Below are 94297 nucleotides of genomic sequence, written 5' to 3' on the forward strand. Positions count from 1 at the left end.
CCGCATCGTCGATGCGTGCCTTGAGTTCGCCGCCGCCCTGGTTCGGCGCGATGCGTCCCTGCAGCTCCGCGCTGGCGCCTGGCAAGACGACGTTCAGATTGCCGCTGCCCGCCTGCTCGGCCACACGCAATTGCAGCTTGCCGTCGACGCTCGCGCGCTCGGCATTGATGCGCAGCATGCGCAAGTCGAGTGTCTGGTTTTGAAAGAGCCACTGACCTCGGGCCACGGCGCGATCGAGCTTCAAGCCCTTGAGCGAGTTGGTACCGGCGCCGCCTTCGGCTTGCAGCGCCACGTCGAAGGTCAGCGCATCGCCATTTTGCTCGGCAGTAACGCGGCCATTGATGGGCGCGCCAGCCAGCTCGGTATGCAGCTCGCCGGGCTTTACGCCGCTCACTCTGGCAGTGGCTCGCCATGGCGCCGGGGCAGGAGCCCAGGCGCCTTCGGCATCGATGCGACCGCCGCCAGCGTGCACCGTGGCGTCGGCGATCTTCCAGGCGGTGCCGTCGAAACCGACGTCGGCCTCCACCTGTTCGAGCGGCAATTTGCCGAGGTCCCAGGCGCCGGGCAGCGCGTTGCGGATGTTGCCCCGGGCCTGCCATGCGGCTGGGCCTACGGCGGCGTCGGGTTGCAGCGCGATGGTGCCGGTCAGCTGTGTTCGAGGTGCGCCGGGCCAAAGGCTCGCGGCGTCGATGTTTCGCAGATCGACATGCGCATCTATCACCGGCTGCGTTTGCCATGGCGCGATCTGGGCTTGCAGCGCGGCTTGCATGAGCTCACCCGCGACCGGCGTCGTGGCATCGGCCGGCTTCAATTGCGCGCTCACCCGCAAGCGTGCGGCTGCGCCGCTCAGCGTGCCCTTGATCGTGGCATCGGCCGCGACGTCGATGCTGCGGCCTTCGGCCAGCGGCGCCTTCACGCGACCATCGAGTGCCGCATCGATCGCCATCGGCGCCGGGCCTTGCAGTGCAACGCGGGCGCTGTAATGCCCGTCGGCGATGTCGACACCGGTGACGTCCAGCGCATGCTGCGCGTTGGCGTATTTGTAGAGGCCCGACAGGTTCGTGGCCTGCAGCGCAGGTGGCCCGGTCCAGCGCAAATCGTCGATGCGAAATGGAAACTCGACATCGATCGGCAGTGCCAGTTGCTCCAATGGTTCGGTCGGCGTTTTGCTCGGTGGACCACGACGCTCGATCAGCAATTGCGCCGCATGAACTTCACCCAGTTGTACCTTGCGTTTCAAGAGTGGCGCGAGTGCCCAACCGATCTGGGCCCCGTGCACCTCGACTGCCAACGTCGGGCCTTGCCAGCGCAGCCAGCCGATACGCCCACCGGTGCGCAGCGAGCCGCTGACGTCACGGCTTTCAAGTGATTGGCCAGCCGGCAGATGATTCGCCGCTTGCGTGAGTGCGAAGGCCAGCGACTGGTTCGACCCGAGCCACCACCAGGCGCCTGCGGTCAGCACGAGCACCAGCGCGATCAGCCCGGCGAAGCTCCACGCCAGCGCGCGCAGCGCACGACGGGTGCGCGAGCGGCGCACCACCTGCGCTTCGGGCGGCAAGGCGGTCGTCGTTGCGTTCGAGGAAGGGGATTCGGCTTCGCTGCTCATCGTGCTTGTCAGCTGGCGCGATCTCAAAAGGTAAAGCCGAGCCGCAGATGCAGCCTGAACTTCCTGGTGTCGACGCCGTACGCGATGTCGGCCTGCACCGGACCGACCGGGCTGCGCCAGCGCACGCCGGCACCCACACCGACCTTGGCTTTCAACAGCCCGGGCTTGTCGGCCACGGCGCCGGCGTCGACGAAGGTCACGCTCTCGAAATCGGTGAGCTTGCCGCCATAGACGACCGGGCGTTGCCATTCGACGCTGGCCACCGCGAGATAGCGACCGGCGACGATGGTGCCGTCGCTGCGCACGCTGCCGATCTGGCGGTAGCTGTAGCCACGCACCGTGGTGTCGCCACCGGTCAGAAACATCAGCGTCGAAGGGATCTGCGCGCTGTCTTTGGCCGCGACCACGCCGCCTTCGAGCCGCAACTGCAGTCGGCTGCGACGTGCCTGCGTGCCGTCCTCAGGCACCGTGCCGATCGGCACGATGCCAAGCCAGCGCGCATACGTGCGCACGAAGGGCGTTTGTTCGCCCGTCAGCGTGTAGCCGGCGCCGACTTCGAGCGCCAGCGCCTGGCCGCGCGTAGGTGCGGTGTTGTTGTCGAAGTAGCGGCCGGTCCATCCCCAGTTGGCACTGATCGCCGAAGCTGACGGCGGTGCGTCGTAACCGCGGTTTTGCGCGTAGTCGTATTGCAGGAAATAGCTGCGGTCGATGTGGTCGCCTGCTTTGCTGCGGCCACTGCGCAATCGGCCGCTGTCCACGTCGTAGGTGCCGGCGGTTTCACGCTTGAGCTCACCGCTCGCGAACCAGCGCCACCCGTTGTCGCCGGGGATGCTGTTCCATTCCGAGCCCAGCGAGCGGGTCTCGCGGTCGACCGAAAGCCGCGACACGGCACGCCAGCCGAGCACCGGCATCTTGTTGTCGATGTGGTCAACGGAAAGGCGCGGTCCACTGTCGGTGGTGAAGCCCGCGCCGAGCACGATCTTTTGCAGGGGCGCTTCGCGCAGCTGCGCGACCACCGGCGCTGCCTGCGGGTTCAATGACTCGGTGTCGAGCGTCAGGAACACCGAGTCGTAGTAGCCGCTGCTGGCGAGACGTTGCTGCGCATCGAGCAGTTTTTGCTGGTCGTAATCGGCGCCGGTCGGCACGCGGGCAATGCGGCGGGCGCCGTTGGCGTCGTAGCGTTCGCTTCCGCGCACCTGCAGCGGGCCGAAGCGATAGGCCGGGCCGGACTGGTAATCGACGGACAACTTCGCCTCCTGCCGGTCGGCGTCGACATCGGCCACGCTCTTCAGAATGCTGCCGGTCGGGTAGCGCTTGGCCGTCAGGTTGCGCAATGCCACGGCCTTGGCGTTGTCCCAGGCCAGTTGGTTGAACGGCTGCCCGGCACGCAACGACCAACCGACCCGTACCGCGTCGCGCTGCGCTTGCGACGTCGGGTCGTTTTCGATCGGGCCGGCAAAGCCGATCTGCACCGAGCTGACATGCGTCACTTCGCCGGGGTCGACCGTGATGACCACTTCGCGAGGAGCCTTGGCGCCAGCAATTGGTGTTTCCTTGAGTTCGAGCGTAAGCGTAGGCGTGAAGTAACCCAGCGTGCCGAGCAGCTCGCGCGCGTTGGCCTCGGCGGCCACCATAAGGCGCGAGAGTTCGGAGGCGCCAAGGTCGTCGACTTGGCGATAGCGCTGGATTTCAAGGTGCCGGTTGAGGTAGTCACGGACCGTTTCAGGGCCGTGCACTTCGAGGGCGAAGGCGTCGCGCTTGTCGCGTTGCGCAGTGCTGCTGGCGACCGGTGCGCCTTCAGGTGCATCCGCGGGCGGTGTGTGGCCGGTGAGGCCCGACAGCACGCTGCATCCCTGCAGAAGAAGGACACTCGCAAAAAACAAAGCCGGCATCCATGCCGGCGTAAAAAAAAGCACCCTCCTGACCATCGGGTCGATTCTGACAGCAAGGTCAGCCAGCCCGATATGCCCCACAGCACCGCAGGGTCACATGCGCAACGGCGGGGTCAGCGGCCGGTGACCTTCTTGATGGTCGACCAGACGATCGGCGGCGTCAGCACACGTGCCACCGCGAGGGCCTTGTCGATGGGACGACGGTCCATGAAGATCGTGTTGAGCATGTCGCGACTCGGTTTGCCGGCCTCGGGACTGCTGTAGTAGTAGGCAGCGATCGAACGCCGCGGCCGGCCGTCGGGCGCGTTGAGTGGATCGGTATGACCGTGGTAGCTGGCCTTGCCGTGCAGCATGAATATGCTGCGTCCAAATTCCGGCTGCACCTTGGTGATGCAGGCATTTTTCTTCTTGTCCCATAGCTCGAGTGCCGAGCCCCAGGTCGGGTCCCAACCCTTGTTGAGATAGGTGATGAACACCATCTCGTTGATCAGTCCGGACTCGGTGTGGCGGCCGAAGTCGCGATGGATCGCGAACGAGGCGCCGGTGCGGCTTTCATGCAGACCGCCGCCATGCAATTGCGGGTCGGGCAGCAGGTACGGTCGGCCCGTGATGCTCGACACCCATTCGGTGAACCAGCCCGAGTTGACGATGTCGAAATAAATTTGCGAAGCCGGCCCGAGGCGGGCCCCGATCACCGATCGGCGAAACGATTCATAGCGGCTTTTGACGTCGAGCCAACCGCCCGTCGTGAGCGTTTCGAACTCTTCGAGCACCAGCTCCAGCAGGCGCGGATTGAAGATGCCTTCGATCACCAGATGCGGAAAAGGCTTTGCGACCAGCAGCTCATCGCGAAAGCGCTGGCGCTGCTCCGGCTCGAAGAGCTTGTAGTTGACCAGTTCATCCAATGGCAGCCGGACGCCGCGGATGGTTACCGTATTGGCAACGGGAGCGCGCTCCAACTGTCCCACGGACGCAGCCTCCGTGGCCGATGTAAAGATTTCGGGCGGGACGCTGATCGACATGATGTGTTGGGCTTAAGGGTCGAATGTGTGTACGTTTGTATTAATGTATCTGAAAGTAGCGAAATGCTCAAATTTTCAGTTTGATCCGGATCAATGTTCCGGTCGACGCTATTTGGAAAGCAGGCGCATCGCCTCTTCCAGCCCCTTGAGCGTGAGCGGATACATGCGGTTGGACACCAACTGCTGCATCACGGCGATGCTCTGGCGGTACTGCCAGACCCCCTGGGGTTCCGGGTTGATCCAGGCAAATTTAGGGAAGGCATGCGTCAGGCGCGCCATCCATTCGGCACCGGCCTCTTCGTTGTTGTATTCGACGCTGCCGCCCGGCTGCAGGATTTCGTAGGGGCTCATCGTGGCGTCGCCGACGAAGATGAGCTTGTAGTCCTTGTTGTACTTGCGCAGGATGTCGACCGTGGCGAACTTTTCCGAGAAGCGCCGCTTGTTGTTCTTCCACATGAAGTCGTAGACGCAGTTGTGGAAGTAATAGAACTCGAGGTGCTTGAACTCCGTCTTGACAGCTGAAAACAGCTCTTCGACGCGCTGGATGTGTTCGTCCATGGTGCCGCCCACGTCCATCAGCAACAGCACCTTGACGTTGTTGTGACGCTCGGGCCGCATCTTGATGTCGAGATAGCCGGCGTTGGCTGCGGTCGATTGGATGGTGTGGTCGAGGTCGAGTTCCTCTTCATGACCTTCGCGCGCAAACTTGCGCAAGCGTCGCAGCGCGATCTTGATGTTGCGCGTGCCCAGTTCCTGGCTGTCGTCGTAGTCCTTGTAGGCGCGCTGATCCCACACCTTGACCGCGCTTTTGTTCTTGCCGGCACCGCCGATGCGCACGCCTTGCGGGTTGTAGCCGCCGTTGCCGAAAGGCGATGTGCCGCCAGTGCCGATCCACTTGTTGCCGCCTTCGTGCCGCTCCTTTTGCTCCTCGAAACGCTTCTTCAATGTTTCCATGAGCTCGTCCCAGCCCATCTTTTCTATCTTGGCTTTTTCTTCGGCGGTGAACTCGCGCTCCAGCGTTTTGCGAAGCCAGTCGAGTGGCACTTCCTTGGTGAAGTCGGTCAGCGTGTCGACGCCCTTGAAGTAGCTGGCAAAGGCACGATCGAACTTGTCGTAGTGCTTCTCGTCCTTGACCAGCGAAGTGCGGCTCAGATAGTAGAAGTCATCGAGGCCGAAAGCATCGTCGGAGTTGGGTCCGACCACGTCGGCCTTCAGTGCTTCGAGCAGGACCAGGTATTCCTTGACCGACACCGGCAACTTGGCCGAGCGCAGGGTGTAGAAAAAGTCGATCAGCATGGCGGATCACTCCTTGTGGTTTGCTTGCGAACGTGGCTTGTCGAGCAGATAGAGCAGTTGCGCCCTGACCTCCGGCCATTCGCCCGAGCGCAGGCTGTACATCACCGTGTCGCGGATGGTGCCGTCGCGGCGCATTGCATGGCCGCGGATCACGCCGTCTTTACGGGCGCCGAGCCGCTCGATGGCGCGCTGCGACGCGTGGTTGAAGTTGTCGGTGCGCCAGCCGACCACATTGCAGCCGAGCACGTCGAACGCGTGGCTCAGCATCAGCAGCTTGCAGGTCGTGTTGACGTGCGTGCGCTGGCAGCGCTTCGCATACCAGGTGTAGCCGATCTCGACGCGTTTCACTGCGGGCAGGATGTCGTGATAGCTGGTACTGCCAAGCACGGTGCCGGTGGCCTCCTCGGTCACCGCAAATGCGAAACGATTGCCGGCCTCGCGCATCTGCAATGCGGTCTCGATGTAGCTGCCGGTGTCTTCAGGCTCGGGCACCGAGGTAATACGCAATTTCCATAACTCGCCATCGGCCGCTGCGGCGCGCAAACCCAATTCGTGCGAAAGCGCCAGCGGCACCAACGCCATGCCGCGCGACGAGAGAGTGATCGGTTCGACGAAAGCCATCTGTTCAGCCTCTGGGGTTTCCATACCGGCGCGCGTACCAGACACGCGCCAACTGCAGCCCGCCACCGGCACCGAGGCCGACGAGCAGGATGCCGATCATTTCGCGGGCGCTGTAGCCGGCGCTGGCAAAGGCATCGATGCCGAACGCCATGCCGATCCAGCGACCCAACAAGCCGCCCACGACGAACAGCACCGCCTGCGCGACGCCGAGAATGAGCAACTGGCTCGTCGGGTGCGGTGTTTGAGCCATGCGCCTCAGCGGTTGTTGCGCTGCATGAAGACGAGCTTCTCGAACAGCGTCACGTCCTGTTCGTTCTTGAGCAGCGCGCCGACCAGCGGCGGCACTGCCACCTTGTCTTCCTTGCTCTGCAACGCTTCGAGCGGAATGTCTTCTGCCACCAGCAGCTTGAGCCAGTCGAGCAGCTCGGAGGTCGAAGGCTTCTTCTTCAGGCCCGGCAAGTTGCGCACGTCGTAGAACGTCTTCATCGCGGCGGTGAGCAACTCCTGCTTCAGGCCGGGGAAGTGCACGTCGACGATCTGCTTCATCGTCGATGCGTCGGGGAACTTGATGTAGTGGAAGAAGCAGCGGCGCAGAAAAGCGTCGGGCAGCTCTTTCTCGTTGTTCGAGGTGATGAACACCAGAGGCCGGTGCTTGGCGCGAATGAGCTCGCGCGTCTCGTAGCAATAGAACTCCATGCGGTCGATTTCGCGCAGCAGGTCGTTCGGAAATTCGATGTCGGCCTTGTCGATTTCGTCGATCAGCAGTGCCACCGGTTCTTCTGCCGTGAAGGCTTGCCACAACACGCCCTTCACGATGTAGTTGTGTATGTTCTTGACGCGCTCGCCACCGTCGACGTCGGCCAGTTGCGAATCGCGGAGGCGGCTCACGGCGTCGTATTCATACAGACCCTGTTGCGCCTTGGTGGTCGACTTGATGTGCCATTGGAGCAGCGGCAATTCGAGTGCCTGTGCCACTTCTTCGGCCAGCATCGTCTTGCCGGTGCCGGGTTCGCCCTTGACGAGCAGGGGCCGTTTGAGCGTGATGGCGGCGTTGACTGCCAGCATCAGGTCTTGCGTGGCAACGTAGTTGTCTGAACCCTTGAATTTCATGGATGTAGCTGCAACAGGAGGGTGGATAAAAGAAGACAGTCGAGTCGCTATGCGGCCTGTGAGGCACATTCCGCACGGGGCTGCTGAGAGCCGCCCCATGAGCCGCCGCATATAATCGAAAGTTGATAGAGAAACCGAGATTTCCAAGAGATTGTGCGCGCAAAATGAACAAGTTGTTGACCACGATGTTTGCCTTCGCTGTCGCTTGCGTGACGCTTTCGGCCCAGTCCCAAACGCTCACCGGCAACGCGAAAGACGGCTCCAAAAAGATCGCCATGTGCGTGGGTTGCCACGGCATCGTCGGGTACCAGGCGAGCTTTCCCGAGATCCACAAGGTGCCGATGATTGCGGGCCAAAGCGCCACCTACATCGTGTCGGCACTCACTGCTTACAAGGGCGGCGATCGCAAGCACCCGACGATGCGTGCCATCGCCGACACCCTCGCGCCGCAAGACATCGTCGACCTCGCTGCGTACTACAGCCAGCTCGGCCTGAAAGAAGGCGACGCGCCGCCGGCTGCGTTGGCCAAGGCGCCCAGCAAGGAAGTCGAAGCACTTATCGCGCGGGATGCGGCCAACGCCTGCACCAAGTGCCACGGCGCCAATTTCAATACGCCGAACGACGGCACCGTGCCCAAGCTGGCCGGCCAGTATCCGGACTATCTCTTCGTCGCACTCAAGGCGTACAAGGCCGACAACCATCCAATGGTCGGCCGTGCCAATGCCATCATGGGCGGGCAGGCCAAGAGGTATAGCGTGGCTGAACTGAAGGTACTGGCCAGCTACATCAGCACGTTGCCGGGCGATGTGAAAACGGTCCCCGAGTCGCTCCTTCACCGGTCTGATTGAAGATGCCGGTGAAGACGCCAGGTCAGGCGTCCCGGCACCATTGAAAAAGCCCGCTCGCAGCGGGCTTTTTTACGGTCGAGCTCACAACGCGATCTCTCGGCGCGCCATTGCACGGCAAGCCGGGTTCAGACGTCGAAAAACACCGTTTCGCCATCGCCCTGCATACGGATATCGAAGCGATATCGCACTGCGCCGTCTTGCGCCACGCGTTCCGCGATCAACGTGCCGCGGCGATCGGCGGGTACGCTTTGCAGCACGGCGTCATTCGCGTTGGCACCCGCTTCGTCGCTGAAATAGATTCGCGTGAAGGTGTGCAGCAACAGCCCTCGCATCGTCACGATGACGTTGATGTGCGGTGCCTCGCCCGATGTTTCGGCGCCGGGCTTCACCGTATGGAATACGAAGCGATTGCCGCTTTCGGTTCCCGTGCCGCAGCGGCCGAATCCCCGAAAGCCCGAGCTTCGCGCCTCGTCGACCGTTTGCGGATAGCGGCCTTCGCCATCGGGCTGGCTGATCTCGACCAGCGCATCGCCGATTACATTGCCGTCGCCGTCGATCACGCGGCCTTCGACCCGAATGCGCTCGCCTCTGGCGTTTTCGAGCGCCAGCACGGCGTCGAAAGGCTGGTCGAAGTCGTAGCCGTATTGCGAGGCGGTGAGGCCGTAGGCAAAGTAGGGGCCTACGGTTTGGGAAGGGGTCTGGCCGAAGTCGGCTTCCAGTGCGCTCATCATGGTGCGAGTCTCCTTGTCGGTGTCTTTGTCTGTTGGGCCATCAACGGTTTTCGAACGGCGTTTCGTCGGCGCCGCGCAGCACGATGTCGAACTGGTAGCCCAGTGCGTAGCCTTCTTGGGTGGCGTCGAGGCTGAAGTCGGCGATCAAGCGGTTGCGATAGCGCTCCGGCGTGCCGGTGATCATCGGGTCGTGCTGCATCAGCGGGTCACCGGGAAAGTACATCTGCGTCACCAGCCGACTCGCGAAATGCTGGCCGAACAGCGACAAGTGAATATGCTGCGGGCGCCATGCGTTGGGATGATTGCCCCAGGGATAGGCGCCCGGCTTGATGGTCAGAAACCGATAACGGCCTTCGCTGTCGGTCAGGCAGCGCCCGGCACCGAGAAAGTTGGGATCGAGCGGCGCATCGTGCTGGTCGACCTTGTGCACATAGCGGCCCGACGCGTTGGCCTGCCACAGCTCGACCAGCGTGTTGGCGACCGGGCGTCGACGCTCGTCGAGCACCTGGCCGGTCAGGATCATGCGTTCGCCCAACGGCTCGCCGTTCTTGCGCGCGTTGCGCGTCAGGTCGTGGTCGAACTCGCCGATGGCGTTGTGACCGTAGACCGGTTGCTGCAGTTCGCCGAGCGATGCCTTGAGTGGAATCAGCGGCTGTTGCGGGCCGCGCTTCAAGGTCGACTTGTAGCCCGGGTAAATGTACGAGGGGTGGCTCGCCCAGTCGCGCGGTGAGAGCGTCGCCAGGGGCTTTGAGGTTCGGTCCAGCATGTCTTGTGTCCAGTCTGAATTTCTTGAGGATGTCTTGTCGGTATTTCAACGGCGGGTCTTACTTTAGAAGTCGCCTTCGATCATGTAAATTGAAGATTCCGTCTTTTTCAATAATCAACGGTAATTGAAATCCGCTCCCGCTGTTCCTTCGCTGGCCTTCGCCCGCAACGTGCAGTTGCGTCATTTGCGGTGCTTCGTCGCAATCGCGCAGGAGCGCCATTTGGCACGCGCAGCGGAGCGACTGGCGCTGAGCCAGCCGGCCGTTTCCAAGACATTGGCAGAGCTCGAGACGCTCGCTGGCACGCGTCTGGTCGAGCGCAGCAGTGCCGGCCGACGCGGCGTTCAGGGCCTGACGCCAACGGGCGAACAGTTGCTGGGCCACGCGCTGCGCGTGCTGGAGGCGGTGGACGCCAGCGCGCAGGCGATCGCGCCCGCCGCGGGTGACCGACTCGAGCGCTTGCGCATCGGCGCGCTGCCGAGCGTGGCACCGGCGCTGCTGCCGCTGGCGCTGGCCCGCCTGCGCAGCCATTGGCCGGCATTGCAGGTGACCGTGAAGAGCGCTGCCAACGCGGTGCTGCTAGACGCGTTGCGCGCAGGAGAACTCGACCTCGTCGCCGGCCGCATGAGCGATCCGCAGCTGATGAAGGGCCTGAGCTTCGAGTTGCTCTACGCCGAGCCGCTGGTGTTCGTGGCGCGCAATGGGCACCCGCTGGCCCGGCGTGCTGCGTCGGTACAGGCGGTGCTCGCCTATCCGCTCGTGTTGTTTGCCGAGGGCACGATCCCTCGCCACAGCACTGAGAGTTTCTTTTCCGCGCGCGGCCTCGCAGTGCCGCCGAACGCATTGGAGACGCTGGACCTGATGGTGGCGCGCGCGCTGGTGGCGCAGTCCGATGCGGTCTGGATCACGCCGCTCGGCGCTGTCCACGACGACCTGCAGGCCGGCACGCTGGCACGGCTGCGCATCCAGACATCCGGCACCGAAGAACCGGTCGGGCTGCTGCTGCGCAGCGAAGCCGAGCCGTCGGCCGCCTGCAATGCGATGGTGGGACTGTTGCGCGAGTCGGCCCGGCAAGGCCAGAAGCCCAAGCGCACCGGCCGGCTCAGTGCGTCTCGCACTCCTCTATGAAGCTTTCGAGCAGCTTCTTGAGCTGACTGGTCTTGCGCGGCCCCAGCGCCTCTTCCAGCTGACCGTGGTGCGCATCGACACTTTTCTTCAGGCGTGCCACCGTTTCGAGCCCGAGGTCGCTGATGTACACGAGCACCCGGCGACTGTCCGACGCATCCGCGGCCCGCTGCACGAGGCCACGGCCCACCAGCTTGTCGATGTTCTTGGTCAGCGCCGGATGGTTGAGCAACACCGTCTCCGCCAGATCCCCCATCGACCGCCCCTGTTCGTCTGCCAACACCTGAAGAATGCGCCAATGCTCCTCGGTCACTTCTTCTGCGGCGATCGACTGGGCCAGCCCGATGCGCATGCGCCGGTTGGCGGCGGCCAGCAGATAGGCAAGGTACTGCGAGATGTCTTGCTCAGGGATGGGTGTGGCGGTAGGCTTGGTCATAGAGGCGGAGGAGTAGAACAAGTCTAGCGGCGATCCTTTTCCTTGGAAAGCATTGGCGCGATTTTTGCGACACCCGAACCCCTGTTGCCATATTGGTGCAATGCCCGGGAGCTTCCGATGTTTTTACCCCCTGGATCGGTCACACGTCGCTCGCCCGCACCCACGCCTCTTGGTGGCGCGTGGCGCTTGCCGTGTCCTCCGAGCCCGCCGCTCGCGCGAGCAGAACTCAATATCGCGCTCTGCGTGCCGCTCGGTGGCTCGGCCGGCATATGGGGGCCGTCGGCGCTCGCGTCCGCGAAGCTGGCGGTGGCCGAACTCAACCGCGAGGCGGGCATCGGCGGCCGCTCCTGCCGCTTGCTCACCGTCAATGCGGCGGACGACTCGGCCGACATCGAGGCCACCCTGACCGAACTGGTCCAGGCCGGCGACATCGACGCCATCATCGGCATGCATACCAGCGGGGTGCGGCAACGCATCCTGCGCGCGGTCGGTGGCCAGATTCCGATCATCTACACCCCGCTCTATGAGGGGGGCGAGTCCACTGCCGGAGTGTTCGCGATCGGCGAGACCACCGCCCGCCAGCTTCAGCCGTCCATTGCATGGCTCGGCCAGCGCAAGCGCCCGCGGCGCTGGTTCGCGATCGGCAACGACTACATCTGGCCGCACATGTCGCATCGCATGGCGCGCGGCTACATCTCCGAGGCGGGCGCCGCCATGGTCGGCGAGAGCTATGTCCCGTTCGGCACCACCGATTTTTCGGCGGCGTTCGACGCGCTGCGCCAGTGCCGGGCCGACGCCGTGCTGGTGTCGCTCATAGGCCAGGATGCGATCGAATTCAATCGCGCTTTCGGCCGCGCCGGTCTGCACCGCGACATGCTGCGCTTCTCGTGTGCCATGGGGGAAAACGAGCTGCTCGGCATCGGCGCCGATAACGCAGACGAGCTGTATGTCGCGTGCGGCTATTTCGCCACGCTCGACACCGAGTCCAACCTGGCGTTCAAGGAGCGCTATCACGCGCACTTCGGCGAACGCGCACCCACGCTCAACACCTTCGGCCAGTCGACCTACGAAGGCATGCATTTCCTCGCGGCGCTGCTTGACGGCCATCTGCAGACGGGCATCGACCGCGAGCACCTGGGCCACGCGCCGCTGGTCTACCGCAGTGCGCGCGACGCCGCTTACGAAGGCAGCGGCATCAACCGCGTGCCGATCTATCTCGCCCGCGCCGAGGGCAATGCTTTTCGTGTTCTGACGCGGTTTTGACAAAGGTGGACCGGCGCATTTTGTTTTCCAAGGAAAATAAAATACTTGACGTGAAAACTATCAACTTACAGAATTCGAGCCACATTCAACGCAAAAGACGGAGTCAGCCATGGCCATCAAACGCCCCACCATCGACCAGCTGCAAGACGTTGCGTTGAGTCTCGGCATCCACCTGTCCGAATCGCAGGCGTCCAGCTACAACGCGCTGCTCCAGGGCAACTTCGATGCCTACGATGTGATCGATGCGATGCCCGACTACCAGCCCGTCGTCAGCTACGCGCGCACGCCCGGCTACCGCCCCTCCGGCGAAGAAAACAAGTACGGCGCCTGGTACATCAAGACCACGATCAAAGGCAAGCCGGGCGGCAAGCTCGACGGCAAGACGGTCGTGCTCAAAGACAACGTGTGCCTGGCCGGCGTGCCCATGATGAATGGCGCCTCCACGCTCGAGGGCTACATGCCGAACGTCGACGCGACGGTCGTCACACGGCTGCTCGACGCCGGCGCCACGGTGGTGGGCAAGTCGGTCTGCGAGTACTTCTGCTTTTCCGGCGGCTCGCACACCAGTTCTTCGGGGCCGGTGCACAACCCGCACCGCATGGGGTATTCGGCGGGCGGCTCCTCGTCCGGCAGCGCAGCGCTGGTCGCCGCTGGAGAAGTCGACCTCGCCATCGGTGGCGACCAGGGCGGCTCGATCCGCATGCCCGCTTCCTACTGCGGTATCTATGGCATGAAGGCCACGCACGGGCTCGTGCCCTACACCGGCGTGATGCCGATCGAGCTGACCATCGACCACACCGGGCCGATGACCAACAACGTCACCGACAACGCATTGATGCTCGAAGTGCTGGCGGGGCCCGATGGGCTCGACCCGCGTCAGCATGCGGGCCAGGAATCCAAGCCCTACGCCGAACTCATGAAAGGCGGCGTCAAGGGCATGCGCATCGGCATCGTCACTGAGGGCTTCGGCTGGCCGCAGTCCGACGCCTTGGTGAACGAAAAGGTGCGCAAGGCGGCCGAGGTGTTCGCCGGGCTCGGCGCCATCGTGAGCGAAGTGTCGGTGCCCATGCATGCGGTCGGTCCGGCGATCTGGTTGCCGATCGCGGCCGAGGGCGCGACCCAGCAAATGATGAAGGACAACGGACACGGCTTCAACTGGAAGGGCCTGTACGTCACCAGCATGGTCGACTTCCACGCGGGCTGGAAACAGCGGGCCGACGAGCTGTCGGAAACGCTCAAGCTCACCATGGTGCTGGGCGAGTATTTCATCCAGCACTACCGCGGCCACTTCTACGCCAAGTCGCAGAACCTGTCGCGCCAGTTGACGGCCGCCTACGACAGCTCGCTGGCAGAGTTCGACCTGCTGCTGATGCCCACCCTGCCCATGACCGCCACGCCGTTGCCCGCCGCTGGTGCGCCGGTCGAGGAAGTGATCGGCCGTGCCTTCGAGATGCTGCCCAACTGCTGCCCGTTCGATGTGACCGGCCATCCGGCCATGAGCGTGCCGTGCGGGCTGGTCGATGGCATGCCGGTCGGGATGATGCTGGTCGGCAAGTTCTACGACGAAGCCACGATCTACCGCGCCGCCTTTGCATTCGAGCAGGCCGGCGACTGGAAGGCGATCTGACCGCGACCCTCGCCTTTCCAGTTTTCTTTCCGCAGTCCTTCTTTCAATAAAACCACGACGGCACCCGCCGTCAATCTTCGAGGAGTTTGTTCATGGATCGTCGTTCCTTCATCCACGGTTCCGCCGCCGCACTCGCCGGTTCCGCCTTGCCGCTGTTCCCGATGGCCGCCATGGCCGCCGACGAAATCGTCGTCGGCAGCATCATCGACATGTCGGGCGGGCTCGACATCTACGGCAAGCCGATGGCCGACTGCATGACGCTCGCGGTCGAGGAGCAAAACGCTGCCGGCGGCTTGCTGGGCAAGAAGATCAAGCTCGCGACATACGACCCGCAATCGAACATGCAGCTCTATGCGCAGTTCGCGCAACAGTCGGCGTTGAAGGACAAGTCGACGGTCGTGATGGGTGGCATTACGTCCGCCTCGCGCGAAGTGATTCGCCCGGTGCTCACGCGCAACAAGACGCTCTATTTCTACAACACGCAGTACGAAGGTGGCGTGTGCGACCGCAACACCTTCTGCACCGGCGTCACGCCCGGCCAGACCGTCGCCAAGCTCGTTCCGTATGCCATGAAGAAGTGGGGCAAGAAGGTCTACGTGGTGGCGGCCGACTACAACTACGGCCAGATCACCTCGCAGTGGGTCAAGAAATTCGTACAGGAGAACGGCGGCTCGATTGCTTCCATCGACTTCTTTCCGCTCGACGTCACGAACTTCGGCCCGACCATCTCGAAGATCGAGCAGGCCAAGCCCGACATGATCGTCTCGGCGCTGGTCGGCGGCGCACACATTGCTTTCTACCGCCAATGGGCAGCAGCAGGCCTGACCAAGAAGATCCCGCTCGCATCGACCACCTTTGCCGGCGGCAACGAGCATATCGTTCTGTCGCCCGCCGAGGCGGATGGCTTCCTGGTGTCGTACAACTACTTCCAGAACGTCGACACGCCGGAGAACAAGGCTTTCAAGGAGCGCTTCTACAAACGCTTCGGCGCCGACTATCCGAATATCACCGAACTCGCGATGGGCACCTACCAGGGCTTCAAGCTGTGGGCCGAGGCTGTGAAGAAGGCCGGTTCCATCGACCGCGAGAAGATGATCACGGCGCTGGAAAGCGGCATCAGCATCGACGGCCCGAGCGGCAAGGTGTCGATCGACCCCGAGACGCACCACTGCGTGCTCAATGTGCGCATCGCCGAGGTCCGCAACAAGCAACTCAACATCGTCGAGACGTTTCAGCAGCAGCCACCGGTCGACACCAGCGCGGTCTGTAATCTCATCAAGAACCCGAAGGACAACCAGCAGTACGTGATCAAGGCCTAGATCAAGAGATAAGGGACGCGCGCCGACATGGATCTCGCACTCATCGTTTTCATCCAGGTGCTCTACGCGGTGGCGAGCCTGGTCATCATCTCGGCCGGTCTGGCTGTCATCTTTGGAATGATGAAGGTCATCAATCTCGCACATGGCGAGTTCATGATGCTCGGTGCGTATGCCGTGATCGCCGCGCTCAAGGTGGGCATCAACCTCTGGGTCGCGATATTCATCGTCGCGCCGATCGCGGTCGGCATCGTCGGTGTGGTGTTGGAGCGGCTGGTCATTCGCCGTCTCTACGGCCGCATGGTCGACACCATGCTGGCGACCTGGGGGCTGTCGCTGCTGCTGGTGGGCATCGTCACATCGGTGGCGGGCAACACCACGGCCGGCGTCTCGGCGCCGCTCGGCAGCTTTTCGATCGGTGCGTATTCGGTCAGTGGCTACACGCTGGTGATCATCGCGGTCGCCGTCGTGCTGTCGCTCGCCATCCGGTTCGTGCTGACGCGCACGCAGTTCGGCCTGATCGCACGCGGCACCATGCAAAAGCCCGACATGGCCAACGCACTCGGCATCAGTCCGAGCCGTGTCTACTCCGTCACTTTCGCGGTCGGCGCGGCGTTGTCAGGGCTGGCCGGCGGACTGCTCGCGCCATTGACCGGTGTGGTGCCGACGATGGGCGCCGCCTTCGTGGCCAAGGCCTTCATCACCGTGATCGGCGGCGGACCGGCGATCCTCGCCGGCCTGCTCGGCGCGTCGACGCTGTTCGGCGCCATCAACCAGCTCGCCACCTTCGTCACCACGCCGGTGCTGGGCGAGGTGGCGCTGCTGCTGGCCGCCATCATCATGCTGCGGCTGCTGCCGCAAGGCATCACCGGCCGCTTCTTCAAGGGCTCTCTGTGAACCGTTTCGCCAACTCCTGGGGGAGTGCCGCGTTGTGCCTCGCGATCGGTATCGCGCTGATGTTCGGGTTGCCCGGCGTCATGGACGACTACACGCTCATTGAAGTCACGATCTACGCAGTGATGGCCATCTTGTCGGTGAGCCTGGCCTTCATCTGGGGCTTCGGCGGCATCCTGTGCTTCGGGCAGGCGGCGTTCTTCGGGCTCGGCTCCTACACCTATGCCATCGCGGTGGTGAACATGGGCGACAGCACCGTGCCCTTCTTGCTCGCCATCGTGGTGCCGGCGCTTTTCGCTGCGCTGCTCGGCTACGTGATCTTCTACGGCCGGCTGTCGGACGTGTACATGGGCGTGATCACGCTCACCGTCACGCTGATCCTGTTCAACCTGATCAACTCGACGGCCGGTCCGGAGTGGCGAATCGGCAGCGCCCCGCTCGGCGGCTTCAACGGCATTCCTGCGATTCCAACGCTCAATTGGCCCGGACAGCAAGACAACGTGTTGACGCCCAAAGACCTCTTCTACGTCACCTTCACCTGCCTGCTGATGGTTTATCTCTTGTTGCGTGTGCTGATCGCTTCCAAGATTGGGCGCGTCATCGTCGCGGCCAAGGAGAACGAACAACGCGTGCTGCTGCTGGGCTACGACGCACGGGCCTACAAGCTCTTCAGCTTCACACTCGGCGGCGCCATCGCGGGCCTGGCCGGCTGCCTGTTCGCCAACTGGGGAGCCTTCACCAGCCCCACGATTTTCGGGCTCGCGCAATCGGCGCAGATCATCATTTGGGTCATCGTCGGTGGGCTGGGAACATTGGTGGGCCCGGTGGTCGGCGCGGTCGCGATCCAGTGGCTCACCTCGCAGATCGGCACGCAGCAGGTCTTCAACGCGAACCTGGTGCTGGGCGGGATCCTGGTGGTGTTCGTGCTGCTGGTGCCCAAGGGAATCGTGCCGAGCATCGGCCAGTTGCTCGAGTCCGCGTGGCGCCGCACGCGGCGGCCTGCAGTCACCGCTGCACAGAAGCCCGCTTCATCGGCTGCGGTCGCAGTCATGACGACCGAGCCGACCCTCACGCTGACGCCTTCGGAGCAGACGCCATGACGCCGCTGATCGAAACCCGCGGTCTCAACGTGCGCTTCGGCGGCGTGCATGCCACGCGCGACGTCAACTTTTCGTTGGCCGAGAACGAGCTGCGCTGCGTGATCGGTCCCAACGGCGCCGGCAAGAGCACCTTCTTCAAGCTGCTGACCGGCCAGGTCAAGCCGACCTCCGGGCAGATCCTTTTCCGCGGCAAGGACATCTCCAACATGCAGCCGCACGAGCCGGGGCGGCTCGGCATCGGCATCAAGACGCAGGTGCCGAGCCTCTTCAACGGACTCAGCGTGTGGGAGAACGTGTGGCTGTCGGCGCGCCGGCTCAACAGCACCGCGCAGGCCAATCGCATCACCGGCGAAACGTTGGAGCGCGTCGGCATGGCCGCGTACCGCAACGTGCAGGCCGGGTTGCTGGCGCACGGCATGCGACAGTGGGTCGAGATCGGCGTGGTGATCGCGGCCGATCCGCCGCTGATCCTGCTCGACGAGCCCGCCGCCGGCATGAGCGACGCCGAGGTGGCGCGCACGGCCGAACTCATCCTCGAGATCAACCGCCAGCACGCGCTGGTGGTGGTGGAACACGACATGAATTTCATCCGCATGATCGCGCGCAAGGTGACGGTGCTGCACCAGGGCGCAGTGATCATGGAAGACACGCCGGACCGCATCATGAGCGACCCGTTGATCCAGCAGATCTATCTCGGCAAGAAGCCGCACTGAACCGGAGCGACGCAATGCTGGAAGTCTCTGGTCTGCACGCCGGCTACGGCGCTATTCCCGTGCTGCACGACATCTCGCTGCGCATCGCAGCGGGTGAATCGGTCGGCATCCTCGGTCACAACGGCATGGGCAAGACGACCATGCTGCGCACGCTGATCGGCGCACTGCGCGCCACGGCCGGCACGGTCCGCTTCAACGACACCGACGTCACGCGCTACGCACCGCACGCGCGGGCCAAGCTCGGCATGGCCTACGTGCCGCAGGGGCGGGAGATATTTCCGACGCTGAGCGCAATGGACAACCTGCGCATGGGCCTGGTCAAGACCGGCGAGCGCTCGCTCGACACGATCGAGGCATTGCTGCAGGACTTTCCAAGGCTTAAACCGCTGCTCGATCGGCCCGGCGGCTCGCTTTCCGGTGGCGAGCAGCAGTTGCTCGCGTTGGCGCGCGCGCTGGCTGGCAAGCCCACGCTGCTGCTGCTCGATGAGCCGACCGAAGGCATCCAGCCTTCGATCATCGAAGAGATCGCCGAGACATTGGCGTCGCTGCGCGACCGCATGAAACTGACGATCGTGCTGGTCGAGCAGAACCTCGAATTCATCGCCGCAGTGTCGCAACGCGTGCTCGTTATCAAGCGCGGCCAGATCGGCGAGGAGATCCCGCGCGAGCACTTGGGCGATTTCGAAATCATGAGTCAATACACAGGAGTCCACGGATGACCAACGATTTGCATTACCTGGAGCTGGTCGACATCGGCCAGCGCATTCAAAAGAAGGAACTCTCGCCAGTCGAGGTGACGCAGGCGCAACTCGACCGCATCGGCAAAGTCGACGGCGCGCTCAAGAGCTACGTGACCGTGATGGCCGAGCAGGCGATGGCCGACGCGCGCAAGGCCGAGGCCGAGATTGCCAAGGGCGAGATTCGCGGGCCGCTGCACGGCGTGCCGGTGGCGGTCAAGGACTTGTGCTGGACCGAAGGCGTGGCCACGGCCGCCGGCATGACGCTCTACAAGGACTTCGTGCCGACCGAAGACGGCACGGCGGTACGCAAGCTTCGCGAAGCGGGCGCCGTCATTCTCGGCAAGCTGCAGCTCACGGAGAGCGCTTACGCCGACCATCATCCGACCGTCACGCCACCGGTCAATCCATGGAACGCAGCGCACTGGTCGGGCGCCTCGTCGAGTGGCTCGGGCGTGGCCACCGCCGCCGGGCTTTGCTACGGATCGCTCGGCACCGACACGGGTGGATCGATCCGCTTCCCCTCGTCCGCCAACGGGCTCACCGGCCTCAAGCCGACCTGGGGCCGTGTCAGCCGCTACGGCGCGTTCGAGCTCGCCGCCACGCTTGACCACATCGGTCCGATGACTCGCAGCGCAGCCGATGCGGGCGCGATGCTCGGGGCCATCGCCGGGGCCGATCCGAAAGACCCGACCGCCAGCCTGGCGGCCGTGCCCAACTACCTCGCCGGCATGAAGCGCGGCCTGCGTGGCTTGCGCGTGGGCATCGATTCGCGCTGGAACGAGGAGGGCGTCGATGCCGCCACCGCCAAGGTGATGGCCGGCGCGCTGGCTGCCGTGCGCGAGCTCGGCGCCGAGGTGCGCGAGGTCACGTTTCCCGATCCGGCTCAGGTCATCGTCGACTGGTTCCCGCTCTGCGGCATCGAAGCCGCGGTGGTGCACGAGTCGACCTATCCGGCGCGCAAGGAGATGTACGGCCCGGCACTCGCCGGCCTGCTCGACCTGGGCCACGCGCAGACCGGCATGGACTACCAGAAGATCGTGCTCAACCGCCTGGCATTCACCGGCAAGGTGCGCGCGATGTTCGATGGCATCGACCTGCTACTGATGCCCTCGCAAGGCGTGGCATCGCCCACGCTCGAACGCATGCTGACCTTCGGCACCGACGCCGAGATGATGTCGGCGATGCTGCGCTACACCTGCCCGCTCGACACCAGCGGCAGCCCGACCATCACGCTGCCCGGTGGCTTCACCGATGCCGGCACGCCGGTCGCTTTCCAGTTCGTTTCGCGTCATTTCGAGGAAGAGTTGCTGGTGCGTGCCGGCTGGGCTTTCCAGCAGGCGACCGACTGGCACCAGCGACACCCGGCACTCTAAGCGTCCGTGCTGGCGAGCCGACCGTCGGCCGACCCGACGCACAAGGTGCGGCTGCTCGAGGCCGGGCGCGGTGCACTTCGCAACACGGGAGTCGACTGGGCTTTTCGCACCATGCCGAAAGCCGGTGCCGCGGCCGCCGCATAAAGTGGCAGCGCGACCGAATTCATCCTGAAAGAAGCACACCGATGACCTGGCTCGACACCTCCATCATGCGAACGCGCGGCGTGGCGCAGGGCCGCGCGCCCGACCTTCACCAGCTGACCGAAGCGAAGCAGGGCAAGTACCACTACACCATCGGTCCGTACTCCGACCCGGTGCTGCACGTTCGGCCCGGAGACCGTGTCGTGGTCGAGACGCGCGATGCCTTCGAGGGTGCGATCAAGACCGAGCAGGACCTGCCTTCGCGCGTGCTCACCATGCCCTTCGTGAACCCGCAGAACGGCCCGATCATGGTCGAGGGCGCAGAGAAGGGCGACGTGGTCGCGGTGTACATCGAGTCGATGGCACCGCGTGGTCCCAATCCACGTGGCACCTGCGCAATGATCCCGCACTTCGGTGCGCTCAGCGGCACGGCGTTCACCGCGCTGCTGGCCGATCCGCTGCCCGAGATCGTCCGCAAGATCGACCTCGACGAGCAGGGCGTCTACTGGAGCAAGCGCGTCACGCTGCCATACCGGCCGCACATCGGCACGCTGAGTTGCTCGCCCGAAATCGATTCCATCAATACGCTCACGCCCGACCAGCACGGCGGCAACATGGACCTGCCCGACATGGGGCCGGGCAGCATCACTTACCTGCCGGTACAGAGCCCGGGTGCGCGGCTCTTCATCGGCGACGCGCATGCCTGCCAGGGCGACGGCGAGGTTTGCGGCACTGCCGTCGAGTACCCCAGCACCACCACCATCCAGGTCGATCTCATCAAGGGCTGGCGGCTCGACTGGCCACGGCTCGAGAACGAACGCGTGATCATGGCCATCGGCAGCGCACGTCCGCTCGAAGACGCCACCCGCATCGCGTACCGCGAGCTGGTGCTGTGGATGGAAGCGGAGTACGGATACGACCGCTGGGACGCCTACATGATGCTGAGCCAATGCGGCCAGGTGCGACTCGGCAATTTCGTGGACCCCAAGTACACGGTCGGCGCCGGCATTTCCAAGACCTATCTCGCCCCGGGCTGAAGCCCACAACCAAAGGAATTCACATGGACCTCGGACTCACGGGACTCAACGCGCTGGTCACCGGTGGCACCAAAGGCATCGGCCGCGCCATTGCGCAGACCTTCGCGGCAGAGGGCACGAACGTAGGCATCTGTGCTCGCAACGCCGACGAGGTGGCGCAGACCGTCGCAGAACTGTCGGCCTACGGCGTCAAGGTGTTCGGCCATGCGGTGGACGTCGGCGACGGGCCCGCGCTCAAGGACTGGGTACTGGCGGCGGGCGACGCGCTGGGCGGCATCGACATCGTGGTCGCGAACGTGAGCGCCCTCGCCATTGCGAACGACGAGGCCGGCTGGCAGCGCGGCTTCGAGGTCGACATGATGGGTACGGTGAGGCTGGTGGACGCTGCAATGCCGCGGCTGGAGCGCAGCGCGCACGCGGCCATCGTCACCATATCGAGCGTCTCGGGCCGCGAGATCGACTTCGCCGCCGGACCCTATGGCGCCTTCAAGGCCGCGATCGTGCATTACACGCAGGGGCTGGCGCATCAACTGGCGGCCAAGCGCATCCGGGCTAACTCGGTATCGCCTGGCAACACCTACTTCAAAGGCGGCGTGTGGGACCAGATCGAGCAGGGCAACCCCACGCTCTACGCGCAGGCGCTGGCCCTCAACCCGACCGGGCGCATGGGCACGCCACAGGAAATGGCCAACGCTGCAGCGTTTCTCGCGAGCCCGGCGGCGAGTTTCATCACCGGTACCAACCTGGTGGTCGACGGCGCGCTCACGCGCGGCGTTCAGCTGTAGGCGCGACGCCCGTCAATCTCGCGTGGCGCGGCGCTGCACGCAGGCGGTGTAAGCATCGCCATCGGGCGGGCGTCCGGCACGCTGGCTCTCCCACATCATCTGGCCGAGGCATTCCATCGCCTCGTGGTGCGCGTCGAGCAGTGAGTCGCGTCGTGCGGCGAGCAACTCGACAGCCTGGCGGATGCCGCGCGGCTGGTCGATGGAACATTGCTCGCTGATCGACAGGTGCATCGACAGATGCAGGAAAGGGTTTTCGCGTCCGTTCGCGCCGTCGTAGATGCGCGCCACGGCCGCGTCGGCATCGGCGAGGTCGTCAGCATATTCAGGGTGCACGTCGATCCAGCCGGCGGCGATGGTTTCGAGCGGCTCCATCGGCAAGCCCTGGCGTTGCTTGGTGTAGACGTCGCAGAAGAAGCGGCGAACTTCTTCCTGAGAGGGATTGAACATGACGCCGAGGCTAGCATTGCCTACCATTCCGCGAACCGATTGCGGTTTTGCAAGGAGACAAGAGCCATGAGACAAACACCATGAAAACGATCAAAGGCCCCGCCATTTTTCTGGCCCAGTTTCTCGGCGATGCCGCGCCGTTCGACACGCTCGAATCGCTCGGCGCCTGGGCTGCCGGGCTGGGTTACAAGGGCGTTCAGATTCCGTGCGATCCACGGCTCATCGACCTCAGGATCGCTGCTGAAAGCAAGACCTATTGCGATGAACTCAAAGGCAAGCTGGCGCGTCACGGCGTCGAGATCACCGAGCTGTCGACGCATCTGCAAGGCCAGTTGGTCGCGGTGCATCCGGCGTACGACGAGCCTTTCGATGCCTTCGCAGCGCCCGAAGTGCGCGGCAATCCGGCGGCGCGCCAGCAGTGGGCGGTGCAGCAACTGATGTACGCGGCGCAGGCCTCGCAGAACCTGGGATTGACCGCGCATGCGACCTTTTCGGGCGCGCTCGCCTGGCCGTACCTGTACTCATGGCCGCCGCGCCCACCGGGACTCATCGAGACCGCGTTCGATGAACTCGCGCGGCGCTGGAAGCCCATCCTCGACCGCTTTGACGATGCCGGTGTCGACGTCTGCTACGAGATTCATCCGGGCGAAGACCTGCACGACGGCGTGACCTACGAGATGTTTTTAGAGCGCGTCGGCAACCATCCGCGCGCCTGCTTGCTCTACGACCCGAGCCACTTCGTGCTGCAGCAGCTCGACTACCTGGCCTACATCGACCACTACCACGAGCGCATCAAGATCTTTCATGTGAAAGACGCCGAGTTCAACCCGACCGGCAAGCAGGGCGTGTACGGCGGCTTTCAGAGCTGGATCAATCGGGCAGGGCGCTTCCGTTCGCTGGGTGACGGGCAGGTCGACTTCAAGGCGATCTTCTCGAAGATGGCGCAATACGACTTTCCGGGCTGGGCCGTGCTGGAGTGGGAGTGCTGCATCAAGCACCCTGAAGACGGCGCGCGGGAAGGCGCGACGTTCATCGCCGAGCACATCATTCGGGTGGCGGACCGAGCCTTCGATGACTTCGCGGCTGGCGATGCAAGTGACAAGGCAAGCGGTGGCGATGGCGCAGGCGCCGCGATGAATCGGCGGATGCTCGGCCTCGGCTGATAGAGCGCGGTGCTGCGATAGAAGCGGCTCAGAGCAAACGCGAAATCTGCTGCGCCGAGGCAAGCAGAGCCGGCAGCATGGTCTCCTGCATCACCTTGGCACTGGTGCGATTGGCCTGCCCGCTGATGTTGAGCGCGGCGACCATGCGGCCAGAGCGATTCACGATGGGCGCGGCGATCGAGATGAGCCCTTCTTCGAGTTCCTGATTGACCAGGCACCAGCGTTGCTTGCGGGCCTGAACCACCTTGGCGAGCAAGGCATCGACATCGGTCACGGTGTGCTTGGTCAGCGCTTCCGGCGGTGCGGCTTCGAGCCGCGCGAGCACTTCGGCATCGTCCAGGTCGGACAGCAGAAGCCGGCCCATCGACGTGCACCAGGCTGGCAGCCGTGAGCCGACGCCCAGGCTGATGCTCATGATCTTTTGCGTGGCCACGCGCATCACGTAGACGATGTCGGTGGCGTCGAGCACGGCGGCCGAGCACGACTCGTGCACCTGCTGCACCAACGCCTCCATCACCGGCTCGGCGCGGTTCCAGATCGGCATCGACGACAGGTAGGCAAAGCCGAGGTCGAGGATGCGCGGCGTCAGCGCGAAGAGCTTGCCGTCGCTCTCGACATAGCCCAAAGTCTGCAGCGTGAGCAGGATGCGTCGTGCGCCGGCTCGCGTGAGCCCGCTGGCCGCGGCGACCTCGCTGAGCGTTTGCCGCGGTGCGCTGGCGTTGAACGACCGAATGACCTCGAGGCCGCGCGCGAACGACTGCACATAGGTATCGCCAGGGCGGGGCGTGTCGGTTTGTTTCGCGGTGGTTGCCATGGCGCAATGGATCTCCTAAAATTCATTATAAGAACAATTGTTCTATATGCGAACAAATTGGCAGTCGAACAATGAGCGAACACGCAGACGGATTTCTCGGTAATTTCCCTCACTGTTCCCTAACCCACAGGAGACAAATTCCATGATCAACAAGATCGCCCGCTCCATCGCTGAAGCGATGGCCGGCATCCAGGACGGCTCGACCGTTCTCATCGGCGGCTTCGGCACCGCCGGCATTCCCAACGAACTGATCGACGGCCTGATCGCGCAAGGCGCAACGGACCTGACCATCGTCAACAACAACGCCGGCAACGGCGAGGCGGGACTTGCTGCGCTGCTCAAGGCGGGCCGCGTGCGCAAGATCATCTGCAGCTTTCCGCGCCAGGCCGACAGCCAGGTGTTCGATGGCCTGTACCGCACCGGCAAGCTGGAGCTCGAACTGGTACCGCAAGGCAATCTTGCCGAGCGCATTCGCGCAGCAGGTGCTGGCATCGGCGCATTCTTTTGCCCAACCGGCTACGGAACGCAGTTGTCGGGCGACCGCGAAACGCGCGTCATCGATGGCGTTCAGTACGTGCTCGAGTACCCGATTCAAGGCGACGTCGCGCTCATCAAGGCCGAGCGCGGCGACCGCTGGGGCAACCTGGTCTATCGCAAGGCCGCGCGCAACTTCGGCCCGGTGATGGCCATGGCCGCGAAAAAGACAATCGCCACCGTGCACGAGATCGCCGAACTCGGCACGCTCGACCCGGAGACCATCGTCACGCCGGGCATCTTCGTTCACCAGGTCGTCCAGATCGAGCGTGTCGCCACGCAGGCCGGTGGCTTCAAGAAGGCAGCATGAACATGACCACCACAACCGCAACCTACCAACGCCGCACCAAAGACCAGCTCGCTGCCCGCGTTGCACAAGACATCTTCGACGGCGCCGTCGTCAACCTCGGCATCGGCCAGCCGACGCTCGTCGCCAACCACTTGCCTGCGGGCCGCGAAGTCATCCTGCAAAGCGAGAACGGCATCCTCGGCATGGGCCCCGCGCCCGCGGCTGGCGAAGAAGACTACGACCTCATCAACGCCGGCAAGCAGCCCGTCACGCTGCTGCCCGGCGGCTCTTTCTTCCACCACGCCGACAGCTTCGCCATGATGCGTGGCGGCCATCTCGACATCTGCGTGCTCGGGGCTTTCCAGGTGTCGGCCACCGGCGACCTGGCCAATTGGCACACCGGCGAAAAAGACGCGATTCCGGCCGTCGGCGGTGCCATGGACCTTGCCATCGGCGCCAAGCAGACCTGGGTGATGATGGACCTGCTGACCAAGCAGGGTGCGAGCAAGCTGGTCAAGGAATGTACCTATCCGCTGACCGGCATCGGGTGCGTGAAGCGCGTGTATTCCGACCTGGCTACGCTGGAATGCACGCCCGATGGGCTGAAGCTGATCGACAAGGTCGAAGGCCTCTCCCACGACGAATTAGAGAAGCTGGTCGGCCTTCCGATCGCCGCCTGACAACTACCTGAAAGAGACAAGACCATGAGCAAGAACGAAGCCTTTATTTGCGACGCCATCCGCACGCCCTTCGGCCGCTACGGCGGTGCTCTCAGCAGCGTTCGCACCGACGACCTTGGCGCCGTGCCGCTGCGCGCCTTGATGGAGCGCAACAAGCAAGTCGACTGGCAAGCCGTCGGCGACGTGCTCTACGGCTGCGCCAACCAGGCCGGCGAAGACAACCGCAACGTGGCGCGCATGTCGTCGTTGCTGGCGGGACTGCCGCTCGAACTCGGCGGCGCCACGATCAACCGGCTCTGCGGTTCGGGGCTCGACGCAGTCGGCTCCGCAGCGCGTGCCATCAAGGCCGGCGAGGCGGGGTTGATGATCGCCGGTGGCGTCGAGAGCATGAGCCGCGCACCGTTCGTGATGCCCAAGGCCGAGAGCGCTTTCGGTCGCGCCAACGCGGTGTACGACACGACAATCGGCTGGCGCTTCATCAACAAGAAAATGAAAGAGCTCTATGGCGTGGACTCCATGCCCGAGACCGCCGAGAACGTTGCGACCGACTACAAGATCGAGCGTGAAGCGCAAGACCGCATGGCGCTCGCATCGCAGCAGCGGGCTGTCGCTTCGCAGAAGTCGGGCTTCTTCGACAGCGAGATCGTGTCTGTCACCGTGCCGCAGAAAAAGGGAGAGGCCATCGTTGTGAGCAAGGACGAACATCCGCGCGACACGACGATGGAAGCACTTGCCAAGCTCAAGGGCGTGGTGCGTCCCGATGGCACCGTCACGGCAGGTAACGCCAGCGGTGTGAACGACGGCGCATGCGCTCTGCTGCTGGCGAGCGAGTCGATGGCGGCCAAGAACGGTCTGATACCCCGTGCGCGTGTCGTCGGCATGGCGACGGCCGGTGTGCCACCCCGCGTGATGGGCATCGGCCCGGCACCTGCCACGCAAAAAGTGTTGGCGCTCACTGGCTTGACGATCGACCAGATGGACGTGATCGAGCTCAACGAAGCCTTTGCGGCGCAGGGCCTCGCGGTGCTGCGGCTGCTCGGCTTGAAGGACGACGACGCACGCGTCAACATCAACGGGGGTGCCATTGCTTTGGGCCATCCGTTGGGCGCCAGCGGCGCGCGGCTTGCAACGACTGCGGTGAACCAGTTGCACAAGGGTGGCGGCCGCTATGCGCTGTGCACGATGTGCATCGGCGTCGGTCAGGGCATCGCGGTCATCCTCGAGCGCGTCTGACCTTTTCGTGTTGTTTTTGTTTCTCAGTGTTATCCCTCGCGCTTTGTGCGGCGCGAAAGGACCATATCGTGTTCTTCATGCCGATGTTTGAGGCCTTTAGTTTTAAGCCCGACGGGCTGCGCCGAAAAGCATACGGGCGAGTTAGCCAAAAGGCGAATAGGAACTCCGCGCGTCACATGTGAGACTCGTTGTTCGACACATTGCTCATCGGCGTCAGCAACGGAGAAAAGATCATGGAACTGTTTACACAAGCGGAGTTTTTCGCAGGGCTTTTCTCGATCGTCGGCGCCGGAATTCTGATCGTCATCGTCGTCAGCCGTTCGCCCAAGCAATTGGGTGACGAGATGGCGAATCGTGTTCAGGAAACGGTGACGCTGCTCGGCCGACTCGACGACGCCGCCGACAGCGGTGCGCGCCAGTTTGAAGCTGCTGGAGCCCCTGGGCGCCGCAGCGGATGGACCGGACCAGCCTCGCGCTGAAAAAAGCCACTAACGAAGTCCGCAGCCGCACGATCGCCGAGAGCTGTGGACCGGTGCCGTCCGTGGCACTGTCGGACCCTGAAGCCGCACCCAATGCACCCAGCCTGAGCGACGCATAGCCGAGCGGCGGATTGCCGATCAGCTCGCCGCTGTAACGCGCGCCGGTGGCTTGTGCATGATGGCGGCTTTCCTTTTTCATGCACCGCCGACCCGGAGCTCACCCCATGACCACATCACGTCTCATCATTCTTACCGGTGCCTCGCGCGGCATGGGTCGCGCCATGGCCGGCCGCCTGCTGCAGCCGGGAAACAAGCTGCTGTGCATTTCGCGCCGCAGCGATCCCTCACTCGCGGAGCAGGCGAGCTCACGCGGCACCGGTCTCGAGCAATGGGAGCAAGACCTGGCCGACCCGGTGGCTGCGGCCGAACGCGTGGCGGCGTGGCTCGCGCTGCAAGACGGGCAGGCGTTCGACGAGGTGACGCTCATCAACAACGCAGGCACCATCGGCGATCCGCGTCCGCTGGCCACGGCCGACGTGGCGGTGCTTGCGCAAGCCATGCGCGTCGGCCTCGAGGCACCGTTGCTGCTGACCTCTGTTTTCTTGCATGCGACCAAAGACTGGCGCAGCGTGCGCAAGGTGCTGAACATATCGTCGGGCCTCGGGCGCAACGCGATGGCGAGCCAGGCGTCGTACTGCGCCGCCAAGGCCGGCATGGACCACTTCACGCGCGCCGTGGCGCTCGAAGAAGCCGCAGCGCCGAACGGCGCACGCATCGTGTCGCTGGCACCGGGCGTGATCGACACCGACATGCAGGTGCAGATGCGCGCTACCGATCCTGCCCTCTTCGCAGACCGTGGTCGCTTCGTCGATATGCAGGAGAAAGGGCTGCTCGACTCGCCCGATGCGGCCGCCACCAAGGTGCTGGCTTACCTCGAACGGCCGGATTTCGGCAGCAAGCCGGTGGCCGACGTGCGCGACCCGGCCTGAGACGCGGCCGAGATCGGCGCCGGCGCCCGCTTCAGCCTACAGATAGATTTTCTGTAGCAGCTTGATGAGCGTGTCCCGCTCGCGCGGGGTGAGCCGGGCGCTGGCCTCCAGTTCGAGCTGCACCACAGCCTGCTCGGCTTCGTGCACCAGCTTCTCGCCAGCGGGAGTCAGGTAGAGGCCGACCGCACGGCCATCGCGCGGATGCGGGCGCCGCTCGATCAGCCCGCGGCTGTCCATCGTCGCCACCAGACTCACGAGGTTCGGCGGCAGGATGTCGAGCGTGCTGCAGAGCTGGCGTGAAGTCGCGCCGGGGTTGTGCCCCAGCAGCGACAGCACTGAAAAATCGACTTGCTTCAGTCCGTACGGCGCCATGCGCTCGGAGAACACCGCGCTGATCATCGACCAGGCGCGCCGCGTGTTGTAGCCGACCAGTTCTTCGAGCACCCGGCTGTCGAGGCGATCGGTGCGGTCGTGGCGCGACGCGGCGGCGGGATGCTCGGCTTGCGACATAGCGACCGCTGCTGATTTTTTTCGGGCGGTGGTCATGTGCCGAGCGTAGCGCCGCGATCTGCCTGCGTCACGCGGTCGTCGGAGCGGTCGTCCGCTCGGCCTGCGCCGCGATCACCACGTCGCACGCGCGCTTGACGATGCCGAGCCGCATGTCGAATTCGGGCAGTACCCAGCGCCGGAATGCCGCTGAAGGTCGCGACCAGCGGCTCGACTCGACATTGGCCACCGCCGCCGCCACGTCGATGCGCGCCCAGGCCCATGCCAGCATCACGATCATGACGACCCGTAGGTAGTCGTCGGCCACCTCGTAAGGCAGGACCGGATCGATGTGGGCGGCCATTGCCAGCGTGGTGGTGAGATAGCGCAACTGGGCGAGACGCCGCTGCACGTCGGCATCGGTTTCGCGCGAGGCCTCGAGCTGGTCACGCATCTCGATCAGCACGCCCGACATGCCGGTGCCGCCGTCGACCAGCACTTTGCGCACCAGCAGATCGATCGCCTGGATCTCGTTGGTGCCTTCGTAGATCATGGTCACGCGCGAATCGCGCACCACCTGTTCGATGCCCCACTCGCGTACGTAGCCATGGCCGCCAAAGACCTGCAGGCATTCGCTCGCGCCGCTGAAGGCTTGCTGTGTACAGGTGGCTTTCATCACCGGCGTGACGAGGGCGCACCAGCGCTGCGCGCGGTCGCGCGTCTTGACGTCCGACGCGTGCTTTGCAACGTCGAGTTGAATGGCGGTGCGGTAGGCGATGGCGCGGGCGCCGTCGATCCAGGCGCGTTGCGTATCGAGGATGCGGCGCATTGCTGGGTGCTCGGCGATAAGGTCAGCCGATTCAGCGCCGCGCGATGCTGGCGCTGCGACGTTCGCTTGCGCCGGCGCGCGCATCTGTCGCCGCTCGCTGGCATACGCATCGGCCTTTTGCCAAGCGGCGTCGAGCAGGCCGATGCCCTGCATCGCGCAGTGCAGCCGGGCCGAATTCATCATGACGAACATGGCGGCCAAACCGCGATTCGGCTCGCCGATCAGCCAGCCTTCCGCGCCGTCGAAACGCATGCTGCACGTCGAGCTGCCATGCAGGCCCATCTTCTCTTCGATGCGGTCGCACTGCACCGCGTTGCGTCGGCCGTCGGGCAACACCTTCGGGATCAGGACCAGAGACAACCCTTTGGGCCCTGCGGGTGCATCCGGCAGCCGGCACAACACCAGGTGAACGATGTTGGTCGTCAGGTCGTGCTCGCCGCCGGAGATGAAAATCTTGGCGCCGCTGACGCGATAGCTGCCGTCGAGTTGCGGCTCGGCGCGCGTGCGCACCTGGCCCAGGTCGCTGCCGGCATGCGCTTCGGTCAGGCACATCGTGGCGAGCCACTCGCCGGTCGCGATCTTCGTCAGATAGCGTTGCTTCAGTTCAGCGCTGGCATGGTGCTTCAGGCATTCATAGGCACCGTGCAGCAAGCCCGGCGCCATCGTCAGGCCGTGGTTGGCACCGCTCAACCACTCGAACACGATCGCTTCTAGCACGCCCGGCAAGCCTTGTCCGCCGTCTTCGGTCGCAGCTGACAGGGCAGGCCATCCGCCTTGCTGAAAGCCTGCGTAGGCCTCACGAAAACCGGGCGGCGTGATGACTTCGCCATCGACCAGGCGGCAGCCGATTTCATCGCCCGCACGGTTCACCGGCGCAACGACTTCGGCGACGAACTTCGCGGCTTCGTCGAGTACCTGAATTTGCAGGTCTTCGTCGATCTCGGCGAATGGTGCAAGGGCACGGAGTTGCGGCGTCGCGTCGAGCACGGCGTGCAGGACGAAGCGGACGTCTTCGGGGTTGGGTTGGTAGTTCATGTGATCGCGCGTGCGCTCAGGCCCGCGCAGCGCCCAGATAGGTATCGATGACCCGCGAATCCCCTGCCAAATCGCGCGCCGCGCCTTCGAGGCTCACGCTGCCCATCTCCAGCACATACCCGTGGTCGGCCACTTCGAGCGCAGCGCGTGCGTTCTGCTCGACCAGCAAGATGGTCACGCCGGTGGCACGCAGCGCACTCACCGTGCGGAAGATCTCCTGCACCACCAGCGGCGCCAGCCCCAGGCTCGGCTCGTCGAGCATCAGCAGCGATGGCCGCGACATCAGCGCGCGGCCCACCGCCAGCATCTGCCGCTCGCCACCCGACAGCGTGCCCGCCAATTGCGTGCGTCGCTCCTTGAGGCGGGGAAACAGCGTGTAGACCTGGTCGATCTGGTCGCGCCATTGCCGGTTGCCGATGCGCACCTGCCGGAACGCGCCGAGCACGAGGTTGTCTTCGACCGGCATGGTGCCGAAGAGCTCGCGCTTTTCGGGCACCAGCGCGATGCCGAGCATCACGCGTTCTTCGAGCGACAGCGCGGCGATCGACTGCCCGCGATACTCGATGACCCCCTTGGCTGGCAGCACCCCCATGAGCGCGTTGAGCAAGGTCGACTTGCCCGCGCCGTTGGGGCCGATCACCGTCACGACGCTGCCCTCGCCGGCTTGCAGGTCGATGCCATGCAGCACCTCGGCGCGGCCATAGCCGGCATGCAGGTCTCGAATCTGGAGAAGAGGTGTGGTCATCAGTGTTCCGTGCCCAGGTAAGCCGCGCGCACCTTGTCGCTGCGCTGCACTTCGCCGGGCGTGCCTTCCATCAAATGCGTGCCGAACTCCATCACCACGATGTGGTCGCAGATGTCCATCACCAGGCCCATGTCGTGTTCGACCAGCAGGATGCTCATGCCGCCCGCCCGCAGGCCGCGCAGCACATCGGCCAGCGCCTGCTTCTCCTTGTGGCGCAGGCCGGCGGCGGGTTCGTCGAGCAGCAGCAAGGCCGGGTCGGCGCAGAGGGCGCGGGCGATCTCCAGCAGCCGCTGCTGGCCCATCGCGAGGTTGCCGGCCAGCTCGTTCGTCATGTCGCCCATGCCGACGCGCTGCAGTTGCCGCTCGGCTTCGCGGAACAGTGCGCGCTCTTCACCGCGGTCGGTGCGCAGCATCGCGGCGATGGCGCCCTTGCGGCCGCGCAGATGCGCGCCGAGTGCGACGTTCTCCAGCACCGTCATGTCGGGCACCATCTTCACGTGCTGAAAGGTGCGCGCGACGCCACGTTCGGCGATCTTGCGGGAGGGCAGGCCGCTGATGCGCTCACCGCGGAACTTGACCGTGCCGCCGGACAACCCGAGCACGCCGGTAACCAGGTTGAACGTGGTCGACTTGCCCGCACCGTTCGGCCCGATCAGCCCGACGACTTGCCCGGCGCGCGTCTGAAAACTGATGTCGTTGACGGCCACCAGTCCGCCGAAGGTCTTGCGGATGGCCTGCACGTCGAGCACCAATTCGCCGGCGGCCGGCCGGGTGCGTGTGGGCAACTCGGTAACGTTAGCGCCGTCACCCCAGTCTCGCGCCCGGTGCGGTCGCGGCAGGCGCCGGTCGACGAAGGCCCAAACGCCGTCCGGCAGGTACTTGAGCACCAGCACGATCATGATGCCGAAGACGATGAGTTCGTAGTTGCCGCTGGTGCCGATCAGCCGCGGCAGCAGCACCTGCAACTGGTCTTCCAGCAGCTTGACGATACCGGCGCCGGCGATTGCGCCCCACACGTGCGCCGCGCCGCCCAGCACGGCCATGAAGAGGTACTCGATGCCCATCTTCAGACCGAACGGCGAAGGGTTCACCGTCCGCTGGAAGTGCGCATAGAGCCAGCCCGACACCGACGCGAACAGCGCCGCCAGTACGAAGATGCCGATCTTGAAGCGCAGCGTGTTGACGCCCATCGCCTCGGCCATCTGCGAGCCGCCGGCCAGCGCGCGGATGGCGCGGCCGCTGCGTGAATCGAGCAGCCGTATGACGGCGAAGGAAGCGATCAGCACCAGCGCCCAGACCAACGCATAGAAGATCCGCTGCTTGCCGAACTCGAAGCCGAACAGCGACAGGCCCTTGACGCCCAGGATGCCGTCGTATTTGCCGAGCGCATCGAGGTTGCCCATGAGGTAGTAGAGCGCCAGCGCCCAGGCGATGGTCGCCAGCGGCAGGTAGTGGCCCGACATGCGCAGGGTGATGACGCCGATGAAGGCCGCACTGAGAGCGGTCAGGCCCAGGCCAATGAAGAGCGTCAACCATGGCGACATGTCCAGGTTCACCGTCAAATAGGCGGTGGTGTACGCGCCGATGCCGACGAAGGCGGCTTGCCCGAAGGAGGTCAGGCCGCCGACGCCGGTGAGCAGCACCAGGCCGAGTACGGGCAACGCGTAGATGCCGATGTAGTTGAGCTGGAGGATCCAGAAGTCGGGCAGCGGCAGCAGGGGCAGCGCGACCAGGACGAGGATGGCGAGCAGCGGCCCCCAGGCCCGCACAACGTTCCTGCGTGCCGGCCCGGTGGGCAGTGAATCGAGAGTGGAAGCAAGTGCCATGTCAGTGCTCCTCGTCCGATCCACCGCTGGCCAGCGAGCGCCACAGCAGCACCGGCAGGATGATGGTGAACACGATTACTTCCTTGAAAGCACTGGCCCAGAACGAGCCGAACGATTCGATGATGCCGACCGCTAGCGCACCAAGGAGCGCGCCGGGATAGCTCGACAGGCCGGCGATCACGCCCGCCACGAAACCCTTGAGGCCGATCAGAAAACCGGAGTCGTAGAAGATCGTCGTGGTCGGCCCGATGAGCAGGCCCGACAGTGCGCCGATGAGGCCGGCCATCGCGAAGGTGAGCTGCCCCGCGTTCTGCGTCGAGATGCCCATGAGCCGCGCGCCGAGGCGGTTGACCGCGGTCGCGCGCAGCGCCTTGCCATACAGACTGCGCTCGAAGAAGAGCCACAGCAGCACGATCAACGCCGCCGACGCGCCGAAGATGATGATCGTCTGCCCACTCAGGTTGAGCGGGCCAAGTGCAAAGCGCACATCCCAGAACGACGGATTGCGAAAGCCTTCGGCACCGAAGAACAAGAGTCCGAGACCGGTCATCGCGAAGTGCACGCCGACCGAGACGATCAGCAGAACCAGCGAGCTCGATCCGGCCAGCGATTGATATGCCACGCGGTACACCAGCGGACCGAAGGCGGTCACGATGCAGATGGTGAGCAGCGCCTGCACCGCCAGCGGCAAATTGCGCGGCCCGGCCCAGGCCGACACCGCGCAGATCACCGCCGGAATGACGAAGGTCTTGAGTGCCGCCTTGAGTGCGGGCGCTGCGGCTGCAGCGTTGCCGCCACGGTGCCGCCACGTTGTGACCAGCTCCATCAGCGCCGCGACCGCCGCCAGGATGAGCAGCAGCCACACCGTGCCCGGCACCTTGCCGGTTTGAAAGATCGCCAGGGTCAGTGCACCGTACGCAACGAACTCGCCCTGGGGAATGAAGATGACGCGGGTGACCGTGAACACGAGCACGATGCCCATGCCCAACAGCGCGTAGATCGCGCCGTTGGTGAGCCCGTCCAGCGTCAGGATGCTGGCGATCGAAAAATCCATAACGTGACGGGCCGGCTTTCTGCGTGTGTGTGTTTACTGCTCGACCTTGAACTTGCCGTCGACGACTTTCAGCATCACGCCGGTTTCGTTGGTGTAGCCCCAATGGTCTGTCGGCGACCAGTTGATGACGCCGTGCGCCAGCACCGTACGGCCCATGGTTTCGAGCGCATCGCGCAGTGCAGCGCGAAACTCCGGCGTGCCGGGCTTGCCCTTCTTGAGCGCGATCGGTACCGCTTTTTCGAGCACGACGAGCGCGTCCGATCCGTGGCCGGCGAACTGGTTGCGCGAGCCCGGCCCGTAAGCCTTCTCGTAGGTTTCGACGAAGGCGATCGCCATCTTCTTCGAAGGATGGCTGTCGGGCAGTTGCTCGGCGATGACGGCCGGGCCGGACACCACGTAGGCGCCATCGGCATCCTTGCCTGCGGTGCGCATCAGGTCTTGCGTGGCGGCGGCGTGCGTCTGGTAGACCTTGCCCTTGAAGCCGCGCTCCATGATGGCCTTTTGCGGCATGCCCGCACCGCTGCCCGAGGCGACGATCAGGATGGCGTCGGGGTTGGCCGAGGTGAGCTTGAGCGCTTGCGCGGTCACGCTGGTGTCGGCGCGGGCGAAGCGTTCGGTGCCGACGATCTTGATGCCGTTCTTCTCGGCTTCTGCCGTGAAGTCTTTCAGCCAGCCTTCGCCGTAAGCGTCGGTGTAGCCGAGGAAGCCGACCGTCTTCACGCCCATCTTCTTCATGTGGCCGACGACCGCGACCGCCATCACCGCGTTCGATTGCGGCAGGCGGAACATCCACTTGTCCTTGCCGGGCGGCAGCGATGCCGGTGCGGTCGAGATCTGCGGCGTGCCCGATTCGGCCGCCACTTCGGCCATTGGAATCGCTACCGGCGTGGCGGTCGAGCCGACCAGCACGTCGACCTTGTCTTCGGTGATGAGCCGCTGCGTCGCCTTGACGCCGGCCGTCGGGTCGCTCGCGTCGTCGAGCACGATGACCTTGAGGGTTTCACCGGCGATGGTCTTGGGCCAGAGGGCAACCGCGTTCTTGACGGGAATACCGAGGCCCGAGGCCGGGCCGGTCAGGGGTTGCACCACGCCGATGGTGAGGTCGGCGTGCGCGGCTGCGGCCACCAAGGCAAAGGCGGTGGCGAGGACTGTTTTGGCGAACTTCATCTGACTGTCTCCGGGGGAACGAACCGAATTGAAATGGCGAAAGCAAAAGCGAAAGACGAAGGCACGGCTGCCCAGGTTTCAGCGCGGCGCCATTCGCAACGCACCGTCGAGGCGAATCACTTCGCCGTTCAGGTGGCCGTTGGTGACGATGTGACAGGCGAGCTCGGCGAACTCCGAAGGCTTGCCCAGCCGCGGCGGAAACGGGATCGATGCAGCCAGCGATTTTTGCACTGGTTCGGGCAGTTCCATCAGCAACGGCGTGGCGAACAAGCCCGGCGCGATGGTGCACACGCGGATGGCGTGCTGCGCCAGGTCACGCGCCATCGGCAAGGTCATGCCGACCAGCCCACCTTTCGATGCGCTGTAAGCCTGCTGGCCGACCTGGCCATCAAAGGCGGCGACGGAAGCGGTGAAGAGCATCACGCCGCGCTCGCCGTTGTCGAGTGGATCGAGCTTGGCGCAGGCCGCGGCGAAGAGCCGCGCCATGTTGTAGCCGCCGATCAGGTTGATATTGACCACGCGCACGAAGTCTTCGAGTGGCGCCGGATTGCCGTCCTTGCCGACGATGCGTTTCGCACTGCCGATGCCCGCGACGTTCATCAGAATGCGCGCCGGGCCGTGCGCCGCGGCGGCTTTGTCTAGCGCGGCGATGACGCTCGCGGTGTCGGTGATGTCGCACGCGCACGCCACGGCGCAGCCGTCTCCAAACTCTTTGTCGATGTCGGCTGCGACCTTCGCTGCGAGCTCGGCATTGCGGTCGAGCACGGCGACCTTGGCGCCCAGGCGCGCGAGCTCGCGTGCGGTCGCTTCGCCCAGGCCCGATGCGCCGCCCGTGACCAGTGCGGCTTGTCCTTCGATCTTCATTGCTTGTCTCCTCGGGGTGTCGGTTGCAATTTCGGTTGCAAGGTGTACGGCAGCGCGCCGGTGTGCAGCGCCTCGACCTCCACAGCGCGATGCTTCAGCACCGAGCGCTGGTTGATGGAGCCCTTGTCGGTCACTTCGCCCTTGTCGATCGAGGGTGGCACGGACACGAGGTGCGCCCGCGCGATGCGATTGGCACTGCCGGTCGCGTGCCGCGCCAGCGTGTCGACCACGTCTTGAAAGTAGATCTGCACCGGCGTGCTCTGCAGCACGTCTTGCATCGGCGTATCGGCGGGCAAGCCGGCGAGTTTGCGCACGGCTTGCGTCGGGAAGATCAGCGCGCCTACTTCCTTCAGGTTGATGCCGGTCAGCACCACATCCTGGATGTACGGCGCGCCGGCCGCGATGATCTTCGCGCGCAGCGGGCCGACGCTCACGAAGGTACCCGTCGCCAGCTTGAAGTCTTCGGCGATGCGGCCGTCGAAGCGCAGGCCCTTGTGGATGTCGTCAGGATCGATCCAGGTCACCGCGTCGCCGGTGCAGAAGAAGCCTTCTTCATCGAAGGCTTCGGCGGTGGCTTCGGGCGCGCGCCAGTAGCCAGGCGTGATGTTCGGCCCGCGGTAGCGCACCTCGGTCTTGCCGTCGACCTCGACGAGCTTCAAGTCGATGCCGGGTGCCGGCAAACCCAGATCGCCGGACGACACCTGCGGACTGGTGATGTAGAGCGCGAAGGGCGACGACTCGGTCATGCCGAGCCCGGTGCCCATCACGATGCGCTCGCCGACTTCGGCTTCCTGCGTGCGATGCAAGCTGTCCCAGATCGGCTGCGACAGCGCGGCGCCGGCATAGAAGAACATCTTCACGCGCGAAAGCAGGTTCTTGCGCAGGACGGTGTCGGTTTCCATCGCGTTGGCGATGACTTCGAAACCGGTCGGCACGTTGAAGTACATCGTCGGCGCGATCTCGCGCAGGTTGCGCAGCGTCTCGGCCATGCCCGACGGCGTCGGCTTGCCGTCGTCGATGTAGAGCGTGCCGCCGTTGGCCAGCACGATGCCGACGTTGTGGTTGCCGCCGAAGGTATGGTTCCACGGCAGCCAGTCGATCAGCACCGGCGGCTCGTCTTCCAGCGCCGGAATCGACTGGCGCAACTGCTGCTGGTTGGCGCACCACATGCGGTGCGTGTTGATGACCGCTTTCGGCAGCTTGGTCGAGCCCGAGGTGAAGAGGAACTTGACGATCGTGTCGGGCCCGGTGGCGCGCATCGCGGCATCGACCGCCGGCGTCGCGACGGTGGCGTCGAGCTCGGCGAAAGACAGCGCAGCGCGCCCTTCGATCGAGCCTTCGCCCAGCACGACTTCGGTGTCGGCCGGTACCGCTGCGGTGATGGCGCGGCCGAAGCGTGCCGCATCGCTCGCGAACACCAGGCCGGGCGTCAGCGTGTCGAGCACGTGGCGCAGTTTTTCAAAGTCCTGACTGACGACGGAGTAGGGCGGCGACACCGAGCAGTGCGGCACGCCGACGTAGAGCGCACCCAGCGCGAGGAGTGCGTGTTCGATGCCGTTCTCGCTCAGGATGGCGAGCGGCCGATCGGCGCTCAACCCACGGTCGAGCAGCGCCTGCCCGATGCGCCGCGCATGCTGCAGCGCCTCCGCAAAGGTCACATGACGCCATTCGCCGGTGCTGCCATCGGCCTTGCGCTCGCGGCGCGCGACAAAGGTGCGATCGGGCGCGACGTCGGCCCAATGGACGAGTCGGTCGGTCATGCGTTCTGCGCTTGCCACCAACGGTGCTTCGGCGCTCAGGTAACGCGTACCCGATGCGCCTTCGCGCAGCACCCCGCGCGTGACGCCGAAGGCGAGCGAACGATATCTGGGGGCTGCGCCCGTGCTCATGACTTGGCGACCTTGGCAGCGCGGCCCTCGAGGAAGTCGCGCACGCGTTCCTTGGCTTCGGGTGCGCTCTGTGCAATGCCGGCGATCAGCGCTTCGGTGAAGAAGCCCTGGTCGGCCGGTTGTTCGGCGATACGCGGCAGCGCGTGCATCAGCGCGTAGTTGGTGAGCGGCGCGTTCTTGGCCACGCGCCTGGCGAGTTCGAGCGCCTTGTCGAATGCGGTGCCTTCGGGCACCAGGTACTGCGCGAAGCCGACGCGCTCGCCGTCTTCGGCGTTGTAGACGCGGCCCGTGAGCATCATGTCGGTCATGCGGGCCACGCCGATGAGCTTGGGGATGCGCACCGAGCCGCCGCCGCCGACAAAAATGCCGCGCGAGCCTTCGGGCAGCGCATAGAAGGTCGAGGTGTCGGCCACGCGGATGTGGCAGGCGCTGGCCAGCTCGAGCCCACCGCCGACCACCGCGCCGTGCAGTGCCGCGATGACGGGAACCGGCCCGTATTGCACGCGCTCGAGAGCGGCGTGCCACATGCGCGAATGCTTCATACCCTGGCCGGCATCGCGCTCTTTCAGCTCGCTTAAATCGAGGCCCGCGCAGAAGTGCGGACCCTCGCCGTCGACGACGGCGGCGCGTACCGTGTCGGGCAGGCTTTCGAAGGCGTCGCGCAGCGCCAGGATGAGGCCGTCGGACAGCGCGTTGCGCTTGGCGCTGCGTGTGAGGCGAACCACGGCGACGTCGTCGAGGATTTCTAGCTGGAGATCGGGGTGAGTCATGATTGCAATCCGTGTTGGCTTCGATTATGGTTATGCAAGATAACCAATTCAAGGCGCAAAGTCGACCTCGACATTGGGACTTACCCTCAGCCCGACCACAAATAGGAGACAGCGCCATGGACCACGCCAACCTCGTTGCCATCGACACCCATACGCACGCCGAAATCAGCTGCTGGAACCCGTTCGACAACTACGGCGAGGAGTACGACCGCGCCGCAGACAAGTACTTCAAGGCGGGCAAGCGGCCGACCATTCAGGAGAGCATCGACCACTACCGCGAACGCAAGATCGGGCTGGTGATGTTCATGGTCGACGCCGAGTCCAACACCGGTCGCCGGCGCATCCCGAACGAAGAGATCGCCGAGGCTGCGCAGAAGAACAGCGACATCATGATTGCCTTCGCCAGCATCGATCCGCACAAGGGAAAAATGGGTGCGCGCGAGGCGCGCCGACTGATCGAAGACTATGGTGTGAAGGGCTTCAAGTTTCACCCGACGATGCAAGCGTTTCACCCGTACGACAAGATGGCGTGGCCGCTGTACGAAATCATTGCTGAGTACGGCTTGCCCGCCGTTTTTCACACCGGTCACAGCGGCATCGGCTCGGGCATGCGTTGCGGTGGCGGACTGCGCCTGGAGTACAGCAACCCGATGCATCTGGACGATGTGGCCATCGACTTTCCGGACATGCAGATCGTCATGGCGCACCCAAGTTTTCCGTGGCAAGACGAAGCATTGAGCGTGGCGACGCACAAGCCCAACGTGTGGATCGACCTGTCTGGCTGGAGCCCGAAGTATTTTCCCAAGCAGTTGGTGCAATACGCCAACACGCTGCTCAAAGACCGGATTCTTTTTGCCAGCGACTACCCGCTCATCACACCCGACAAGTGGCTGAAAGACTTCGAAGGGGCGGGGTTCAAGCCGGAAGTGGTGCCGGGGATCTTGAAGGGAAATGCGGTGCGGTTGTTGAGGCTGGATCAGGCGGTTGCCAGCTGAGGGCCCCTGTGCGCTGATAGGTCCGCGCAGTCCTGGATCCCTCAAGGCAAGCTCTGCTCTTCCTCCGATTCCAGCTTGCCCCAGTCGACTCCCGACCGCTTCTGCCGCTCCTCGCGTTCCTTCGTCATCTGTTCTTCGAACTGCTGACGGCCTTCCTTGGCCACGGCGATCACCTTGGCCCGGTCCTTGTAGTGCGGATAGGTCGCGTCCATCAGTTTGATGTTCCGAGCGCGAAACCGCATTGCCGTTTCGCGTGCTTCGTACGCTGGCCAGCCGAGCCCTTCAAGAGTGGCGCGCGCGCTGCGCAGGGATGACTCGAACACTTCGCGCTCGATGTGTTCCACGCCGCGATCGCGCAATTGGTACAAGTGCCTGAGGTTGCGTGCGCGGGCCACCACACGGGCTTGGGGAAAGTGCTCGCGCAACAAGTCGACGATGGTGAGCGACTGTTCGATGTCGTCGACCGCCACGACCACCACCCGCGCCGTTGCGGCGCCAGCTGTGCGCAACAGGTCGAGCCGCGTGGCGTCGCCGTAGAACACCCTGAAACCGAACTCACGAAGGCCTTCGACCGTGTCCGAATCGTGATCGAGCACGGTGAGCGGCAGGCCTTGCGACCACAGCATGCGGCCAATGATCTGGCCGTAGCGGCCGAACCCGAGGATCAGCACTTTGGGCTCCTGCTGCTCGGAAATTTCGTCGATCTTCGGCCCTGCGTTCTTCGCGTATTCGTTGTAACGGGGTAGCACCCACTTGTCGATTGCGACCAACAGCAATGGAGACAACAACATCGACAACGCGACCGCGCCGATGAGGAGCGACGTCACTTCCGGTGGCAACACGTTGGGCCCGGCCGCCTGGAACACCACGAAGGCAAACTCGCCGCCCTGCGCCAGCAGCAACGTGAACACGGGTCGCTGCTGGTACGGGATACCCATCGCCTTGGCGAGCGCGTAGATCACCACCAGCTTGACGACCATGAAGCCGACGACCAGCAACGCCATCATCAGCGGCTGCGCGATCAACACGCCGAAGTTGATCGACATACCCACTGCGATGAAGAAGAGTCCGAGCAGCAAGCCTTTGAAGGGCTCGATGTCCGTCTCGAGCTCGCGTCGGTATTCGCTTTCTGCCAGCAGCACGCCGGCCAAGAAGGCGCCGAGGGCCATCGACAAGTGGACGAACTGCATCAGCGCCGCGATGGCGACGACCAACAGCAGCGCGGTGGCAGTAAAGATTTCGGGCGTTTTGCTGCGGGCGATCCAGCGCAGCAAGGGGCGCAACGCGAGCCGGCCGCCCAACACGATGCCGGCGATCACGCCGACGATCTTCAGGCCTTCGAAGAGCCGGTCGAGGCCTGTCACCTGCTGTGCACCAGCGGCAGCGCCGGCCAGCAACGGCAGCAGCGCGAGGATCGGAATGGCGGCCACGTCCTGGAACAGCAGGATCGAAAAGCCGGCCTGGCCGCTGCTGGTCTTCAGCAGGTTGCGCTCGCCGAAAACCTGCAAGGCGATGGCGGTGGACGACAACGCGAGCCCCAGCGCGGCGACCAGCGCGACACGCCATTCGGCGCCGGCCAACCAGCCGATACTGAAGAGCACGACGGCGCAGCTCGCGACCTGCGCCAGGCCCCAGCCGAAGATCGGGCGTCGCAAGTTCCAGAGCCGCTTGGGCTCCAGTTCGAGCCCAACCAGAAAGAGCATCAACACGACGCCGAATTCGGCAAAGTGCAGGACGTCCTCGACGCTCGACACCAGTCCGAGTCCCCAGGGGCCGATGGCAATGCCCGCCACCAGGTAGCCGATGATCGAACCGAGGCCCAGCGCTTTGGAAAGCGGCACCACCAATACGGCGGCGCCCAGATAGATGAGGCTGCTCGTCAGCCAGACCGGTGCGTGTTCCATGCTCAGGCGCGTTCTGCCGTGCCGGACATGGCAGCGGGAACATTGCTCAGCGCCTTACCGAATTCGCGCGACATCGCCGCTGCATCCTCATCCTCTTGAGGCCGGTCGGTCGGCGGTACCACGCAGGTAGGGCAATCGCCGAGCGCGTCGATCTCGGGCCAGTTCGGAAAGCTGCCCAGTCGCTCGGAGAAAGTCTGGACATGCGACTGGACCTCGTCGTCGCTTGCGCTGCGGGCGCCGTGCAATATGAGCGGCGGCAAAAAGCGCATGCCGCAGAGCACGCCGGTCTGCTCATAGGGCGGCAAAAACGCGTCGAAGAAATAGCGGTTGTAGCTCTGCGGGTGGTAGCTCTCTTCAGGGCCGCCGGTGGTGGCGACCAGCCACAAGTCCTTGCCAACCAGCGCGGTGCCTCCGGTGCCATAAGCCCAGCCGTAGCTCAAGACCTCGTCGAGCCAGAGCTTCTGAAGCGGCGGCATCGAATACCAGTGGATCGGATGCATGAGCACGACCAGATCGGCGCGAGCGAGCTTGGCTTGCTCGGCTTCGACGTCGATCGCATAGTCGGGATAGCTGTCGTAGAGATCGTTGACTTCGACTCCTTCGACGCCGCGGGCGGCTCGCACCAGCTGCCGATTGACGCGCGAGTCGCGCCAGTGCGGATGCGCCGCCAGCAAATAAATGGTGGGCGACTTCGAAGCCGTTGCGGTGGTTGAGCTCATCTCGCGAACATAGCGCAATCGGGGCAAGCCCTGTCACGCTTCAGACAGCCGCGCCGACCGACGCGGCGCTAGAGTGCCGCCATGAAAACATTCCAGACCCTTCAGGATCTTGCCGCCTGCGTTGGCCAGGAGGTCGCGGTGAGCGACTGGATCACCGTGACGCAGGAGCAGGTGAATCGGTTCGCTGACGCGACGGGCGACCATCAGTGGATTCATGTCGATGTTGAGCGCGCCAAGGCTGGACCTTTCGGCGGGCCGATCGCGCACGGCTTTCTCACGCTGTCGATGCTGCCGAAGTTCTACGAAGCGGCTTTCGAAGTGACCGAGTCGCGCATGGGCGTGAACTACGGTTTGAATCGTGTCCGCTTCATGGCGCCTGTGCCTGTCGGCGGTCGGCTGCGCGGGCGCATGAAGCTTCTGACAGCGGAGCCGATTGCCAACGACGGTCTGCAGATGACCTGGGAAACGACGATCGAGCTGGAAGGCTCGCCCAAGCCGGCGTGCGTGGCCGAGTCGGTGGTGCGTCGCTACAAGTAATGCAGCACAGATCGGGTTATCTGAACCCGATCTGTCGCCAGGCTTCGAACACGGTCACTGCCACCGCATTCGATAAGTTCAGGCTGCGCTGGCCTTCTCGCATCGGCAGCCGCAGTCGCTGCGCTTCGGGGAATGAGTCGCGCAATCCGGGGTCGAGTCCCTTGGTCTCCGAACCGAACACCAGCCAGTCGCCGTCTGCAAATGCCACCTCATGGACCGGACGGCTGCCGCGCGTCGTGAGCGCGAACATGTGATCGGGCGGTGGTGATTCGCTGTCGAGCAATTGCTGCCAGCCGGCGTATCGGCGCACTTCGGCGTACTCGTGATAGTCCAGTCCGGCACGGCGCAGCAGCCGGTCATCCATGGAAAACCCCAGCGGCTCGACCAGATGCAGCATGCAGCCGGTGTTGGCGGCAAGGCGAATCACATTGCCGGTGTTGGGCGGAATCTCGGGCTCGACCAGGACGATATGAAACATCCACGCATTGTCGCAACGGGCGCAACACCCGACGGTCTGCCGATCAACTCGGCGGATCGGTGCGCGCCAGCACGACGGCCGTGATGTGCACCGCGCCGGCCGTTCGCAGAACCTGCGCCGCCGAGAACATCGATGCGCCACTGGTCATTACATCGTCGACGAGCACGATGCGCTTGCCTTGCACCGCCGTCGCGCGCAGGGGCTCCAACGCGAAAGCGCCTTGAAGGTTGCGCAGCCGCTCGGCGCGCGTCAGTCCGCTCTGCGCCGTCGTTTCGCGCGTGCGTAGCAGCAAGGTCGCGTCGCATTTGCTTTTGGGCGCCAGGCGACAGGCCAGTTCGTATGCCTGATTGAAACCGCGCTCGCGCAGCCGTTCGCGTGACAGCGGCATCGGCAGCACCAGGTCGCACGCATCGAGCGCCGGCTCTACCCAGGGTGTGCTGCGCATCAAGGTCGCGAGAGGAGCGGCCCAGCCGGCGTCTCCTCTGAACTTGAACTGCGCGATGCATTCCGGCCAGGGCCAGACGTAGGCGCACGCAGCCATGCACGCGTCGAGCGGCGGGGCCTGCTTTACGCAGTCGCCGCACTGCGAAAGGCCATCGGGCAGCGGCGACGCACAGGTCCGGCAACGCAGCGTCGGCGGCGCGAAGCGCATCACGCAGTCATCGCACATGCGACGCGACGGCCAGGCGTGGCACACCGCGCACTGGCTCGGCAGGTGCGCGAGCCAGGCAGGACGCAATGAAGAGATCGGCCGCAAAAGGCCTGCGAGCCAAGGGCCGGACATCGCTCAATATACTGGTCTGCCCATGTCCACTGCTCCCGACCGCCGCCCACCGACCATCGACCCCGCGGCGGCGGCACGCTGGTTGCGATGGGTTCCGGCCGAAGGATCGCCCTGGCTGCACGAAGAAATCGGCCGACGTATGGAGGACCGATTGCAGTGGATCAAGGCGCAGCCCGCGACGTGGGCCGACTGGTCGCCGCTGCACGGTGGGCTCGAGGCGCACGCACTGGTGTCGAAGCGCTATCCCAAGGCGGCGTCCTATGTCGTGGAGCAGGAGCGCGGGCTGGTCGAGCGCACTGCATCGGCTGTGTCGATGCCCTGGTGGAGCACGCGCCGCTGGCAGGGCGGCGCTGCGCGATTCGATAGCTTGCCTGAGACTGGCGTCGATTTGCTATGGGCCAATATGGCGCTGCATATGGCGGCCGATCCGCAAGCGCTCATCGGCGAATGGCATCGTTCGGTCGCCACCAACGGCTTCCTCATGTTTTCGTGTTTCGGCCCCGACACGGTGCATGAGCTTCGTGCCCTCTATGCACGCCATGGCTGGCCGCCAGCCGGCCATGAGTTCACCGACATGCACGACTGGGGTGACATGCTGGTCGGCGCTGGATTTGCCGAGCCTGTCATGGACATGGAGCGCATCGTGCTGACCTGGGCCACACCGGAGGCGGCGCTGGCCGAACTTCGCACGCTCGGGCGCAACCTGCATCCTGCGCGGTTTGCACAATTGCGCGGCAAAGGCTGGCGCAGGCGGCTGGGCGATGCTTTAAGCGAATTGCATGGCATCGCCGAAAACGAAGGGCGCATCACGCTGACCTTCGAGATCATCTACGGCCATGCATTCAAGCCGGCTCCACGCGTTTCGCTTTCGTCCGAAAGTGCCGTTTCGTTGCGCGAGATGCGCACCATGCTGCAGCGCGGACGGCCGGGCTGATGGGATTCGCGCACAAACCACCCGCTACAATCCGCCGATGCGTGAACTCGCGGGAATTGGCCCGTGATCGAGGCTAATCGGACATCGGTCTGACAGTCGCGGCGCACCGATTTGCCGAACTCGCCCATTGACGAATTCCGTGTTTCGATTTGCCACTGTTTCAGGCCAGAGCATCCACTGGTTTTTGAAGCGCAATTGCTCGGTCACGCCGAGCCAGCTCGGCTGGCTCTACGCGTCGCTGTGCGTCATTTCGCTCGGCATCGGCACGGTGTTTTGGGTCAACGGGGCGCCTCTGGTGTTGCCGTTCGCGTGGCTCGAACTGACAGCGGTCGGCGTCGCTTTCATGCTGTATGCGCGGCATGCGACCGACGGGGAAAAGATTGCTTTGCAGGGTGGCCGGCTGGTGGTCGAACTGGAGAACGGCGGTCACTATGAGCGGGCAGAATTTTTGCCGCATCAAGTACGGATCGAGCCGCAGGCGGGAGACCGCTCGCTGATCGAAGTGTCAGGACAAGGTCGTTCGGTCAGGGTGGGGCGCTATGTACGCCCCGAGCTGCGCGCGGCGCTGGCGCGCGAGATTCGCATGGCATTGCGCAGCGCCTGAATAGGCAGGCGTGCGCAAGCGGGCATCGACATGCGGTCACAGGGTTAACTGGTTTTCAAGAAGTGAACACGATGAAGAGCAATTGGCGCAAAAAGTACAAGCCGGCGAATCTGCTGCTGGCGGCCGGCGCGGCGTTCAGCGGCGCGGCACATGCAGTCAGCGATCTGGCTGGCGGCCCTTCCGTTCGCCAGCTCAATTTGCCGGTCGGCGTGACCAAGATCGCCCAGGAACAGTACTTTCTGCACAACGCAATGATGGTGCTGTGCACCGTCATCTTCGTGGCCGTTTTCGCGATCATGTTCTATTCGATCTGGAAGCACCGGAAAGCGGCTGGACACAAGGCGGCCAACTTTCATGAGTCGGTGGTGGTCGAAGTCATCTGGACTATCGTTCCTTTCCTCATCGTGATCGTAATGGCACTGCCCGCCACCAAAGTGCTTGTCGCCCAGAAAGACACGACCAACGCCGATCTCACGATCAAGACGACCGGCTACCAGTGGAAGTGGGGCTACGACTACATCAAGGGGGAGGGCGAAGGCCTCGCCTTCATCTCGACGCTAGACAGTTCGCACCGTGCCATGTCCAACAACGGCGCCAAGGGCCCGAACGGGGAAGCGCCGCCGGCCGACTATCTGCTGAAAGTCGACAACCCGCTGGTCGTTCCGGTCGACAAGAAGGTCCGGATCATCACGACGGCGGAGGACGTGATCCACGCGTTCGCAGTGCAGTCGCTCGGAATCCAGCAGGACGCAATTCCGGGCTTCGTGCGGGATACGTGGTTTCGTGCGCAAGAGGTGGGCGACTACTACGGGCAGTGTGCCAAGCTCTGTGGCAAAGAGCACTCGTACATGCCCATTCATGTGAAAGTGGTCTCGGCAGCGGACTACTCCACCTGGGTTGCCGGCAAGAAGAAAGAAGCGGCGGCCAAGCTCGACGATCCGACCAAGGTCTGGACCTTGCCCGACATGCTGGCGCGCGGCGAAAAGGTCTACGCGGGCAACTGTGCTGCTTGCCATCAGGCCAATGGCAAAGGCGCCGGCCCGATCAAGGCGCTCGACGGCGACGAAAAGGTGCTGAATCCTGATCACGCGATTCAGATTCAAGTATTGCTGAAGGGTCAGAACAACGGCGCGATGCCGTCATGGGCCAAGCTGAGCGACACCGACATCGCCTCCGTCATCACATACACCAAGAACACCTGGTCGAACAAGACAGGGCAGTTGGTCCAGCCGGCCGAAGTGCTGGCGCAGCGCGGCAAGTAAGCCGGCCGATCCCCGAATTGCCAAGGAAGATTTCATGAGCGCAGTCCTCGATCCCCACGGCCACGCGGCCGGCCACGACGACCATGGGCACGACGAACACCACGGAGCGCCGGTCGGCTGGCGCCGCTGGGTGTTTGCCACCAACCACAAGGACATCGGGACGCTGTACCTGTTGTTCAGCCTGACGATGTTCATGATCGGCGGCGTGCTCGCGCTGCTGATCCGAGCTGAGCTGTTTCAGCCTGGCCTGCAGTTCCTTAATCCGGAATTGTTCAATCAGTTCACGACCATGCACGGTCTGATCATGGTTTTCGGCGCGATCATGCCGGCGTTCGTGGGGTTCGCCAACTGGATGGTGCCACTGCAGATCGGCGCTTCGGACATGGCCTTCGCGCGCATGAACAATTTCAGCTTCTGGCTGCTGATCCCTGCCTCGCTCATGCTGGTCAGTTCCTTTTTCATGCCGGGTGGAGCGCCATCGACCGGTTGGACTCTGTACGCGCCACTGACGTTGCAGATGGGCCCATCGATGGACGCCGGCATCTTCGCGATGCACATCATGGGTGCCTCTTCGATCATGGGATCGATCAACATCATCGTGACGATTCTCAACATGCGCGCCCCCGGCATGACGCTGATGAAGATGCCGATGTTCTGCTGGACGTGGCTCATCACGGCCTACCTGCTGATCGCCGTAATGCCTGTGCTGGCCGGCGCGATCACCATGACGTTGACCGATCGGCACTTCGGGACAAGCTTCTTCAACCCCGCTGGCGGCGGTGATCCGGTGATGTACCAGCACATCTTCTGGTTCTTCGGTCACCCCGAGGTCTACATCATGATCTTGCCGGCCTTCGGCATCGTCAGCCAGATCGTGCCGGCTTTTGCCCGCAAGCGGCTCTTCGGTTACGCCTCGATGGTGTACGCGACCTCGTCGATCGCCATCCTGTCGTTTATCGTGTGGGCGCACCACATGTTCACTTCGGGCATGCCGTTGACAGGGCAGTTGTTCTTCATGTACGCGACGATGTTGATCGCGGTGCCGACAGCGGTCAAGGTGTTCAACTGGATCGCGACCATGTGGCAGGGCTCGATGAGCTTCGAGACACCGATGTTGTTCGCGGTCGGCTTCATCTTCGTCTTCACGATGGGCGGTTTCAGTGGGTTGATCCTCGCGGTCGCCCCCATCGACATCCAGCTTCACGATACGTACTACGTCGTTGCGCATTTCCACTACGTTCTCGTGGCCGGCTCCTTGTACGCCATGTTCGCCGGCTTCTATTACTGGAGCCCGAAATGGACAGGCGTGATGTACAGCGAGACGCGCGGCAAGATCCACTTCTGGTGGTCGCTGATCTCGTTCAACGTTACCTTCTTCCCGATGCATTTTCTCGGTCTCGCGGGCATGCCTCGACGCTATGCCGACTACCCGATGCAATTCGCTGATTTCAATGCTGTGGCGTCGGTCGGTGCATTCTTCTTCGGTTTTGCGCAGGTCTACTTCTTCTTCTTCGTCGTGCTGCCTGTCATGCGCGGCAAAGGCGAGAAGGCCACGCAAAAACCGTGGGAAGGCGCTGAAGGACTCGAGTGGGAAGTGCCTTCTCCTGCGCCATTCCATACCTTCGAAACGCCTCCGCGGCTTGATCCGACCGCCACCCGCATCTTGGCCTGATCTGTCCGCACCATGACGCCTGAACAAAAGAAGAACAACCGCAGGATGGGCCTGACCCTGGCCTCCATCGCGGTGCTTTTCTTCGTGGGTTTCATCGTTCGCATGGTGTGGTTCAGCCGCTGAAGGACGTATGGGCTTGCCGCTACGCACCCGCCGCGAAAATGCACGTATGGTCGGCAAGCTGGCCGTGATCGCAGTTGGCATGTTCGCGTTCGGCTATGCACTGGTGCCTTTGTACCGAACGATCTGTGAGGTCACGGGAATCAACGTGCTCGCAGTCGCCGAACTCAGGGTTCCCGGTGGCGCCACTGGAGGCGCCGACGTACGCTTGCCCGACAATACGCAGGTCGACAAAAGCCGCACCATCACGGTCGAGTTCGACGCCAACGCGCGAGGACTGTGGGAATTCAAGCCCGCACTCAATTCACTGGTGGTCCATCCGGGTGAATTGAACACTGTGATGTACGAGTTCCAGAATTCGCAAAACCGGCGTATGGCTGCGCAGGCTATTCCAAGCTATGCGCCACAGCAAGCGGCCCAGTATTTCAACAAGCTCGAATGCTTTTGCTTCAATCAGTACACGTTGGAGCCGGGCGAAAAAAAGCAATGGCCGGTCGCTTTCGTTATCGATCCGAAGATCTCGAAGGACGTGAAGACGATCACGTTGTCCTATACCTTCTTCGAAGTGGGTGGCAAGACGTCACCTGCGCCGGTGGCTACGGCCCCCATTTCGCTGGGGCCCAATTCGTGAAAGCACCGCCGCAGCCGCGTAAAGGTTCACTCCTGGGCACCATCAAGGCGGTGGGTTGGTCATTCTTCGGCGTTCGGAAGAACAGTGCCTACCAGGAAGATTTGGCCAAGCTGAACCCCTTGCACATCATCGTCGTGGCCTTTGCGGGCGTGATCGTCTTTGTCGGCGGCCTGATCTTGGTGGTGCGCTTCGTGGTCGCGCCCTGAGGCGCCACTTTCATAAGAATTTGAATCGAGAGAAAAAGCCAGGACCTGATATGAGCTCAACCACGCACGGCACCACGCCCTACTATTTCGTGCCCGGGCCTTCGGGCTATCCGGTCATGGCCTCACTCGGCCTGCTGTTCGTGATCTTCGGCGCGACGCAATGGATCAACAGCCATGAGTGGGGCGCTTACGTCCTCGCCATGGGCATGGTGATCTGGTTGGCCACGCTGTTCGTCTGGTTTCGCGAATCCATCGCGGAGAGCGAAAGCGGCCAGTACGGCCACAAGGTTGACTTGTCCTTCCGCTGGAGCATGAGTTGGTTCATTTTTTCGGAAGTGATGTTCTTCGGCGCTTTCTTTACGGCGCTGTGGTGGGCGCGCACGCACGCGCTTCCGGCGCTGGGCAGCTTGGACAATGCGCTGCTGTGGCCTGACTTCAAAGCGGTGTGGCCCAGCATGGCTGCGGGCGCAACCGGCGCTCCTGCCGATCTCGTCGAGCCTTTTCAGACTGTCGGGCCGTTCTGGCTGCCCACGATCAACACCGCGCTGCTGCTGACTTCCGGCGTGACCCTCACCATCGCCCACCATGCGTTGCGCGCCGGTCATCGCGCCCAATGCATCCGCTTCATGTGGGTAACGGTGCTGCTCGGGGTGCTGTTCCTGGGCGTGCAAGGCTACGAGTACCACCATCTGTATACCGAGCTGAACCTCAAGCTGAGTTCCGGCGCCTATGGCTCGACTTTCTTCATGTTGACCGGTTTTCACGGGCTGCATGTTTTCATCGGCATGTTGATGCTGCTGTTCATCACGCTGCGCCTTCGCTCAGGGCATTTCACGCCAGAGCGCCATTTCGGCTTCGAGGGCGCCGCTTGGTACTGGCATTTCGTGGACGTTGTCTGGCTGGGCCTCTACACGTTGGTCTATTGGCTTTGACGGGTAACGACGGCACAGCAAAAAAGCGCCGCAAGGCGCTTTTTTCATGGGCGTGGTGTATCAACAGCGGCGATGCTCGCCGGCAAGAGCTACTTGCCGACCGGCAGTCCCCCTGGCTGGATGTACCCGAGTTTCCAGGCAATCAGAATGCACAGGAACAAAACCACCGAGAGGCCGATCCGAACAGTCAGGGCGCGCGCCATGCCGCCCCCCTTGGCTCTGCCGTCGCGACCGTCCTTCAGCATGAAGAACAGCGCAAATCCCAAGCTCGCCAGGATGCCCACGAACGCCAAGGCGATGACATATTTCATGACTCACATTATCGGCCGACCAGCCCTTCTCCCGTGCTGAACGGCGATCCAGACCACGATGCCGATATGCGCGGGCAGACTAGGGGTCGCGCTGCCCCCACCCGCTCCAGCGAGGAGTGGAAAGGCGCACGGAGAGGCCGTTTCTGGGTCATCGCCATCGCAGCCATCCTGACCATTGCCGCGACGGCGTCGCTCGGGCGCTGGCAACTGTCGCGCGCAGCGCAAAAAGAAGCGTTGCAGGCCGAAAGCGAGGCGCAGAGCCGGCGCCCAGAGCTCGATCAACAGACGTTTCTGTCGACCGACAAGGGTTCTGACGAGATGCTGCGGCCCGTGCGGTTGCGCGGCCTGTGGCTCGGAGCCCAAACCGTCTATCTCGACAACCGGCAGATGCACGGCGTGCCTGGCTTCTATGTGCTGACACCTTTTGCATTGGAGGGCAGCAATCAGACAGTCATGGTGCAGCGCGGCTGGATCCAGCGCAACTTCCAGAACCGTACGCAACTGCAGCCAGTGCAAACGCCTGCCGGCCTGGTGGAAGTGGTCGGGCGCATCGCGCCGCCGCCGTCGCATTTAATGGAACTTGGCAAGAGCGCTGTTGTGGTGCCACCTGATGCGGCCGCTTCGTCTGCTGCGGCCAGTTCAACCGCTTCCGGTACCGCATCGGCTGTCGCCTCCCCATCGGTTGCCGCCGCTGCCATGGCAGCGCCCGAAGGGTCTTATGCGATCCGGCAGAATCTAGATCTTGAAGCGTTTCGCGTCGAAACCGGGTTGCCGCTCCGCACCGATCTCTCGCTGCAGCAGTCCGGGTCGGCTTCCGAAGGATTGCAGCGCGATTGGCCGGCGCCGGCGCTGGGAATCGAACGGCACTACGGCTACGCATTTCAGTGGTTCGCCCTTTCGGCCCTTGTCGCACTTCTCTATGTCTGGTTTCAACTCATCGCCCCCTGGCGCAAAACCAGTCGGGCACCGCATGGCTGACGAACCGTTGTCGCTCACCGTGCATTCGATGCCTTCGCCGCAGCAGCCGGAAGGCGACGGCGCGCGCCGCACGGTTAAGGGGCGCTGGAAGATGATCGCAGTCATGCTGTGCTGTGCCGCACCGATCGTTGCGTCTTACTTCACTTATTACGTGGTCCGGCCGGAAGGCCGTAGCGTTTACGGCGAACTGATCGATCCGCAGCAGCCGCTGCCTGCATTCAGTGCAACCGGGCGTGACGGTGCGCGCGTCGACCTGCAGACTCTCAAGGGGCAGTGGTTGCTCGTTGCCGTGGCTGATGCAGCGTGCAATTCTTTGTGCGAGCAGCAGCTCTACTTGCAACGCCAGATGCGCGAAGGCCTTGGTCGCGAAAAAGACCGCCTCGACCGGGTTTGGCTCGTGAGCGATACGGCGCCGATTCCAGAGCGTCTCGACAATGGACTCCGCGGCGCGACGGTTCTTCGCTTGCCCGCCGCCGAGCTGGCGCAATGGCTGGTACCGGGTGCCGGGCATGGCTTGAGCGAGCATCTTTACGTAGTCGATCCGATGGGCAACTGGATGATGCGTTTTCCGGCGAGCATGGATACGCAAGGCGCTACGCGTGCCAAGCGCGATCTCGATCGGTTGCTTCGCGCCTCTGCTTCCTGGGATGAACCCAACCGCTGACGTGATGACGTCGATGCCATGAACACCCAAGCGCTCTACGACCTCACACCGATCGTCTGGCTGATAGTGGCCGGCGCGCTGCTTGCGTTGGGTCCCTTGCTGTGGATTTGGCGTCGCAACGCCAGCGCGGGCGCAGCGCGGCGGTTGCACGCGCTCACCGTCCTTACGCTGTTTCTCACCTTCGATCTGACGCTGTTCGGCGCGTTCACCCGATTGACCGATTCCGGCCTGGGGTGCCCCGACTGGCCCGGTTGCTACGGCAATGCCAGCCCGGTCGGTGCGCGACATGACATCGCAGCAGCGCAGGCTGCGCAACCCACCGGACCGGTCACGCACGGCAAGGCGTGGGTCGAGATGATTCATCGCTACGGTGCCACAGGCGTGGGAGCGCTGATCGTCGCTTTGGCCTTGGCGACATTGGTGGCGCGCAGGCGCCAGCGTCTTTCGCTGCGTGTCACGCGGGCATCGGAGGCCACGATGCCGTTGCACGAAACTGCTCCGCTCAGCACCGTTTGGCCGGCGGTCACAGTGGTATGGGTCTGCATGCAGGGCGCGTTCGGGGCCCTGACGGTGACCTGGAAGCTCTACCCGGCCATCGTCACACTGCATTTGCTCGGGGCCATCGGGTTGCTTGCCATGTTGTGCGTGCAGGCTGTGCGCTACCAGCAAATCGCTTCCGGGCGCACGCCGACAGCCCTTGGTCGAACGCTCCGCATCGGGTTGATTGCGACGACCGCCCTGCTGGTGCTGCAGATTGCGCTCGGCGGCTGGGTTAGCACCAACTACGCAGTGGTCGCCTGTCTGCAGTTCCCTACCTGCCAAGACAGTTGGTGGCCCGCGATGAATTTTGCGCAGGGCTTTGAAATCTGGCGTCACCTCGGCATGACATCGGACGGGGTGCCGATCGAATTTGCCGCGCTTACGGCCATTCACTACGTGCACCGCCTGATGGCTTACGTGGTCTTCGGTGCGATCGGCATTCTGGCGTGGCGCCTGAATCGCATCCCCGCGCTGCGGCCACAAGGCCGTTGGCTGGCGGGGCTCGCGCTGCTGCAGTTGGCGACCGGGCTTGGCAATGTGCTGCTGGGCTGGCCATTGGCAGCCGCCGTGCTGCACACCGGCGGTGCGGCCGCGCTGGCGGTCGTCCTGACATGGACATTGTGTGAAAGCAAGCCCGAAACGGCTGCCGCGCGTGCGCGTTCCGATGCGGACCTGCACCCTCAGCCGCGGGTATCGAACAACGGCCCAGACTGGGAGGCTGCATGAGCACCCCATTGCCCCTGGAGCAGACCAGCACTGCCAACGTGTTCCGCCAGTTTTACGCGCTGACCAAGCCGCGGGTGGTGCAACTCATCGTTTTCTGCGCGCTGATCGGCATGGTGCTGGCGGTTCCCGGTGTGCCGGGCTGGGGCGATCTGCAGCGCGGCGTGATGGCGTGTGTCGGCATCTGGCTGGTGGCCGGTGCGGCCGCGGCCTTCAACTGTCTGGTTGAAAAGGGCATCGATGCCAAGATGAAACGCACCGCATGGCGCCCGACGGCTCGCGGTCAGCTCAGCGACCGGCAGGCGCTGATCTTTTCGGCAGTGTTGTGTGCAGCGGGCTCTGCAGTACTGTGGTTTGCCATCAATCCGCTGACCATGTGGCTGACCTTCGCCACCTTCGTCGGCTATGCCGTGATCTACACGCTCATCCTGAAACCGCTGACGCCTCAAAACATCGTGATCGGTGGTGCTTCGGGTGCGATGCCGCCGGTGCTGGGCTGGGCTGCGATGACCGGCGAAGTCAGCGCCGATGCACTCATTCTTTTTCTGATCATTTTCTTGTGGACGCCGCCCCACTTCTGGGCGCTCGCGCTCTACCGCGTCGAGGACTATCGCAAGGCCGGTTTGCCGATGCTGCCCGTGACGCACGGCAACGAGTTCACGCGGCTGCAGGTCCTGCTCTATACCTGCGTGTTGTTCGCCGCCTGTCTCATGCCGTTCATCTACGGCATGAGCGGCTGGCTTTATCTTGCGGTGGCCATTGCGGTCAGCATCGGTTTTACTGGCTATGCCTTCGCGCTGTGGCGCAACTATTCCGATGCGTTGGCGCGCAAGACATTTCGCTTTTCGTTGATCCACTTGAGCGTGCTGTTTGCGGCGCTGCTGGTCGATCACTACCTGATTTAAACGGACCCTTTTCATGAACAAGCGCAATGCGCTCAAAACGATCGCACTGGCCGCGGCGTGGACCGGTGCGACGATGGCTGCAAGCGTTGGCATTTCAGGTTGCACCGAGGAAGCCAAGCAGACGTTCAATGCGGTCGACATGACAGGCGCTGACTATGCCAAGGACTTTTCGCTGACCGACGCGGATGGCAAGGTGCGCACGCTGGCCGACTTCAAGGGCAAGGTTGTCGTGCTGTTCTTCGGCTATGCGCAGTGCCCCGACGTCTGCCCCACGACCATGACCGAAATGGCACAGGTGAAGCAAGCGCTCGGTGCCGATGCCGACAAGTTGCAAGTGCTCTTCATCACGGTCGATCCGGCGCGTGACACGCCGACCGTCATGAAGGCGTACATGGGCGCGTTCGACCCCAGCTTCGTCGCGCTGATTCCTACTCCCGAGCAGCTCGCCGTGACGGCAAAAGACTTCAAGGCTTATTACAAGAAGGTCGACGGAACCACGCCGACCAGCTATTCGATGGACCACTCGGCTGCGAGCTACCTGTACGACCCGCAGGGCCGGCTGCGCCTCTATGCGCGCTACGGCTCGGGTGTTCCGGCGATGGTGGCCGACGTGAAGGCTTTGCTGAAATCGTCTTGAGCCTGTCGGGTTGCTCTCCTGGCCGCCCCCGATTGAAAGCCAAAAAAAAGCCCGACACCGTCGGGCTTTTTGCTTTGCGAGGGCAAGAAGATCAGGCGTAAGCCACCAACGACTTCTTCATCTTTTTCATCGCCGCCACTTCGATCTGGCGAATGCGCTCGGCGCTGACACCGTACACCGCAGCCAAGTCATGCAGCGTCATGCCGCCAGAACCGTCGTCGTTGACCTTGAGCCAGCGCTCCTCCACGATACGTCGGCTGCGTTCGTCCAGCGCTTCGAGCGCGGTCGAGATGCCGTCGCTCGACAGCCGGTCGCGAGCCCGCGATTCGAGCTGCGCCGTCGGTTCCTGTGTCGCGTCGGCCAAATAGGCGATCGGGCCGAACTGGTCTTCGCCGTCGTCCGACGGACTCGGGTCGAGCAACACGTCGCCGCCCGAGAGACGCATTTCCATCTCGAGCACTTCTTCGCGCTTGACGTTCAGCTTCTCGGCCATTTGCGTGACCTGGCTTTCAGTCAGCGTCGCGCGATGTGTGTCGCCATTGGCGGCTGCATCGTTGGCCTTGTAGGCCTGCTTCATCGAGCGCAAGTTGAAGAACAGCTTTCGCTGGGCCTTGGTCGTCGCGACCTTGACCATGCGCCAGTTCTTCAGGATGTACTCGTGAATCTCGGCCTTGATCCAGTGCATGGCATAGCTCACCAGCCGCACACCTTGGTCAGGGTCGAAGCGCTTCACCGCTTTCATCAAGCCGACGTTCCCTTCCTGGATCAGGTCGCCGTGAGGCAAACCGTAGCCGAGGTATTGGCGGGAAATAGACACGACCAAGCGCAGATGCGAAAGAATCAAGGCACCGGCCGCCTCGAGGTCGTTGTTGTCGCGCAGCTTGCGCGCGAATCCCTGCTCTTCCTCGAGTGTGAGCAGCGGCAGCCGGTTGGCTGTAGAAATGTAGGCGTCCAGGTTACCCAGCGGGGGCACCATCGACCATGGGTTGGCGACGGCGAGCTGGCTTGCTGCAGAGGCTCCAGACAGTGTTGTCATTTGGGGAAACTCCTTCGTTAAAACCATATTAGCACTCGGTTAGAGCGAGTGCTAACGTAAGGGTTCCCACTAGTTTCTACCTCGCTTATGGCGTCTGGCTGTCGGGTAACAGGCCGTCTTGGCCGTGGGCCAGGGCACGGACGCATTCCTTGGCCATCAGTTTTTGGGGCTCCCGTCGTTCAACCGAACCGACGACCGATTTATTTCACGTTCGAGTCGAATGGTTGAGCAGCGTTCGGTAAAAACGCCGTCCTCGTCGAATTTGCACTTTTGTACTAAGGTCGGCAGCGTCACATTAGCCCTGCCAGCCAACGCGCTGAGCATGCTCAACAACCAACGAGGGCGAAACGATGGCCAAGGTGATCCTGATCACGAGCGACGGACGTGCGAAACAAATCGAACTGGAATCGCCGCAGATCACGGTCGGCCGGTCGGACCAAAGCGACATCGTGCTGCAGGGCACTCAGGTCAGCCGTGCGCATGCGCTGCTGTCCTCTGATCACGGAGTTTTCTCTGTCCGCGACCTGGAAAGCAGTAATGGCACGTTCGTCAACGGGCTCAAGGTGCAGCGCCAAAAGTTACGCCATCAGGATGTGATCCGCATCGGCGACTACGAACTGCGATTTCTCGAACGCGACGTGACCGCCTTCAGTGGCCAGGTCTTGTCGCTCACTACCGACTGAGACAGCTGACTCAGCGGCTGCTAACCGAGCAAAGCCTGCGCGAATTCGCGGGCGTCGAACGTTTCCAGGTCTTCTAGCTTTTCGCCAACGCCGATGAAATAGACCGGAATCGGCCGCTCCCGCGCAATAGCACACAGCACGCCGCCTTTGGCCGTGCCATCGAGCTTGGTCACGATCAAGCCCGTCAAACCGAGTATTTCGTCGAAAGCCCTCACCTGCGCCAGTGCGTTCTGGCCGGTGTTGCCGTCGATCACCAGCAAGACCTCGTGCGGTGCCGTCGCATCGGCTTTGCTCACGACGCGTTTGATCTTTTTTAACTCGTCCATCAGGTGCAGTTGGGTCGGCAAGCGGCCTGCTGTATCGACCAGCACCACGTCCTTGCCCCGCGCCTTGCCCGCCTTGACGGCATCGAAGCTCACGGCGGACGGATCGCCGCCCGCGTTGCTGACGATCTCGACCGTGTTGCGATCGGCCCATACCAGTAATTGTTCGCGCGCCGCAGCCCGAAAGGTATCCGCCGCAGCCAGCAAGACGGACGCGCCTTCGCTGGCAAGGTGCTTGGTCAGCTTGCCGATCGACGTCGTCTTGCCGGCGCCATTGACGCCCGCCACCATGATCACCGTGGGTGTGTGCTGCCCGATGACCAACGGCTTTTCGAGTGGCTTCAGCAGGTCGGCGATAGCGTCGGCCAGCAGCACTTTCACTTGCGCTGCATTGCTTGGCATGGAGCTTCTCACCCGGCGGCGCAAGTCTTCCAGAAGATATTCTGTGGCTTTGACGCCGGTGTCGGCCATCAGGAGTGCCGACTCCAGTTCCTCGTACAAGGCGTCGTCGATCTGCGCATTGACGAAGGTCGCGGCAATGCTGGTGCCCGTCTTGCGGAGGCCGGACTTGAGCTTGTCCATCCAGCCGGCGCGGGAGGCGGGAGCGGCGGGGGGCGCTACCGTTGCCGCTAAAGCGGAGACGGGCGTTGGCGCTACCACCGGCTGAGGCGCAGGACCGACCACCGGTGGTGTCGTGGGCACGGCAACCGGCGGCGGCGCCACCGGAACTTCTACCGCCGTCTCGCCCTTGAACCATGTCGAGGGCGCAAAAACCGAGCGCGCCGGCGCTGCTTGAGCAGGCGATTCGGCAGGCTTTTCCAGCGCGGGAGGGGCAATGGGTGCCGCAGGACTTTCGACCGCAGGCTTTTTCTTGAAGAAACTGAACATTCGGGAGGTTTTTACAATCCGACCCATTCTATGAAACACCCCTCGCCACGCCGTGCTGCGTCCGGTGCGGTGCTGACGATGGCGCTCATGGCGCTGTGGACGGCATCTGCTCAGGCCCAAACCCAGCCTTCACCCTCCGTTCCGACAGCGACCGCCACCAGCGCACCGACGTCGACGCAGCCTCAGCAATTCACTCTCTCCAACGGCATGACGTTGATCGTGCAGCCCGACCGGCGCGCGCCAACGGCAGTGCAAATGGTGTGGGTGCGCGTCGGCTCGATCGACGAAGTCGACGGCACTTCGGGCGTCGCCCATGCGCTCGAACACATGATGTTCAAGGGCACCAAGACGCTCAAACCCGGCGAATTTTCACGCCGCGTGGCAGCCCTCGGTGGCCGCGAAAACGCCTTCACCACGCGCGATTACACCGGCTACTACCAGCAGATCCCTGAAGGCAAGCTCGAAGACGTGATGAAGATCGAGTCCGACCGCTTCGCCAACAGCCAGTGGGTCGACGACGAGTTCAAGCGCGAGATCGAAGTGGTGAAAGAGGAGCGGCGGCTTCGCACCGACGACCAGCCGCGTGCCTTGCTCGGCGAACAGCAAAACGCCGCCATCTGGACCGCGTCGCCGTACCACCGCCCGATCGTCGGCTGGATGAGCGATCTCGAAGCGATGACGCCCGATGACGTGCGCAATTTTCATCAGCGTTGGTACGTGCCCGCTAACGCGGCCATCGTGATCGCCGGCGATGTCGACGTGGCCCGTGTTCGTGCATTGGCCGAGAAGTACTACGGCAGCATTCCGGCGCGCGCCGTGCCAGTGCGCAAGCCTCGCACCGAGCCCGAACAGAAGGGCGTTCGCCGCGTCGAGTTCAAGGCACCCGCCGAGCAGTCGTACGTGTCGCTCGCGTTTCGTTCGCCACAAATCACCAGCCTGGACGCCGAAAGCGACGTGTGGGCGCTGGTCGTGCTGTCGGCCGTGCTCGACGGCTACTCCGGCTCGCGTCTCGACCGCGCGCTCACGCAAGGCCCCGACCGCGTAGCGGACTCGGCCGGCGCATCGGCCGGCTTTGTCGGTCGCGGTCCGCAGGTCTTCATGCTCGACGGTGTTCCGGCAGCCGGCAAGACACCCGAGCAGGTCGAGGCCGCGTTGCGCGCCGAAATTGCGCGCGTGGCACGCGATGGCGTGGGCGCCGCCGAGCTGGCGCGCGTCAAGACGCAATGGGTCGCCAGCGAAACCTACAAGCTCGATTCGGTGATGGCGCAAGCGCGTGAGCTGGGCAGCAACTGGGTCGAGGGACTGCCGCTCGATGCCAGCGAAAAGATCATCGCGCGGCTGCAGGCGATCGCGCCGGCGCAAGTGCAGGCGGTCGCCGCCAAATACTTTGGTGACGATCAACTTACTGTCGCCACATTGCGGCCGCTGCCGGTCGACAAGAACCGGCGCCCGCGTGCGCCCGCCGTGCCTGCGGGCGAACTGCGCTGAAAGAAATACAACCGATGTTGACCTTCAAGAAGATCGCGGCCGTGGCCGCCATGACCGCGTTGACCGGCGCTGCGACGCTTTCCGTTTCGACGGCGCAAGCTGCCATTCCGATCCAGCACTGGACTTTGCCAAACGGCGCCAAGGTGTACCTCGGCGCCGTCAGCACCTTGCCCATCGTCGATGTGCAGCTCGACTTCGATGCAGGCAGCCGCCGCGACCCGGATGCGCAAGCGGGCCTGGCCGGCGTTACTGCAGACATGGTCGAAAAGGGCATTCGTGCCGTGGACGGTGCACCTGCCATGGACCAGAACGCGCTGGGCGAAGCCTGGGCCGATCTGGGCGCCGAGTTCAACGTCGGTGCCGGCGGCGAGCGCACGAGCTTCGCGCTGCGCAGCCTCTCCGATCCCAAGTTGCTCGACAAGGCCGTTGCGCTGGCGGCACGCGTCATAGGCGAGCCGGAGTTCCCCGACGACGTCTGGCAGCGGGAGCGAGAGCGCCTCAGCGCGGCCATCAAGGAGGCGAACACCAAGCCCGGCGTTGTCGCGGCACGCAACTTCGCGCATGCGGTGTATGGGTCCAATCCGTTGGGCCAGGAGACCGACGAGACCACGCTGGCGCGCATCGATGTGGCGACCATGCGCGCGCGATACGCGGCGCTGATGCTGCCGTGCCGCGCCAAGCTGAGCATCGTCGGCGCAGTGACGCGAGCGCAGGCGGACGCCATTGCGACCGCACTGCTGGCTCGCTTGCCGCAAACGGCGACGTGCGCCGCACTGCCGATCATTCCGCAAGTCGCTGCGCTCACGGCACCGAAAGTGGAGCGCATCCCGTTCGAGTCCGCGCAGGCGCAGGTCGTTATTGGCCAGCCGGGCTACCGGCGCGACGATCCCGATCACTTCGCGTTGAACCTCGGCAACTACGTGCTGGGCGGCGGCGGCTTCGTCTCGCGTTTGACGGAGCAGGTGCGAGAGAAGCGTGGCCTGACTTACAGCATCTACAGCGGCTTTGCGCCAGGGCTCGAGGCCGGCGCTTTTCGCATCGGCTTCCAGACGCGGCCCGACCAGGCAGACGAAGCTGTGAAGGTGTCCCGCGAGGTACTGGCGAGGTTCGTCGCCGACGGTCCGACAGACGCCGAACTCAAGGCCGCCAAGGACAACGTGATCGGCGGTTTCCCCTTGCTGCTCGACAGCAACAAGAAACTGCTCGGCAACATCGCCAACATTGCCTGGTACGACCTGCCTTTCGACTACCTCGACACCTGGACCGCGCGCATGAACGCGATCACTGCGGCCGACATCAAGGCCGCGTTTGCCCGCAAATTGCAGCCAGAGCGCATGGTCACGGTTATCGTCGGCGCCAAGCCATGAAAAAACCAGACAAGACCAAAGCACGCGTTCAGCCGACTGGCCGCGCCGACAAACGACCGCATGAGGTCCGCATCATCGGCGGCCAGTGGAAGCGCACGCGCCTCGCCGTCGCCGACAAACCGGGGCTGCGTCCGACGCCCGACCGGGTTCGCGAGACGTTGTTCAACTGGCTCGCCAGCCTTGCGGGCGCTTCATCCGGCGCTACCGGCGGCGCTCTGCCCGGCTGGCACTGCATCGATGCGTTTGCCGGCACCGGAGCGCTAGGGCTCGAAGCGGCGTCGCGCGGTGCCGTCAGCGTGCTGCTGGTCGATCAGGAATCCGCGCTCGTCGACCAGTTGCTCAAGCTCAAGACCAAGCTTGCGGCCGAGGCGGTGCGCATCGAGCGCGGCAACGGCGTCACGGCACTCGAGCGCACGACGGCCAACTCAATGCACGCGGTGTTTCTCGACCCGCCTTTCGAAAGCCCGGCGCTGTATGAGCCGGCGTTGCGTGCCGCGGCGCGCGCGGTACACGACGATGGCGCGGTCTATCTCGAAGCCGCGCGTCTCTGGAACGACGAAGAGCTGGCGCCGCTCGGTCTTCATGTCTACCGCCACCTGAAGGCCGGCGCGGTGCACGCCCATCTGCTGCGAAAGGGCCCGGCCAGCGCTGCATAATCCGCCGACCCGGCCGCAAAGGCCGAAGGAGTGGAGCCCATGACCAGCAACGTGATCGCGGTTTACCCCGGCACCTTCGACCCCATCACTCTCGGCCACGAAGACGTGGTTCGACGTGCCACCCAGCTTTTTTCGAAGGTGATCGTCGCGGTTGCTGCCGGCCATCACAAAAAGGCGCTGTTCTCGCTGCAAGAGCGCATCCAGATGGCGCAACAGGCCGTCGAGCCCTACAGCGACCAGGTGACCGTGGAAAGTTTTTCGGGCCTGTTGCGCGACTTCGTGGTGGCGCGCGGCGGCAAGGCAATGGTGCGCGGCCTGCGCGCCGTCACCGACTTCGACTACGAGTTCCAGCTCGCAGGCATGAACCGCTCCCTCATGCCCAACGTCGAGACCGTGTTCCTCACGCCGAGTGACAAATACCAGTTCATCTCCAGCACCTTCGTGCGCGAGATTGCGATGCTCGGCGGTGAAGTCGACAAGTTCGTTTCGCCCAGCGTGCAGACCGAACTCATCGCCAAAGTCCGCAGCCTGGGCCGCGAATAGATGGGGGCGTCGGCCGAGCCACCCCGCCTGCACGCGCTCGGCGATGCAGCCTTGCTCTGCGAGTTACCCGCGCCGGCCACGCTGGCGCAGCAACAGAAAATCTGGGCGCTCGCCAGCGAAGCATCACGCTGGCGCGGTGTGCATGAAGTGCTGCCGGGCATGAACAATCTGACCCTGCTGTTCGACCCACTCGAGATCGAGGCTTCCGAGCTCGAGATACAGGTCTTCGCTGCGTGGCCGCAACTCACCGCCACGGCCATCGAAGGCCGGCAGATCGAGATTCCGGTGCGCTATGGCGGCGAAGACGGTCCCGACCTGGCCGACGTCGCAGCTCACACGGGCCTCACGCCGGCCGAGGTGGTGCAGCGCCATGCGGCTGCCGACTACATCGTTTACTTCCTCGGGTTTTTGCCCGGCTTCGCTTTCATGGGCGGCCTGCCGGCATCGCTTGCAACGCCGCGTCGCGCAGAGCCGCGGACCGCGGTGCCGGCACGCTCGATCGGCATCGGCGGCGAGCAGACCGGCATCTATCCGCTGGTCTCGCCGGGTGGTTGGCAGCTGATCGGCCGCACGTCGATCGAGCTGTTCGACCCGAAGAACGAACCGCCGACCTTGCTGCGTCCCGGTGATCGCGTGCGCTTCGTCGCCGAAAGCGTGCAACCATGATTGTCGTCGTGCGGCCCGGCATGCTGTCGTCGGTTCAAGATCTGGGGCGCTACGGCCATCGACAGTTCGGTATTTGCCCTGGGGGCGCACTCGATGCGCTGGCGCTCACACTGGCGAATCGGCTGGTCGGCAACGACGACAACGCGGCCGGCCTCGAACTGACGATGGGCCGGTGCGAATTCCGCTTCGAAGCCGCGACACGCATCGCACTGGCGGGTGACGATTTCGGTGCGACGCTCGATGGCGTTCCGCTCTGGCCGAACTGGAGCGTGCCGGTGTCCGCCGGGCAGACCTTGGTGCTCGCCGGCGCCAACGCCAAGAGCGCCAAGCAGGGCCTGCGCAGCTGGCTCGCAGTGGCCGGCGGCATCGACGTGGTGCAGATACTCGGCTCGCGCAGCACCGATCTCAAGGCCGGGTTCGGTGGTCATCAGGGCCGCGCATTGAAGAAGGGCGACCGCTTGCCGATCGGCGTTTCGACGTTGACCCCGGCGTTGTTGAGGCGTCGCGCTTTTGGGTTGCGCGCGCCGGGCTGGGGTATCGACGGCCATCACGTGAGCGCCAATGCGCCGATCCCGTTGCGCGTGATGCCCGGCCCCGAGTTCGATCAGTTCACCGTCGCTTCGCGAGAGTTGCTATGGAGCGCGACATGGCGCGTGACGCCGCAGAGCAACCGCATGGGCAGCCGGCTCGATGGACCCGAACTCAGGCGCAAGCGCAACGTCGACATGCTGTCGGCAGGCGTGATTCCGGGGACTATTCAGGTGCCCCCGTCGGGCAAGCCGATCATCCTGATGGGCGATGCGCAAACCACTGGCGGCTATCCGTGCGTCGGCGTGGTGATTCGCGCGGACCTGTGGAAGCTGGCGCAGGCGCCGCTCAACGGCCAACTGCAGATGGTGCGAGTCGATGCCACCGAAGCGCTGGCGGCGTGGGATGGACAGCAACGTTATCTGGCGCAGGTCGATCAAGGCCTCGCTTCTGCAGGCTGGCCGGTGTCGTCCCAGAATGCGGTGGTCGAACCATTGCCCCGAGAGGTGATCGAAGGAACAAGCCATGCAGATTGATTTGAACGCCGACCTTGGCGAAGGCGCCGGCAGCGATGAAGCGCTTCTCGCGCTGGTGAGTTCGGCCAACATCGCATGCGGCTGGCATGCTGGCGACGCAAAGACCATGCAGCAATGCGTGCGCTGGGCCATCCGGCACGGCGTCGCGATCGGCGCGCATCCGAGCTTTCCGGATCGAGAGAACTTCGGCCGCAGCACCATGCACTTGCCGCCAGACGAGATCACCGCTGGCGTGCTGTATCAGATCGGCGCGCTGGCTGCGATCGTCAAGGCCGAGGGCGGCACGCTGGCCCACGTCAAGCCGCACGGCCAGCTCTACAACCAGGCGGCGAAAGAGCCCGGACTCGCCGCCGCCATTTGCGAGGCGGTGCGCCGCTTCGATCCTTCGCTCAAGTTCTTCGGGCTGGCGGGCAGCGGGATGATCGATGCGGCGCGAAAGGCCGGCCTGACGCCGGTCGAAGAAGTCTTTGCCGACCGCGGCTACCAGCCCGATGGCAGCTTGGTGCCGCGCAGCCAGCCCGGCGCGCTCATCGAAGACGAAGCACAGTCGTTGGCGCAGACCCTTTCGCTGGTGCGCGACCACCAGGTGACGGCCATCGACGGCAGCATCGTCGCGGTCAATGCGCAGACCGTGTGCCTGCACGGCGATGGCGCGCATGCGCTGGCGTTTGCCAAACGCATCCGCGAGCGGCTGCTCGAAGAAGGCATTGCCGTGCACGCCTGATGGCGTGTTCAGGCTGCGCTGACGCGTTCGAGCCAGTCGACCAGGGCGGCGTTGACCAGCGCCGGCTTTTCCATCGTCAGCATGTGGCCGCATTGCGGCACCCAAACCACCTCTGCTTGCGGCACCAACGCGGCGATTTCGCGTGAGCAGGCAGGCGGCGTCAAGGTGTCGCTGTCACCGCACATCACCAGCACCGGGCAGCGCAACGAAGGAAGGTGCGTGCGCGCATCGGGCCGCCGCATCACGGCGCGGTTCTGGCGGATGAGTTGCACGGCGCCCGCGTCCAGCACGATTTGCAGGTACCGCTGCGTGAGTTCGCGGTCGGTCGCCTGTGCCCGATGAAAAGCGAACACGATGTTCGGCTCGATCACGTCGCGTACGTCGCCGCGCTCGAACAGTTCAATGGCCGCTTCGCGCAATGCATAGGTTTCAGCGCCTTCAGGTTGTGCGTTGGTGCCGAGCAATGCCAGCCCGACGACGCGCTCGGGCGCTTGTCGCGCGGCTTCCATGGCGATCATTCCGCCCATCGATGCACCGCACAAAATGAGCAGGCCGGCGTTCTCGCGGAGCACTGCGGCGGCCATCGAGGGGATGGTGCCGTATCGCGTCGCTGCATCGCTGACCTTTGTTTCGAGCGCCGCCGGCAACACGGGAAGTTGATCGCGCCACAAGCGCGCATCGCAGGCGAGACCGGGAAGAAGAACAAGGCGGACGGGGCGGGCGAGCGAGGTCATCAGACGATTTTCGGTGAAGCGGCGGCGTGCCATTGGCGGTCGATAGAGCATGCCGATGAAAGTCGTCGAAGTCCTCGGAGAGGCGCAACACGGTCGTCGCAGTTGCAAGGGAAAATAGACGTTCATGCCAACGCCCATCACCGCATCTCCTTCCGCCACCGAAATCATCCTCATCCGCCACGGCGAGACCGACTGGAATCGCGAGTTGCGATTCCAGGGTCATATCGACGTGCCGTTGAACGACATGGGGCACGAGCAGGCGCGTCGTCTCGGCTTGCGACTGGCAGGCGAGACGGTGCAGCATCTGCTCAGCAGCGACCTCATGCGAGCGCAGCAAACGGCTGCGCCGGCCGCTCAGCAACTGAGCCTGTCCGTCGTGACGCGTGTCTCGCTGCGGGAGCAGAACTTCGGCCTTGTCGAGGGCATGCGTGCCGATGAAATTCAGAACCTGCATCCGCGTGCATGGGAGCAGTGGCTGGAGTTTCGCGAGGACCACGCGATGCCCGAAGGCGAGAATGCGCGCGATTTTCATGCGCGCATCATGGGCGCGCTCGGTGACATCGCGGCGCTCCATGCGGGCCAGCGCGTGCTGGTCGTGACGCACGGCGGCGTGCTCGACATGGTCTGGCGCACCGCCAATGGCCTGAGCCTGAGCGGGCCGCGTCGCAGCGACATTCCGAATGCCGGGTTCAATCGTGTTCGCATCGCCGATGCGGCGGTGCCGACAAGCATCGAGATTCTCGACTGGGCCGACACGCGTCACCTCGACGATCTGCCGGCGCAGCCGACATACGACCAGACGCGGCACCTGCCCAAGCGCTAGCAGCACCAGGACTCGCTAGCTGTCCGGTGCAGTGACCATCGTGTCCAGGCCGAGGCGCACGTACACCGCCGCTGTCTGCCGGCGCAACCGGAGCGATTCGGGTTGTCCATTGAGCTGCTGTTGCAGCACGCCTTGCGCACCTGTCAGCGTGGCCTCGGTGCCGCAACACACCAGTGCGTCGAGATAAACCTGTTCGAACAGATCGCGCTGCGCATGGCTGCCGCCGATCTCGATCAGTCGCGGCAAAGCCTGGCCGAGTGCTTCGATGGCCGTCACGAAGTCGCCGCGTGCGTGCGCCATCAAGCCCATGGCGGCCGGCACGCACACGCGTTGCCAGGCTGAGCGCGTCGACGCCGGCGCGTGCGGTGCAAAGGCTTCGATGTTGCGCAGCAGCGTGTCGGCTTCGGGGCGATCGGCGCGTGCCAGGCCGTAAAGGTATTGCAGGTCCAGAAACGGCAGCACGTGGTCGTCGAGCCGGCGCGGCAGGTAGCCGGCCACATCGTTCCACCGATGGCCGACGTCGATGCCCGCGAGTTCGAAGCGGGCCAGCAGGGACACCGCACCGATCTGGTCCTGCGAGTAGTCCTTGGCTACGCCCCACACTTGCCGGTCGTAGATATCCAGTGCCTCGGCATCACGGCCGAGATCGATAAGGAACAGCGCCACGTGCCACCAGTTGTGCGTGACCATGAACGAGTTGAGACCAGTCCAGGTGTCGCTCACGTCCTGCATGAACGCCAGCCCTTCGGTGAGCCGGCCCTCGGTCAGCATGACGTGCCCCAGCGCGTGATGTGCCCAAGGCTCCTTGCGGCACATGGCGATGGCTCGGCGCGCACTCGCCTCGGCCTCCCGCATCAGGTGGCACTGCTCGTAGCCGAAAGCGGCCATGCCGTGCATGTACGGAATATCGGCCGCAACGGGCAGGGCAGCCAGTGCCAGCCGCAGCATGCCGGGGCCGTCGCCGGTGTTGAAGCAGTGGTATTGGCCGAGCTTGAGCGACACGAGGTCGCGTGGATGCTCGCGCGCCTGCTCGGTGTGCAGCGCGATGGCGCGTGCGATGTCGCCGGCAGCCCATGCTTCGACGGCTGCGATGTAGCGGCGCTCGCGCGGTGTGGCGCGTGCATTGTCGATCGCACCCGCCTTCGCCCGGTCGAGGTACGGCGTCGCGTTGGCGACCGCATCGCGCGACTCCGCGAACAGATGCAGCGTCGCCGCATACGCCTGCACGATCGGGCTCAGGCCGGTGTCGGCGATGGCCAGCAAGTTGACGGCGCGGCCCTCGGTCGAGATGAAGCCCATGACGAAGTCGTCGACCGAGGCCCGGCTGGCCTCGTCGTCGAGGGTCAACGGGTTGCCGAGACTGTCTGTCGTGAGCATGTGCGTGCGAGTCGCGGAATCGACCGGGTTCTCAGTTTTTAGGCGGTTGCGGCCATGCGCGTTGCGGCTCGCGAATCAGCTCGAAAGCGCGCGACACCTTGAGCACGCCCAGGTCGTCGAAGCGTTGTCCGGCAATCTGCAGCCCGATGGGCAAACCCGTCGCGCTGTAGCCGCAGTTGATCGATGACGCCGGCTGCTCCGACATGTTGTACGGCACCGTGAAGCCGATGTGCTCCAGCGGCCGCAACGGATCGTTGGTCGGCGATGCATGGTCGGCAGGGGCCGGCATGTTGGGCGAAACGGGCGAGATCACGTAGTCGTACTTCGCACAGGCATCGACCGTTGCCACGCGGGTCGCATGGAACTGACTGAGGGCACGGAACACATGTTCGCCGCTGAACCCGGCGGCGCTCTCGGCCCACTGGAGAATGTACGGCAGCACCTTGGCGCGTCGCTCAGGCGGCAGCGTCTTCATGTCCACAAGCGAGCGCATGCGCCACAGGTGATCCATACCGTCGAGCATGGCCTGCGACATGAAGGGCTGCATCGGCTCGACGATGGCGCCGGCTTGTTCGAAGAGACGTGCTGCATTTTCGATGGCCGCCTTGATCTCGGGCTCGACCGCCAGGCCGCAGCCGGCATCGAGCAGCAGGCCGATGCGCAGTCCCTTCAAGTAGTCGACAGCGACTTCGCTGGAAGACCATGCGATGTCTTGCGCCGGCAAGCTCATGCTGTCGCGTGCATCGGGCAGTGCCAGCACTTCCATCATCAACGCCGCATCGCCCACGGTGCGCGTCATGGGACCGGCCGAGCGACCCATGTACGGCGGGTCGATCGGAATACGGCCCAGACTCGGCTTGAGCGTGAAGATGCCGCACCAGCCGGCCGGCAGGCGCAACGATCCGCCGATGTCCGTGCCAACGTGAAGCGGTCCGTAGCCAGCGGCTGCGGCAGCACCTGCGCCGGCGCTTGAGCCGCCCGGCGTCTTGCTCAAGTCCCATGGGTTGCGCGCCAGCGTATGAAAGCTCGACAGGCCCGACGACAACATGCCGTAGTCGGGCATCGTCGTTTTCGAGACGATGACTGCGCCGCTTTCTTTCAGGCGGGCCGAGGGAGGCGCGTCTGCGGGGGCGGGGCGCAGCTCGACAGCCGCCGTGCCGGCCGGCAGCGGATCACCGCGCGTCGCGATGTTTTCCTTGATTGTGGTCGGCACACCGTCGAGCGGGCCGAGCGGTGAACCGTTGCGCCAGCGCGTTTCCGATGCGCGCGCCTGCTCGAGCGCGGACTCGGGACGCAGCAGGTACGTCGCCTGCAGGTGCGGCTCCCAACGCTCGACGTGCGCGAGCACCGCCTGCGTCACCTCGACCGGCGAAAGCGCGCGATCGCGATAGGCGTCGACCAGCTCGCGCGCAGTCAGTTCGTTGAGTGCCTGGCTCACGACCAGCTCAGTGCCGACAGATCGTTGACGAAAATCGGCATTTCTTTCCACAGTCCCTTCACGCCCTTCTTGGCGATGGTGGGGAACTGCGGCTGGTACATGAAGCCGTTGGCGGCATCGGTCGCCAGCATCTTTTGCGCTTCGCCCAGAAGCTTGAGGCGCTCGGCCGCGTTGCCGGTGCTCTTGATCTTGTCGAACAGCGTGTCGAAAGCCTTCGACTGGTAGCCCCAGTAATAGTCCGGCTTGGCGTAGTTGCCGATGTCGAACGGTTCGACGTGCGAAATGATCGACAGGTCGTAGTTGTGCGGGCCGCCGTAGGTGTTGCTGAGCCACTGCGCCCACTCGACGTTCTGCACCTTGACGACGATACCGATCTTGGCGAGCTGAGCCACGACCACTTCTCCGCCCTGCCGCGCATAGGGCGGTGGCGGCAAGGTCATCGTCAGTTCGAGCGGCGTCTTGACGCCGGCTTCGGCCAGCAGTTTCTTGGCCTTTTCGATGTCGAACGGGTTGATGCCAGTGGTGTCGATGTAGCCCGCCGCGCCCGGCACGTAGTGGCTTCCGATCGGCACGCCAAAGCCATCGGCGGCGCCTTCGATAAAGGCTTTGCGGTCGAGCGCAGCCAGGATGGCGCGGCGCACGCGCACGTCGTCCAGCGGCTTCTTCTTGTTGTTGATGGCGACGATGGTCTTGGCGCGCGAGCCGCCGAGGATCACCTGGAATTGCGGGTTGCTCTTGAACTGCGGAACGATGCGTGTGCCGGCGCGCGGGAAAGCATCGACGTCGCCGGCCAGCAGCGACGCCGCCTGCGCGGCGGTGTCGGCGATGAAGCGGAACGTGACCTTGTTGATCTTGGCGTTGCCGGGGCTGCGAAAGCCTTCCCACTTGGTCAGAACGAGCGACGAGCCCTTGGCCCAGCTCTCCAGTTTGTAGGGGCCGGTGCCGATCGGTTTGGTCGCGTTGGTGTCGGCGCTCTTGGGCTCGACGATCACGGCCGTCGCTTGCCCCAGCACGAAGGGCAGGTCGGGATCGATCTCCTTGTTGATCACGACCACGGTGGCGTCGTCGATCACTTGCGTGCTCAGGTTGGCGAACGTCCGCTTGTCCTTGTTGGTGCTCTTCTCACCGCCGGCGCGGTCGAAGGCGAACTTGACTGTCGTGGCGTTGAACGGTTCGCCGTTCTGGAACTTGACGCCGCGGCGCAACTTGAAGGTGTACGTCTTCAGGTCGGGCGATACCTCCCAGCTTTCGGCCAGCATCGGCGTCACGCTGCCGTCGGCGTTGATCTTGGTCAGCGTTTCGAGCACGTTGTATTGAACGATCTCGGCAATGGCTGCGGCGGCGCCTGCGGTCGGATCGAGCCCCGGCGGTTCGAGCGCCATGCCGATCACGATCGAATCCTTGCGGCCTTGCGACAAGGCAAGCGTTGGCAAGGTCGAGGCCAGTGCGGCCGCGGCAGATGAGGTGAGGACGGTGCGTCTGTTCAGCATGGTCGGGGCTCCAGAAGGACTGATGAAATCAAGGAAAAACAAAGTTACATCATGCGCGATCAGCCTGTGGGCCGGCAAGCATTTGCTTATGCGGGCATCACCGGTTCCGCCCGGGGGACGGCCGCCAGCAACGCCTGCGTGTAGGGGTGTTGCGCGTGCGCGAACAGCTGCTGCGGCGCACCGCGTTCCACGATGACGCCACGGTGCAGCACGCACACGTCGTCGCACAGATGGTTGACGACTGCGAGGTCGTGGCTGATGAGGAGATAGCTGATGCCGAACTGCTGCTGCAGGTCGTTCATCAAGTTGAGCACTTGGGCCTGCACCGACACGTCTAGTGCACTCACCGGCTCGTCGGCCACGATGAGTTTGGGTCGCGTGATGAGCGCACGGGCGATCGCGATGCGTTGCCGTTGGCCGCCCGAAAATTCGTGCGGATACTTGTTCATGTCGGTCGAGCGCAGACCCACCGCGGCAAGCGATTCACTGGCGCGTTCACGCTGCTCGGCGCGCGTCGTTTCGGCCAGCGCCTCAAGCGGCTCGGCAACGATGCGCGCGACCGTTTGACGTGGGTCGAGCGAGCCGTACGGGTCTTGAAACACCATCTGGATGTCGCGTCGCGCAGTCCGCAAATCGGCACGCGGCAAGGTGTGCAAATCGCGACTCAGCAATTCGACACGGCCAGAGGTCGGCTTGTCGAGCGCCATCACCAATCGCGCGATGGTCGACTTGCCAGAGCCCGACTCTCCGACGATGCCGAGGCTGCGGCCTTGTTCGATCGAGAAGCTCACGCCATTGAGCGCCTTCACCAGTTTGGGCGCAGCGAACAACGACTCACGCGGCATGGCGTAGTGGCGCACCAGGTCGGTGACTTCGAGCAGCTTGGGTGCGATGGAGCTGGTTGCAGAGGTGCTCACGGATGCGCTCACGACACTGCCTCCAAAGCCATCGGGCTTGAAGGTGGCATGGGCGTGAGATCGCCGAGTCGTATGCAACGCACGACGTCGCCACTCGGCAATGCGACAGGCGGTGGCCGCGTCGAAACGCAGGCATCGATGGTGTATGCACAGCGCCCCGCGAAGGGGCAGCCTGGCGGCATGTCGACCAGCTCGGGCACGCTGCCTTTGATAGTCGCCAGCCGCACGCCGCGCGGTGCGCCGAGGGCAGGCCGTGCTGCGAACAGACCTTGTGTGTACGGATGCGCACGTTCAGCGAAGACGACCGAAGTCGCACCGCTTTCGACGATGCTGCCGCCGTACATGACCATCATCTTCGAGACGCTCTGCGCGATGACGCCAAGGTCGTGCGAGATCAAGATCAGCGCCATGCCGCGCTCTGCGACCAGGCTCTGGATCAGGTCGAGGATCTGCTTTTGAATGGTGACGTCGAGCGCGGTGGTCGGCTCATCGGCGATCAGCAGATCGGGACCGCAGGCCAGCGCCATCGCAATGCCGATGCGCTGCCGTTGTCCGCCGGAGAACTGGTGCGGATAGGCGTCGAGCCGTGACGCTGCATCGGGGATGCCGACGCGGTCGAGCAGTGCCAGCACTTCCTTGCGTGCCGCTGCACCCGACAACCGGCGATGCAATCGCAACGGCTCACCCACTTGCCGCGCGATGGTGTGCACCGGATTCAGTGCCGTCATCGGCTCCTGAAAAATCATGCCGATTCGGTTACCGCGTATCTCGCACATGGCAGCCTCGTCGAGCCCGACGAGTTCGGTGCCGTCGAAGCGGATGCTGCCGGTGACCTTCGCGGTCGAGGGAAGCAAACCCATCAACGACTGCACGGTAATCGACTTGCCGCAGCCCGACTCACCGACGATGCCCATCGTCTCGCCGCGCTCCAGTGCAAAGCCGATGCCGCGCACTGCTTCGGCCGGGCCGCGTTGCGTTTGCAGTTGAATGTGGAGATCGTTGACTTCGAGCAGTGCCATGGGATTTTTCAGCGGGGCTTCATCGGGTGCTCGTCGGGGTGTTCAACGAGCGCGCGCAAGACGTGGATCGAGCAGGTCGCGCAGCCCGTCGCCGAGCAAGTTGAGCCCAAGCACCGCCAGCGCAATGGCCACGCCCGGAAACACCGCGAGTAACGGCGCCTGGAACATCATGGTCTGCGCCTCGCTCAGCATGCGGCCCCACGAAGGTTGCGGCGGCTGCGTGCCGAGGCCGAGGTAGGAGAGGGCGGCCTCGGCAAGGATCGCGATGGCGAAGCGAATGCTGATCTGCACGATCAGCACGGCCGAGATGTTGGGCAACACGTGCTGCATGGTGATTGCGAACGACCCCTTGCCGCAGGCGCGCGAGGCCGCAATGTATTCACGCGACCAGATCGCGTTGGCCGATGCGCGCGTGATTCGCGCAAAGGTCGGAATGTTGTAGATGCCGATCGCGACGATCGCATTGACGATGCCGGCGCCGAACACCGCCGTCATCATGATGGCCGACAGGATGGCAGGAAAGGCCAGCGTGAAGTCGGAAAACCGCATGACGGCTTCTTCGATCCAGCCGCGCCGTGCTGCAGCGAGCAAGCCGAGGGCGGTGCCCACCGTGAGGCCGATGCCGACAGCGATCATGCCGACCAGAATGGACGCGCGTGCGCCAACCAGCAACAGCGAGACGACGTCGCGGCCATAGGTGTCGGTGCCGAGCCAATGCGCACCCGAAGGCGGCTTCAGCTTGTCGGCGAGGTCTATCTCGTACGGTGACCACGGGGTCCACACGAGAGACACGGCGGCCGCCAGCAGCAGCAGCGCTGTGAGCACAGCGCCGAGCATGAAGCTGCGGTGGTGCAATGCGCGGCGCCAGAAGCCCGGCACTGTGAGCGCCGCACCGCTCGGAATGACGATGGCGTTCATATGTCGCTGGCCTTGATGCGCGGATCGATGACCGCGTACAGCACGTCGACCACGAAATTGACGATGACCACCATGGCCGCGAGCAACATCACGCAGTTGCGAACGACGATCAAATCGCGGTTGCTGATGGCCTGAAAGATGAGGCGGCCGAGGCCGGGCAGGTAGAACACGTTTTCGACCACGATGGTGCCGGCCAGCAACTCCGAAAACTGCATGCCCATGACGGTGACGACGGGGATCATGGCGTTGCGCAGCACATGGGTCCACAACACGGCGCGTTGCGATACGCCTTTGGCGCGGGCCGTCCTGACGAAGTCTTCGCGCATGACCTCGAGCACGGCAGATCGCGTGATGCGCGCAAGGATGGCCGCCTGCACGACTGCGAGCGACAACGCGGGCAACAGAAGAGCCTTGATGCCGGCCGCCACACCGCCAATGCCTTCACCCCAGCCGTCGAAGCCGCCGGCCGAGAACCACTGGAGGTTGACCGAAAAGACGAGTATCAGAAGGATCGCGAACCAGAAGTTGGGAATCGCGATGCCGATCTGCGTCATGCCCATCAGGCCGACATCGCCGAGCTTGTTGTGACGCGCTGCAGCAGTCACGCCGACCAGCAGCGCGAGCACGGTGGTGAGCGCCATCGCCATCAGGGCGAGCGGCACGGTGAGCGAAAGCCGTTCGAGAATAAGGTCGAGCACCGGTGAGCTGTAGGCATAGCTGTCGCCGAGATTGCCGGTGAGGATGCCGCCGATCCAGTGCCAGTAGCGTGTCCAGGCCGGCTGATCGAGGCCGAGCTTGGAGGCCAGCGCCGCCACCGCTTCAGGCGCGGCATCGGGGCCCATGAGCAACTGCGCGGCATTGCCGGGCAGGATCTCTAGTACGAGGAAGACGATGACCGAAGCGCCGATCAGCGTACCGATCAGTGTGGCGAGGCGCTTTAGAAGAAACAGACTCATGAGGCGGGGCGCAGCATAACCCGACACACGCAAGCGCCATGCCGCCGCGCGGATAATTGCCCCCATGGCACTCATGATCACCGACGAATGCATCAACTGCGATGTGTGCGAACCCGAGTGCCCGAACGACGCCATCTACATGGGTGTCGAGATCTACGAGATCGATCCGAACAAGTGCACCGAGTGCGTCGGCCACTTCGATGAGCCGCAGTGCGTGCAGATCTGTCCGGTGGCGTGCATACCGACCCACCCTGGGCACGTCGAGACACGCGAGACGCTGTGGATGAAGTTCGAGCGCCTGACGGCCGACAAGGCGACTGTGGGTGCTACGGCTTCGCCTGGCCCTTGAAGGTCTGCGTTGATTTGCGCGGCTCGGTGGCGAGCTTGCGCAGGCGCGCTTGTTGCAACTTTTCGGCAGATGTCAGCTTGCGCTCTGCGATGGCGTTGCGGCGCGCATCGGCTGTAGCGCGACGATCGCTTTCTGCTGCCGCTTTCTCTCGACCGAGCCGGCTGTGTTCGAGTTCGTCGGCACGGCGCTCATCGCGTCGCGTTGCCGCATCGGCCGCACGGCGGTCTGTTTCGCTGCGCGAGTCGTCGACCTTCACCTCGCTGCCGCCCTTGCAGGGTTGATCGGTGTAGGTATTGCCGCAGCGCCAGGTGCCTTGTGCATTCGACTGCGCAGTGGATGCTGCGGTAGCCGCTGCAGCCGTTGCAGCCATTGCGAAAAGGCCCGCGGCAATGAGCAGACCGGTGATGCGTTGTTTCGGTAACTTCGTTGCTTTCATTTTTGTTCTCCCTTTGTGTCGTGTCGCTTGTCAGGCTGCGGCTGGCGCAGCGCCGCCTTCGCTGCCAGCGCCTCCACCGCCACCATCCGGCTCACGGCGCGGCGGTTTGGGTCTAGGCGGCTTGCTGGTGTGGATGAGCAAAGTCGCCTTCTCCATCTGCCCGGCCAGCAGCGACGGCACCGCATGCAGCGTGCGCGCGATGGCATCGTCGATAGCTTCGCGCTGTTCCTTCAATGGCTTCTTGAGCACCCAGTTCACCACCTCGGATTTCACGCCGGGGTGCCCGATGCCGAGGCGAAGTCGCCAGTAGTCGCCAGTGCCGAGTTGCGCATGGATATCGCGCAGGCCGTTGTGTCCGGCGTGGCTGCCGCCGAATTTGAGTTTGGCCTCGCCAGGCACCACATCCAGCTCGTCGTGGGCCACCAGAATTTCTTCCGGCGCGATCTTGAAGAAGCGAGCAAGTGCCGCGACCGACTTGCCCGACAAGTTCATGAAGGTTTGTGGCTGGAGCAACCAGACCGGTTGACCGTTGACCTGCGCGCGTGCCGCGATGCCGTGGTAACTGCGCTCGGGCACCAGCGACACCTTGAGGTCACGCGCCAATGCATCGGTCCACCAAAAGCCCGCGTTGTGCCGCGTGGCTTCGTATTCCGGGCCCGGATTGCCGAGGCCGACGAAGAGCTTGATCATCTGGAAATTATGAGGGGAGGTTGTCACTGCACAAAAGCAAACGGCCCGCACGAGGCGGGCCGTTTGCGGCACAAGGCGCGAAAGAATTACTTCTTTGCGGTCTTGGCAGCAGGCGTCTTCGCTGCCGGCGTCTTGGCAGCGGGTGTCTTTGCAGCAGGTGCCTTGCCGCCCTTGCCAGTTGCCGCGGGCGCAGCGGCGTCGGCTGCAGCGCCTTCGGCCGGCTCGTCGACTTCTTCAGCCGCAGGTGCCACAGCCGAAGCCAGCACCGGGTTGAGCTTGCCGCGGCTGACCCACTTCACGCCACGGGGCAGCTTGATGTCTTTCAGCGTGACAGTGCCGTTCTTTTTCAAGCCAGACAGGTCGACTTCGATGAACTCAGGCAAGTCGGTCGGCAGGCAATTCAATTCGAGTTCGGTCGTCACGTGGTTGACGAGGTTGTGCTCGAGCTTGACGGCGTCGGATTCGGCTTCGTTCTTGAAGTGAACCGGCACCTTCATGGTCAGGCGCGTGCGGGCGTCGACGCGTTGAAAGTCGATGTGTTGCACCAGCTGTCGGAACGGGTGGTACTGCACGTCGCGCAGCAGCACTTTGCTGGCGGCACCGTCCATTTCCATTTCGAGCACGGTCGAATGGAAAGCTTCTTTCTTCAGGGCATGCCACAGCGCGTTGTGATCGAGTTCGATCAGCATCGGCTGGCCTTCACCACCGTAGACGATACCGGGCGTCTTGCCCGAAATGCGGAGACGGCGGCTCGCACCCGTGCCCTGCTTGGCGCGCTCAAAAGCGACGAATTTCATGGTTAACTCCTTGGAGCGATGGCGCAATTGCCGTTTCGCTTCTTAAGCGCCGACCGCGACCAGTGCGGCGCCGGTTTCAAAATGGCTTCCCTGAAAGAGAAGCCGGCTTTTTGCTCAGAACAAGTTGTCTTGATCCGAGAACAAACTCATGACCGACTCACCTTTGGCAATGCGCTGGATCGTCTCGGCAATCAGCGGTGCCACGGAGAGTTGGCGAATCTTTCCGCACGCCAGCGCGTTTTCGGAAAGGGGAATCGTGTTGGTCACGACCACTTCGTCCAGTGCCGAGCCCTGGGCGATGCGCTCGATCGCAGGACCCGAAAAAATCGGGTGCGTGCAATACGCATAGACGCTCTTTGCGCCACGCTCCTTCAAGACCTCGGCCGCCTTCACCAGCGTGCCGGCGGTGTCGATCATATCGTCCATGATCACGCAATTGCGGCCATCGATTTCGCCGATGACGTTCATCACTTCGCTCACGTTCGCCTTCGGCCGACGCTTGTCGATGATGGCCAGATCGGTGTTCAATTGCTTTGCCAGTGCACGGGCGCGGACCACGCCACCGACATCGGGCGACACGACGATCAGGTCTTCGTAGTTCTTCAAGCGCAAGTCGCCGAGCAAGACCGGTGACGCGTAGATGTTGTCGACCGGAATGTCGAAGAAGCCTTGAATCTGGTCGGCGTGAAGGTCCATCGTGAGCACACGCTCGACACCGACGGTTTCAAGCAGATTGGCAACGACCTTCGCCGAGATGGGCACGCGACTCGAGCGCGGGCGACGGTCTTGCCGGGCATAGCCGAAATAGGGAATGACAGCACTGATCCGGTCGGCCGAAGCACGCTTGAGCGCGTCGACCATGATCAGCAGTTCCATCAGGTTCTCGTTGGTCGGTGCGCAGGTGGACTGCACCACGAAGACATCGCGCGCCCGGACGTTCTGATTGATCTCGACCGTGACTTCACCATCGGAAAAGCGGCCGACCCGGGCCGCGCCCAAGGTAGTGCCGAGGTGCTGCGCGATTTCCGCCGCAAGGCCAGGATTGGCGTTGCCGGTGAAAACCATGAAATCAGGATGATGAACCTGCATGAGGGTCTCGGCAGAATGCATCCGGCAATGCGAAATGGCCCGGTCGAGCCGCTAGGTCCAGGGTCTTGCAGCCCGACGGCTGCAAGTTCAAAACGTTTGGCAGGGGCGGAAGGAGTCGAACCTTCGAATGCTGGAATCAAAATCCAGTGCCTTAACCAGCTTGGCGACGCCCCTACACGGGTGGACGACCAGCTCTTTTGGAGCGGACGCCTACCGAAAATCCTGACTAATCAGCGGCCCACCCGACAAGAGGATGAACCGCCAGATTGCTGCACTTGCGAACTCGCCAGCCCTCAGGGGCATCTGCCAGTTCAACATCGTGCGGCATTGCCGCAAAAACCGCACTTCCGGAGCCGGTCATTCGGGCTGAAAGTCCTTGAGCTCCGAGCCAGTCGATGGCATCGGAAACCGCCGGGCAAAGCCTTTGTGCAACCGGCTGCAGGCCGTTGTGACCAAAGGCAAAACCCGATTTACCGGAGTTGGAACCTGAGGCCGCGCTATCTGCAGCAAAGCCCGAGATTATAGCAGCGGGCGTAGCGCGGTTCAGGTCCGACGCTTCAAAAATGAGACGGGTTTCGAGTCCCTCGGCAGGCTTTGCGACGGCGAACCGGGCTGCAGGCACGTCGATCGCAGTAATTTGGTCACCGATGCCCTCGACCCAAGCGTTGCGCCCGCGCAAGAAGAAGGGCACGTCTGCGCCCAACGCCAGCCCGATTTCTTCGAGCCGTGCCAAAGGCAAATGCAGTTTCCAGAGCCGGTTCAGTGCCAGCAAACAGGTGGCCGCGTCAGAAGAGCCACCGCCCATGCCGGCCTCCGCAGGGACATCCTTCGCCACGCCGATGTGCGCACCCTGTCCGGGCGATGCGAATCGCTGCAAGGCACGCGCGGCGCGCAGTATTAGGTCCTCGGCGGGTAGCTGCGTGGTGAGGTCTTCGCGGCTGAGGCCCCCGTCGCTCCGCAATTCAACGTGAAGCGTGTCGCACCAGTCGATCATCATGAAGACCGATTGAAGCAGGTGATAGCCGTCGGCTCGTCGCCCCGTGATGTGGAGAAACAGGTTCAGTTTGGCGGGCGCCGGGAGATCGTAGAGCGCCTTCATGCCCGTTCGAAAACGACGCGCAGATCGGCGCGCGGCAAGGGCGCTTCGCGGCGCGCTTGCAGTCGCCCTTGCGCCAACTGCCCCAGTTCGGCCCTCCAGCCGGACACCTGCGCATCCTGGCCGACGAGCCATCCGAACAGCGCGCCGACAGGAATGGCTGCACCAGTGGCGGCCTGGATCAACTGGTCGACCGAATCGAACCGGCGTGTTCGGCTTCCGTCGTTCAACACCGCCTCGCCGGGCGCCCAGTGCAACGCTGCCAGCGTGCTGCCGATCGGGCTGGTCAACGTCAGCTCGCCCGATTCGGCAGTGCCGCGTAGCTCGAAAAGGGCGGAAAAGGTCTGCTCCGGTTCACTTTCGATCCTGAGGGACATGCGGCCGGTCCATGCCTGCGCATCGGAGCCGTTCGACGGATTCTTCACCGTGGCGCAGCCCGACATCACCAACATCGCAACGCCACCCAGCGTCAGCGCAAATCGACGCGACGGCTGGGCCGCGGCATCGGTCACAACTTGACGCGCAGGCGCTTGAGCGTTTCCTGCAAGGTTTCGTTTTCGGCATCGGCCAATGCCGCCTCTTTCCAAATTGAGACAGCGCGCTCTTTCTCGCCTGCATGCCAGAGCACTTCGCCGTAGTGGGCGCCAATTTCCGGATCAGGGCGCTGCTTGTAGGCCGCTTTAAGAATGCGGGTGGCCTCGGCAGTGTTGCCCAACCGGAATTCAACCCAGCCGAGGCTGTCGGCAATGAATGGATCTTCAGGGGCGAGTTGCACTGCCTTCTGGATCAGCGTGCGCGCCTCATCGAGTCGAACCTTGCGATCGGCAAACGAGTAGCCCAGGGCGTTGTAGGCGTTCTGGTTTTCGGGCTTCAACACGATCAGACGGCGCAGCAGGCGCTCCATGTCGTCAAGGCGATTCAGCTTCTCGGCAACCATCGCTTGGTCATAGATGAGGTCGCTGTTTTCCGGCTCGTCCGCGCTGGCCTTGGCCAGCATGTCATAGGCCGCCTGGTACTGCTTGCCGTCACGCAGCAACTGCACCTCTGCCATGAACTTCTGCTTTTTGTCCTCGGGGGTGCCCTCGGGCAGTGCGCGAATGATCTCGCGCGCTTGCGGCAACTTGCCTTGACGCGCCAGCAGCCCGGCGCGGCGGCTTTCCGCCGACACCATGTCGTCGGTGCTGTCGATCTTCGTGAGCCAACGCTCGGCTCCCGTGAAGTCCTTGCGGCGCTCCGCCAACTGCGCCAGCATCAGATACGCCTGCGTTTCACCGCGCTTGCGTTCGTCGGCATCGCGCTGGCCGTTCGAGAGCTCGATGTAGCGCTTTAACGAGGTTTCGGCGGCCGAGTCTTGCCGCGCTTGCGACTGAAGCGAGCCGAGCAGCAGCCATGGGTCGGGCATGTCGGGGCGTGCTGACGTGAGGCTCGCCAGTTCGGCAGTGGCTTCGGTATAGCGGCGGCCCTCCGTCAGCACGCGCGCATAGGCCATGCGAACTTCGGGCACGGCTTTCGGGCTTGCCAGATAGCGCTTGACGATGGGCTCGGCCAAGGGCTGTGCTGGGTCTATCAACTCCAGCGCCAGCACAGGCGGGCCATCAGATGAGGGATCGGCCTCCTGGCCTTTGATCGCTGCGTCGAGCGCCCCCGAATTATCGCCAGCTAACTGGCGCAATCGGCCAACTGTGGTCCAGGCCAGACCAGCCGTCGCGGGATTTTTAAGGTCGTCGGCGAGCGCCTTTTCGACCACCTCTGCGGCGACCTTTTTGTCGGTTGCGCGTGCGTAGTTGCGCGCGATCATTGCCATCAAAAACGGGTGTTCGGGCAGCGGCGTCGCGGCCAGTTCGATTCGCAGCGGCTCCACGGTTTCGCCAATGCGATTCAACGCGATCAGGATCTGCAGTTCGAAGCGACGAGCTTCGCGAGACGTCGGTACCGCCACTTTCCAGGCGCGCGTCGCAGCGAGCGCTGCATCGCCGGAGCGCGACTGCAGCGCGATTTCGACCGCACGTTGAAAGAGCTTGCCGTCGCCTGTCTTGCGACCCGCGTCGAGCATCAACGCGTAGCCATCGCCTGGCTCGCCTGAGCGTGCGGTCAGTTCGCCGAGCAGCACTTCGTAGAACAGCTGCGCAGTCAGCGCTGACTGATCCGGGGGCGAGGTGTCTTCCACTGCGGGCGGCGCTGCCGTTGCCGCAGGCGTCGTCACAGGAGATTTGGCAGGTTCAATGATCGGCGCCGGACTGGTCGGCGCCGCGGCGGGGGGCGTTGCGGGCTGGGCGTAGGCGGCCACTGCCAGAAACATGGGAAGCGCGGCCGCCGCAAGGCGGAGTCGGCGGGGCGGTAAGGTCATCGAACCATAATAATCCAAGGCTTTTGCGTCACGTTGAGCGAGGGCTTAGGAGCCTGCCCGAATTCGTGTCAGTGTTTATCGATTGCTTGGCTCTGCATGCCCGAATTACCCGAAGTTGAAGTCACAAGGCTCGGATTTGCCGATCGGATCGCGGGCGCGCGCATTTCGGCCGTGCAGGTCGGAAAGCCGCTCCGCTGGGCGCTATCGGTAGCGCCCGCGGCCTTGGTCGGGCGAACTGTTACGGCGGTGCGCCGGCGAGGCAAATATCTTCTGGTCGACATGGACCGGGGGCTCTTGCTATTGCATCTCGGCATGTCCGGCAGCTTGCGCTTCACATCAGGGCTACCGCCAGCCGGTCCGCATGATCATTTTGATTTGATGACCGACAAGGGCACGTTGCGCCTGAACGATCCGCGGCGCTTTGGTTCCGTCGTGTATGTCGAAGACGAGGGGGCGCCGCTAGCGGTCAAGTTGCTGGGAGGGCTCGGCATGGAGCCACTGGGCGATGCCTTCGATTTCGAAACTTTCCATGCCGGCCTGCGCCGCCGCAAAGCCGCAATCAAGCAAGTGCTGCTCGCCGGCGACGTGGTGGTGGGGGTCGGAAATATCTACGCGTCCGAGGCGTTGTTCATGGCGGAAATCCGGCCGACGGTGTCTGCAACACGGATCAGTCGCCCGCGGGCCTTGCGCCTGCACGCCGCCATCCGAGAGATCCTGGCGCGGGCGGTGCAGCGCGGTGGCAGCACGCTGCGTGACTTTTCGAATATCGATGGGCAATCCGGTTACTTTCAGCTCGAAGCCACGGTTTATGGGCGCGCAGGCGAGCCGTGCCGAGTTTGCGGAACGCAAATCCGACAAATCAAGCAAGGGCAGCGCTCGACATTTTTCTGCAACAACTGTCAAAAGTACTAAAACAGTCTGGGTATTGACCCCGCCGCTCGGGCTGTGGATGCTATATTTTGTAAGCCCACTTACATATTCCAATTGAGCCGCTCCTTCAACCAGCAATTCGACCAGCATGGCGCTTGGCGACGCAATTTCGCGCACCGCCTGAAATGGCTTGCGGGTTGGCTAGACGAGAACGAGTTGCTCGACCAGGCCGTGGCCGAGCGACTGCGCGAACTCGAATCGCAGATGCGGACCAGCAAAGTCATGGTGGCTTTCGTTGCCGAGTTCTCGCGCGGCAAATCAGAGCTCATCAACGCGATATTCTTTGCCGGCTATGGGCGGCGGATTATGCCTGCCAGCGCCGGGCGCACGACGATGTGCCCGACGGAACTCGGCTACACGGCCGGCCAGCTGCCGAGCCTTCGCCTGCTGCCCATTGAAACGCGGCTCGAAGCCTATTCTTTGGCGCATTGGCGCGACGAGCCCGAGCGTTGGACCGACATTCCAATCGATGTCGACGACGCGGAGCAGCTCGGCGGCGTGATGAACAAGGTCGCCGAGGTGCGTTGGGTTCCTATTGAAGAAGCCAAGGCGCTGGGCTTCTGGAGCGACGATACGCCGGACGACAACCCGGTGCGCGACTCCGGCGGCCGCGTCGAAATCCCGCGCTGGCGGCATGCGCTGCTGAACATGCCGCATCCCTTGCTCGAGCAGGGTTTGGTTATTCTCGACACGCCGGGTCTGAATGCGATCGGTGCAGAGCCCGAACTCACCGTCAGCCTGATTCCGCAGGCGCATGCGGTCGTTTTCATTCTGGGCGCCGACACCGGCGTGACGCGCTCCGATTTGGCAATCTGGCGCGAACACCTTATTACCGAAGGCGACGCCGGCGAGACGCGCATCGTCGTGCTGAACAAAATCGACACGATGTGGGACACGCTGAGCACGCCAGCACAGATCGATGCGCAAATCGAACGCCAGCGCGTCGGTGCCGCAGAGTTGCTGGGCGTTCCACTCGCGCGCGTGCTGCCGGTATCTGCGCAAAAGGGCCTGCAAGCCAAGATCCGCCGCGACCCACCGTTGTTGCAGGCGAGCCGCTTGCCGGCGCTCGAATCGGTGCTGGGCGAAGGTTTGCTGGGAAAACGCGAAACGATGCTGCGACTCGCTGTCGATTCGGGCATTGCGGCGCTCAGGGCCGAAGCGGCGCGGATCCTGACCGTGCGCCAGCGCGACCTATCTGAGCAAGCGCTCGAACTGCAAGGCCTTCGCGGCAAAAACGTCTCGGTCATCCGCCACATGCGCACGCGCATCGAACAGGAGCAAACCGAGTTCGAAGGCAGCAACACGCGAATTCTTGCTTTGCGCTCGGTCCAGGGAAAGCTGCTGCGCGAGGTGTATGCGGTGCTGGGCAGCACGGCGCTCAAGGCCGACATGGGCCGGCTTGCCGCGGCGTTGAAACGGCCCGGCATCAAGTTCAACGTCCGCAAGATCTACGCGGAAACCTTCGATGCGCTGCGCAACAACCTGCGTGAAGTGCAGGCCACCACGGCCGAAATTCAGGCCATGTTGCATGCGACCTTTCGACAGCTGAACGCAGAGCACGGCTTCACATTGCAGGCGCCGGCCGAGCCTGACTTGGTCGGATTCGAACGTCAGCTGACGCAGATCGAAGTCAGCCACACGCAGTACCTCGGCGTCGGCAACTTGATCAAACTGGCGCAGCCCGACTTCTGCGACAAACTCGTGCGCGCACTGGCCAGCCGCCTGCGGGTGGTCAACGAGGCGGCAATGACCGAGGTCGAGCGCTGGAGCAAGGGAGCTGGCGCCCAACTCGATGCGCAACTGAAAGAGCGTCGCCGCAACTTCGGCAAGCGAATCGAAGCGGTCGAGCGCATCCAGCATGCAGCCGGCAGCCTGGAAGAGCGGCTCACCGAACTGGCTGTGCAAGAGAGTGGGCTGGGCGAACTGCAGAAGCGCCTGCGCGAACTTACCTCCATGCTCACCAGTAACGAAGCACCCACCGCTTTTTCAGTCCGCAGCGAACTGAGTGCAGTCTGAACCGACCGCGTCGGCCGTCCAGCGGCTGGCGCCGACCTTTGCCGCGCGCATTGCGGGCTGGCAGGCAACCCATGGCCGCAGCCATTTACCTTGGCAGAACACGCGCGATCCGTATCGAGTCTGGCTGTCGGAAGTCATGCTGCAGCAGACACAGGTGGTCACGGTACTCGGCTACTTCACGCGCTTTTTAGAAAAGTTTCCAACGGTCTTAGCGCTCTCTGCGGCGACCGAGGACGAGGTGTTCGGCCTCTGGAGCGGCCTCGGCTACTACAGCCGCGCGCGCAACATGCACCGGTGTGCGCAAGAAGTGGTCGAGCGTTTCAGCGGCGCGTTTCCACACACGGCGGCGCAGTTGCAGACACTGCCCGGCATCGGCCGATCGACCGCCGCAGCAATCGCGGCTTTCTGCTTTGGCGAACGCGTGGCCATCCTCGACGGCAACGTCAAACGTGTGCTGACGCGCATGCTGGCGTTTGGCGACGACTTGTCAGTGGCGGCCAACGAACGCGCGCTTTGGAACGATGCGACGACCTTGCTTCCGCCCGCCGATGAGCCGGCGGAGATTACGCGTTACACGCAAGGCTTGATGGACTTGGGCGCGACGATTTGCCTCCCACGGAAACCCACCTGTTTGCTATGCCCGGTAAGCGATGCCTGCGCTGCGTTGCGCGAAGGCGCACCGGAGCGCTATCCGGTCAAGCTGCGCAAACTTCGACGTAGCTCGGAGTCACTGTGGATGCTTCGCGCCCGTGATTCGAAGGGACGCGCCTGGCTTGAGAAGAGACCGGCGCGCGGCATCTGGGCGGGCCTGTATTCGCTGCCGGTCTTCGAAAGTCGAGCGGCACTTCTCGAGGCTTTGCCGTCATCGTGCAATACGGTGCAAGACGAAGTGCCGTTCGTTCACGTGTTGACGCACAAGGATCTGCATCTGCATCCGGTCAAGGTCGAATGGATGGGCGCGCTCGCCTTGTCTGAGCACGGGCGCTGGTTCGATGCGCACGAATGGACCGAACTCGGGCTGCCCGCACCGGTGCGCAAATTGCTGGTTGCTGGCGGTTGACCGGACCCACGCCGGGGCCGTCAGAAGCCCACCTCAGGTCGCGTCGAGTTCGCGATGCCGCTTGAGCGCGGCCCACCGATCGCCGAATCCTCGTGCCAATTGCTCGACCAGAAACACAGAGCGGTGCTGGCCGCCGGTGCAACCGATCGCTACCGTCACGTAGCTGCGATGGTCGCGCGCCAGCGCATCCAGCCAGCGGCCCAGGAACTGCTCGATGTCGCCGTACATGCGCGCGACGTCGTCATGCGAACGCAGCCAGTCGATCACCTGCACATCGCGTCCCGTGAGCGCGCGCAAGGCAGGCACGTAGTGCGGGTTGGGAAGCATGCGCACGTCGAATACGAAGTCCGCGTCGAGCGGCACACCGCGCTTGAAAGCAAACGACTGAAAGACCAGCGTCAATGCGCTTTGCGGCGCCGCGATCAACGCCTTGATGTAGCTCTGCAACTGCGCTGGCCGGATGATGCTGGTGTCAATGACGTCGGCACCGTCGCGCAGATCGGCCAGCAGTTCGCGCTCCAGCTCGATCGACTGCACCAGTGCGCGTTGTTGCTCGGGCAGGTCGGTCAGAGGGTCTTGGCGTGAGAGCGGATGGCGGCGCCGTGTTTCGGAATAACGGTGCACCAGTGCATCGGTCGTCGAATCCAGAAACAGCGATCGCAGCACCACGCCTTCGCGTCGCAAGCTGTCGAGCTGCTGCGGCACGAGCGGCAACGACACGCCGCTGCGCACGTCCATGGCAATCGCAACGTGGCTCGCGTTCTGCTGCTTTTGCAATGCGACGAAGGCCGTGAGCAACTCCGGCGGGAGATTGTCGACGCAGTAGTAGCCGGCGTCTTCCAGCGCATGCAACGCGACCGACTTGCCGGACCCGGACATACCGGTGATGAGCACGATGTCGAGGCTCATGGCGCAGTCGCCGGCGCCTGCTTTTCGAGCATCTCGCGGGCATGGGCAAGAGAGGTTTGCGAAACTCGCTCGCCGCCGAGCATTCGGGCGACTTCCTGCGTGCGGCCAGCGGCATCGAGTGGCGCGACAGTGCTTTCGGTGCGCGCTGCCGCTCCCTTGCCGCTGCGGGTCTGCCGTTTGGCGACCAGAAGATGATGGTCGGCACAGGCCGCCACTTGCGGCAGGTGCGTGACCGCCAGAACCTGCCGACTGCGGCCGAGTTGCGCCATCAAACGTCCCACCGTTTCGGCCACGGCACCACCGACGCCGGCATCGACCTCGTCGAAGATCAGCGTTTGTGCGGCGCCGAGTTCGCTTGTCGTCACAGCGATGGCGAGCGCAATGCGCGACAGCTCACCGCCCGAGGCGACCTTGCCGATTGGCCGAGGCGTGCTGCCGGGATGACCGGCGACGAGAAAGATCACTTCTTCGAGGCCGGCACGGCCGGGTTGATCGAGGGGCTGCAGTTCGACTTCGAAGCGACCGCCTTGCATGCCGAGACCCTGCATCGCTCTGGTGACGGATTCGGAGAGGCGCGGCGCCGCTTGCTTGCGCGCTTTGCTGAGCGCCTTTGCATCGCGCAGGTAGCCTTGTTTGGCGGCTTGCTCGGCGCGATCGAGTGCATCGAGGTCGCCTTGCGCATCCAGCGCCTTCAATTCAAATTGCCAGCCCGTGAGCAGCGCGGGCAGCTCTGCCGGCGGCCGCTTGTACCGCCGTGCCAGCGACATCCAGAGACCCATGCGCGAATCGAGTTCGGCCAGGCGCTGCGGATCGGTGTCGGTATGCCGAAGGTAGCCGTGCAGCGAATGCGCAGCGTCCGCAGCTTGCGCAACGCTGGACGCCAGCACTTCGCCGATGGCCTTGAACTCAGCCTCCATATGCTCGGTGTCCTGCAGCAGGGCGACTGCACGGGCGAGGGCGGACAGAGCGCCGGCGTCGTCGTCCTCCAGCGCCGCGATGGCACCTTCGGCAGCCTCGATCAGCGCCTGTGCATTGGAGATGCGGCTGTGATTGGCCGACAGCTCTTGCCATTCGCCTTCGACGGGCGCGAGCTTGCTGACTTCGCCGAGTTGCCACTGCAGGCGCTCGCGTTCTCGCTGCAAGGAATCTTGTGCTGAGCGCGCGACATCCAGCGCGGTCAGCGCCTGGCGCCAGCCGTGCCAGCTCGCCTCCAGCGCGCGCGTGTTCACGTCGGCATACGCATCGAGCAGACCCCTAACCGCGTCTGGCCGGGTCAGGCTCTGCCAAGCGTGCTGGCCATGAATATCGAGCAGCAGGTCGCCCACGGTGCGCAATTGCGCGGCGGTGGCCGGGGCGCCGTTGATCCAGCCACGGCTACGTCCTTGCAGGTCGACCGTTCGGCGCAGCAGTAAAGCCTCGTTGGCTTCGAAGCCACCTTCGTCGAGCCACGACGCCAACGCTGGTGCAGCGTCGAACTCCACGCTCACGTCGAGCCGCTCGGCGCCTTCACGCACCGAACCGGCGTCGGCCCGGCTCCCCAATGCCAGTTGAAGCGCGTCGATCAGGATCGACTTGCCGGCGCCCGTCTCACCGGTCAATACCGAGAAGCCGGTCGAAAAATCCAGTTCGAGCGCATGCACGATCACAAAATCGCGCAGCGCAATACGTCGCAGAGCCACCTCAGGAACCTCCTTCGTTCCAGTGCAATTTCTTGCGCAGCGTGTCAAAGTAATTCCACCCCTTCGGATGCAGAAAGCGCACGCGATGATCCGACCGGCGAACCACAACTGTGTCACCGAGCATTAGAGTGGCGAGCGACTGCATGTCGAAGTTCGCGCTGGCGTCGCGACCCGACACCAGTTCGATCGATATCTCGTCGGCGTCCGGCAGCAGGATCGGCCGGTTCGACAATGTGTGCGGCGCGATCGGGACCATGACCCAGCCTGGAATGGCCGGGTGCATCAAAGGGCCGCCGGCCGACAAGGCATAGGCGGTCGAGCCGGTCGGCGAGGCAATGATCAATCCGTCCGCGCGCTGCACGGCGACGATGTGTCGACCGACCGTGACACGCAGTTCGACCATGCCGGATGTCGCGCCACGGTTGACCACCACGTCGTTCATTGCAAGCGCGTCGAACACGACGTTGCCCTCGCGCAGCACGCGCGCATGCATCAGGCTGCGATGGTCTTCTTCATAGTCGCCGGCCAACATTGGCACCAGCGTCGCCTTGTAGTCTTCGAGCCGGATGTCGGTGATGAAGCCGAGTCGTCCGCGGTTAATGCCGACCAATGGCACGCCGTAGCAAGCGAGCTGGCGGCCGATGCCCAGCATCGTTCCGTCACCCCCCACCACCAAGCCAAGATCGCAGGTTCGGCCGATTTCTCCGACGCTCAAGGCCGCATAGCGGCTGATCTCCGGATGCTCATCGGTCGACTGCTCGACAACGACCTCGCAACCGTGCGATTCGAGGAATGCGCCGATGTCTTCCATCACGCCGTCTTGCGCCCCGGCCTGAGCGCGCGCGCCCGAGGCTTGGTACTTGCCAATCAGCGCAACGCGTCGAAAGCGGGAGGTCATTCACAAATTACAACACTAAAATTCATCGATGCTCGACGATCGCGCCAAGTTGCTGCTCAAGACTCTTGTTGAGCGTTACATCGCTGAAGGACAGCCGGTGGGATCGCGCACGCTGTCTCGCGCTTCGGGGCTCGAACTGTCTGCGGCGACGATCCGAAACGTGATGTCCGACCTCGAGAATCTGGGCCTGATTGCGAGCCCGCACACGTCTGCCGGGCGCATCCCGACCGCGCGCGGCTATCGCCTTTTCGTCGACACGATGCTGACCGCGCAACGCGACCAGTTCAGCGCTGCCACGTTGGCGCCAGACCAGCCGCAGAAGGTAATCGCGAACGCGGCCAACCTGTTGTCGAACCTGTCGCAGTTCGTTGGCGTCGTCATGGCGCCGCGGCGCGCTTCGGTGTTCAAGCAGATCGAATTTTTGCGACTGTCGGACCGCCGGCTGCTGGTCATCATCGTGTCGCCCGACGGCGATGTGCAAAACCGGGTGATTTTCCCGGAAGCCGACTACACGCAGTCGCAGTTGGTGGAAGCGTCGAACTACATCAACGCCAACTACGCCGGGCTGACGATCGAACAGGTGCGCGATCGACTGCAATCCGAAGTCGAAAAACTCCGTGGCGAAATCGTGTTGCTGATGCAGGCGGCCGTTCAGGCGAGCTCCGAGGTGATGACGGAAGCGCAAGACGAAGTCGTGATCTCGGGCGAACGCAATCTGCTCGCCGTCTCTGATTTTTCGAGCGACATGGGCCAGCTGCGCCGGGCCTTCGAACTGTTCGAGCAAAAGGCGCAATTAATGCGTTTGCTGGACGTGTCGAGCAAGGCGGACGGCGTTCGGATCTTCATCGGTGGGGAAAGTCAGGTCGTGCCGTTCGACGATTTGTCGATCGTCAGTGCGAACTACGAAGTCGACGGCAAGGTCGTCGGCACGCTGGGTGTCATTGGCCCCACTCGCATGCCCTACGAGCGAATGATTCAGATCGTCGATATCACTTCGAGGCTGGTGACCAACGCGCTGAGCCATCGGAAGTAGGCGCCCCACTAGAATCGGCGGCGCGTGGGCCGTTAGCTCAGTTGGTTAGAGCAGCGGACTCATAATCCGTTGGTCGATGGTTCAAGCCCATCACGGCCTACCACGTTGCATTCGATGAGCATTGAAAAGCTTGCTACCACTTTGGTAGCAAGCTTTTTTTTAAGCCAGTCGATTGCCAGATTTTTGCCAGAATCTACGAGCATCGCATTGTTCTTCCGCGCATGTTGCCGCACGGTACTGATCTTAGGCTTATGCGTGGTGTTAGCATCCGGCTCATGCAGTCTTCCGAAATCACCTCGCTACGCCGCGATCTATGTTTGTCTCAGGTCGAGTTCGGCCAGTTGTTCGGCGCGCACGCCATGACCGTGAGCAAATGGGAACGTGCATTGCTGTCCCCAACTGCATACCAACAAGCGCTCATGGATCAGTTCCGACGCACGGCGGACCAAAAGCAAGAGCAAGCTCAGCAACAGGTCAAACATTTACTCGTCGGTGCGGGCGTAGTCGCTGCCTTGGTCTGGCTTTTGGGCGCAGGCAAATGAACACGCCCATGTTTCCTTGGATGGCGCAGCCGCCCTTCGTCGGCTTGATCTCACGACCAAAGCTAAGTGGCATCGGCAACCATGTCGGCGTGCAGTTGCCCAGCGGCGCCGTGGCCCACATGACCCGCGCTGGTGCCGAAATCGTGAGCCTCGTGGCTTTTGCGCAAGGCCGCATGGTCGAGCAGAAGCTCGCAGCCCCGCAGCAGACTTACGGCGCCGTCACAGCCCGCGCATCGCAATCGGTCGGCCGAACCGAGCCCTACCACTTCGTCTCGCTCAATTGCGAGCACTACGCCGCCTGGGTGTTGGGACAAAAACCAATCAGCCCTCAGATTGCAGCCCTTGCTGTATTTGCGCTGGCTTATGCAGCGTATGCGTTCACCAGCTAGTGCTGCACAAGTAACGCCAGCCGATCGGCGAGAGCACCACCGTTTCGTCCACCGAAATCATTGACGATAGGAAATACCAGTGCACATTGCATCAGTCGATGAAAAAGGCGTAATCAAAGTCGTTGGCGTCGGCGGCGGCGCTGTCAACGTACTCAACCATCTCCGCAAATACTCTGTTCCGGGCGTCGAGTGCATCGCCATGCATTCCGTTGCCGAAGCCTTGCGAGCCGGCAATGCACACAAGACCTTTCTGCTCGGCAAATCCGGCGAGCGCACATCGCGCGCAAGCGGCGCTCGCGTGGACGCCGAGCACGCAGCGAGCGACCTGCGGCAAGTTCTCGGCGGCTCGCAACTCGTATTGCTGCTCTCCGCGTTCGGCGGCGCTGTTGGCACGGGCGCAACGCCGGTCATTGCACGAACCACCAGGGCGCTTGGCATTCCGACGATTGCTCTGATCTCGATGCCTTTCAACTGGAATGGCGCTACCACCCAAGCAATCGCTGCCGCCGGCCTCGAACTGCTCTCGAAGAGCGTGGACTTGTTGGTCGTGCTGTCCAGCGATACCGCCATGGACATGCTCGGCAACGAAGACCTCAACATGGACGAAACAGTCACCGGGGTGAACGCGGTGATCGCCTTCGCCGCGGCCGAAGTGCTGAAGCTAGTGATTGCCACCGCACCATCTCAGTCCGATTGCTCGCGATTTCGCTCGACGACCGGCACCGCGGGCCTAGCGTTGTTCGGCACTGCCACGGCAGGTGGCTTCGGTCGCGCAAGAATCGCTGCTGAGCAAGCTGTCGTCTGCCCGCTGCTTGAGGGCGTCGCGCTCGCAGAGGCTCAGCACGCTTTGGTGCTGATCACAACGGCGCCGTGCACTCTGACGGCTTCGGAATCGAAACTCGTCATGGACGTGATTCGGCGAGCAGCACCGCATGCGCAATGTTCGCTCGCGACCGCCACCGACCCCCGCTTGGTCGATCAAATCCGTGTCACCGTGGTCGGTGTCGGTCTGAAGCGCGAGTGGCAGCCGGAAGACTGTCCGCTACAAACTGTCGCCAAGCGGCTTCCGGATGCGCCGATCCCATCTCTCGCCATGCAGTAGGTGCGCCGTGGATTGTGGCGCGACGCATCTGACTCGACCTGAGGCCGGCCTTTCGATGCTGTCTTCGATAGGCTACGGACGCAGCGTTTCGGCAAGGAAGTTAGTCCACAGATCAAAGCCAACGCCTTCTATGCCGCTACCACCGGCATGAGCACCGCGTCCGATACAGTCTTTACGCAGCGCAGCAAAGCCTTCCGAGTTGAACGGATACGTCTTGCCGGTCTTGTCCAGCGTGTAAATCTTCCCTTCGGGATCGCCTGTGTTAGCGCACTGCGACGGATTCTCGATATCGCCGAAGTAAGCCAGCTTGTAGAAACTGTCGAACTGGTGGTACGCACCTGGTATCTCCACCAGCTTCGCGTTGCCACCGCGATCGTTCATGAACTGCACAAAGTCGCGACACGGTCCCACCGCAGTGTCGTCATCCTTGTCGCCATGTTGGCGCCGGCCGAAAATTGACCCACCGGGGGTGCGGATAAAAACTTGGACTACCTGAAAGTAGTTCATGTATTCATACGAAGACCGCATCCGAGCGGTCACGCTCTACATCAAGCTGGGCAAGCGCACCGGGGCGACTATCCGCCAGTTGGGCTATCCGACGAAGAACTCTTTGAGGAGCTGGCATGAGGAGTACGAGCGGCGCCTGGACCTGTCGTCCAGCTACGCGCGCTCGAAGCCGAAGTATTCTCAAATTCAGAAGGAGCAGGCTGTCAAACACTACGCCGAGCACGGGCGCTGCATCGCCTCCACGGTCAAGGCGTTGGGCTATCCGTGCCGCGATTTGCTGCGTGCCTGGATTCATGAACTGGACCCCGACTCCCGGCAACGCGTTGTTGGCAGGGCCGTCAGTGCACCTCGGCCGCCGCAACTGAAGAAGCTGGCGGTCCTCGAACTGTGCACTCGTGAGGGAAGTGCGCAGGTGGTTGCTCAGAAGCTTGGCGTGAGCAGGCCGACGTTGTACAACTGGAAGAACCAGCTTCTGGGACGTGAGGCACCCGCATCCATGAAACACACCAATCAGTCCCCGCGGGCTCAAGAGCGCGACGAGCTCGAGCGCGAGGTTGAGGCGTTGCGCCGCGAAGTCAGGCAACTGCGCCTTGAGCAGGACCTCTTGAACAAGGCCAATGAACTGTTAAAAAAAGGCCTGGGCGTCGATCTGCAGCTCCTGTCCAACCGGGAGAAGACACTGCTGATTGACGCCCTCAAGGAGCATTACGGCTTGCCAGAGCTCCTTGCACAGTTGGGCATTGCACGTAGCTCGTACTTCTACCATCGGGCCCGCGCAGTGGTGGGCGACAAGTACCTCCAAGTGCGGCAGTCCATCACCGAGATCTTTGAGTCGAACCACCGTTGCTACGGCTACCGTAGGCTGCAGGCCTCGTTGACAAGGCAGCAGGTCAACATCTCGGAGAAGGTGGTGCAGCGGCTGATGAAGCAGGAGCGCTTGGTTGTTCCAATGCACAAGAAGCGCAGATACGCCTCGTACTTGGGGGAGATCAGTCCAGCACCAGAGAACATCATCAACCGCGACTTCCAGGCTGCGGCACCCAATGAGA

Annotated in this window: 99 protein-coding genes and 2 tRNA genes (1 of these 101 running past the window's edge); 53 read left to right on the forward strand and 48 right to left on the reverse strand. The window is 63.6% G+C overall.

Annotated features, from left to right (window positions below; all coding sequences use genetic code 11):
• From RCH10_RS19605 to RCH10_RS19635, 7 genes are all read right to left on the reverse strand, one after another.
• A protein-coding gene (locus tag RCH10_RS19605) for a translocation/assembly module TamB domain-containing protein (protein ID WP_409053689.1) crosses the window boundary here: on the reverse strand, positions 1 to 1606 show its 5' portion. Its footprint begins 2552 nt before the window's first position; only the first 1606 of its 4158 coding nucleotides appear in the window; the start codon lies at positions 1604 to 1606; its stop codon lies beyond the left edge, outside the window.
• A 23-nt stretch (positions 1607 to 1629) separates the two neighbouring features.
• Complete coding sequence (locus tag RCH10_RS19610; protein WP_409053690.1) at positions 1630 to 3498, reverse strand: autotransporter assembly complex protein TamA; 1869 nt, start codon at positions 3496 to 3498, stop codon at positions 1630 to 1632.
• Positions 3499 to 3611: 113 nt separating this feature from the next.
• Positions 3612 to 4520 carry a 2OG-Fe(II) oxygenase gene (locus RCH10_RS19615; RefSeq protein ID WP_323495679.1) on the reverse strand — a complete coding sequence of 303 codons (909 nt, stop codon included), beginning with the start codon at positions 4518 to 4520 and terminating at the stop codon, positions 3612 to 3614.
• Between the two features lie 108 nt (positions 4521 to 4628).
• Positions 4629 to 5816, reverse strand: coding sequence for a VWA domain-containing protein (locus RCH10_RS19620; RefSeq protein ID WP_187053047.1), 1188 nt, complete (start codon positions 5814 to 5816; stop codon positions 4629 to 4631).
• A gap of 6 nt (positions 5817 to 5822) precedes the next feature.
• Complete coding sequence (locus tag RCH10_RS19625; RefSeq protein WP_409053691.1) at positions 5823 to 6437, reverse strand: GNAT family N-acetyltransferase; 615 nt, start codon at positions 6435 to 6437, stop codon at positions 5823 to 5825.
• Between the two features lie 4 nt (positions 6438 to 6441).
• Complete coding sequence (locus tag RCH10_RS19630; protein ID WP_323495677.1) at positions 6442 to 6687, reverse strand: hypothetical protein; 246 nt, start codon at positions 6685 to 6687, stop codon at positions 6442 to 6444.
• A gap of 5 nt (positions 6688 to 6692) precedes the next feature.
• A complete protein-coding gene (locus tag RCH10_RS19635) occupies positions 6693 to 7547 on the reverse strand; it encodes an AAA family ATPase (protein WP_409053692.1) in 855 nt (284 codons plus the stop codon).
• A 164-nt stretch (positions 7548 to 7711) separates the two neighbouring features.
• Between RCH10_RS19635 and RCH10_RS19640 the strand changes: the two genes are divergently transcribed.
• Positions 7712 to 8395, forward strand: coding sequence for a c-type cytochrome (locus tag RCH10_RS19640; protein ID WP_409053693.1), 684 nt, complete (start codon positions 7712 to 7714; stop codon positions 8393 to 8395).
• Positions 8396 to 8520: 125 nt separating this feature from the next.
• On the opposite strand, the gene pcaG is transcribed toward RCH10_RS19640, so the two are convergent.
• Together pcaG and pcaH are read right to left on the reverse strand one after the other, a co-directional pair.
• The gene (pcaG, locus tag RCH10_RS19645) at positions 8521 to 9126 is read right to left on the reverse strand and encodes a protocatechuate 3,4-dioxygenase subunit alpha (protein ID WP_409053694.1); all 606 of its coding nucleotides are present in this window, start codon (positions 9124 to 9126) and stop codon (positions 8521 to 8523) included.
• A 40-nt stretch (positions 9127 to 9166) separates the two neighbouring features.
• Entirely contained in the window at positions 9167 to 9892 is a 726-nt protein-coding gene (gene pcaH, locus RCH10_RS19650) for a protocatechuate 3,4-dioxygenase subunit beta (RefSeq protein WP_409053695.1), read from the reverse strand.
• Positions 9893 to 10016: 124 nt separating this feature from the next.
• Between pcaH and RCH10_RS19655 the strand changes: the two genes are divergently transcribed.
• Complete coding sequence (locus RCH10_RS19655; RefSeq protein WP_409053696.1) at positions 10017 to 11018, forward strand: LysR substrate-binding domain-containing protein; 1002 nt, start codon at positions 10017 to 10019, stop codon at positions 11016 to 11018.
• Here RCH10_RS19655 and RCH10_RS19660 read toward each other — a convergent pair.
• Positions 10993 to 11451: a MarR family winged helix-turn-helix transcriptional regulator gene (locus RCH10_RS19660; RefSeq protein WP_409053697.1), complete on the reverse strand. Its 459-nt coding sequence runs from the start codon at positions 11449 to 11451 to the stop codon at positions 10993 to 10995. The two genes, RCH10_RS19655 and RCH10_RS19660, sit on opposite strands and share 26 nt — an antisense overlap.
• Positions 11452 to 11637: 186 nt before the next feature.
• On the opposite strand from RCH10_RS19660, the gene RCH10_RS19665 reads away from it, so the two are divergent.
• The 11 genes from RCH10_RS19665 (at position 11638) to RCH10_RS19715 (ending at position 22440) form a co-directional block, all read left to right on the forward strand.
• Entirely contained in the window at positions 11638 to 12714 is a 1077-nt protein-coding gene (locus tag RCH10_RS19665; protein WP_409053755.1) for a substrate-binding domain-containing protein, read from the forward strand.
• Between the two features lie 109 nt (positions 12715 to 12823).
• Positions 12824 to 14341: an amidase gene (locus RCH10_RS19670; protein ID WP_323495672.1), complete on the forward strand. Its 1518-nt coding sequence runs from the start codon at positions 12824 to 12826 to the stop codon at positions 14339 to 14341.
• Positions 14342 to 14433: 92 nt separating this feature from the next.
• Complete coding sequence (locus RCH10_RS19675) at positions 14434 to 15660, forward strand: ABC transporter substrate-binding protein (protein WP_409053698.1); 1227 nt, start codon at positions 14434 to 14436, stop codon at positions 15658 to 15660.
• Between the two features lie 27 nt (positions 15661 to 15687).
• Positions 15688 to 16554, forward strand: coding sequence for a branched-chain amino acid ABC transporter permease (locus tag RCH10_RS19680; RefSeq protein ID WP_409053699.1), 867 nt, complete (start codon positions 15688 to 15690; stop codon positions 16552 to 16554).
• A complete protein-coding gene (locus tag RCH10_RS19685; protein ID WP_409053700.1) occupies positions 16551 to 17651 on the forward strand; it encodes a branched-chain amino acid ABC transporter permease in 1101 nt (366 codons plus the stop codon). Before RCH10_RS19680 ends, RCH10_RS19685 begins: the two co-directional genes overlap by 4 nt.
• Positions 17648 to 18364, forward strand: a complete 717-nt coding sequence (locus tag RCH10_RS19690; RefSeq protein WP_323495668.1) for an ATP-binding cassette domain-containing protein — start codon at positions 17648 to 17650, stop codon at positions 18362 to 18364. Before RCH10_RS19685 ends, RCH10_RS19690 begins: the two co-directional genes overlap by 4 nt.
• A 14-nt stretch (positions 18365 to 18378) precedes the next feature.
• Positions 18379 to 19083, forward strand: coding sequence for an ABC transporter ATP-binding protein (locus RCH10_RS19695; protein ID WP_323495667.1), 705 nt, complete (start codon positions 18379 to 18381; stop codon positions 19081 to 19083).
• The gene (locus tag RCH10_RS19700) at positions 19080 to 20477 is read left to right on the forward strand and encodes an amidase (protein WP_323495666.1); all 1398 of its coding nucleotides are present in this window, start codon (positions 19080 to 19082) and stop codon (positions 20475 to 20477) included. The genes RCH10_RS19695 and RCH10_RS19700 overlap by 4 nt, the downstream gene beginning before the upstream one ends.
• Positions 20478 to 20483: 6 nt before the next feature.
• Complete coding sequence (locus RCH10_RS19705) at positions 20484 to 20621, forward strand: hypothetical protein (RefSeq protein ID WP_409053701.1); 138 nt, start codon at positions 20484 to 20486, stop codon at positions 20619 to 20621.
• Between the two features lie 41 nt (positions 20622 to 20662).
• Positions 20663 to 21655, forward strand: a complete 993-nt coding sequence (locus RCH10_RS19710) for an acetamidase/formamidase family protein (RefSeq protein WP_409053702.1) — start codon at positions 20663 to 20665, stop codon at positions 21653 to 21655.
• A gap of 23 nt (positions 21656 to 21678) precedes the next feature.
• Positions 21679 to 22440 (forward strand): SDR family NAD(P)-dependent oxidoreductase, encoded by a 762-nt coding sequence (locus RCH10_RS19715; RefSeq protein WP_409053703.1) that lies wholly within the window; start codon positions 21679 to 21681, stop codon positions 22438 to 22440.
• Positions 22441 to 22452: 12 nt separating this feature from the next.
• Here the strand turns inward: RCH10_RS19715 and RCH10_RS19720 are convergent, their stop codons facing one another.
• Positions 22453 to 22887, reverse strand: coding sequence for a DUF1841 family protein (locus RCH10_RS19720; protein WP_409053704.1), 435 nt, complete (start codon positions 22885 to 22887; stop codon positions 22453 to 22455).
• Between the two features lie 80 nt (positions 22888 to 22967).
• On the opposite strand from RCH10_RS19720, the gene RCH10_RS19725 reads away from it, so the two are divergent.
• Entirely contained in the window at positions 22968 to 24050 is a 1083-nt protein-coding gene (locus tag RCH10_RS19725) for a sugar phosphate isomerase/epimerase family protein (RefSeq protein WP_409053705.1), read from the forward strand.
• A gap of 28 nt (positions 24051 to 24078) precedes the next feature.
• Here RCH10_RS19725 and RCH10_RS19730 read toward each other — a convergent pair whose 3' ends face one another.
• Positions 24079 to 24864, reverse strand: coding sequence for an IclR family transcriptional regulator C-terminal domain-containing protein (locus RCH10_RS19730; RefSeq protein WP_323500205.1), 786 nt, complete (start codon positions 24862 to 24864; stop codon positions 24079 to 24081).
• A 142-nt stretch (positions 24865 to 25006) separates the two neighbouring features.
• Here RCH10_RS19730 and RCH10_RS19735 point away from each other — a divergent pair, with 142 nt between their 5' ends.
• The 5 genes from RCH10_RS19735 to RCH10_RS19755 all read left to right on the forward strand — a co-directional run bounded on the left by RCH10_RS19735 (position 25007) and on the right by RCH10_RS19755 (position 29068).
• Entirely contained in the window at positions 25007 to 25708 is a 702-nt protein-coding gene (locus RCH10_RS19735; protein ID WP_323495660.1) for a 3-oxoacid CoA-transferase subunit A, read from the forward strand.
• 2 nt (positions 25709 to 25710) lie between these two features.
• Entirely contained in the window at positions 25711 to 26367 is a 657-nt protein-coding gene (locus tag RCH10_RS19740) for a 3-oxoacid CoA-transferase subunit B (protein WP_409053706.1), read from the forward strand.
• A gap of 24 nt (positions 26368 to 26391) precedes the next feature.
• Complete coding sequence (pcaF, locus tag RCH10_RS19745) at positions 26392 to 27600, forward strand: 3-oxoadipyl-CoA thiolase (RefSeq protein WP_323495658.1); 1209 nt, start codon at positions 26392 to 26394, stop codon at positions 27598 to 27600.
• Between the two features lie 200 nt (positions 27601 to 27800).
• Entirely contained in the window at positions 27801 to 28079 is a 279-nt protein-coding gene (locus RCH10_RS19750) for a hypothetical protein (RefSeq protein WP_409053707.1), read from the forward strand.
• A 224-nt stretch (positions 28080 to 28303) separates the two neighbouring features.
• Complete coding sequence (locus RCH10_RS19755; protein ID WP_409053708.1) at positions 28304 to 29068, forward strand: SDR family NAD(P)-dependent oxidoreductase; 765 nt, start codon at positions 28304 to 28306, stop codon at positions 29066 to 29068.
• A gap of 36 nt (positions 29069 to 29104) precedes the next feature.
• Here the strand turns inward: RCH10_RS19755 and RCH10_RS19760 are convergent, their stop codons facing one another.
• The 9 genes from RCH10_RS19760 to RCH10_RS19800 form a co-directional block, all read right to left on the reverse strand.
• Positions 29105 to 29578: a MarR family winged helix-turn-helix transcriptional regulator gene (locus RCH10_RS19760; RefSeq protein WP_409053756.1), complete on the reverse strand. Its 474-nt coding sequence runs from the start codon at positions 29576 to 29578 to the stop codon at positions 29105 to 29107.
• A 67-nt stretch (positions 29579 to 29645) separates the two neighbouring features.
• Complete coding sequence (locus tag RCH10_RS19765; RefSeq protein WP_409053709.1) at positions 29646 to 31418, reverse strand: acyl-CoA dehydrogenase family protein; 1773 nt, start codon at positions 31416 to 31418, stop codon at positions 29646 to 29648.
• A gap of 16 nt (positions 31419 to 31434) precedes the next feature.
• Entirely contained in the window at positions 31435 to 32163 is a 729-nt protein-coding gene (locus RCH10_RS19770; RefSeq protein WP_409053710.1) for an ABC transporter ATP-binding protein, read from the reverse strand.
• Entirely contained in the window at positions 32163 to 33989 is a 1827-nt protein-coding gene (locus RCH10_RS19775; RefSeq protein WP_409053711.1) for an ABC transporter permease subunit, read from the reverse strand. Before RCH10_RS19775 ends, RCH10_RS19770 begins: the two co-directional genes overlap by 1 nt.
• Before the next feature lies 1 nt (position 33990).
• A complete protein-coding gene (locus tag RCH10_RS19780; protein ID WP_409053712.1) occupies positions 33991 to 35043 on the reverse strand; it encodes a branched-chain amino acid ABC transporter permease in 1053 nt (350 codons plus the stop codon).
• A gap of 33 nt (positions 35044 to 35076) precedes the next feature.
• Positions 35077 to 36210, reverse strand: coding sequence for an ABC transporter substrate-binding protein (locus tag RCH10_RS19785; RefSeq protein ID WP_409053713.1), 1134 nt, complete (start codon positions 36208 to 36210; stop codon positions 35077 to 35079).
• Positions 36211 to 36288: 78 nt separating this feature from the next.
• Positions 36289 to 37074 (reverse strand): SDR family NAD(P)-dependent oxidoreductase, encoded by a 786-nt coding sequence (locus tag RCH10_RS19790; RefSeq protein ID WP_409053714.1) that lies wholly within the window; start codon positions 37072 to 37074, stop codon positions 36289 to 36291.
• Positions 37071 to 38963 (reverse strand): feruloyl-CoA synthase, encoded by a 1893-nt coding sequence (locus tag RCH10_RS19795; protein ID WP_409053715.1) that lies wholly within the window; start codon positions 38961 to 38963, stop codon positions 37071 to 37073. Before RCH10_RS19795 ends, RCH10_RS19790 begins: the two co-directional genes overlap by 4 nt.
• Complete coding sequence (locus tag RCH10_RS19800) at positions 38960 to 39733, reverse strand: crotonase/enoyl-CoA hydratase family protein (protein ID WP_409053716.1); 774 nt, start codon at positions 39731 to 39733, stop codon at positions 38960 to 38962. The genes RCH10_RS19795 and RCH10_RS19800 overlap by 4 nt, the downstream gene beginning before the upstream one ends.
• 116 nt (positions 39734 to 39849) lie before the next feature.
• On the opposite strand from RCH10_RS19800, the gene RCH10_RS19805 reads away from it, so the two are divergent.
• Positions 39850 to 40728 (forward strand): amidohydrolase family protein, encoded by an 879-nt coding sequence (locus tag RCH10_RS19805; protein ID WP_323495647.1) that lies wholly within the window; start codon positions 39850 to 39852, stop codon positions 40726 to 40728.
• A gap of 41 nt (positions 40729 to 40769) precedes the next feature.
• Here RCH10_RS19805 and kefC read toward each other — a convergent pair whose 3' ends face one another.
• Positions 40770 to 42632 carry a glutathione-regulated potassium-efflux system protein KefC gene (kefC, locus tag RCH10_RS19810; protein ID WP_409053717.1) on the reverse strand — a complete coding sequence of 621 codons (1863 nt, stop codon included), beginning with the start codon at positions 42630 to 42632 and terminating at the stop codon, positions 40770 to 40772.
• A 2-nt stretch (positions 42633 to 42634) separates the two neighbouring features.
• The gene (locus RCH10_RS19815; RefSeq protein ID WP_409053718.1) at positions 42635 to 43351 is read right to left on the reverse strand and encodes an NAD(P)H-dependent oxidoreductase; all 717 of its coding nucleotides are present in this window, start codon (positions 43349 to 43351) and stop codon (positions 42635 to 42637) included.
• An 81-nt stretch (positions 43352 to 43432) separates the two neighbouring features.
• Here RCH10_RS19815 and RCH10_RS19820 point away from each other — a divergent pair, with 81 nt between their 5' ends.
• Positions 43433 to 43888, forward strand: a complete 456-nt coding sequence (locus RCH10_RS19820; protein WP_409053719.1) for a MaoC family dehydratase — start codon at positions 43433 to 43435, stop codon at positions 43886 to 43888.
• Positions 43889 to 43904: 16 nt separating this feature from the next.
• On the opposite strand, the gene RCH10_RS19825 is transcribed toward RCH10_RS19820, so the two are convergent.
• Positions 43905 to 44366 carry a tRNA (cytidine(34)-2'-O)-methyltransferase gene (locus RCH10_RS19825; protein WP_409053720.1) on the reverse strand — a complete coding sequence of 154 codons (462 nt, stop codon included), beginning with the start codon at positions 44364 to 44366 and terminating at the stop codon, positions 43905 to 43907.
• Between the two features lie 43 nt (positions 44367 to 44409).
• Positions 44410 to 45150, reverse strand: a complete 741-nt coding sequence (locus RCH10_RS19830; RefSeq protein ID WP_409053721.1) for a ComF family protein — start codon at positions 45148 to 45150, stop codon at positions 44410 to 44412.
• 22 nt (positions 45151 to 45172) lie between these two features.
• On the opposite strand from RCH10_RS19830, the gene RCH10_RS19835 reads away from it, so the two are divergent.
• From RCH10_RS19835 to RCH10_RS19870, 8 genes are all read left to right on the forward strand, one after another.
• Positions 45173 to 46084 (forward strand): biotin synthase, encoded by a 912-nt coding sequence (locus tag RCH10_RS19835; RefSeq protein WP_409053722.1) that lies wholly within the window; start codon positions 45173 to 45175, stop codon positions 46082 to 46084.
• A 127-nt stretch (positions 46085 to 46211) separates the two neighbouring features.
• Positions 46212 to 46688, forward strand: a complete 477-nt coding sequence (locus RCH10_RS19840) for a DUF2244 domain-containing protein (RefSeq protein ID WP_187053009.1) — start codon at positions 46212 to 46214, stop codon at positions 46686 to 46688.
• 71 nt (positions 46689 to 46759) lie between these two features.
• Positions 46760 to 47950: a cytochrome c oxidase subunit II gene (gene coxB / locus RCH10_RS19845; protein ID WP_323495641.1), complete on the forward strand. Its 1191-nt coding sequence runs from the start codon at positions 46760 to 46762 to the stop codon at positions 47948 to 47950.
• A gap of 34 nt (positions 47951 to 47984) precedes the next feature.
• A complete protein-coding gene (gene ctaD, locus RCH10_RS19850) occupies positions 47985 to 49622 on the forward strand; it encodes a cytochrome c oxidase subunit I (RefSeq protein ID WP_187053007.1) in 1638 nt (545 codons plus the stop codon).
• 12 nt (positions 49623 to 49634) lie between these two features.
• Positions 49635 to 49745: a cytochrome oxidase small assembly protein gene (locus RCH10_RS19855; protein WP_222620422.1), complete on the forward strand. Its 111-nt coding sequence runs from the start codon at positions 49635 to 49637 to the stop codon at positions 49743 to 49745.
• A gap of 7 nt (positions 49746 to 49752) precedes the next feature.
• Positions 49753 to 50373, forward strand: coding sequence for a cytochrome c oxidase assembly protein (locus tag RCH10_RS19860; RefSeq protein ID WP_409053723.1), 621 nt, complete (start codon positions 49753 to 49755; stop codon positions 50371 to 50373).
• On the forward strand, positions 50370 to 50579 hold the full coding sequence (locus RCH10_RS19865; protein WP_323495639.1) for a DUF2970 domain-containing protein: 210 nt from the start codon (positions 50370 to 50372) through the stop codon (positions 50577 to 50579). The genes RCH10_RS19860 and RCH10_RS19865 overlap by 4 nt, the downstream gene beginning before the upstream one ends.
• Positions 50580 to 50629: 50 nt before the next feature.
• Entirely contained in the window at positions 50630 to 51511 is an 882-nt protein-coding gene (locus tag RCH10_RS19870) for a cytochrome c oxidase subunit 3 (RefSeq protein ID WP_323495638.1), read from the forward strand.
• A gap of 89 nt (positions 51512 to 51600) precedes the next feature.
• Here the strand turns inward: RCH10_RS19870 and RCH10_RS19875 are convergent, their stop codons facing one another.
• Positions 51601 to 51822 (reverse strand): twin transmembrane helix small protein, encoded by a 222-nt coding sequence (locus tag RCH10_RS19875; protein ID WP_187053003.1) that lies wholly within the window; start codon positions 51820 to 51822, stop codon positions 51601 to 51603.
• 66 nt (positions 51823 to 51888) lie between these two features.
• On the opposite strand from RCH10_RS19875, the gene RCH10_RS19880 reads away from it, so the two are divergent.
• The 5 genes from RCH10_RS19880 to RCH10_RS19900 are packed head-to-tail and all read left to right on the forward strand — an operon-like array spanning position 51889 to position 56269.
• Positions 51889 to 52800: an SURF1 family protein gene (locus RCH10_RS19880; protein WP_409053724.1), complete on the forward strand. Its 912-nt coding sequence runs from the start codon at positions 51889 to 51891 to the stop codon at positions 52798 to 52800.
• On the forward strand, positions 52793 to 53464 hold the full coding sequence (locus RCH10_RS19885; RefSeq protein ID WP_187053002.1) for a hypothetical protein: 672 nt from the start codon (positions 52793 to 52795) through the stop codon (positions 53462 to 53464). Before RCH10_RS19880 ends, RCH10_RS19885 begins: the two co-directional genes overlap by 8 nt.
• Before the next feature lie 18 nt (positions 53465 to 53482).
• Positions 53483 to 54730: a COX15/CtaA family protein gene (locus RCH10_RS19890; protein ID WP_409053725.1), complete on the forward strand. Its 1248-nt coding sequence runs from the start codon at positions 53483 to 53485 to the stop codon at positions 54728 to 54730.
• Positions 54727 to 55632, forward strand: a complete 906-nt coding sequence (cyoE, locus tag RCH10_RS19895) for a heme o synthase (RefSeq protein WP_409053726.1) — start codon at positions 54727 to 54729, stop codon at positions 55630 to 55632. The genes RCH10_RS19890 and cyoE overlap by 4 nt, the downstream gene beginning before the upstream one ends.
• A gap of 13 nt (positions 55633 to 55645) precedes the next feature.
• Complete coding sequence (locus RCH10_RS19900; RefSeq protein WP_409053727.1) at positions 55646 to 56269, forward strand: SCO family protein; 624 nt, start codon at positions 55646 to 55648, stop codon at positions 56267 to 56269.
• A 91-nt stretch (positions 56270 to 56360) separates the two neighbouring features.
• On the opposite strand, the gene rpoH is transcribed toward RCH10_RS19900, so the two are convergent.
• Positions 56361 to 57305, reverse strand: a complete 945-nt coding sequence (gene rpoH, locus RCH10_RS19905; protein WP_409053728.1) for an RNA polymerase sigma factor RpoH — start codon at positions 57303 to 57305, stop codon at positions 56361 to 56363.
• A gap of 350 nt (positions 57306 to 57655) precedes the next feature.
• Between rpoH and RCH10_RS19910 the strand changes: the two genes are divergently transcribed.
• Positions 57656 to 57988 carry an FHA domain-containing protein gene (locus RCH10_RS19910; protein ID WP_323495632.1) on the forward strand — a complete coding sequence of 111 codons (333 nt, stop codon included), beginning with the start codon at positions 57656 to 57658 and terminating at the stop codon, positions 57986 to 57988.
• A 20-nt stretch (positions 57989 to 58008) separates the two neighbouring features.
• Here the strand turns inward: RCH10_RS19910 and ftsY are convergent, their stop codons facing one another.
• On the reverse strand, positions 58009 to 59199 hold the full coding sequence (ftsY, locus tag RCH10_RS19915; RefSeq protein WP_409053729.1) for a signal recognition particle-docking protein FtsY: 1191 nt from the start codon (positions 59197 to 59199) through the stop codon (positions 58009 to 58011).
• 30 nt (positions 59200 to 59229) lie between these two features.
• Here ftsY and RCH10_RS19920 point away from each other — a divergent pair, with 30 nt between their 5' ends.
• Genes RCH10_RS19920 through pxpA form a run of 7 tightly spaced genes read left to right on the forward strand, consistent with a single transcriptional unit; the run spans position 59230 to position 65707 of the window.
• A complete protein-coding gene (locus RCH10_RS19920) occupies positions 59230 to 60687 on the forward strand; it encodes a M16 family metallopeptidase (RefSeq protein WP_409053730.1) in 1458 nt (485 codons plus the stop codon).
• 14 nt (positions 60688 to 60701) lie between these two features.
• The gene (locus RCH10_RS19925; RefSeq protein ID WP_409053731.1) at positions 60702 to 62054 is read left to right on the forward strand and encodes a M16 family metallopeptidase; all 1353 of its coding nucleotides are present in this window, start codon (positions 60702 to 60704) and stop codon (positions 62052 to 62054) included.
• Positions 62051 to 62710 carry an RsmD family RNA methyltransferase gene (locus tag RCH10_RS19930; protein WP_323500222.1) on the forward strand — a complete coding sequence of 220 codons (660 nt, stop codon included), beginning with the start codon at positions 62051 to 62053 and terminating at the stop codon, positions 62708 to 62710. The genes RCH10_RS19925 and RCH10_RS19930 overlap by 4 nt, the downstream gene beginning before the upstream one ends.
• A 39-nt stretch (positions 62711 to 62749) precedes the next feature.
• Positions 62750 to 63253 (forward strand): pantetheine-phosphate adenylyltransferase, encoded by a 504-nt coding sequence (coaD, locus tag RCH10_RS19935; protein WP_187052993.1) that lies wholly within the window; start codon positions 62750 to 62752, stop codon positions 63251 to 63253.
• The gene (gene pxpB / locus RCH10_RS19940) at positions 63254 to 63919 is read left to right on the forward strand and encodes a 5-oxoprolinase subunit PxpB (RefSeq protein ID WP_409053732.1); all 666 of its coding nucleotides are present in this window, start codon (positions 63254 to 63256) and stop codon (positions 63917 to 63919) included.
• Positions 63916 to 64983: a biotin-dependent carboxyltransferase family protein gene (locus RCH10_RS19945; protein WP_323495626.1), complete on the forward strand. Its 1068-nt coding sequence runs from the start codon at positions 63916 to 63918 to the stop codon at positions 64981 to 64983. The genes pxpB and RCH10_RS19945 overlap by 4 nt, the downstream gene beginning before the upstream one ends.
• Entirely contained in the window at positions 64973 to 65707 is a 735-nt protein-coding gene (gene pxpA, locus RCH10_RS19950; protein WP_409053733.1) for a 5-oxoprolinase subunit PxpA, read from the forward strand. Before RCH10_RS19945 ends, pxpA begins: the two co-directional genes overlap by 11 nt.
• Positions 65708 to 65715: 8 nt before the next feature.
• On the opposite strand, the gene RCH10_RS19955 is transcribed toward pxpA, so the two are convergent.
• On the reverse strand, positions 65716 to 66441 hold the full coding sequence (locus tag RCH10_RS19955) for an alpha/beta fold hydrolase (protein ID WP_409053734.1): 726 nt from the start codon (positions 66439 to 66441) through the stop codon (positions 65716 to 65718).
• A gap of 124 nt (positions 66442 to 66565) precedes the next feature.
• On the opposite strand from RCH10_RS19955, the gene RCH10_RS19960 reads away from it, so the two are divergent.
• Positions 66566 to 67264: a histidine phosphatase family protein gene (locus tag RCH10_RS19960; protein ID WP_409053735.1), complete on the forward strand. Its 699-nt coding sequence runs from the start codon at positions 66566 to 66568 to the stop codon at positions 67262 to 67264.
• A 15-nt stretch (positions 67265 to 67279) separates the two neighbouring features.
• On the opposite strand, the gene RCH10_RS19965 is transcribed toward RCH10_RS19960, so the two are convergent.
• The 7 genes from RCH10_RS19965 to RCH10_RS19995 form a co-directional block, all read right to left on the reverse strand.
• Positions 67280 to 68641, reverse strand: coding sequence for a tetratricopeptide repeat protein (locus RCH10_RS19965; protein WP_409053736.1), 1362 nt, complete (start codon positions 68639 to 68641; stop codon positions 67280 to 67282).
• Positions 68642 to 68672: 31 nt separating this feature from the next.
• Positions 68673 to 70079, reverse strand: coding sequence for an amidase (locus tag RCH10_RS19970; protein WP_409053737.1), 1407 nt, complete (start codon positions 70077 to 70079; stop codon positions 68673 to 68675).
• Entirely contained in the window at positions 70076 to 71569 is a 1494-nt protein-coding gene (locus RCH10_RS19975) for an ABC transporter substrate-binding protein (RefSeq protein WP_409053738.1), read from the reverse strand. Before RCH10_RS19975 ends, RCH10_RS19970 begins: the two co-directional genes overlap by 4 nt.
• Positions 71570 to 71655: 86 nt before the next feature.
• The gene (locus RCH10_RS19980) at positions 71656 to 72414 is read right to left on the reverse strand and encodes an ATP-binding cassette domain-containing protein (RefSeq protein WP_409053757.1); all 759 of its coding nucleotides are present in this window, start codon (positions 72412 to 72414) and stop codon (positions 71656 to 71658) included.
• A gap of 80 nt (positions 72415 to 72494) precedes the next feature.
• Entirely contained in the window at positions 72495 to 73505 is a 1011-nt protein-coding gene (locus tag RCH10_RS19985) for an ABC transporter ATP-binding protein (protein WP_409053739.1), read from the reverse strand.
• A 42-nt stretch (positions 73506 to 73547) separates the two neighbouring features.
• Complete coding sequence (locus tag RCH10_RS19990) at positions 73548 to 74423, reverse strand: ABC transporter permease (RefSeq protein WP_323495618.1); 876 nt, start codon at positions 74421 to 74423, stop codon at positions 73548 to 73550.
• The gene (locus tag RCH10_RS19995; protein ID WP_409053740.1) at positions 74420 to 75379 is read right to left on the reverse strand and encodes an ABC transporter permease; all 960 of its coding nucleotides are present in this window, start codon (positions 75377 to 75379) and stop codon (positions 74420 to 74422) included. Before RCH10_RS19995 ends, RCH10_RS19990 begins: the two co-directional genes overlap by 4 nt.
• Before the next feature lie 64 nt (positions 75380 to 75443).
• On the opposite strand from RCH10_RS19995, the gene RCH10_RS20000 reads away from it, so the two are divergent.
• A complete protein-coding gene (locus tag RCH10_RS20000) occupies positions 75444 to 75728 on the forward strand; it encodes a YfhL family 4Fe-4S dicluster ferredoxin (protein ID WP_187052981.1) in 285 nt (94 codons plus the stop codon).
• Here RCH10_RS20000 and RCH10_RS20005 read toward each other — a convergent pair.
• The 8 genes from RCH10_RS20005 to RCH10_RS20040 all read right to left on the reverse strand — a co-directional run bounded on the left by RCH10_RS20005 (position 75706) and on the right by RCH10_RS20040 (position 82183).
• Entirely contained in the window at positions 75706 to 76164 is a 459-nt protein-coding gene (locus RCH10_RS20005; RefSeq protein ID WP_409053741.1) for a hypothetical protein, read from the reverse strand. The genes RCH10_RS20000 and RCH10_RS20005 overlap by 23 nt on opposite strands.
• A gap of 30 nt (positions 76165 to 76194) precedes the next feature.
• Positions 76195 to 76854 (reverse strand): aminoacyl-tRNA hydrolase, encoded by a 660-nt coding sequence (gene pth / locus RCH10_RS20010; protein ID WP_409053742.1) that lies wholly within the window; start codon positions 76852 to 76854, stop codon positions 76195 to 76197.
• 86 nt (positions 76855 to 76940) lie between these two features.
• On the reverse strand, positions 76941 to 77651 hold the full coding sequence (locus RCH10_RS20015; RefSeq protein WP_187052978.1) for a 50S ribosomal protein L25/general stress protein Ctc: 711 nt from the start codon (positions 77649 to 77651) through the stop codon (positions 76941 to 76943).
• A gap of 114 nt (positions 77652 to 77765) precedes the next feature.
• Entirely contained in the window at positions 77766 to 78740 is a 975-nt protein-coding gene (locus RCH10_RS20020; RefSeq protein WP_187052977.1) for a ribose-phosphate pyrophosphokinase, read from the reverse strand.
• A 97-nt stretch (positions 78741 to 78837) separates the two neighbouring features.
• Positions 78838 to 78914: transfer RNA gene (locus RCH10_RS20025), tRNA-Gln, on the reverse strand.
• Between the two features lie 52 nt (positions 78915 to 78966).
• On the reverse strand, positions 78967 to 79839 hold the full coding sequence (gene ispE, locus RCH10_RS20030; protein ID WP_409053743.1) for a 4-(cytidine 5'-diphospho)-2-C-methyl-D-erythritol kinase: 873 nt from the start codon (positions 79837 to 79839) through the stop codon (positions 78967 to 78969).
• Positions 79836 to 80348, reverse strand: a complete 513-nt coding sequence (locus RCH10_RS20035; protein ID WP_409053744.1) for a lipoprotein insertase outer membrane protein LolB — start codon at positions 80346 to 80348, stop codon at positions 79836 to 79838. The genes ispE and RCH10_RS20035 overlap by 4 nt, the downstream gene beginning before the upstream one ends.
• On the reverse strand, positions 80345 to 82183 hold the full coding sequence (locus tag RCH10_RS20040; RefSeq protein ID WP_409053745.1) for a tetratricopeptide repeat protein: 1839 nt from the start codon (positions 82181 to 82183) through the stop codon (positions 80345 to 80347). Before RCH10_RS20040 ends, RCH10_RS20035 begins: the two co-directional genes overlap by 4 nt.
• A 96-nt stretch (positions 82184 to 82279) precedes the next feature.
• Between RCH10_RS20040 and mutM the strand changes: the two genes are divergently transcribed.
• The 3 genes from mutM (at position 82280) to mutY (ending at position 86189) form a co-directional block, all read left to right on the forward strand.
• Entirely contained in the window at positions 82280 to 83095 is an 816-nt protein-coding gene (mutM, locus tag RCH10_RS20045; RefSeq protein ID WP_409053758.1) for a bifunctional DNA-formamidopyrimidine glycosylase/DNA-(apurinic or apyrimidinic site) lyase, read from the forward strand.
• A gap of 72 nt (positions 83096 to 83167) precedes the next feature.
• Positions 83168 to 85129 carry a dynamin family protein gene (locus tag RCH10_RS20050; RefSeq protein WP_409053746.1) on the forward strand — a complete coding sequence of 654 codons (1962 nt, stop codon included), beginning with the start codon at positions 83168 to 83170 and terminating at the stop codon, positions 85127 to 85129.
• Positions 85119 to 86189: an A/G-specific adenine glycosylase gene (mutY, locus tag RCH10_RS20055; protein WP_409053747.1), complete on the forward strand. Its 1071-nt coding sequence runs from the start codon at positions 85119 to 85121 to the stop codon at positions 86187 to 86189. Before RCH10_RS20050 ends, mutY begins: the two co-directional genes overlap by 11 nt.
• A 33-nt stretch (positions 86190 to 86222) precedes the next feature.
• Here the strand turns inward: mutY and rapZ are convergent, their stop codons facing one another.
• Genes rapZ through RCH10_RS20070 form a run of 3 tightly spaced genes read right to left on the reverse strand, consistent with a single transcriptional unit; the run spans position 86223 to position 89675 of the window.
• Entirely contained in the window at positions 86223 to 87098 is an 876-nt protein-coding gene (gene rapZ, locus RCH10_RS20060; protein ID WP_323500240.1) for an RNase adapter RapZ, read from the reverse strand.
• Complete coding sequence (gene recN / locus RCH10_RS20065; protein ID WP_409053748.1) at positions 87095 to 88777, reverse strand: DNA repair protein RecN; 1683 nt, start codon at positions 88775 to 88777, stop codon at positions 87095 to 87097. Before recN ends, rapZ begins: the two co-directional genes overlap by 4 nt.
• 1 nt (position 88778) lies before the next feature.
• The gene (locus RCH10_RS20070; protein WP_409053749.1) at positions 88779 to 89675 is read right to left on the reverse strand and encodes an NAD kinase; all 897 of its coding nucleotides are present in this window, start codon (positions 89673 to 89675) and stop codon (positions 88779 to 88781) included.
• Between the two features lie 28 nt (positions 89676 to 89703).
• On the opposite strand from RCH10_RS20070, the gene hrcA reads away from it, so the two are divergent.
• From hrcA to RCH10_RS20095, 5 genes are all read left to right on the forward strand, one after another.
• Positions 89704 to 90708 (forward strand): heat-inducible transcriptional repressor HrcA, encoded by a 1005-nt coding sequence (gene hrcA, locus RCH10_RS20075; RefSeq protein WP_187052970.1) that lies wholly within the window; start codon positions 89704 to 89706, stop codon positions 90706 to 90708.
• Between the two features lie 26 nt (positions 90709 to 90734).
• Positions 90735 to 90811, forward strand: a tRNA-Ile gene (locus tag RCH10_RS20080).
• Positions 90812 to 90983: 172 nt separating this feature from the next.
• A complete protein-coding gene (locus tag RCH10_RS20085) occupies positions 90984 to 91250 on the forward strand; it encodes a hypothetical protein (protein WP_409053750.1) in 267 nt (88 codons plus the stop codon).
• 8 nt (positions 91251 to 91258) lie between these two features.
• Positions 91259 to 91639 carry a lecithin retinol acyltransferase family protein gene (locus RCH10_RS20090; RefSeq protein ID WP_409053751.1) on the forward strand — a complete coding sequence of 127 codons (381 nt, stop codon included), beginning with the start codon at positions 91259 to 91261 and terminating at the stop codon, positions 91637 to 91639.
• Between the two features lie 79 nt (positions 91640 to 91718).
• Entirely contained in the window at positions 91719 to 92741 is a 1023-nt protein-coding gene (locus RCH10_RS20095; RefSeq protein ID WP_409053752.1) for a cell division protein FtsZ, read from the forward strand.
• A gap of 72 nt (positions 92742 to 92813) precedes the next feature.
• On the opposite strand, the gene RCH10_RS20100 is transcribed toward RCH10_RS20095, so the two are convergent.
• The gene (locus RCH10_RS20100; RefSeq protein ID WP_409053753.1) at positions 92814 to 93248 is read right to left on the reverse strand and encodes a hypothetical protein; all 435 of its coding nucleotides are present in this window, start codon (positions 93246 to 93248) and stop codon (positions 92814 to 92816) included.
• Here RCH10_RS20100 and RCH10_RS20105 point away from each other — a divergent pair.
• On the forward strand, positions 93247 to 94297 hold a 1051-nt coding region (locus RCH10_RS20105), incomplete at its 3' end, for an IS3 family transposase (protein ID WP_409053754.1). The two genes, RCH10_RS20100 and RCH10_RS20105, sit on opposite strands and share 2 nt — an antisense overlap.

It is taken from the genome of Variovorax sp. GrIS 2.14, from assembly GCF_046115955.1.
Lineage (GTDB): Bacteria > Pseudomonadota > Gammaproteobacteria > Burkholderiales > Burkholderiaceae_C > Variovorax.

Excerpts from the sequence above, each read along its gene's own strand:
- RCH10_RS19610 (WP_409053690.1), bottom strand. The coding sequence starts at position 3,498 with ATGCCGGCTTTGTTTTTTGCGAGTGTCCTTCTTCTGCAGGGATGCAGC.
- RCH10_RS19615 (WP_323495679.1), bottom strand. The coding sequence starts at position 4,520 with ATGTCGATCAGCGTCCCGCCCGAAATCTTTACATCGGCCACGGAGGCT.
- RCH10_RS19620 (WP_187053047.1), bottom strand. The coding sequence starts at position 5,816 with ATGCTGATCGACTTTTTCTACACCCTGCGCTCGGCCAAGTTGCCGGTG.
- RCH10_RS19625 (WP_409053691.1), bottom strand. The coding sequence starts at position 6,437 with ATGGCTTTCGTCGAACCGATCACTCTCTCGTCGCGCGGCATGGCGTTG.
- RCH10_RS19630 (WP_323495677.1), bottom strand. The coding sequence starts at position 6,687 with ATGGCTCAAACACCGCACCCGACGAGCCAGTTGCTCATTCTCGGCGTC.
- RCH10_RS19635 (WP_409053692.1), bottom strand. The coding sequence starts at position 7,547 with ATGAAATTCAAGGGTTCAGACAACTACGTTGCCACGCAAGACCTGATG.
- RCH10_RS19640 (WP_409053693.1), top strand. The coding sequence starts at position 7,712 with ATGAACAAGTTGTTGACCACGATGTTTGCCTTCGCTGTCGCTTGCGTG.
- pcaG (WP_409053694.1), bottom strand. The coding sequence starts at position 9,126 with ATGATGAGCGCACTGGAAGCCGACTTCGGCCAGACCCCTTCCCAAACC.
- pcaH (WP_409053695.1), bottom strand. The coding sequence starts at position 9,892 with ATGCTGGACCGAACCTCAAAGCCCCTGGCGACGCTCTCACCGCGCGAC.
- RCH10_RS19660 (WP_409053697.1), bottom strand. The coding sequence starts at position 11,451 with ATGACCAAGCCTACCGCCACACCCATCCCTGAGCAAGACATCTCGCAG.
- RCH10_RS19670 (WP_323495672.1), top strand. The coding sequence starts at position 12,824 with ATGGCCATCAAACGCCCCACCATCGACCAGCTGCAAGACGTTGCGTTG.
- RCH10_RS19675 (WP_409053698.1), top strand. The coding sequence starts at position 14,434 with ATGGATCGTCGTTCCTTCATCCACGGTTCCGCCGCCGCACTCGCCGGT.
- RCH10_RS19680 (WP_409053699.1), top strand. The coding sequence starts at position 15,688 with ATGGATCTCGCACTCATCGTTTTCATCCAGGTGCTCTACGCGGTGGCG.
- RCH10_RS19690 (WP_323495668.1), top strand. The coding sequence starts at position 17,648 with ATGACGCCGCTGATCGAAACCCGCGGTCTCAACGTGCGCTTCGGCGGC.
- RCH10_RS19695 (WP_323495667.1), top strand. The coding sequence starts at position 18,379 with ATGCTGGAAGTCTCTGGTCTGCACGCCGGCTACGGCGCTATTCCCGTG.
- RCH10_RS19700 (WP_323495666.1), top strand. The coding sequence starts at position 19,080 with ATGACCAACGATTTGCATTACCTGGAGCTGGTCGACATCGGCCAGCGC.
- RCH10_RS19710 (WP_409053702.1), top strand. The coding sequence starts at position 20,663 with ATGACCTGGCTCGACACCTCCATCATGCGAACGCGCGGCGTGGCGCAG.
- RCH10_RS19715 (WP_409053703.1), top strand. The coding sequence starts at position 21,679 with ATGGACCTCGGACTCACGGGACTCAACGCGCTGGTCACCGGTGGCACC.
- RCH10_RS19720 (WP_409053704.1), bottom strand. The coding sequence starts at position 22,887 with ATGTTCAATCCCTCTCAGGAAGAAGTTCGCCGCTTCTTCTGCGACGTC.
- RCH10_RS19725 (WP_409053705.1), top strand. The coding sequence starts at position 22,968 with ATGAAAACGATCAAAGGCCCCGCCATTTTTCTGGCCCAGTTTCTCGGC.
- RCH10_RS19730 (WP_323500205.1), bottom strand. The coding sequence starts at position 24,864 with ATGGCAACCACCGCGAAACAAACCGACACGCCCCGCCCTGGCGATACC.
- RCH10_RS19735 (WP_323495660.1), top strand. The coding sequence starts at position 25,007 with ATGATCAACAAGATCGCCCGCTCCATCGCTGAAGCGATGGCCGGCATC.
- RCH10_RS19740 (WP_409053706.1), top strand. The coding sequence starts at position 25,711 with ATGACCACCACAACCGCAACCTACCAACGCCGCACCAAAGACCAGCTC.
- pcaF (WP_323495658.1), top strand. The coding sequence starts at position 26,392 with ATGAGCAAGAACGAAGCCTTTATTTGCGACGCCATCCGCACGCCCTTC.
- RCH10_RS19755 (WP_409053708.1), top strand. The coding sequence starts at position 28,304 with ATGACCACATCACGTCTCATCATTCTTACCGGTGCCTCGCGCGGCATG.
- RCH10_RS19760 (WP_409053756.1), bottom strand. The coding sequence starts at position 29,578 with ATGTCGCAAGCCGAGCATCCCGCCGCCGCGTCGCGCCACGACCGCACC.
- RCH10_RS19765 (WP_409053709.1), bottom strand. The coding sequence starts at position 31,418 with ATGAACTACCAACCCAACCCCGAAGACGTCCGCTTCGTCCTGCACGCC.
- RCH10_RS19770 (WP_409053710.1), bottom strand. The coding sequence starts at position 32,163 with ATGACCACACCTCTTCTCCAGATTCGAGACCTGCATGCCGGCTATGGC.
- RCH10_RS19775 (WP_409053711.1), bottom strand. The coding sequence starts at position 33,989 with ATGGCACTTGCTTCCACTCTCGATTCACTGCCCACCGGGCCGGCACGC.
- RCH10_RS19780 (WP_409053712.1), bottom strand. The coding sequence starts at position 35,043 with ATGGATTTTTCGATCGCCAGCATCCTGACGCTGGACGGGCTCACCAAC.
- RCH10_RS19785 (WP_409053713.1), bottom strand. The coding sequence starts at position 36,210 with ATGAAGTTCGCCAAAACAGTCCTCGCCACCGCCTTTGCCTTGGTGGCC.
- RCH10_RS19790 (WP_409053714.1), bottom strand. The coding sequence starts at position 37,074 with ATGAAGATCGAAGGACAAGCCGCACTGGTCACGGGCGGCGCATCGGGC.
- RCH10_RS19795 (WP_409053715.1), bottom strand. The coding sequence starts at position 38,963 with ATGAGCACGGGCGCAGCCCCCAGATATCGTTCGCTCGCCTTCGGCGTC.
- RCH10_RS19800 (WP_409053716.1), bottom strand. The coding sequence starts at position 39,733 with ATGACTCACCCCGATCTCCAGCTAGAAATCCTCGACGACGTCGCCGTG.
- RCH10_RS19805 (WP_323495647.1), top strand. The coding sequence starts at position 39,850 with ATGGACCACGCCAACCTCGTTGCCATCGACACCCATACGCACGCCGAA.
- kefC (WP_409053717.1), bottom strand. The coding sequence starts at position 42,632 with ATGGAACACGCACCGGTCTGGCTGACGAGCAGCCTCATCTATCTGGGC.
- RCH10_RS19815 (WP_409053718.1), bottom strand. The coding sequence starts at position 43,351 with ATGAGCTCAACCACCGCAACGGCTTCGAAGTCGCCCACCATTTATTTG.
- RCH10_RS19820 (WP_409053719.1), top strand. The coding sequence starts at position 43,433 with ATGAAAACATTCCAGACCCTTCAGGATCTTGCCGCCTGCGTTGGCCAG.
- RCH10_RS19825 (WP_409053720.1), bottom strand. The coding sequence starts at position 44,366 with ATGTTTCATATCGTCCTGGTCGAGCCCGAGATTCCGCCCAACACCGGC.
- RCH10_RS19830 (WP_409053721.1), bottom strand. The coding sequence starts at position 45,150 with ATGTCCGGCCCTTGGCTCGCAGGCCTTTTGCGGCCGATCTCTTCATTG.
- RCH10_RS19835 (WP_409053722.1), top strand. The coding sequence starts at position 45,173 with ATGTCCACTGCTCCCGACCGCCGCCCACCGACCATCGACCCCGCGGCG.
- coxB (WP_323495641.1), top strand. The coding sequence starts at position 46,760 with ATGAAGAGCAATTGGCGCAAAAAGTACAAGCCGGCGAATCTGCTGCTG.
- ctaD (WP_187053007.1), top strand. The coding sequence starts at position 47,985 with ATGAGCGCAGTCCTCGATCCCCACGGCCACGCGGCCGGCCACGACGAC.
- RCH10_RS19855 (WP_222620422.1), top strand. The coding sequence starts at position 49,635 with ATGACGCCTGAACAAAAGAAGAACAACCGCAGGATGGGCCTGACCCTG.
- RCH10_RS19860 (WP_409053723.1), top strand. The coding sequence starts at position 49,753 with ATGGGCTTGCCGCTACGCACCCGCCGCGAAAATGCACGTATGGTCGGC.
- RCH10_RS19870 (WP_323495638.1), top strand. The coding sequence starts at position 50,630 with ATGAGCTCAACCACGCACGGCACCACGCCCTACTATTTCGTGCCCGGG.
- RCH10_RS19875 (WP_187053003.1), bottom strand. The coding sequence starts at position 51,822 with ATGAAATATGTCATCGCCTTGGCGTTCGTGGGCATCCTGGCGAGCTTG.
- RCH10_RS19880 (WP_409053724.1), top strand. The coding sequence starts at position 51,889 with ATGCGCGGGCAGACTAGGGGTCGCGCTGCCCCCACCCGCTCCAGCGAG.
- RCH10_RS19885 (WP_187053002.1), top strand. The coding sequence starts at position 52,793 with ATGGCTGACGAACCGTTGTCGCTCACCGTGCATTCGATGCCTTCGCCG.
- RCH10_RS19890 (WP_409053725.1), top strand. The coding sequence starts at position 53,483 with ATGAACACCCAAGCGCTCTACGACCTCACACCGATCGTCTGGCTGATA.
- cyoE (WP_409053726.1), top strand. The coding sequence starts at position 54,727 with ATGAGCACCCCATTGCCCCTGGAGCAGACCAGCACTGCCAACGTGTTC.
- RCH10_RS19900 (WP_409053727.1), top strand. The coding sequence starts at position 55,646 with ATGAACAAGCGCAATGCGCTCAAAACGATCGCACTGGCCGCGGCGTGG.
- rpoH (WP_409053728.1), bottom strand. The coding sequence starts at position 57,305 with ATGACAACACTGTCTGGAGCCTCTGCAGCAAGCCAGCTCGCCGTCGCC.
- RCH10_RS19910 (WP_323495632.1), top strand. The coding sequence starts at position 57,656 with ATGGCCAAGGTGATCCTGATCACGAGCGACGGACGTGCGAAACAAATC.
- ftsY (WP_409053729.1), bottom strand. The coding sequence starts at position 59,199 with ATGTTCAGTTTCTTCAAGAAAAAGCCTGCGGTCGAAAGTCCTGCGGCA.
- RCH10_RS19920 (WP_409053730.1), top strand. The coding sequence starts at position 59,230 with ATGAAACACCCCTCGCCACGCCGTGCTGCGTCCGGTGCGGTGCTGACG.
- RCH10_RS19925 (WP_409053731.1), top strand. The coding sequence starts at position 60,702 with ATGTTGACCTTCAAGAAGATCGCGGCCGTGGCCGCCATGACCGCGTTG.
- RCH10_RS19930 (WP_323500222.1), top strand. The coding sequence starts at position 62,051 with ATGAAAAAACCAGACAAGACCAAAGCACGCGTTCAGCCGACTGGCCGC.
- coaD (WP_187052993.1), top strand. The coding sequence starts at position 62,750 with ATGACCAGCAACGTGATCGCGGTTTACCCCGGCACCTTCGACCCCATC.
- pxpB (WP_409053732.1), top strand. The coding sequence starts at position 63,254 with ATGGGGGCGTCGGCCGAGCCACCCCGCCTGCACGCGCTCGGCGATGCA.
- RCH10_RS19945 (WP_323495626.1), top strand. The coding sequence starts at position 63,916 with ATGATTGTCGTCGTGCGGCCCGGCATGCTGTCGTCGGTTCAAGATCTG.
- pxpA (WP_409053733.1), top strand. The coding sequence starts at position 64,973 with ATGCAGATTGATTTGAACGCCGACCTTGGCGAAGGCGCCGGCAGCGAT.
- RCH10_RS19955 (WP_409053734.1), bottom strand. The coding sequence starts at position 66,441 with ATGACCTCGCTCGCCCGCCCCGTCCGCCTTGTTCTTCTTCCCGGTCTC.
- RCH10_RS19960 (WP_409053735.1), top strand. The coding sequence starts at position 66,566 with ATGCCAACGCCCATCACCGCATCTCCTTCCGCCACCGAAATCATCCTC.
- RCH10_RS19965 (WP_409053736.1), bottom strand. The coding sequence starts at position 68,641 with ATGCTCACGACAGACAGTCTCGGCAACCCGTTGACCCTCGACGACGAG.
- RCH10_RS19975 (WP_409053738.1), bottom strand. The coding sequence starts at position 71,569 with ATGCTGAACAGACGCACCGTCCTCACCTCATCTGCCGCGGCCGCACTG.
- RCH10_RS19980 (WP_409053757.1), bottom strand. The coding sequence starts at position 72,414 with ATGCCGCGTGAGTCGTTGTTCGCTGCGCCCAAACTGGTGAAGGCGCTC.
- RCH10_RS19985 (WP_409053739.1), bottom strand. The coding sequence starts at position 73,505 with ATGGCACTGCTCGAAGTCAACGATCTCCACATTCAACTGCAAACGCAA.
- RCH10_RS19990 (WP_323495618.1), bottom strand. The coding sequence starts at position 74,423 with ATGAACGCCATCGTCATTCCGAGCGGTGCGGCGCTCACAGTGCCGGGC.
- RCH10_RS19995 (WP_409053740.1), bottom strand. The coding sequence starts at position 75,379 with ATGAGTCTGTTTCTTCTAAAGCGCCTCGCCACACTGATCGGTACGCTG.
- RCH10_RS20000 (WP_187052981.1), top strand. The coding sequence starts at position 75,444 with ATGGCACTCATGATCACCGACGAATGCATCAACTGCGATGTGTGCGAA.
- RCH10_RS20005 (WP_409053741.1), bottom strand. The coding sequence starts at position 76,164 with ATGAAAGCAACGAAGTTACCGAAACAACGCATCACCGGTCTGCTCATT.
- pth (WP_409053742.1), bottom strand. The coding sequence starts at position 76,854 with ATGATCAAGCTCTTCGTCGGCCTCGGCAATCCGGGCCCGGAATACGAA.
- RCH10_RS20015 (WP_187052978.1), bottom strand. The coding sequence starts at position 77,651 with ATGAAATTCGTCGCTTTTGAGCGCGCCAAGCAGGGCACGGGTGCGAGC.
- RCH10_RS20020 (WP_187052977.1), bottom strand. The coding sequence starts at position 78,740 with ATGCAGGTTCATCATCCTGATTTCATGGTTTTCACCGGCAACGCCAAT.
- ispE (WP_409053743.1), bottom strand. The coding sequence starts at position 79,839 with ATGAAGGCGCTCTACGATCTCCCGGCGCCCGCCAAACTGAACCTGTTT.
- RCH10_RS20040 (WP_409053745.1), bottom strand. The coding sequence starts at position 82,183 with ATGACCTTACCGCCCCGCCGACTCCGCCTTGCGGCGGCCGCGCTTCCC.
- mutM (WP_409053758.1), top strand. The coding sequence starts at position 82,280 with ATGCCCGAATTACCCGAAGTTGAAGTCACAAGGCTCGGATTTGCCGAT.
- rapZ (WP_323500240.1), bottom strand. The coding sequence starts at position 87,098 with ATGAGCCTCGACATCGTGCTCATCACCGGTATGTCCGGGTCCGGCAAG.
- RCH10_RS20070 (WP_409053749.1), bottom strand. The coding sequence starts at position 89,675 with ATGACCTCCCGCTTTCGACGCGTTGCGCTGATTGGCAAGTACCAAGCC.
- hrcA (WP_187052970.1), top strand. The coding sequence starts at position 89,704 with ATGCTCGACGATCGCGCCAAGTTGCTGCTCAAGACTCTTGTTGAGCGT.
- RCH10_RS20085 (WP_409053750.1), top strand. The coding sequence starts at position 90,984 with ATGCAGTCTTCCGAAATCACCTCGCTACGCCGCGATCTATGTTTGTCT.
- RCH10_RS20090 (WP_409053751.1), top strand. The coding sequence starts at position 91,259 with ATGTTTCCTTGGATGGCGCAGCCGCCCTTCGTCGGCTTGATCTCACGA.
- RCH10_RS20100 (WP_409053753.1), bottom strand. The coding sequence starts at position 93,248 with ATGAACTACTTTCAGGTAGTCCAAGTTTTTATCCGCACCCCCGGTGGG.